The sequence below is a fragment of the Pseudomonas karstica genome (genome assembly GCF_009707515.1).
In the GTDB taxonomy this organism is placed as follows: Bacteria; Pseudomonadota; Gammaproteobacteria; order Pseudomonadales; family Pseudomonadaceae; genus Aquipseudomonas; species Aquipseudomonas karstica.
The window spans coordinates 56209-144673 of the sequence record NZ_WLYI01000010.1; the positions used below are offsets into that span (position 1 = coordinate 56209).

67 protein-coding genes and 1 pseudogene (1 of these 68 cut by a window edge) are annotated in these 88465 nt (G+C 59.1%); 44 read left to right on the plus strand and 24 right to left on the minus strand.

Annotated features, from left to right (window positions below):
• The 4 genes in view from GIR22_RS09335 to GIR22_RS09350 are tightly spaced (each overlapping or abutting the next) and all read left to right on the plus strand, a layout consistent with a single transcriptional unit that may run on beyond the window.
• On the plus strand, window positions 1-1008 hold the 3' portion of the coding sequence (locus GIR22_RS09335) for a sensor histidine kinase (protein ID WP_154743054.1). It extends 177 nt beyond the left edge of the window; the window shows 1008 of its 1185 coding nt (coding positions 178-1185); its start codon lies off the left edge, out of view; the stop codon is at window positions 1006-1008.
• A complete protein-coding gene (locus GIR22_RS09340; protein WP_154743055.1) occupies window positions 1005-1658 on the plus strand; it encodes a response regulator in 654 nt (217 codons plus the stop codon). The genes GIR22_RS09335 and GIR22_RS09340 overlap by 4 nt, the downstream gene beginning before the upstream one ends.
• Entirely contained in the window at window positions 1655-3982 is a 2328-nt protein-coding gene (locus tag GIR22_RS09345; RefSeq protein WP_154743056.1) for an ATP-binding protein, read from the plus strand. Before GIR22_RS09340 ends, GIR22_RS09345 begins: the two co-directional genes overlap by 4 nt.
• On the plus strand, window positions 3979-4488 hold the full coding sequence (locus tag GIR22_RS09350; protein WP_343039646.1) for a response regulator: 510 nt from the start codon (window positions 3979-3981) through the stop codon (window positions 4486-4488). The genes GIR22_RS09345 and GIR22_RS09350 overlap by 4 nt, the downstream gene beginning before the upstream one ends.
• A gap of 229 nt (window positions 4489-4717) precedes the next feature.
• Here GIR22_RS09350 and GIR22_RS09355 read toward each other — a convergent pair whose 3' ends face one another.
• From GIR22_RS09355 to GIR22_RS09365, 3 genes are all read right to left on the minus strand, one after another.
• Window positions 4718-5701, minus strand: a complete 984-nt coding sequence (locus tag GIR22_RS09355; protein ID WP_246208175.1) for an alpha/beta hydrolase — start codon at window positions 5699-5701, stop codon at window positions 4718-4720.
• Between the two features lie 263 nt (window positions 5702-5964).
• A complete protein-coding gene (locus GIR22_RS09360; RefSeq protein ID WP_154743058.1) occupies window positions 5965-6858 on the minus strand; it encodes a LysR family transcriptional regulator in 894 nt (297 codons plus the stop codon).
• Window positions 6859-6948: 90 nt separating this feature from the next.
• Window positions 6949-7845, minus strand: a complete 897-nt coding sequence (locus tag GIR22_RS09365; protein ID WP_154743119.1) for a LysR family transcriptional regulator — start codon at window positions 7843-7845, stop codon at window positions 6949-6951.
• A 114-nt stretch (window positions 7846-7959) separates the two neighbouring features.
• Between GIR22_RS09365 and GIR22_RS09370 the strand changes: the two genes are divergently transcribed.
• The 7 genes from GIR22_RS09370 (at window position 7960) to paoC (ending at window position 15689) form a co-directional block, all read left to right on the plus strand.
• Window positions 7960-8550 carry a flavodoxin gene (locus GIR22_RS09370; RefSeq protein WP_154743059.1) on the plus strand — a complete coding sequence of 197 codons (591 nt, stop codon included), beginning with the start codon at window positions 7960-7962 and terminating at the stop codon, window positions 8548-8550.
• A 48-nt stretch (window positions 8551-8598) separates the two neighbouring features.
• Window positions 8599-9591: an aldo/keto reductase gene (locus GIR22_RS09375; RefSeq protein WP_154743060.1), complete on the plus strand. Its 993-nt coding sequence runs from the start codon at window positions 8599-8601 to the stop codon at window positions 9589-9591.
• 122 nt (window positions 9592-9713) lie between these two features.
• Entirely contained in the window at window positions 9714-10778 is a 1065-nt protein-coding gene (locus tag GIR22_RS09380; RefSeq protein WP_154743061.1) for an NAD(P)-dependent alcohol dehydrogenase, read from the plus strand.
• Window positions 10779-10864: 86 nt separating this feature from the next.
• Window positions 10865-11644 carry a carboxymuconolactone decarboxylase family protein gene (locus GIR22_RS09385; protein ID WP_154743062.1) on the plus strand — a complete coding sequence of 260 codons (780 nt, stop codon included), beginning with the start codon at window positions 10865-10867 and terminating at the stop codon, window positions 11642-11644.
• A 261-nt stretch (window positions 11645-11905) separates the two neighbouring features.
• Complete coding sequence (gene paoA / locus GIR22_RS09390; RefSeq protein ID WP_154743063.1) at window positions 11906-12541, plus strand: aldehyde dehydrogenase iron-sulfur subunit PaoA; 636 nt, start codon at window positions 11906-11908, stop codon at window positions 12539-12541.
• Complete coding sequence (locus GIR22_RS09395) at window positions 12538-13494, plus strand: FAD binding domain-containing protein (protein WP_154743064.1); 957 nt, start codon at window positions 12538-12540, stop codon at window positions 13492-13494. Before paoA ends, GIR22_RS09395 begins: the two co-directional genes overlap by 4 nt.
• Window positions 13491-15689, plus strand: a complete 2199-nt coding sequence (gene paoC, locus GIR22_RS09400) for an aldehyde oxidoreductase molybdenum-binding subunit PaoC (protein WP_154743065.1) — start codon at window positions 13491-13493, stop codon at window positions 15687-15689. Before GIR22_RS09395 ends, paoC begins: the two co-directional genes overlap by 4 nt.
• Window positions 15690-15742: 53 nt before the next feature.
• Here paoC and GIR22_RS09405 read toward each other — a convergent pair whose 3' ends face one another.
• Complete coding sequence (locus tag GIR22_RS09405) at window positions 15743-16219, minus strand: (R)-mandelonitrile lyase (RefSeq protein ID WP_154743066.1); 477 nt, start codon at window positions 16217-16219, stop codon at window positions 15743-15745.
• 147 nt (window positions 16220-16366) lie between these two features.
• Here GIR22_RS09405 and GIR22_RS09410 point away from each other — a divergent pair, with 147 nt between their 5' ends.
• Both GIR22_RS09410 and GIR22_RS09415 read left to right on the plus strand, forming a co-directional pair.
• Window positions 16367-17260: a LysR family transcriptional regulator gene (locus tag GIR22_RS09410; protein ID WP_154743067.1), complete on the plus strand. Its 894-nt coding sequence runs from the start codon at window positions 16367-16369 to the stop codon at window positions 17258-17260.
• Between the two features lie 263 nt (window positions 17261-17523).
• Window positions 17524-18933, plus strand: a complete 1410-nt coding sequence (locus tag GIR22_RS09415) for an MFS transporter (RefSeq protein WP_154743068.1) — start codon at window positions 17524-17526, stop codon at window positions 18931-18933.
• A gap of 56 nt (window positions 18934-18989) precedes the next feature.
• On the opposite strand, the gene GIR22_RS09420 is transcribed toward GIR22_RS09415, so the two are convergent.
• From GIR22_RS09420 to GIR22_RS09445, 6 genes are all read right to left on the minus strand, one after another.
• Entirely contained in the window at window positions 18990-20132 is a 1143-nt protein-coding gene (locus GIR22_RS09420; protein WP_154743069.1) for an efflux RND transporter periplasmic adaptor subunit, read from the minus strand.
• Window position 20133: 1 nt separating this feature from the next.
• Entirely contained in the window at window positions 20134-23322 is a 3189-nt protein-coding gene (locus tag GIR22_RS09425; RefSeq protein ID WP_218581656.1) for an efflux RND transporter permease subunit, read from the minus strand.
• 117 nt (window positions 23323-23439) lie between these two features.
• Window positions 23440-23757 carry an antibiotic biosynthesis monooxygenase family protein gene (locus tag GIR22_RS09430; RefSeq protein ID WP_154743070.1) on the minus strand — a complete coding sequence of 106 codons (318 nt, stop codon included), beginning with the start codon at window positions 23755-23757 and terminating at the stop codon, window positions 23440-23442.
• A 506-nt stretch (window positions 23758-24263) separates the two neighbouring features.
• Entirely contained in the window at window positions 24264-25034 is a 771-nt protein-coding gene (locus GIR22_RS09435; protein WP_154743071.1) for a molybdopterin-dependent oxidoreductase, read from the minus strand.
• On the minus strand, window positions 25027-25650 hold the full coding sequence (locus GIR22_RS09440) for a cytochrome b/b6 domain-containing protein (RefSeq protein ID WP_154743072.1): 624 nt from the start codon (window positions 25648-25650) through the stop codon (window positions 25027-25029). The genes GIR22_RS09435 and GIR22_RS09440 overlap by 8 nt, the downstream gene beginning before the upstream one ends.
• Before the next feature lie 77 nt (window positions 25651-25727).
• The gene (locus GIR22_RS09445; protein WP_154743073.1) at window positions 25728-26333 is read right to left on the minus strand and encodes a hypothetical protein; all 606 of its coding nucleotides are present in this window, start codon (window positions 26331-26333) and stop codon (window positions 25728-25730) included.
• A gap of 248 nt (window positions 26334-26581) precedes the next feature.
• Here GIR22_RS09445 and GIR22_RS09450 point away from each other — a divergent pair, with 248 nt between their 5' ends.
• Both GIR22_RS09450 and GIR22_RS09455 read left to right on the plus strand, forming a co-directional pair.
• Window positions 26582-27277: a heavy metal response regulator transcription factor gene (locus GIR22_RS09450; protein WP_154743074.1), complete on the plus strand. Its 696-nt coding sequence runs from the start codon at window positions 26582-26584 to the stop codon at window positions 27275-27277.
• The gene (locus GIR22_RS09455) at window positions 27250-28644 is read left to right on the plus strand and encodes a heavy metal sensor histidine kinase (protein WP_154743075.1); all 1395 of its coding nucleotides are present in this window, start codon (window positions 27250-27252) and stop codon (window positions 28642-28644) included. Before GIR22_RS09450 ends, GIR22_RS09455 begins: the two co-directional genes overlap by 28 nt.
• A gap of 162 nt (window positions 28645-28806) precedes the next feature.
• On the opposite strand, the gene GIR22_RS09460 is transcribed toward GIR22_RS09455, so the two are convergent.
• From GIR22_RS09460 to GIR22_RS09485, 6 genes are all read right to left on the minus strand, one after another.
• Window positions 28807-30138 (minus strand): MFS transporter, encoded by a 1332-nt coding sequence (locus GIR22_RS09460; RefSeq protein WP_154743076.1) that lies wholly within the window; start codon window positions 30136-30138, stop codon window positions 28807-28809.
• Between the two features lie 54 nt (window positions 30139-30192).
• Window positions 30193-30954, minus strand: coding sequence for a 1,6-dihydroxycyclohexa-2,4-diene-1-carboxylate dehydrogenase (locus tag GIR22_RS09465; RefSeq protein WP_154743077.1), 762 nt, complete (start codon window positions 30952-30954; stop codon window positions 30193-30195).
• A gap of 10 nt (window positions 30955-30964) precedes the next feature.
• Complete coding sequence (gene benC / locus GIR22_RS09470; RefSeq protein ID WP_154743078.1) at window positions 30965-31999, minus strand: benzoate 1,2-dioxygenase electron transfer component BenC; 1035 nt, start codon at window positions 31997-31999, stop codon at window positions 30965-30967.
• Between the two features lie 10 nt (window positions 32000-32009).
• A complete protein-coding gene (gene benB, locus GIR22_RS09475) occupies window positions 32010-32498 on the minus strand; it encodes a benzoate 1,2-dioxygenase small subunit (RefSeq protein ID WP_154743079.1) in 489 nt (162 codons plus the stop codon).
• Window positions 32495-33871, minus strand: coding sequence for an SRPBCC family protein (locus GIR22_RS09480; protein ID WP_154743080.1), 1377 nt, complete (start codon window positions 33869-33871; stop codon window positions 32495-32497). Before GIR22_RS09480 ends, benB begins: the two co-directional genes overlap by 4 nt.
• Before the next feature lie 106 nt (window positions 33872-33977).
• Window positions 33978-34925 carry an AraC-like ligand-binding domain-containing protein gene (locus GIR22_RS09485; protein ID WP_154743081.1) on the minus strand — a complete coding sequence of 316 codons (948 nt, stop codon included), beginning with the start codon at window positions 34923-34925 and terminating at the stop codon, window positions 33978-33980.
• A gap of 508 nt (window positions 34926-35433) precedes the next feature.
• Between GIR22_RS09485 and mexE the strand changes: the two genes are divergently transcribed.
• From mexE to GIR22_RS09510, 5 genes are all read left to right on the plus strand, one after another.
• The gene (mexE, locus tag GIR22_RS09490) at window positions 35434-36678 is read left to right on the plus strand and encodes a multidrug efflux RND transporter periplasmic adaptor subunit MexE (RefSeq protein WP_154743082.1); all 1245 of its coding nucleotides are present in this window, start codon (window positions 35434-35436) and stop codon (window positions 36676-36678) included.
• Between the two features lie 15 nt (window positions 36679-36693).
• Window positions 36694-39873: an efflux RND transporter permease subunit gene (locus GIR22_RS09495; RefSeq protein ID WP_154743083.1), complete on the plus strand. Its 3180-nt coding sequence runs from the start codon at window positions 36694-36696 to the stop codon at window positions 39871-39873.
• Window positions 39870-41285: an efflux transporter outer membrane subunit gene (locus GIR22_RS09500; protein WP_154743084.1), complete on the plus strand. Its 1416-nt coding sequence runs from the start codon at window positions 39870-39872 to the stop codon at window positions 41283-41285. The genes GIR22_RS09495 and GIR22_RS09500 overlap by 4 nt, the downstream gene beginning before the upstream one ends.
• Window positions 41286-41674: 389 nt before the next feature.
• A complete protein-coding gene (locus tag GIR22_RS26840; protein ID WP_154743085.1) occupies window positions 41675-41905 on the plus strand; it encodes a cupin-like domain-containing protein in 231 nt (76 codons plus the stop codon).
• 204 nt (window positions 41906-42109) lie between these two features.
• Window positions 42110-43375 carry an MFS transporter gene (locus tag GIR22_RS09510; protein WP_154743086.1) on the plus strand — a complete coding sequence of 422 codons (1266 nt, stop codon included), beginning with the start codon at window positions 42110-42112 and terminating at the stop codon, window positions 43373-43375.
• 76 nt (window positions 43376-43451) lie between these two features.
• On the opposite strand, the gene GIR22_RS09515 is transcribed toward GIR22_RS09510, so the two are convergent.
• Entirely contained in the window at window positions 43452-44468 is a 1017-nt protein-coding gene (locus GIR22_RS09515; protein WP_154743121.1) for an AraC family transcriptional regulator, read from the minus strand.
• Window positions 44469-44710: 242 nt separating this feature from the next.
• Between GIR22_RS09515 and efeU the strand changes: the two genes are divergently transcribed.
• The 8 genes from efeU (at window position 44711) to GIR22_RS09555 (ending at window position 60223) form a co-directional block, all read left to right on the plus strand.
• On the plus strand, window positions 44711-45559 hold the full coding sequence (gene efeU / locus GIR22_RS09520; RefSeq protein ID WP_154743087.1) for an iron uptake transporter permease EfeU: 849 nt from the start codon (window positions 44711-44713) through the stop codon (window positions 45557-45559).
• Between the two features lie 10 nt (window positions 45560-45569).
• On the plus strand, window positions 45570-46772 hold the full coding sequence (gene efeO, locus GIR22_RS09525) for an iron uptake system protein EfeO (RefSeq protein ID WP_154743088.1): 1203 nt from the start codon (window positions 45570-45572) through the stop codon (window positions 46770-46772).
• A 13-nt stretch (window positions 46773-46785) separates the two neighbouring features.
• On the plus strand, window positions 46786-48084 hold the full coding sequence (gene efeB, locus GIR22_RS09530; RefSeq protein WP_154743089.1) for an iron uptake transporter deferrochelatase/peroxidase subunit: 1299 nt from the start codon (window positions 46786-46788) through the stop codon (window positions 48082-48084).
• 29 nt (window positions 48085-48113) lie between these two features.
• Window positions 48114-48932, plus strand: a complete 819-nt coding sequence (efeO, locus tag GIR22_RS09535) for an iron uptake system protein EfeO (protein ID WP_154743090.1) — start codon at window positions 48114-48116, stop codon at window positions 48930-48932.
• Between the two features lie 339 nt (window positions 48933-49271).
• Window positions 49272-50531, plus strand: a complete 1260-nt coding sequence (locus GIR22_RS09540; RefSeq protein WP_154743091.1) for a glycosyltransferase — start codon at window positions 49272-49274, stop codon at window positions 50529-50531.
• Window positions 50532-50637: 106 nt separating this feature from the next.
• Window positions 50638-57942: an amino acid adenylation domain-containing protein gene (locus GIR22_RS09545; RefSeq protein ID WP_154743092.1), complete on the plus strand. Its 7305-nt coding sequence runs from the start codon at window positions 50638-50640 to the stop codon at window positions 57940-57942.
• 87 nt (window positions 57943-58029) lie between these two features.
• Complete coding sequence (locus GIR22_RS09550; RefSeq protein ID WP_154743093.1) at window positions 58030-59190, plus strand: FAD-dependent monooxygenase; 1161 nt, start codon at window positions 58030-58032, stop codon at window positions 59188-59190.
• Window positions 59191-59293: 103 nt separating this feature from the next.
• Window positions 59294-60223, plus strand: coding sequence for an alpha/beta fold hydrolase (locus GIR22_RS09555; RefSeq protein ID WP_154743122.1), 930 nt, complete (start codon window positions 59294-59296; stop codon window positions 60221-60223).
• 77 nt (window positions 60224-60300) lie between these two features.
• On the opposite strand, the gene pssA is transcribed toward GIR22_RS09555, so the two are convergent.
• Window positions 60301-61644 carry a CDP-diacylglycerol--serine O-phosphatidyltransferase gene (gene pssA, locus GIR22_RS09560; RefSeq protein ID WP_154743094.1) on the minus strand — a complete coding sequence of 448 codons (1344 nt, stop codon included), beginning with the start codon at window positions 61642-61644 and terminating at the stop codon, window positions 60301-60303.
• 122 nt (window positions 61645-61766) lie between these two features.
• Between pssA and GIR22_RS09565 the strand changes: the two genes are divergently transcribed.
• Complete coding sequence (locus GIR22_RS09565) at window positions 61767-62330, plus strand: TetR/AcrR family transcriptional regulator (protein ID WP_154743095.1); 564 nt, start codon at window positions 61767-61769, stop codon at window positions 62328-62330.
• 48 nt (window positions 62331-62378) lie between these two features.
• Window positions 62379-62858, plus strand: a complete 480-nt coding sequence (locus tag GIR22_RS09570) for a nuclear transport factor 2 family protein (RefSeq protein ID WP_154743096.1) — start codon at window positions 62379-62381, stop codon at window positions 62856-62858.
• Window positions 62859-63098: 240 nt separating this feature from the next.
• Here the strand turns inward: GIR22_RS09570 and GIR22_RS09575 are convergent, their stop codons facing one another.
• Together GIR22_RS09575 and GIR22_RS09580 are read right to left on the minus strand one after the other, a co-directional pair.
• A complete protein-coding gene (locus GIR22_RS09575) occupies window positions 63099-64259 on the minus strand; it encodes a PQQ-dependent sugar dehydrogenase (protein ID WP_154743097.1) in 1161 nt (386 codons plus the stop codon).
• Window positions 64260-64305: 46 nt separating this feature from the next.
• Window positions 64306-64623, minus strand: coding sequence for a hypothetical protein (locus GIR22_RS09580; RefSeq protein WP_154743098.1), 318 nt, complete (start codon window positions 64621-64623; stop codon window positions 64306-64308).
• A gap of 194 nt (window positions 64624-64817) precedes the next feature.
• Here GIR22_RS09580 and ku point away from each other — a divergent pair, with 194 nt between their 5' ends.
• Both ku and ligD read left to right on the plus strand, forming a co-directional pair.
• Window positions 64818-65666, plus strand: coding sequence for a non-homologous end joining protein Ku (gene ku / locus GIR22_RS09585; RefSeq protein ID WP_154743099.1), 849 nt, complete (start codon window positions 64818-64820; stop codon window positions 65664-65666).
• A 24-nt stretch (window positions 65667-65690) separates the two neighbouring features.
• Window positions 65691-68189, plus strand: coding sequence for a DNA ligase D (gene ligD, locus GIR22_RS09590; RefSeq protein WP_154743100.1), 2499 nt, complete (start codon window positions 65691-65693; stop codon window positions 68187-68189).
• Window positions 68190-68208: 19 nt separating this feature from the next.
• On the opposite strand, the gene lpxO is transcribed toward ligD, so the two are convergent.
• Together lpxO and GIR22_RS09600 are read right to left on the minus strand one after the other, a co-directional pair.
• Complete coding sequence (gene lpxO, locus GIR22_RS09595) at window positions 68209-69108, minus strand: lipid A hydroxylase LpxO (protein WP_154743101.1); 900 nt, start codon at window positions 69106-69108, stop codon at window positions 68209-68211.
• A 260-nt stretch (window positions 69109-69368) separates the two neighbouring features.
• Window positions 69369-70709, minus strand: coding sequence for an LPS O-antigen chain length determinant protein WzzB (locus GIR22_RS09600; RefSeq protein ID WP_246208156.1), 1341 nt, complete (start codon window positions 70707-70709; stop codon window positions 69369-69371).
• Window positions 70710-71094: 385 nt separating this feature from the next.
• On the opposite strand from GIR22_RS09600, the pseudogene GIR22_RS09605 reads away from it, so the two are divergent.
• Window positions 71095-71488: pseudogene (locus GIR22_RS09605) on the plus strand (TIGR03067 domain-containing protein).
• Window positions 71489-71689: 201 nt separating this feature from the next.
• Window positions 71690-73279, plus strand: a complete 1590-nt coding sequence (locus GIR22_RS09610; RefSeq protein WP_154743103.1) for an ABC-F family ATPase — start codon at window positions 71690-71692, stop codon at window positions 73277-73279.
• Window positions 73280-74283: 1004 nt separating this feature from the next.
• On the opposite strand, the gene GIR22_RS09615 is transcribed toward GIR22_RS09610, so the two are convergent.
• Window positions 74284-75588, minus strand: coding sequence for an ATP-binding protein (locus tag GIR22_RS09615; protein WP_154743104.1), 1305 nt, complete (start codon window positions 75586-75588; stop codon window positions 74284-74286).
• A gap of 3 nt (window positions 75589-75591) precedes the next feature.
• A complete protein-coding gene (locus GIR22_RS09620; RefSeq protein WP_154743105.1) occupies window positions 75592-76293 on the minus strand; it encodes a response regulator transcription factor in 702 nt (233 codons plus the stop codon).
• 191 nt (window positions 76294-76484) lie between these two features.
• Between GIR22_RS09620 and GIR22_RS09625 the strand changes: the two genes are divergently transcribed.
• From GIR22_RS09625 to GIR22_RS09670, 10 genes are all read left to right on the plus strand, one after another.
• Window positions 76485-77642 (plus strand): efflux RND transporter periplasmic adaptor subunit, encoded by a 1158-nt coding sequence (locus GIR22_RS09625; protein ID WP_154743106.1) that lies wholly within the window; start codon window positions 76485-76487, stop codon window positions 77640-77642.
• An 18-nt stretch (window positions 77643-77660) separates the two neighbouring features.
• Window positions 77661-80759 carry an efflux RND transporter permease subunit gene (locus tag GIR22_RS09630; protein ID WP_154743107.1) on the plus strand — a complete coding sequence of 1033 codons (3099 nt, stop codon included), beginning with the start codon at window positions 77661-77663 and terminating at the stop codon, window positions 80757-80759.
• A gap of 91 nt (window positions 80760-80850) precedes the next feature.
• Window positions 80851-81492: a DUF1345 domain-containing protein gene (locus GIR22_RS09635; RefSeq protein WP_154743108.1), complete on the plus strand. Its 642-nt coding sequence runs from the start codon at window positions 80851-80853 to the stop codon at window positions 81490-81492.
• A gap of 75 nt (window positions 81493-81567) precedes the next feature.
• Window positions 81568-82419, plus strand: a complete 852-nt coding sequence (locus GIR22_RS09640) for an AraC family transcriptional regulator (protein ID WP_154743109.1) — start codon at window positions 81568-81570, stop codon at window positions 82417-82419.
• A gap of 42 nt (window positions 82420-82461) precedes the next feature.
• The gene (locus GIR22_RS09645; protein WP_154743110.1) at window positions 82462-83070 is read left to right on the plus strand and encodes a LysE family translocator; all 609 of its coding nucleotides are present in this window, start codon (window positions 82462-82464) and stop codon (window positions 83068-83070) included.
• 135 nt (window positions 83071-83205) lie between these two features.
• Window positions 83206-84225, plus strand: a complete 1020-nt coding sequence (locus tag GIR22_RS09650; RefSeq protein WP_178122173.1) for a substrate-binding domain-containing protein — start codon at window positions 83206-83208, stop codon at window positions 84223-84225.
• 69 nt (window positions 84226-84294) lie between these two features.
• Complete coding sequence (locus tag GIR22_RS09655) at window positions 84295-85077, plus strand: sugar phosphate isomerase/epimerase family protein (protein WP_154743111.1); 783 nt, start codon at window positions 84295-84297, stop codon at window positions 85075-85077.
• On the plus strand, window positions 85070-86077 hold the full coding sequence (locus GIR22_RS09660; protein ID WP_246208158.1) for a sugar kinase: 1008 nt from the start codon (window positions 85070-85072) through the stop codon (window positions 86075-86077). Before GIR22_RS09655 ends, GIR22_RS09660 begins: the two co-directional genes overlap by 8 nt.
• Window positions 86078-86121: 44 nt before the next feature.
• Window positions 86122-87420, plus strand: coding sequence for an MFS transporter (locus GIR22_RS09665; protein ID WP_154743112.1), 1299 nt, complete (start codon window positions 86122-86124; stop codon window positions 87418-87420).
• On the plus strand, window positions 87417-88394 hold the full coding sequence (locus tag GIR22_RS09670) for a 2-hydroxyacid dehydrogenase (protein ID WP_154743113.1): 978 nt from the start codon (window positions 87417-87419) through the stop codon (window positions 88392-88394). The genes GIR22_RS09665 and GIR22_RS09670 overlap by 4 nt, the downstream gene beginning before the upstream one ends.
• The last annotated feature ends 71 nt before the right edge of the window (window positions 88395-88465 follow it).

Below are 88465 nucleotides of genomic sequence, written 5' to 3' on the forward strand. Positions count from 1 at the left end.
ATGGACCATGGGGTGCTGCTGGAATGGGACAACGAGGGCGGCATCAGTACCACCGCCCGGCATGGCCCTCCTGCTCGACTGCTCAGCCTGGTTGCTGTCGTCGACCGCAGCTTGAAAGCGCCGTGCTGGCAAGAGCTTGCAGCGGATGGCCTGCCCAGTATGTTGCAGGTACCGTTGCGCGGCAGCGACGGCGCTGCCTTTGGCGCTCTGCTCCTGGCCAACAGTGTGTTGCTGCGCGCGCCGGATAATGATGACAGCGAATCACTGCAGTTGCTCGCCACGCTGCTGGCCGCGCACCTTGAGAATGATCGGTTATTGAAGGCGCTCTTGACGCGAGATCGCACGCTGTCGGACTTGGTCAATCGGCTGTTTCGCGCACAGGAAGACGAACGCAAACGCGTAGCCTACGACCTTCACGATGGCCTGGCTCAGACCCTCGCTGGGTTGCATCAGCGCCTGCAAGGTTTTGCCGGCCGCTGCCCGACGCTGCCAGACACACTGGCAGCAGACTTGCAGGCAATTCTGACCCTGGCCCAGCACTCTGTGGGTGAGGGCCGACAGCTGATTGCAGGCCTGCGACCAACGGTGCTGGATGATTTCGGCTTATCCAAAGCGCTCGACAAAGAGGCCGATCGCCTGCGTGAAGCTGGAATCAGCGTGCAGTGGATCACGCGCAGCGAGGCGCGGTTGCCCAGCCAGGTGGAAATCGCCTTGTTCAGGATTGGCCAGGAGGCGATCAACAATATCCTCAAGCATGCGCAGGCCAGCCAAGTCCAACTGACACTGGAACTGCATGACGGCCAGGCCTCACTTCGAGTGCAAGACAATGGTAAAGGCTTCTGCGCAGGCCAGATGCTCGACGCACATGATGTTCAGCATTTGGGCCTTGCCACCATGCACGAACGCGCCAGCCTGCTCGGCGGCCGCTTCACCTGCGTCAGCGTGATCGACGGCGGCACACAACTGCACGCCCGCGTGCCTGTCTACCTTGAGGGAGCTTCTCAATGAGCCACGTCTTGCGTCTGGTGCTGGCGGACGATCATGAAGTCACGCGCACCGGTTTCGTCGCCCTGCTGGCCGGTCACCCGCAATTCGACGTGGTCGGCCAAGCCCGCGATGGCCAGCAAGCGGTGGAACTGTGCGAACAGTTGCTGCCGGATATCGTCATCCTCGATATCCGGATGCCGGTGCTCAATGGCCTGGGGGCTGCACGCCTGCTGCAACAGCGCCTGCCGGCCCTAAAAGTAGTTATTTTCACCATGGACGACAGCCCCGATCATCTGGAAGCGGCCATGAATGCTGGCGCAGTGGGCTACCTGCTCAAAGACGCCAGCCGTGATGAGGTGATCGATGCGTTGCAACGGGTAGCGGCCGGTGAAGAAGCCCTCAATAGTGCAGTCAGCGCCCGACTGTTGCGACGCATGACCGAGCGCAACGCAAGCGGCGCTGTCCCGACTGAAAACCTCACCCCACGGGAGCGCCAGGTGCTCGCACTGGTGGCAAACGGCATGAGCAACCGCGAAATCGGGGAAAACCTGGGGATTACCACCGGCACGGCCAAGGCTCACGTTGAACGGGTCATCGGCAAGCTCGGTGCGGCCGATCGAACCCAAGCCGCCGTCCGTGGTATCGCGCTAGGCCTGGTGACGCAATCATGAACGTGTTCTACGCCAGGCGTTGGGCTGACCTACCCTTGCGCGGCAAGGCGCTGGTGGTGATTTCCTTGCCGCTGGTGGTGCTGTTGTTGTCCCTGGTGCTGATCTACACCACCGAACGGCAGACCGCTCGCGCGGAAGAGGACGTGCGCAGGGTACTGCGGGTGCAAGGTGACATCCAGGCCGTGCACACCCTGCTCGCCGAAGCAGCCGCCAGCGTGCGCGGTTACCTGCTGACACGCAGTGAGGATTTCCTGCCGGGATACTTGAACGCCAAGCCCCAGATTGAATCAGCCCTGCGCCGGCTCGACAGCAACGTGCGCGATCAGCGAGTGCGTGAGCAACTGACGGCCATCAGGCCGCTGATCAACAACAAAATCGATGGACTGGAGGACATGCTTGGCGACCCGACGACGAGCCCTGAGTCGATTACCAACATCTTGGTCAGCAACAAACACATCCTTGATGAGTTGCGTCGACACATCAGCGCCATGCTCACGCTCGAGGACTCGTTGCTGGCCGAGCGCACGGCCGCGGCATCAGAGACTCGCCAACGGTTGTTACTGTCCACCTGGCTGGCCGCCATCTGCGGACTATTTGGTGCAATCGTCGCGGTGCTGTTTCTGTCCAAGGGCATTGTTGCACGGGTGCAGAACGTCCAAGGCAATGCGCAACGCCTGGCCCTCGGCCAACCCTTGCGGCCACAGCCACCGGAAAAAGACGAGATTGGTCAACTGGGCACGCGCCTGGTGGAAGCCGGGGCACTGCTGGCCGAGCGCGAACGCGCGTTGCGCGAAAACGAGGAGCGCCTGCGGCTGATCATCGATGGGGTTAAGGACTACGGGATTTTCGCCCTCGATACGGCGGGTCACGTTACCAGTTGGAACGCTGGCGCCGAACGGATCAAGGGCTACACCGAACAGGAAATCATCGGCCAGCATTTCTCAGTGTTCTACCTGCCGCAAGAGTGCCCACAACACCCTGATATGGCACTGAGCGAGGCCACCCGCAACGGCCATTATATGGAAGAAGGCTGGCGCTGCCGCCAGGACGGCACGCGCTTCTGGGCCAGTGTTGTGATTACCGCGCAGTACGACGGCACCGGCGCCCTGCGCGGCTTTTCGAAAATCACACGCGACATTACCGACCGCCGTGCGGCCGAAATTGCCTTGAGCACAGCCCGCGAGGAAGCCGAACGCGCCAGCCGCGCCAAAAGCGAGTTCCTGTCGCGCATGAGCCACGAACTGCGTACCCCACTCAACTCTATCCTGGGCTTTGCACAACTGCTGGACATGGACTCGCCTGCGGGGCAAAAGGCGCAGGTCGGTCACATCCTGCGCGCAGGCCAACACCTGCTGACGCTGATCAACGAAGTCCTGGACATTGCCAAGATCGAAGCCGGACGACTGCCGTTGAACATCGAGCCAATTGCCTTGGCCATCGCGCTGCAAGAAGCACTGTCGCTGGTGTCCCCCATGGCCACCGATGCAGGCATCCAATTGACGCCGCTGCCAACGCTGGCCGCTGACATCGGGATCGTCGCTGATCGACAGCGCCTGACCCAAGTGCTGTTGAATCTGCTGTCAAATGCCATCAAGTACAACCGCCCTCAAGGCCAGGTGAGTATTGAGGTCGAGGTGGAGCAGCAGCGAATCACCGTGTCGGTCTGCGATACCGGCAACGGCATTGCGGCGGATCACTTGGGTCAACTGTTCAAGCCATTTGAGCGACTGGACGCCGATCCGAACGTCGAAGGCAGCGGTCTTGGCCTGGCGCTAAGTAAAAGCCTGCTGGAAATGATGAAGGGCAGCCTGACGGTGCAGAGCCAATCCGGCTCAGGTTCCAGATTCACGCTGGAGCTGCCATTCGTGCGCTTGCTGGAGTCCCCCAGCCTCTGCGCAGCAGTCATCCACACCCGATCGTTAGCCCCCGCCCTCGCCGCCCCCGAAATTCAGGGCAACGTATTGTGCATTGAAGACAACCTCTCCAGCCTGGCGCTGATCGAGACTTTACTGCAGCGCAGGCCGGGGATAAAACTGCTCTCGAGCATGCAAGGCCAACTGGGGCTGGACCTGGCAGCACAGCACGCACCACAGCTGATTCTGCTGGATGTTTCACTGCCCGACGTCGACGGGTTGAACGTGCTGCAGCGCTTGCGCCGATCTGCGATCACTCAAAATACACCGGTGCTGATGATTACCGCCGACGCCAGCGACCTCACCCGCCTGACCTTGCAAGAAGCCGGAGCGACGGCCGTATTGACTAAGCCAATCAACGTCCCCGCGTTTCTCGCCCACCTCGACAAATACTTTCCGGAGCCTGTGTGAACATCGACCTGCGCATTTTGATCATCGACGATCAACGCCCGAATCTGGACCTGGTGGAGCAGTTGCTTGCGCGCGAAGGTTTGACCAACGTCTTGAGCAGCACGCAGCCCCTGCGCACCCTGGATCTATTCAACAGCTTCGAGCCGGATCTGGTCATTCTCGATTTGCACATGCCGGAGTTCGACGGGTTTGCGGTGCTGGAGCAACTCAACCGGCGCATTCCCAGCGGCGAATACCTGCCGGTCCTCGTGCTCACCGCCGATGCCACCCGAGATACGCGTCTGCGCGCCCTGGCACTGGGAGCCAAGGACTTCATCAGCAAACCCCTGGATGCACTGGAAACCATGTTGCGGGTGTGGAACCTGCTGGAAACCCGCGCGCTTTACAAGACCTTGCGTACGCTGGTGCCAGCAGATCAGATCGATCTCCTGCAAAGGCGGCATGACGCAGACCTCCCAATGGTTTCACCCACTGGAAAAGGTGTTCTACCGCCCTGTTCTGGATAGTCTCTGAACAAGGACAGGTTAACGATTCGACCACAGCGAGTGTGGTGTTAGCGCAGCAGGTCTATGTTTTCGTCGATTCGGCCTTGAATGGTACTCAGGGTATCTTGGGTGATATCCATCTGGTGGTAACCGCCCGCCAAACAGATGGCACCACCAGAGGAAATCGCAATTGCCGCCCCTTACCTGCTCGGGCCTGACGCAGGGTGGTTCAAAATATCTGTCCGCTTGATTAGTCGAGCTGCTTCTCAGCGAGAAACCTGGACACCAGGTCGGCGATCTGGATGTTGTTGCGATCTGACATGGGAAAATGGGTATTGCCTCGAATGCCGATTTCCGGCAGATGCACCAAGCTCACATTGCCACCGTGCTGGTTGACGGCATCGCGCCACAGTCGCGCCATCTGCAGCCGAGCGCGCCAGCTGTCCTGGGCCGGAAAATCGGTTGGCTGGTCAGGAATGTTGTCGCCGTAGAAGACCAGGATTGGAATACGGGTCAAGGCCATGAACTGGGACATGGGTACGACGGCCCCTTGCACCGTGTCGAATGCGCTCGGGATAGGCGCCGGCACCTCGCCTTGCGGGAAGACGAAACTGCTGCCTGGCTCGAATGCCACGATGGCCTTGACCTTGTCGTTCTTTATCGCCGTCAACCAGCCTGGGCCACCACCCTGCGAATGGGTAAAGAGAATGCCAGGGCCGATCCTGTCGAATACAGCCGACACTCCGTCCGAGACCACATCCATGTCGAACGGCCCCGTGTTTGGGGTCATCGCCCGAAAGAACTGATTGAGGGTCTGCGGATCCTGGGCGAACTGCACGCCCTTGAAATAGTTTGGCCACAGGCCAATGCGGAACTGGTTGAACCAAAGCTGTTCATCCGGAGCCGGTTTGAGGCTCGCTTCGAGCATGCTACGACCGGCGCCACCGCGGCGCGGTTGGTCGATCAAATACACACCATACTGGCGACGCAGGAAGAGGGTCTGGAACCCTTCGCGGCCATCGGCCGTGGTTTCCCAGGTCTTGGAAAACTGTCCGGCGCCGTGCCACATGATGATCGGATATTTTCGGGCGTCCACGGGGATCTGGTAGAAGGCGTAAGCATGGTCACCGTGATAGGTCTGCCCGGCCGGCTCCATCGGTTTTCGAGGATCAAAAATCCCCGGTGCGCTGGCGACGTTACCGCCAGCAGCAAAGCTGCCCTGCTCCTGGAGCATCAGCGGCGCGAGCTTGCCCCTGTCGGTAGCAAAGGCATTAATTCCGGCCAGAAGCGCGGTGGTGGCTAAAACGAGGGAGCAGAGTTGCTTCACAGGGCTCGGCATGGTCCGGATTTCCTTGTCGCGGGTTCAAGTACCACACCAGCATAGGGGCATACCCTGCATTGAAAAAGACAACCCCGGCGCATGGGTTGCTGAATTGAGCTCATGAATCAAAACAGTCGTTGGATCAGCAAGTGCAGGGCTCAGGATGATGAACCTGCTTACTCCCTATGACGCAACGCCTCGACGATGACCGTGTGGGCACGCGAGGATTGCTTTCGACTCGGGTAATAGAGGTAGTAGCCGGGATACGGCGCACACCAGTTGTCGAGTACCCGGACCAACCGCCCGGCGGCGATGTGCTCAAGCACCATATCCTCGGGAACAAAAGCCAAACCGTAATCGGCGAGTGCTGCCCTGACAATGGGTGAGCTGCTATTGAACACCCATTGCCCGCGAGGGCGCAGCTTGATCACCTCTCCATCTTTTTCAAAATCCCACGGCAGTAACCCGCCGTGTGTTGGAAGCCGCAGGTTGAGGCAACTGTGCAGCACCAGATCCTGGGGGGTCACTGGTTTGGTCCGGGTTGCAAAATACGACGGCGAACCTACGACGGCAATGCGCATGTCCGGGCTGATGCGAACGGCGATCATGTCCTTGGCTACCTGATTGCCCATGCGTACGCCTGCGTCGTAACGTTGGGAGACAATGTCAGATAGCGTGTAGTCGACCGTGATCTCGACATTGATGTCGGGGTTTTCGTGCAGGACTTTCGACAGTTTGGGCCACAGAATACTATTGGCGGCGTGCTCAGCAGAGGTGATTCGGATTGTCCCCACAGGTTTGTCGCGCAGTTCCTCTACGGCGGCGAGTTCTGCATCGATTTCTTCGAACTGCGGAGCCACATTGATGTAAAGACGCTCGCCTGCCTCCGTAGTCGCAATACTTCGAGTGGTGCGTGTGAGCAGCCGAACGCCCAGTTGAGCTTCAAGCCCTGTGATGGAATGGCTCAGCGCTGAGGGCGATACGCTGAGCTGAGCGGCCGCCCGAGTAAAGCTGCCTTCGCGCACGACATGTACAAAAGCGAGCACTCCGCTGAAGTTTTCTCGAGCCATTTATAATCCCGGTTCATTCGTTGGTGCAGTTGTCTTTGAATAATGCCAACTCGGTCAACCATGAGTCGGCGTGCTCAACCCACGCCCGCATCAGCCTGCCGGATAGCGTAGTGCTTCGATCAACACAGTCATCGCGCGCGACAGGTGCCGACCACTCGGATAGTAAAGGTGATATCCCTTGAACGTCGGGCACCAGTCTTCGAGAACCTGCTGAAGTTGTCCATTGGCGATGTACGGCCTTGCTATCTCCTGCGGGACATACCCTAGACCGAATCCAGCCAAGGCAGCGTGAAGGATCTGCCGTGAGCCGTTGAAGACAAGTTGCCCCTCGACACGCACGTTGACGTGCTGCTCACCCTTCCTGAGCTCCCAGGGATAGAGCTCACCCAGGCTCATCAACCGCAGGTTTATGCACTGGTGCTCGGCCAGATCCTCGGGCTGCCTGGGTGCAGGGTGCTTGGCCAGGTAGGCCGGTGCACCGACGATTGTCACTGGCATATCCGGGCTGATACGCACGCAGGTCATGTCCCCGGCGAGTTCGTCGCCGAGTCGAATGCCCATGTCGTACTTATCGGCAACGATGTCCGTAAAGCGCGGCTCTACGATTACTTCGACTTTAATCTCGGGATATTGGGGGAGTAGCTCGACAAGTCTGGGCCATAGTGCGGTCTGCGCAGCATTTTCCGACGCGCAAATGCGAATAGTGCCCGCCGCCCGATCACGCAATTCCCCTACAGCCGTCAACTGCGCCTCGATCTCATGAAAACGGGGAGCCACGTTCTGCATCAATCGCTCTCCCACCTCGGTCGTGGAGACGCTGCGGGTGGTTCGGGTGAGCAAACGAACCCCCATTTTCTTTTCAAGGGCACGAATCGTGTGGCTCAGTGCTGACTGAGAGACGCCAAGCTGTGCCGCCGCGCGGGTAAAGCTTTTCTCTCTCGCGACTGCAATGAAGGCCATCAGGTCGTTGTAGCTGTCTCTCGGCATTGATGAGCTCACTTCAATAGTCTTTGCCGACTTTAGCATCTAGTCCCCTTGGCAGGTGGCCGCTAGATTGTTACAGAACATAGGTGAGCCGTTGACGTTACGGGAGAGGCACGAATGAACGAGCAACACGATCCGGTTCGTCGAGCGGTGATGATGGCTCTTGCGGCACTGCCTCTGAGCAGAACATCGTCAGTCTTGGCAGACAGCGCCGTGCGACAAACAGGATCACGGACGCTCGTGGCCTACTTCTCTCGTTCAGGAAGCACTCGGGTTGTCGCCGGTTTGATACAGCGTGCGCTCGGCACTGACCTTTTCGAAATACGGCCTGCTGCGGCCTACCCAGAGGATTACTTAAAGACGGTCGAGCAGGCGCGGCAAGAACGTGACGCCGGGTATGAGCCGCCCCTGGAGGCCATGATTTCGAACATGACGCTCTATGACACAGTCTTCCTCGGCTTCCCGATCTGGGGAGAAACCACACCGCCGGTCATCCGCGCCTTCATGTCCGAACACGATCTTTCTGGCAAGACTTTAATTCCCTTCATCACCCATGGCGGCTATGGGCTCGGGAGCAGCCACACCGTACTCGCCAGCCATGCACCGAAGGCGCGGCTGAGCAAAGGGTTTGCGATGGAAGCGGATCAGGAGAGGCAGACAATGAACCGCGTAGAGAGCTGGCTGAGCACAGTAAAAAGCAATGTTTGAGGGGACTGCTTCGCCAATCAACCATTCCCCCATGTATAGGGTAGAACCATGAAAAATCGTAAATTAGGCAAGGATCTGGAGGTATCGGCCCTCGGCCTTGGCTGCATGAGCATGAGCGCCCTGTATGGGCCACCGGCCAACAAGCAAGAGATGATCAAGCTTATCCACGCTGCACATGATCGTGGCGTGACCCTCTTCGACACGGCCGAGTCCTATGGTCCCTTCGTCAATGAAGAGCTCCTCGGCGAAGCCCTGCAACCGATCCGTGACCAGGTGATCATCGCCACCAAGTTTGGCTTCGACATTGATCTGCAGTCTGGTGAGCGACGTGGTGGTGCCAATAGCCGACCCGAGCACATCAAGGCAGCCGTCGAGGCTTGCCTAAAGCGCCTGCGTACTGATCGCATCGATCTGCTTTATCAGCATCGCGTCGATCCGCAAGTGCCGATCGAAGACGTCGCCGGGGCGATCAAGGAACTGATCAACGAGGGCAAGGTCAAGCATTTCGGGCTTTCCGAAGCGGGTGTGCAAACAATCCGTCGTGCCCATAGCGTGCAGCCGGTGACGGCGGTACAAAGCGAATATTCGTTGTTCTGGCGTGGGCCGCAAGCAGAACTTCTGCCGACCCTGGAGGAACTGGGCATCGGTTTTGTACCGTTCAGTCCGTTGGGCGCTGGATTCCTGACCGGCAAGATCGATGAGCACACTACGTTCGATTCGACAGACTTTCGCAACAGCGTGCCGCGCTTTTCCCCTGAGGCGCGTAAGGCCAACCTGGCGCTGGTCGACGTTATCAAGCGGGTCGCATCGGATAAGAACGTTACGCCGGCACAGGTCGCACTCGCCTGGCTCCTCGCACAAAAGCCCTGGATTGTCCCGATACCCGGCACTACCAAGTTGCATCGCCTGGAGGAAAACCTCGGCGCCGTCGATCTTCAACTGAGCGTGCAAGACCTGAATCAGATTAATGAAGAGGTATCGACGATCCAGGTCCAAGGCGAGCGCTTGCCTGAAGCAGCCTTGAAAATGACCGACGGCTAACCCCTACACCTCTATTAATGATTTCAGCTCATGACTTCATGCAGTTTATTGGCCTTAATCGATTGATAAAAGGTTTCTAGTATGGAACGGCTCAGGTCTTCCATTCTTCGAGAGGTTTGCAAATGAAAACCGTAGGTTATGCCGCTCAGTCGTCCGAGTCGCCGTTGGCACCTTTCAACTTTGTCCGTCGGGTCTTGCGCAGTAACGATGTCGCCATGGAGGTGCTGTACTGCGGCGTCTGCCATTCCGACCTGCATACCGCCCACAATGATTGGGGCTGGACAACTTACCCGATAGTCCCGGGTCATGAAATTGTCGGTCGGGTCACTGCCATCGGCAGCGACGTCACCCGCTACAAATTGGGAGATACCGTCGCTGTCGGGTGCATGGTGGACAGCTGCCAGACCTGCGACCAATGTCACAAGGGTGAAGAGCAGCTCTGTCGCGAAGGCAACACCGGCACGTACTGCGGCCTGGACCGAATTACCCAGGAGCCGACTCAGGGCGGCTACTCGAAACACTTGGTGGTCCGCGAAGAGTTTGTACTGCGCGTGCCTGAGACGCTGGACCTGGCCAAAGTGGCGCCACTGCTGTGTGCCGGCATCACCACTTACTCGCCGCTGCGCACCTGGAACGTCGTGCCCGGTAGTCGAGTCGGTGTAATCGGGCTCGGTGGCTTGGGTCACATGGCCGTCAAGCTGGCCGCCGGCATGGGCGCGAAAGTCACTGTGTTAAGCCGCTCGAAAGACAAGACTGCCGACGCTCTCGCGTTAGGTGCCGAGCAACTGCTGGTCTCCGCCGATATAGACGCAATGGACAAGGCTCAATCAAGCTTTGACCTGATCATCGACACGGTGCCGGTCAAGCACGACCTCAACCCCTATGTGCCATTGCTGGATGTCGACGGCACCCTGGTGATAGTTGGCCAGGTCGGCCCGATGGAGGAACAGAACACCGTATCAATGCTGCTTGGGCGTCGGCGCATCGCGGGCTCACCGATCGGTGGAATCCGTGAAACCCAGGAGATGCTCGACTTCTGCGCGCAGAAGAATATCTTGCCGGACTGCGAAATGATCCACATGGATCAGATCAACGAAGCGTTCGAGCGTATGGAGCGTTCCGACGTGCGCTATCGCTTTGTGATCGACATGGCCTCTCTGCCTGTTCCCGACACCTTGGTGGTCTAACCTTCCGCCTCCCAACGCCGTCCGGCTTGCAACTTGAGCGGCGTTTTGATTGAACGGCCAATTGCCATCCCCCAGAGATCAATGCCATGAAACTGATCGCCACCACAGCCGCCATGCTGTTCTTTTCTGCCGTCGCCGAGGCGGATCAAGGTGGGGGCAGGCCTTCGCCCAAGCCGTCGCCGGTTGTCAAGGAGGTCACCCCGCAACTCTATGCCTACACGACCGAATTGCTGTTCGGCGAAGTCTGGAAGCGCCAGGAACTGGCCCCTCGGGATCGCAGCCTGATCACCCTGGCAGCGCTGGTGGCCGGTGGGCAAACCGCGCAGATGACCGGGCATATAAAACTGGGGCTGGACAATGGCCTCAAGCCCAGTGAAATCAGTGCACTGATCACCCACCTGGCGTTCTATTCAGGCTGGCCTAATGCGATGTCCGCTGCGGGCGTGGCGAAAACGGTGTTTACCGAACGCGGTCTCACCGCCGAACAAATCCTGCCGCCGACCACAGAGCCCCAGCCCCTGGACCCGGCCAGCGAAGCTGAACGCAGAGCGTTGGTCGAGGCTTCTGTGGGTACCGTGACCCCGCAATTGGCCACATACACCAACGACGTGCTGTTTGCCGACCTGTGGCGCAAAACCGACCTGACCCCACGGGACCGAAGCCTGATCACCGTGGCCGCCCTCACCGCCCAAGGCCAGGTCGCACAACTGCCATTCCACTTGAACCGTGCAATGGATAACGGCCTGACCCAGACCCAGGCCGCTGAGGTCATCACTCATCTGGCGTTCTATGTCGGTTGGCCAAAAGCGATGTCGGCGGTACCGGTGCTTAAAGAGGTGTTCGAGGGGCGTCAGGATCGCCAATAAGGCCCTTGATACATCTTGAAATAGCTATCCCAAACTCGACGAAGCTCGTCCGCACCCCGGCAGGCCAATAAAACCGCGTGCTTTGCTGATTGATGAGCCGGGAGCATAACTCTATAGCCGGATACCGCATAAACATTCTGCAACCATGTGGGTCACTCTTTTTGATAAATACTGGCAATGCAGTGGCGCACCGGGCGACGAAGACCCGGATCCCAGCGTTGTCGTGGCCTGAACCGCTGCCGATACGTGGGAATAAAACCAATGGACGACCTGCTGACAATATCCCGACGCAAATTTCTAATCGTCGGCGCGGTGACTGCTGCGACAGTGGCACTACCACCCTTCATATGCGCTGAAGCCTCGGCGGCCAACCTGGCGCAACCGATCCAGGCCAAGCTCAGTTTTGTCGTCAATGGCCAGCCCCAGGCGCTGGACGTCGACACCCGCACCACCCTGCTCGATGCCCTGCGGGAAAACCTCAAGCTTGCCGGCACCAAAAAAGGTTGCGACCACGGCCAGTGCGGCGCATGTACGGTGATTGCCAATGGCCGCCGCGTGAATTCGTGCCTGACCCTGGCGGTCATGCATCAAGGTTCAAAGATCACCACCATCGAAGGCCTTGGCACCCCGGACAAATTGCATGCCATGCAAGCGGCCTTCGTCAAACACGACGGCTATCAGTGCGGTTATTGCACACCAGGGCAGATCTGCTCAGCGGTGGCGATGCTGGATGAGATCCGCCAGGGCATTCCCAGCCATGCCAGTACCAGCCTTACTCACCCGCCTCAACTGATCGCCAGCGAATTTCAGGAACGCATGAGCGGCAACATCTGCCGCTGCGGGGCGTACTCCAACATCATCGAGGCAATCAGTGAAGTCGCGGAGGCCAGTGCATGAGGCCCTTTACTTATCTACGCGCCAAATCCCCGGCCGAAGCCGCCGCACTGGCGGCTCAGGTCAATGGCTCGCGGTTTATTGCCGGCGGCACCAACCTGCTGGACTTGATGAAACTGGAGATCGAGACGCCGACGCACCTGATCGACGTCAACGGTCTTGAACTGGACCGCATAGAGGACACACCCGAGGGTGGCCTGAGGATCGGTGCCCTTGTTCGCAACACCGACCTGGCCGCCGACCCACGGATCAGAAAGGACTACGGCGTGCTGTCGCGGGCACTGCTCGCCGGCGCGTCCGGCCAACTGCGCAATGTTGCGACCACCGCTGGCAACCTGCTGCAACGCACCCGCTGCCCTTACTTCTATGACACCTATCAAGCGTGCAATAAGCGCCAGCCCGGCAGTGGCTGTGCGGCCATCGGTGGCTTCAGTCGGCAATCGGCAGTCATCGGTGTCAGTGATGCCTGCATTGCCACGCACCCCAGCGACATGGCCATCGCGATGCGTGTACTCGATGCCCAGGTCGAAACCGTGCGCCCCGACGGCACCACGCGGGTCATTGCCATGACGAACTTCCATCGCCTGCCGGGCAATACGCCCAACATCGAAACCACCCTGGCGCCCAACGAACTGATCACCGCCGTGACCCTGCCGGCCCCCCTGGGCGGCACGCATATTTACCAGAAGGTCCGTGACCGCGCCTCCTACGCTTTCGCCCTGATTTCCGTGGGCGCGGTGATTCAAGCGGATGGTAGTGGTCGTGTCGCGCTGGGCGGCGTCGCGCACAAGCCTTGGCGAGTAGAAGCAGCCGAATCGGCGATGCCCAAGGGTGCGAAAGCGCTGACCGAACGCTTACTGGCCGGCGCCACCCCCACCCATGAAAACGCATTCAAGCTGACCCTGGTAGAGCGCACGCTCGCCTCGGTGATAGCCCAAGCGAGGGCCCAGGCATGAAGTTCGATACCCCCGCCACGACTAACCCCATCGACCAGATGAAAGTGGTAGGCAAGCCCACTGTCCGGGTCGAAGGCCCGTTGAAAACCTGCGGCCTGGCCCCATACGCCTACGAACACCACGACGCCGTGGCAAACCAGGCCTACGGCTATGTGATTGGCTCGGCCATTGCCAAGGGCCGTATTGCCTCGATGGACCTGGCAGATGCCGAGTCTGCGCCAGGGGTGATCGCTATTGTCACCGCTGCCAACGCAGGGAAGCTCGGCAAAGGCAAATTCAACACCGCCAAGCTGCTGGGCGGGCCTGAGATCCAGCACTACCACCAGGCCGTAGCCATGGTAGTGGCAGAGACCTTTGAGCAAGCACGCTGTGCCGCGCAACGGGTAAAAATCAGCTACCTGAGCAGCGACGGGGTGTTTGACCTAGCGAGCGTTCGCGACTCGGGGGTCGAGTCCAAAGAACAACTGGCCGACAGCCGTCACGGTGATTTCGAAGGTGCGTTCACTGCTGCTCCAGTGCAGTTGGACGCGACCTACACCACCCCCGATCAAACCCACGCCATGATGGAACCCTTCGCCTCGATGGCCAGTTGGAAAGGCGATCAGGTGACGGTCTGGACCTCTAACCAAATGATCGACTGGTCCGTCACCGACTTGGCCACCACCCTCGGCCTGCCGAAGCAAAACGTACGCCTGATCTCGCCTTACATTGGTGGCGGCTTCGGCGGCAAGCTGTTCATCAGGTCGGACGCGGTGCTCGCCGCCCTCGGCTCGCGCCTGTCTGGACGGCCGGTGAAAGTCGCGCTGAGTCGGCCACTGATGATCAACAATTCCACCCACCGCCCGGCGACCATTCAACGCATTCGGATCGGCGCCAACCGCAATGGCAAGATCACCGCCATGGGCCATGAAAGCTGGTCCGGTGACTTGCCTGGAGGCAAGGTCGAGCGGGCTGCGCAGCCGAGCAAGTTGCTGTATGCCGGCGCCAACCGGCTGGTCAGCGCACGCCTGTCAATACTCGACCTGCCGGAAGGTAATGCCATGCGCGCACCAGGCGAAACCCCGGGGCTGATGGCTCTGGAAATCGCCATGGACGAGATGGCCGAGAAGCTCAGTCTCGACCCGGTCGAGTTCCGCATCCTCAACGACACCCAGGTCGATCCAACCCAGCCCGAACGACGTTTCTCCCAACGGCAACTGGTGGAGTGCCTGCAAACCGGGGCCGAGCGGTTTGGCTGGAACACGCGACATCGGCAGCCGGGCGCACAGCGGGATGGGCGCTGGTTCATCGGCATGGGGGTTGGCGTAGCCTTTCGCAACAACCAACTGATGAAGTCCGGGGCGCGGGTTCGGCTCAATGACCAGGGCATCGTCACCGTGGAAACCGACATGACCGACATCGGCACGGGCAGCTACACCATCATCGCCCAGACCGCCGCCGAGATGATGGGCTTGCCCCTCGATAAAGTGGTAGTACGCCTGGGGGATTCGAGCTTTCCGGTGTCGGCGGGTTCCGGCGGCCAGTTCGGCGCCAACTGCTCGACGGCGGGGGTCTATGCCGCGTGCGTGAAACTGCGCGAAGCGGTTGCCCAGCGCCTTGGCGTGAATGCCCAAGCAGCGCTGTTTATCGACGGTGAAGTACACGTGGGGGATCAGCGCCGGCCCTTGCGTAACGCAGCTCAGGCGGGTGAATTGGTCGCCGAGGACTCCATCGAGTTCGGCGATCTGAGCAAGCAATACGCGCAAGCGACCTTCGGCGCGCATTTCGTCGAAGTCGCCGTCGACAGCGCCACCGGTGAAGTGCGGGTACGACGGATGCTGGCAGTGTGCGCGGCGGGTCGAATCCTCAACCCGACTTCAGCCCGCAGCCAGGTCATCGGTGCCATGACCATGGGAGTCGGTGCTGCGTTGATGGAAGAGTTGGCAGTGGACAAGCGCCAGGGCTTTTTCGTCAATCACGACTTGGCCGGGTACGAAGTGCCGGTGCATGCGGACATTCCGCATCAGGAAGTGATTTTTCTCGATGAAGCCGACGCCTATTCGTCGCCGATGAAGGCCAAAGGTGTGGGTGAACTGGGCTTGTGTGGCGTGAGTGCGGCGATTGCCAACGCGGTGTACAACGCCACAGGTGTCAGGGTTCGGGAATATCCGATCACCCTGGACAAACTGTTGGACAAGTTACCGCCGATGATTTGATCGATGCTTGCAGGAACAGCCATGGTGCTCATGGCGGTTCCTGCAAGTGGGGGTTACCTTGCGCTGGTGTAAACCTGCTCGCTGACCTGCTCCATCCAGTCCACGGCCTTACCGTCCTGCATTTCGGCAATGGCAATATGGCTCATGCCGGTGGTCGCAGTGGCGCCGTGCCAGTGCTTCACATTGGGTGGAATCCATACGGTGTCGCCGGGTTTGATCGAACGCACCGGTTGCTCCCACTCCTGTACCCAGCCGGAGCCGGCGGTAACGATCAGGGTCTGCCCCAGCGGATGGGTATGCCAGGCAGTGCGGGCACCAGGCTCGAAGGTTACCGTGGCGCCGCCGACCTTGGCCGGCTCCGTGCCCTTGAAGGGTGCATCGACACGCACGGTTCCGATGAAATAGTCCGCAGAACCTTTAACCGAAGGCTGTGAGCCGTTTGGAGTGACAGTCAGCATCTGGGGCTCCTGGGCCTGGGTCTCGAAGGCAAGCAGTGAAAGCGAGAGCGCAGTAGCGGCAAGCTTTTTCATGGCGGATCTCACTCAAAGGGTCAAACGGGCGCGTTACAACGGCACGCACGATAAAGGTGTCAGGGAAACGTCCTGTTCACTCTACCGGTTACGCGCTATCAGAATTAGCCACTAAAATCAGGAAAGACCTATGAGAGATACTCATTAATGCTGCGGGAAAATGCCAACGACTTGCTTGCCTTCCTGGCGGTAGCCCGGGAGCGCAGTTTTACCAAGGCAGCGGCCAAACTGGGGGTTTCCCAGTCAGCGCTGAGCCACACCATTCGCAGCCTCGAAGCACGCCTGGGGCTGCGCCTGTTGACTCGTACTACACGCAGCGTATCGCCCACCGAAGCGGGCCAGCATCTGGTTGAAACAGTGGGGCCGCATTTTGACCAGGTGGAGATCCAACTGGCGGCGCTGAGCAACCTGCGCGACACTCCGTCCGGCAACATCCGTATCAACGCGATGGACCACGCGCTGGAGTTCGTCCTCAGGCCCGTGCTGAAAACCTTCCTGCCTAAATACCCGGACATCTCGGTCGAGGTGTGCTGCGACTACAGTTTCGTCGACATCGCTGCGCAAGGTTTCGATGCCGGGGTGCGGTTGGGTGAAGACGTGGCACAGGGCATGATCGCCACCCGAATCGGGCCAGACATGCGCATGCTGGTGGTAGGTTCCCCCGCCTACTTTGCCGACCGCTTGATACCCACGACACCTCGTGACCTGACAGAACACCAATGCAATAACCTGCGCCTGCCAACCAATGGCGGTTTGTATATCTGGGAGTTTAAAAAGGGTGAGGAAACCCTGAATGTGCGAGTGTCAGGCCAGGTTACTTACAACGGCGTGTACCAACTGCTTAATGCCGCATTGGACGGGTTCGGCTTGAGCTACATTCCCGAGGATCTAGTCGCTGAACACATCGGTGCCGGACATCTGATACAGGTACTCGACGACTGGTGTACTCCATTTTCGGGCTTCCATCTCTATTACCCCAGCCGACGCCAGGCTTCACCCGCGTTTGCACTATTGCTGGATGCGCTGCGTTATCGGGGCTGAAGCGACGCGGGGTTCATGGCCTCGACTCATGAGCCAGGTTCATCGGGCTAATCGCACTTAGCTGACTAATCAAGCCCTCCGTCGCACCGTATGATTTCGCAGACCCGTTATTTGACAAGTGCCGGGGTCATTCATGAAGCATCTTCATAAGCCCCGGTTGCATCAGTTCCTGTCTGAGTACTCGGTAACCTGGTGTCAGGTCCTGCGGACGGCACTGTGCTCCTGGTTCTGATTGTCGAACGGCCATCTCGAGAAACTAAACAATGCCCAACACCCCCGATGCCAACCTGACACCCCGACAGATCGCTGTGCTCGTGGTGATTTTGTGCAGCTACTTGATGATCGTGCTGGATATATCCATTGTCATCACCGCCCTGCCCCGAATCCGGCAAACCTTCGAGATGTCCACTGCAGGACTGTCGTGGGTGCAAAATGCCTACACCCTGGCCTTCGGTGGCCTGTTACTGCTGGGCGCTCGGGCCGGCGATATTCTCGGTCGGCGGCGTATGTTCCTTGTTGGGCTTGGGATTTTTACCGTGGCGTCCTTATTGGTTGCATTGGCCCAGAGCGCCTCGTTGCTGTTGGCAGCCCGTGCACTGCAAGGCATCGGCGCAGCAGTTCTGGCGCCTTCCACACTGGCCTTGCTGCTGACCAATTTTACCGAGGGAAATCAGCGCACCCGTGCCATCGCCTACTATGGCGCTGCTGCCGGTATTGGCGCCAGCGTCGGTCTCTTGCTCGGTGGCTTGTTGACCGAATGGTTGTCCTGGCGCGTGGGGTTTTTGATCAACGTACCCATCGGCATCGCGTTGATGCTCGGGGCACGGCATTACCTCAGCGAAACCGCCAGGCATGCCGGCAAATTCGACTTCGCGGGTGCCGTGCTTTCCACGGCAGGAATGACGGCCCTGGTCTTTGGTATTGTCGAATCGACCACCCTTGGCTGGAGCGATCCAGTCACATTGGGTACCGTGGTGAGTGGGCTTGTGTTGCTGGCGGTTTTTGTGGCCCACGAAGCACGGGTCAATCAACCCATCCTGCCCTTGCGTTTGTTCACCCATCGGATTCGCGCCGGGGCCTACGCGGCGCGGATGTTGTTCTTGGGTGGAATGATCGGGTTCTGGTTTTTCACTACACAATACCTGCAGGAAGTGCTCGGTTTCAGCGCCAGCGAAGCCGGTATGGCCTTTCTTCCGACCACGCTGGTGAACTTCGCCATCGCCCTGGCGGTGCCGCGGCTGACCAAACGTTTTGGTAACGCCTGGCTGCTGGCGGGTGGCGTCGCGTTTGCCCTGCTCGGAATGATCTGGCTCAGTGCAGTCACGGCTCACAGCAACTACTTAGTGGATGTCGCGCTGCCCATGGTATTGATTGGCTTAGGCCAGGGTGCCAGCCTCAGCCCGTTGACCTCTGCGGGCATGACTGATGTCGAGTCTCGCGATGCCGGTGCAGCCTCGGGGCTGGTCAATGTCGCACATCAGTTGGGTGGCTCATTAGGCCTGGGAATCCTCACCGTGGTATTCGCTCACGGCGAGGCGTCGAATGTCGGTGCACAAGCCATCGCATCGGGGGTCTCAGCAGCGTTCGTCGGCAGCAGCGTGATGCTGGGCCTCGCGCTGATCTTCATCGTGGCACTGATCATCAAGCCTGCCACTGCGACGTCCAAACAGTGAGGCCCAAGCCACAGACCAACCGCCCCTAACCAATGCCCGGTCGGGCATTGTCCACCTCAACCCTTCGCATCGGTAGCGATGCGGACGTGATCACCGCTCGCCAGACCGTCCGGAGGGTTGGCAATCACCTGTTGATCCTTGGCCAACCCATCAGCCAACTCAATCACCGTGCCATGATCACGGGCGATCACTACCGGTTTTAGCTGAACGATCCCGGCCAAATCCACCGTGGCGACCTGCACCCCATTCTTGCCGATGATCAATGCACTCGGCGGCAACCCCACGCCATCAGCAATCCCGCTGGATTCAAATCGTACGCTGGTAAATGCGCCAGGCAGCAGCTCACCTTCTGCGTTATCAACCGACAGCTGAACCCGCATCGAACCTGAACCGATATCGACCGCCTGGGAGAGCGATTCCACGGTAGCCCCATAGATTTTCCCCGGACGCTCCGGGACCAGGATTCGCGCCTGGCCGCCAGGACGGATGAAGGCGAGTTGGCGCTGCGGCACATTCACATACACCCTCAACCGCTGCACATCAGACACCACGAATAATTCGCTACCTGGGGTCATACCGACATTGATCAGCGACCCGATATCGGTGTTGCGTGCAGTCACAATCCCGTCAAACGGCGCCACGATGCGCTTGTAGCGTTGCAACACCTGAGCCCGTTCGACATTGGCTTGCAACGCGTTAACCACCGAGCGCTTGCTCGCCAGATCACTGGTTCTTTCCTCTACTTCTTGCTGCGATACAGCCTGGCTTTGAGCCAACAATTGCCAGCGTCGTGCCGTGCTCGCAGCCTGATTCGCTTCGCTCCGGGCAGTCACCAACTCGGCCTTGGCCTGGAGCAATTGTTGATCCAGATCCGGGGTTTCGATTTCTGCCAGCACTTGTCCGGCTTTCACCGACCCGCCAATGTCGACGGACCAGTGCGTGAGATAGCCACTGACTCGGGCATAGATCGGGGCCCTGGACCAGGCCTCTATCCGCCCTGGCAGTTGCAGCGTGGTGTGGGTAACCGTGCTCGGTGAAACCAGGGAAACGGTAGCGAGGCCCTGCCTGGCCGCGTGCTCCTGAAGTTGATTGGCCTGGGTTCGGCGATCGACGAGGCCGATCACAACGATGGCAACAGCGACCGCCACCACGGTCATCGTAAAGAGGTGTCGACGCGGACGAAAGGTTTGGACAGGCATATCAATGAGCTCCAGGCGCAGGCCGATACGACGCTGCCGTACGGTGGGAATCAGGGGTGTGGACGAGGCTGAACAACACCGGCACGAACATCAGGGTGGCGACCGTGGCTGCAAGTAATCCGCCTATCACGGCCCTACCCAGGGGGGCATTCTGCTCCCCGCCTTCGCCAATACCGAGGGCCATGGGCAACATGCCGATAATCATCGCCAGGGCAGTCATCAGCACGGGGCGAAACCGAGCAACACCAGCCTCCAGCGCAGCGGCCGTCGCATCTCCCAGCTCATCCAGGCGCTCACGGGCAAAACTGATAACCAGCACGCTGTTGGCCGTCGCGACGCCCATGCACATGATGGCCCCGGTCAGCGCCGGCACCGACAGCGTGGTGCCAGTGCTAAACAGCATCCAGACAATCCCGGCCAGTGCCGCGGACAGTCCCGCGACAATCACCGCGGGGTCCAGCCAGGACTGAAAATTCACTACGATCAGCAAATAGATCAGCACGACGGCGCCCATCAACCCAAACACCAGGCCGGTGAATGCGCGTTCCATAGTCTGTACCTGCCCGAGTAGATGCACGGTGCTGCCTCTAGGCACTTCAGCCGCCGTTTCGGTTATCGCTCGGCGGATATCGGCGGCTACTGCGCCGAGATCCCGGTCCTGGGTCGCGGCATGAATCTGCACCATCGGCTGAACATTGTATTGAGTGACCAGTGCGCTGCCGGTGGTGCGCTGGAAATCGGCGACCGCGCCCAGGGTGGCGGCACTGGTGGTGGTGCCGTTGCCGACGGGCAAGTTGGCCAGCGCGGCGAGTGAATCGAGTTGCAATTGGGGCGTCTGCATCACGATGGGGTAACTGACGTTATTGGCCGGGTTTAGCCAGTAAGTCGGCGCAACCTGGCTGCTCCCCGCCAGGTTGACTACCAGGCTGTTGGTCACGTCACGAGTGGACAGCCCGAGCAATTGCGCCTGCGTGCGGTCCAGGCCGACGTTGAACACCGGCGCCTTGTTCGATTGTTGAATGCGCGCATCCGCGACGCCAGGGATCGAACGTATACGCTTGAGCAATGTTTGGGCATAAACGAAGTTCTCCTCAGTGTTGCTACCACGAACCTGGATATCGATGGGGGCCGGCGCGCCGAAATTGAGGATCTGACTGACGATATCCGCCGGAGGAAAGGAAAAAGTAGTGTCTGGAAACTCCTCGGGCAAGGTCTCACGCAAGCGGCGCACATAGTCAGCCGTAGGGCGATGGCCCTCCCGCAGAGCGATCTGGAAATCACCGTCTTGCGCGCCCATCACCCCCGTATTGTTGTAGGTCAGGTTGATGTTGCTGGGCGGCAAGCCGATGTTGTCGACCATGGTCACAATTTCTTCGGCAGGAATGACTTTACGGATGGCTCGTTCGATGTGTGCAAAACGAACAGCCGTTTCCTCCACGCGGGTGCCGACCGGAGCACGAACATGCATAAGCACCTGGCCGGAATCCACCGAAGGGAAAAAATTGCTGCCGATAAAAGGCACCAGGCCAAACGACAGCAGGACCACCGCCATGAAACCTGCGAGGAATACCTTGCGTCGCCCCAATGCCCGCTCCAGGGTGGCGCGGTAATTTTCGCGTACCCGGGAAAAACCCACCTCAAAGCGCTGCTGAAAACGCACCAGCGGATTACGCGATGGCAACGTTTGCTCACCCGCCGCGCATGCCACGTGTGGGCGCAGCAGGAACTTGGCCATGGTCGGCACCAGCGTACGCGAGAGAATGAACGAGCAGATCATCGCAAAAATAACGGCTTCAGCCATGGGCACGAACAGAAAGCGCGATACACCGTCGAGGAAAAACATCGGCACAAAGGCAATGCAGATACACAACAACGACACGAAAGCCGGGGTGACGATCTGCCGGGCACCATCAAGGATCGAGGTTTCAACATCCTTGCCTTGTTCAAGGTGCCAGTTGACGTTCTCGATTGTCACGGTCGCATCGTCCACCAGAATACCGATAGCCAGCGCCAGCCCACCCAAGGTCATGAGGTTGAGTGTTTCGCCCATCGCGGCCAGCGTGATGATAGAGCCGAGAATAGCCAGTGGAATCGACACCGCGATGATAATGGTCGAGCGCCAACTGCCCAGAAACAGCAAGATCATCACGCTGGTCAACGCCGCCGCGAGCGCCCCCTCCAACACCACCCCCTTGATTGCGGCACGCACGAACACCGATTGATCGTTGATCGGCAATACCTTCAACGCCTGCGGCCACGAATCTTTCAGCGTATCGATCCGCTCACGGATGCCATCGACGATCGCCAACGTCGAGGCCGACCCATTTTTCAGTACGGTCATCAACACCGAACGGCTGCCATCCACATGAACGATATTGGTTTGTGGTGCATTGCCATCGTGGACATCGGCCACATCGCGTAGGTAAATGGTGCTGCCGTTCACCACCTTCACTGGTATCAGGCCCAACTCGTCGATAGCCGACGGCGCACTGTTGAGTTGCAAGGTGTATTCAAGGTCACCGATTTTCTGGCTGCCGATCGGTGTCAGAATATTGTGCGCGGCCAGTGCTGCGGCGACGTCCTGCGCCGAAAGGCCCCTGGCCTGTAAGGCAGAAGGGTTGACATCAATCTGCACCTGACGCTGCTTGCCGCCGTATGGCAATGGAATCACTGCGCCAGGCACCGTGACGAGTGGCGTACGCACGGTGTTCATCCCGAGGTCGAACAGGTTCTGCTCCGACAACCCCTCCCCTGACAACGCCAGTTGCAAAATCGGCACTGTGGCGGCGTTGTAGTTGAGGATTACCGGAGGCTGAATACCGGCTGGCATCTGCCGCAAAGCCACTTGCGAAGCCGCAGTGACTTGAGCGCTGGCAATCGCCACATTCACGCCGGGCTGAAAGAAGATTTTCACCACACTGACACCGGAATAGGTGCTGGCCTCGATATGTTCGACATCGTTGACCGCCGTGGTGAGGATGCGCTGGAACACGGTCGAAATCCGCCCGGCCATCTGGTCAGGGGGCAACCCGGTGTACTGCCAGGCTACCGCGATCACTGGAATCCGAATCTCGGGAAAGATGTCCGTTGGCGTACGCATTGCAGTGAGCGGCCCGACAATCAGCAACAACAAAGCCATCACCACGAAGGTGTATGGACGCCGCAGCGCGACGATTACAGTGCGAATCAGCACAGCAAGACTCCGGATCTAAGAGACAAATGTTTCGGCGGCTTGCATCACACCCCGGTCGCGGTAACCCACCAAGAGCATCAGCAAACTATTGGGCACGATGTCGAAAAAAGCTCATCAAACTCCGTCTTGCGGTGTGTCGGTTAAAACCGGGGTGAAGCTGGCAAACGTCAGGTTCGCGCGAGCCTCAATTAACGCGTTAACCAAGGCAGTCATTGAGGTGCTTGAAAAATGGGTTGTCATATCCGAAGTTGTTGCCCAGTAACCGCTCAGGATCCACAAGTTGGCTTCGGCCCGGCTTCGGTTCATTACGTATCCCAGGCATCCTGGTACTTCCACAAAGCTCGCCGCGAACGCCTGCAAACGGGTTTCGAAGACCGGGTCGACATCTTCGAAAGATCGAATTTCCAAAGTATTCACTGCTGTGATGTGCATAAAAGATCCGTCCTGAGAAACAGGCAATTACGTTGAAAAGGGCTGGTTGCGAACTTAACGAGGGTGTTGATCGATGACTATATGGCTGAGTCCGCATAGCCTGATGAGGAGAGCTCATCAATCCGCCAGGCGCGGATTTTCATGGTCAATATTTCACGTGTAGGAACAGGTGAGTACTTCGGTGCTCCGGACCAAAAAAAACCGTATCAGGCTTCTTTCCTTGGAGGAGCAAGTTCCACAGCGCAAGTAGAGCGGGGCCTGACAGGCACCTCATACCGCATAAGGCGCCCGGCACTGAGTGAGTTGCTGCGCTGGCAGCGTGGCTGAAAAATACGCTCGAAACAGATAATTCAATGCAGCGATTAAACTGGTTTAAGGCATTAGCCCCTGGAAGTAGAGATACATCCTGCAATAATTGAAGAGGCAGCGTTTACATTCTGCTGACCCCTCCCTATTGAAGCGATTGCCAACAGCGAATCGGTTCGCGGTCAAATGCATTCAATCAATCAAACCCCGCTGAACCAGTTGTAGCCCTGATCTTCCCAATACCCGCCCGGATTATCATTGCTGACGAAGATCTCGACGATGTGCTTGGGGTTTTTGAAGCCTAGCTTGGTTGGCACTCGGACCCGCAGTGGATAGCCATACTCCGGCGGCAAGGCAACTTCGCCGTAATCCAGGGCCAGCAGTGTTTGTGGATGCAGTGCAGTGGGCATGTCCAGGCTGGAGTAGTAGCGATCAGCACATTTGAAACCGACAAACTTGGCGCGGGTGTCAGCGCCAACATGCTCCAGGAAGTTCTTCAGTGGCACGCCACCCCATTGCCCGATGGCGCTCCAGCCTTCCACGCAGATCAAGCGTGTGATATCGCTGCGCTGCGGCAGCTTGCGCAAACCTTCGAGCGTCCAGGGCGCCTTGTCCCGCACCCGTCCCGACACGGCGAGTGAGTAATTCGCCAGGTCGACTTGCGGGATATCATCCTCGGCGTAGAACGCGTTGAACGGAAATGGCTGGGTCATCTGCGCCTGGGTAAAGGTCGGGGCCAGTTTATGCCCGCTGAACAGCCAGGCCTGAACCCGGTCATTCCAGCGCGACATCGCCCACAGCACCTTATCCACCTGGTCGCCGTCCTGGAGGTTGCAACCGCTAAGCATCGCCATGGCGCCAACGGTCAAGCCGCCCCGCAGGAAGTTTCGCCGCTGGATACTTTCCAGCTGGAGCTGCTGTGCAGGCTCAAGTCTGATGCGCTGAACCGCGCGCTTTTTTGGCTCAATCATGTTTGGGCCTTGCGCTTTCAATCGGCCGTACGCCACCCGTGATCATGGGCAACAGGGTTTTCGGCACCAGCAGTACCAACGCCAGATGTACAACGACAAACGCGCCAATGGCCGCCATCGCAGCGAAATGCACGTAACGTGCAATGTCATAGCCGCCCAACAGCGCGACCAGTTCTTGTAGTTGGATGGGTTTCCAGATTGCCAACCCCGAAATGACGATCAATCCACCTGCCGCCAGCACCAGCCAATACATCAGGCGCTGCACCGCGTTGTATGCGCCCTTCTCGTGTGCCAGGCGCAAACGCAACGCATCGGTCAAGTCGCGCCTCACCGCCCGGACGCTAACCGGCAAGAGGTCACGTTTGAAATGGCGGCTGATCAAGCCGTAGAGCAAATAGATCAGGCCGTTTATGAACAACAACCACATAAACGCAAAATGCCAGGCAAGCGAGCCGCCCAACCAGCCACCGACGGTCAATTGCGCAGGAAACCTGAAGGCGAACAGCGGGGAGGCGTTGTAAATTGCCCAGCCGCTCATAAACATACAGACCATGCAAATGGCATTCAGCCAATGCGTCAGGCGGACAGGCCATGGATGAATGGGTGTTTTTTTCATGTGTTCCCCCTCCCGCAAAGACCCTGCGAATACTGCCGCAGCGAGGCCTCCCGGCCCCGCTGTAACGCCAATAGTCTTTACATCGGCGGCTGGAAGCCATCTTTGCCAACCGCAACACCCCGTGCGCTTTTGCCATCCTGGGCTGGGAACACGACAACTTTGGCGCCTTTGACCAATTCATCGGCTTTGCCCGGTTCTACGTAGGCAATTGGCACATCATTGGGCACTATCAACTGCTTCTCACCGCCCTTGTAACTAACGGTCAGCGTGCGGCCATTGGCTTTGGACAATTTGCCCACGGTTCCATTGGTCATGGTGCCAGTGCTGCCATCCGCGTTCTGCCAACCGTAATGACCTTCGCCGCTGCCCTTGAGGCTGGACTCGAAGACGGTGACTTCCAGCGCCTTCAGTGAACCGTCAGCCTGCGGAGTGGCTGCCGAGCCGACGAAGCTGTCGGGTTTGATCGAATCGATAGCCGCCTTTGACACTCGGACGATACCGGTCTTGTCAGTCAAACCGATCGTCTCGTGCGCGCCAGTACGGGTGGTGAAAGTCAGCGTGTTGTCGCTGACACTTTCGACGGTGCCACGCAGTGGCTTGATCACGGGCATATCGGCCGCAGTGGCCATGACAGCAGCACTGAGCATCAGCACGCCAAGCGTAGTGGAAAGAACAGTTTTCATTGTGGCGGTTCCCTACAGGTTTTAGGTGCTGCCATCCTCTGCTCCTGTCCGGTACCGCCGGATGACCGCCGGATGACATTTTTGTCATGCGCAGCATCCGCCCAAGAATGACAAAAATGTAACCAACGCTACTCTCACAGCTGGTTACAATCCAACGCTGACAAGGCTTGCAGCGGCTCAATGAATATTTGCGGCCCGCGAGTAGCCCAGGCTGAAACCCATAATGGTGAGACCCGAGCGCCCTGACGATGCATATCCTGCTGATCGAAGACGACACCAAAACCGGCGAGTACCTGAAGAAGGGGCTGGGCGAATCCGGCTACAACGTCGATTGGACTCAACACGGCGCCGATGGCCTGCACATGGCACTGGAGACATCCTACGACCTGATCGTGCTGGATGTGATGCTGCCAGGCATTGATGGTTTCCAGATCATTGAGCTATTGCGCGCCAGGCAAGACGTTCCAGTGCTGTTCCTCACTGCCCGCGACCAACTGCAGGACCGCATTCGTGGCCTGGAACTCGGCGCTGACGACTATCTGGTGAAGCCGTTTTCCTTCACCGAATTGCTGTTGCGCATCCGCACCATCCTGCGTCGTGGGGTGGTCCGTGAAGCCGATCAATTTCACATCGCCGATCTGGAGCTGGACCTTGTGCGTCGCCGGGTGACCCGCCAGCAACAAGTGATTGCATTGACCAATAAGGAGTTCGCCCTGCTGCATCTGTTCTTGCGCCGTGAGGGCGAGGTAATGTCCCGGGCGCAGATAGCCTCGCAAGTCTGGGACATGAACTTCGACAGCGACACCAACGTGGTAGACGTAGCCGTCAAACGCCTGCGCAACAAGGTAGACATGCCCTACCCGGTCAAACTGATCCATACCGTGCGTGGCATCGGTTATGTGTGCGAGGTGCGGTCATGTGGACCCGACGTCAGCCTTCCCTGACCCTGCGTTCGACGCTGGCTTTCGCACTGGTGGCGATGCTGACGGTGGCCGGTGCCGGGTTCTATTTGTATGGATCGATAAAGGCCTCTGTCTTGCTGTACAGCGATCATGCAGTGCTGGGGCGCCTGGATCACTTTCGCAAACTGCTGCGCTACGACCTGCCGCTGGAGAAGCTGCGTGACAGCCCGCAGATTTTCAAAAACATGCTCGACAGCGAAGACGATATTTTCATTATCGGCGAGCCAGGCCAACCGCCAGTGATCATGGTCAATCCGCTGAGTGCAAAGCTGCCTGAGTTGCCGATGGTCAATCAAGATGCAGCCCTGACCGTGAATAGCCTGCGCAGCGGTATGACCGCCTCCGGCGCGCCGTTGCGTGCCGCCAGTGTGGAAACGATCTCTGGCGGTCGCAAGGTACACCTTACTGCCGCGCACATCATGGGCAAGGAAATGGCCATGCTCGCAGCCTTTCGCGAGCGCATTTACCTGGCCGTCTCGGCGGCCTTCCTGCTCACTGCATTGCTCGGTTACATGCTGCTGCGTCGAGGGCTTAAACCCTTGCACACGATGGCCGCGCACGCCGCAAACATATCACCCAAGCACCTCGATAGCAGGATGAACAGCGAACATACGCCGATTGAATTGCAACAGTTGAACGACGCCTATAACGCCATGCTTGATCGTCTCGCCGACGGTTATCAGCGGTTGATGCAGTTTTCCGCAGACCTGGCTCACGAAATACGTACGCCTATAGGGTCGTTGATGGGCCACTGCCAGGTTGCCCTGCGCCAATCACGGAGCGAGGACGAATACCAGGCGCTGCTGGCTTCGAACCTGGAGGAGCTGGAGCGCATTTCACGCATGGTCGAAAGTATTCTGTTCCTTGCTCGCGCCGACGAAGCGCAATCGGTAGTCGAGCGTCAGCCGCTCTCCCTGCATGACGAACTGCAACGCATTGCCGGGTACTTCGAAGGCCTGGCCGAAGAACGACAGATGACAGTGCATGCCACTGGCGATGGCACCCTGAAGGCGGACCCGCTGCTGCTGCGCCGGGCATTGAGCAATCTGGTTGCGAATGCTATTCGCTATGCCGATGAAGGCAGCGAGATTCTGATGCGCGCGACAGCTGCCAACGGCGGCTGGCGGATCGAAGTGGAGAATCAAGGTCCGATGCTGACCGATGCGACCCTGCGCAAGCTGTTCGACCGGTTTTACCGGGGCGATGCCTCGCGTCACCAAAGCTCTGACTCCAACGGCCTGGGCCTGGCCATCGTCACGGCAATCATGCAACTGCATGGCGGCGAGGTGAGCGTGAAACAACCGCAGCCGGGGACTATCTGTTTTACATTGTTTTTCCCGACTGCGTGAATGACGGTCTTCGCGGATATCCTGATGCCATCCTTGCGAAATAGCGCGCACTGTAAACCGTAGCTGCGGGACAGACGGGTAACTCGGCGGCAGCAGGCGAATATCGCTGAAGGCCTATTCCCGGCCAAAACGCAGCGCCGGGCGTTCCCACGGAGGATGAGGTCAGGCCTGCGCACCGATCACGACGATAGCGCTGCGCCGCTCGTTGAGGGCATAAGCCGTCATCGCCAAGGCTGCGACAGCACCGGGAATGGCAAAGGCCATGAAATTCAGTTGCAGCGGCAACTCGACCCCCATCAGCGCGCCGCCCAGCAACGGACCAACGATGGCACCATTGCGACCAATGCCCGAGGCCCAACCCAGGCCGGTGGAACGAATCGACAACCCGTAGAGTTGAGCTGCACCGGCATACAGCAGAATTTGCGTGCCAATGGTGGTGGCGCCAGCAACGAAGATCAACAGGTACAGGACCGGCATCGGGCTGTTGATACCCAGCAGGCTGATTGATACCGCCGCGGCGATAAAGAAGGCAATCATGACTTTCACCAGGTTCAACCGATCCCCCAGCCAACCCCCGACAATCGCCCCAGCCATGCCACCGAAGTTCAGCGCCAACAGGAACGACAGGCTCGACCCCAGGCTGTAGCCCGCGCCCGCCATCAGCTTTGGCAGCCAGGAACTTAGGGCGTAGACCATCAACAGGCAGCAGAAGAATGCGATCCAGATCGCCAGTGTGCGCACGGCCAGGCCATGGCGAAACAGCTCCAGTACGGAGGCGCTTTTACCCTTGCCATCGCTGATCAGCAACTCGTCCTCGGCGCTGATCTGGCTTTCAGGTGCCAGGCGCTTGAGCAGTATTCGCGCCTGTTGCAGCCGGCCCTGGCGAATGAGGAAAACGATAGATTCAGGCAGCAGGTACAGAATCAACGGGAGCAGCAACAGCGGCAGCGTCGCGACGAAAAACATCGACGACCAGCCAAAGCGCGGCAGCATGAAAATCCCCACGGCAGCTGAGAGCATGCCGCCCAGGGAATAGCCGCTAAACATCAGCGCCACCAAGGTGCTGCGCATTTTCTTCGGGGCGTATTCATTCATCAGTGCAACCGCATTGGGCATCAGCCCGCCGCAGCCGAGCCCGGCGATAAAGCGACATATACCGAACTCGGTGGGGCTGCTGGCAAAACCGTTGACCACGGTGGCGACGCTGAACAGCGCAACGCAAATGGCAATGCCTTTCTTGCGGCCTATCCTGTCTGCCAGGCTGCCGAAGGCCAGCGCGCCGAACATCATGCCAAAGAGCGCGTAACTGCCCAGCGCCCCAGCCTGTAAAGGCGACAGCCCCCACTCTTTCATAATGGCCGGCAAAACCACACCGTAGATAAACAAATCATAGCCGTCGAAGATCAACAGCAAGGCACACAGGCCCATCACTAACCAGTGGAACCGGCTGAAACGGGCGTTATCGATAATCGAATGGACGTCATGGGTACGCATGGCAGTGCTCTCATTATTGTTGTTGTGAGTCAGTGTCTGCAGGTACATGTCGGATCAGCCCAGGTCACCGCCTCCCACCGGCAAGGTGACACCCGTGATATATGAGGCTTCGTCAGAGGCCAGAAACAGAATCGCGCCGGCTTGTTCGTCAATGCTGCCGTAGCGCTTCATCAGGCTGCTGTCGAGGGTCTGGTCGACGATCTGCTGATACCACACGCGTTCCTGCTCGCTTTGCGGCTGGCCGTTGCGCGGGATGCGGCGCGGCGGTGCTTCGGTGCCGCCCGGCGCGGTGGCGTTGACCCGGATGCCGCTGCCGGCGGTTTCCAGGGCCAGGCAGGCAGTCAGGGCATTGACGCCGCCCTTGGCCGCGCCATACGGCACCCGATTGACGCCGCGGGTAGCGATGGAGGAAACGTTGACAATCGCGCCGCTGCCCTGCTCCAGCATGTAGGGCAATACGCAGTGGCAACACCACAGCGTCGGGAACAGCGAGCGGCGCACTTCGGCTTCTATTTCCTGTTCGCCATAGTGTTCGAACGGCTTGGCCCAGATTGTCCCGCCAACGTTGTTGACCAGAATGTCGATACTCCCGAAGCGGGCCTTGGCGGCCGCCATCACCCGGGCACACTCGGCATGCTGTTCAAGGTCGGCGGTAAGGACCAGGGCGTGTTCATGCTGCAATTCATGAACGAGCTCCGAGCGGTCGACGGCGACCAGCCAGGCACCCTCCTCCAGCAGACGCTCGGCAACACGACGGCCGATGCCCTGGGCTGCGCCGGTAACCAGCGCAACCTTGTTGTTGAAACGTAAAGTCATGATGATTTCCTCAGGCGGCATCGCCGGTGGAACAGGCCGCCACGATGGCGTTAGGCGTGAACTTCTCGTAATGAAAGCTGGCCGGCGTCACGCCCTGGTTTTTGAAGTGTTGACGCACGGCATCGACCATCGGCGGTGGCCCGCAGAGGTATACATCGACATCGCCGTCGTTCAGCGCACTTTCAGCCATGTGCTGGGTGACATAGCCCTGCTGCGAATGAAGGGTCTGGGGATCGGCCACGCACGTGACAAAAGTGAAGTTGGGCAACTGCACGGCGAACGCTTGCAAAGCCTCGACCATCACCAGGTCCTGATCCCGCGTCACCCCGTAGATCAGCGTGACCTGGCGAGTCTCCTTGCGTTCGGCCAACACTTGAAGCATCGACAGAAAGGGCGCAAGGCCAGTGCCGCCGGCGAGAAACAACAATGGCCGGGTAACTTCACGCAGGTAGAAACTGCCCAGCGGCCCGGTCATCGGCACCGCGTCGCCCGGCTGGGCGTGCTCCAGCCAACCACTCATCAGGCCGCCGGGTACATGCTTGATCAAAAAGCTGGTGAGCTTTTCGCCGGGGCGGTTGCTGAACGAGTAAGAGCGGGTTTGCCCGCTGCCGGGAACGCCAATATTGACATACTGGCCAGGGAGGAAGACCGGTGCCTGATCCAGCTCGAAACTGACCTCCAGGGCGGCGTCGGCATGGCGGGTAATGTTTGAGACTGTGGCGGCAAACTGCGCCGTCCCGGTCTTGCATGCGCTGGACGACACGGGCACGGCAATCACGCAATCGGAGCTCGGCACCATTTGGCAAGTCAGGATCTGGCGCTCCTGCGCCTCATCCTCGCTTAGCGCGTCTTCGATGTAATCATCACCCAAGTCATAGGCGCCGGTTTCGCAGCGGCACTTACAGGTGCCGCATACGCCGTCGGAGCAGTCCATGGGCAGGTTGATACGTTGGCGAAAAGCGGCATCGAGGACCTTTTCACCCACCTTGCAGTCGATGAAACGGGTGATCCCGTCCTCGAAGTTCAGGGCTATGGAGTACGTCATGGGTGTGTCCTCAGATGTGGTAAATATCGATGACCTGATGGATGTAGTCGTTTTTCAGCACCACTTTCTTACGCGTGATCAGCGGCTGTTCGGCGCTGATATCCAGGCGGTAAAACGAGGTGCCGAAATACGAATCCGTGGTCTTGTATCGATGGCTGAGGGTCTGCCAGTTGAACCGCAGCTCCACGTTCTGGCCGTCGTCGGCCAGTACTTCCAGGTTGGTGAGCAAATGCGCGGTGCGCGGCTCCGGCATGCTGGCGCTCGAACGCTCGGTCTTGATGCGAAAAACACGGTCTTCCAGGCCGTCACGGCTGGGGTAATAAATCAGCGAAATTTCGCTCTGCGGATCTTCAGTCAGCGTGTCATGGTCGTCCCAGGCGGGCATCCAGAACTCAACCTTGGGCGAATAGCATTCCAGCCACTCGTCCCACTGGCGATCGTCCAGCAAGCGCGCTTCGCGGTAGAGAAAGTCGAGCAGGCGATCGCGGGAAATGCTCATGACTGCACCTCCTTATCGGTGGCAATCAACCCTTGCTGTTCAAGCTCGATGGCACGTTGCAAGCTCGCCGCCCAATGCGCATGCTGGCGCACGAACAGGCCTTCATCTTCGGTTTTCACGCCGCTGAGCTGCGGGTTGATACCCATGGCCCGGGCATTCTCATCAGCGCCTTCGACCCATTGTTTGGCGCCTCGGCTGAGGTCATTCCACAAGGTAGTCGCGCCTTGATAGCCAACCTGGCAGGCGCGGAACTCTTCCAGGTCGTCAGGCGTACCCATGCCACTGACGTTGAAGAAATCCTCGTACTGGCGGATGCGTGTCGCCCGTTCCTGGGCACTTTCGCCCTTGGGCGCCATGCAATAAATCGTCACCTCGGTCTTGTCGACCGCGATAGGCCGCACCACACGGATCTGCGTCGAGAACTGATCCATCAGGTAGACGTTGGGATAGAGGCAGAGATTGCGCGTCTGGTCGACGATAAAGTCGGCACGCTCCTGGCCCAGGCGCTCGGCCAGCTCCTCGCGATGCGCATGCACTGGACGCACTTGCGGATTGAGCAGGTGGGTCCACAGCAGGATATGACCGTGCTCGAAGGCATACACGCCGCCGAGGCTTTTGGACCAGCCATTGGCGTCGACAGTGCGCGTGCCTTCGGCCTCGTAGTTGCGCCGGCCCATGGTTGCCGAGTAGTTCCAGTGCACCGAGCTGACGTGATAACCATCGGCGCCATTCTCGATCTGCAGCTTCCAGTTGCCATCGTAGACATAGGTCGAACTGCCGCGTAGCACCTCCAGGCCCTGCGGTGCCTGATCGACCATCTGGTCAATGATGACGCGGGTTTCGCCCAAATAATCGCTCAGCTCCGGCACCGCTTCGCTGAGGCTGCCAAACAGGAAACCCCGGTAGTTTTCGAAACGGCCCAGGCGCTTGAGGTCGTGCGAGCCGTCGCAATCGAAACTGTCGGGATAGGCGCCGCCTTTGGCATCCTTCACTTTGAGCAGCTTGCCGGCGTTGCTGAACGTCCAGCCGTGAAACGGGCAGGTAAACGAACCCTTGTTACCTTGCTTGCGCCGGCAGAGCATAGCGCCACGGTGAGCACAGGCATTGACCAGGCCGTGCAGTACAGCCTGTTTATCTCGGGTGATGACGACCGGCTGACGGCCAATCCAGGTGGTGAAATAGTCGTTGATTTCCGGCACCTGGCTTTCATGCGCCAGGTAGACCCAGCCACTTTCGAAAATGTGCTTCATTTCCAGGGCGAACAGGTCGGGGTCGGTAAAGATATCGCGGCGGCAGCGGAAAACCCCGGTGGCGGGATCATCTTGAACGCTATCGCTGAGTTGGCGTGCGAGTCGGTCGAGCGTGCTGATCATGGGGTAGGCCCTCCGTTGTTCTTGTATCAGGCCCCCTCACCTTATGTGCTTGCCCTGCCCCCCAATATCCGCTGACTGCAAATCGCTATCCGCCCGGCGCGCCCTTTTATCTTTGCCGCCGCCAGGTCTGCGAAGGCAGCTCGCCAAAGCGCTTGCGGTACGACTCGGAGAAGCGCCCCAGATGCAGAAAGCCGTAATCGAGCGCCACTTCCGTGACACTGCGCGCCTTGGCCAACTGCAACACCGCATGCACCCGCTCCAGCTTGCGCTGACGCATATAGTCACGGGGTGACAAGCCCACCTGGCGTTCGAAAAGGGTGTACAGCGAGCGCTCGCCAACCCTTGCCACCGCCATCAGTTGTTTGACGCTGATATCTTCGGTCAAGTGTTCTTCAATGAATTGTCGCACCGGCTCGAAACCACCGCGCTCATCAGGCCGGGGAACAACCCGCAGGACATTGTTGGTCAGCAGCGCCAGGAGCTTGTTCGCCACAATCCGCTCATACAGGGCCTGCACTTCAGACTCTGCAGCATTCTCGGCCTCATGGCAGATCAACCCCAGCAGTGGCAGGAAACCGCCCATTTCGGTGAGGTCATGGCGCGCGGCAACGAAGCGGATGCCTTGCTGTGGAAGCGTCCAGTGCTGCTCAAGGCAAGCGTTCTCGAGTAGGCGCACAGGCAGTTTGATGATGAATTTTTCGCAATCTGCGGAATAGGTCAGGTCCACGGGATCATCAGGATTGATCAGCAGAACTTCGCCAGGCCCCAATACCTGTTCCTGGCCACGGGACGTCGAGCGGCAATGGCCTTGCAGCAGAATCTGCAGGTGGTAAATCGTCTCCAGCGCTGTCGACGTCACCCTCACCGGGGCGCCATAACGGATACGGCACAAATCCAGGCTGGAGAAGGTTCGATGGCTGATGCTCGCCTGGGGCCGGCCTTTGGGTGGCAGGCGGATACAATGGCTGCCAACATGCTGATTGACGTAGTCCGACACGGCATGGGGGTCGGCACGATCGAAAATCTGGCTGCGCTCACTCAATAGCACGGTCATGGTTGCGTCTCTTATATTTTTATTGGGCCCAGGCTGATGCCAAGATGCCCCGCTGGCAAGACCTGTGTGGCAGCAGTTTGGAAATCACGGCAGATTCAGTGGCTTGACCATCATGTGTTCGGTTAACACTATGGGTATCGAAACGTTCGATGGTGATAGCCGCCATGATACGTCCTATCTCCATTATGTGTGTTCTTCAATGAAGATTGACCCGGGGAAAGCAGGCCGTCCAATATTGATTAGGTCTCCCTTAATACCCTGGAGGTATCGTGGGGCTTCGCCATTTACGCGAGTACCACGGAACAAGCCCAGTGTCATTTTTACGCCCTGCGCAACAGTCTTTTGTCATCAGCAGGATTGATAGCTTCCTAACGAAACCCCCATTCTAGGGGGCTCTCTTCGCGCTTATATCATTCCGAATGATAGTTACCTTTGTTTCATTCGATTCGTGAGATAGCACATCGCCGAGCATGATCCGCCCATCTCAATACTTTGGCGGATGCACCTCATGGAACAGTCACTCAAACATTTTCGCTATCCCTTGGCCATTTTGGCCGTGATGGTGATGAGCGCCTGCGGCAAAACCCCTGACCAAGCGGCCGCCATGCCAGCCAGCAGCGTCAGCGTCGCCAAGGTCCTGGAACAACCTGTCAATGAATGGGACGAGGTCACCGGTCGCCTGGAAGCCCCGGAAACCGTACAGATTCGTCCGCGAGTTTCCGGCCAGATCGACCAGGTGGCCTTTACTGAAGGTGCACTGGTCAAGAAAGGCGACTTGCTGTTCCAGATCGACCCGCGTCCATTCCAGGCCGAAGTGCGTCGCCTCGAAGCCCAGTTGGCGCAGACTCGCGCCGCCGCCGTCCGCAGCGAGAACGAAGCCCGACGCGGCGATCGCCTGCGCCAGAGCAATGCGATCTCGGCGGAGCTGGCCGATTCGCGCACCACTGCCGCCCAGGAAGCCCGCGCCGCCGTCGCCGGGATCCAGGCACAGTTGGACCTGGCCAAGTTGAACCTGAGCTTCACCCGCGTCACCTCGCCGATCAGTGGCCGTGTCAGCCGGGCCGACATCACCGCCGGCAACCTGGTGACCGCCGATGTCACCGAACTGACCAGTGTGGTCTCCACCGACAAAATCTATGCCTACTTCGACGCCGATGAGCGCGTGTACCTCAAGTACACCGAACTGGCGCGCCAGGGTCGCCGTGGGGCCACCACTCCGGTGTACCTGGGCCTGTCGAACGAAGACGGCAACCCGCACCTGGGCGAGATGAACTTCATCGACAACCAGGTCAACCCGGCGACCGGCACCATCCGTGGCCGAGCAGTGTTTGATAACACTGACGGACGCTTCACGCCAGGCCTGTACGCACGCTTGAAACTGGTGGGCAGTGGCACCTACTCCGCCGTGCTGATCAACGACGAAGCGGTGGGTACCGATTTAGGCAAGAAGTTCGTGCTGGTGATGGATGGCGACAACAAATCGTCGTACCGCGCCGTGGAACTGGGGCCGAAGATCGAAGGCTTGCGCATCGTGCGCAGCGGCCTGAACAAGGACGACACCATTATCGTCAAGGGCCTGCAGCGGGTTCGCCCGGGTTCACCGGTAGCTCCGCAAACCATCCCGATGGCCAGCAAGGAAACCCTCGCCGCATTGGCACAACAACGACAAGCGCTTGAAGCCAGCAACCTGGAGCAGGTGACGACGGAAAAAACCGCCTCCAAGCTCGCAAGCACTGCGACTCCACGCGGTTAAGGGACAACACTCAAGATGAATTTTTCCAAGTTCTTCATTTCGCGGCCGATCTTCGCAGCGGTGCTCTCGCTGTTGATCCTGATCGCCGGTGCAATTTCACTGTTCCAGTTGCCGATCAGTGAATACCCGGAAGTCGTACCGCCTACCGTGGTGGTACGCGCCAACTTCCCCGGCGCCAACCCTAAAGTCATCGGTGAAACCGTTGCCGCGCCCCTGGAGCAAGCCATTACCGGCGTTGAGAACATGCTGTACATGTCCTCCCAGTCGACGGCCGACGGCAAGATCACCCTGACCATCACCTTCGCCCTCGGCACCGACCTGGACAACGCCCAGGTACAGGTGCAGAACCGCGTAACCCGGACCCAGCCCAAGCTGCCGGAAGAAGTGACCCGGATAGGTATTACCGTGGACAAGGCCTCTCCGGACCTGACCATGGTGGTGCACTTGACCTCACCGGACCAGCGCTACGACATGCTCTACCTGTCCAACTACGCCATCCTCAATATCAAGGATGAGTTGGCGCGCCTGGGCGGTGTCGGTGACGTGCAGTTGTTCGGCATGGGCGACTACTCCCTGCGGGTCTGGCTGGACCCGAACAAGACCGCTTCGCGCAACCTGACGGCCACTGATGTGGTGACTGCGATTCGCGAGCAGAACCGCCAGGTGGCCGCTGGTGCCCTGGGTGCGCCACCTGCACCGAATGCCACCAGCTTCCAGCTGTCGGTCAACACCCAAGGTCGCCTGGTGACCGAGGAAGAGTTCGAGAACATCATTATCCGCGCAGGCGACAACGGTGAGATCACCCGCCTCAAAGACATCGCGCGGGTGGAGCTGGGTTCCAGCCAATACGCCCTGCGTTCGTTACTCAACAACCAACCGGCGGTGGCGATCCCGATCTTCCAGCGTCCGGGTTCCAACGCCATCGAAATATCCAATGAAGTGCGCGCCAAGATGGCGGAACTCAAGCAGAGTTTCCCCGAAGGTATGGACTTCAGCATCGTCTATGACCCGACCATCTTCGTTCGTGGCTCCATCGAAGCGGTGGTTCACACCCTGTTCGAAGCACTGATCCTGGTAGTGCTGGTGGTGATCCTGTTCCTGCAAACCTGGCGCGCCTCGATCATCCCGTTGGTGGCAGTACCGGTATCGTTGATTGGTACCTTTGCAGTGATGCACCTGTTTGGCTTTTCCCTCAACGCCCTGTCGCTGTTCGGGCTGGTATTGGCCATCGGTATCGTGGTGGACGACGCCATCGTGGTGGTGGAAAACGTCGAACGAAACATCGAGCTGGGCCTGAAACCGTTCGAGGCCACCCAAAAGGCCATGAGCGAAGTGACCGGCCCGATCATCGCCACGGCGCTGGTGCTGTGTGCGGTGTTTATCCCGGCGGCCTTTATCAGCGGCTTGACCGGGCAGTTCTACAAACAGTTCGCCTTGACCATTGCCATTTCGACGGTGATCTCGGCCTTCAACTCACTGACCTTGTCCCCTGCCCTGGCTGCCGTGCTGCTGCGCAGCCATGACGCGCCAAAGGACCGCTTTTCGAAAATTCTCGACAAAATTTTCGGGGCCTGGTTGTTCCGTCCGTTCAACCGTTTCTTCGATCGGGCCAGCCATGGTTACGTCGGCACGGTACGCCGGGTGATTCGCGGCAGCGGCATCGCACTGTTTCTGTACGCAGGCTTGATGGTGCTGACCTGGTTCGGTTTTGCCCACACTCCGACCGGCTTCGTACCGGCCCAGGACAAGCAATACCTGGTGGCCTTCGCCCAATTACCGGACGCCGCGAGCCTTGACCGCACCGAAGATGTGATCAAGCGCATGTCCGATATCGCCCTGAAACAACCGGGTGTGGATAGCGCCGTGGCGTTCCCTGGCCTGTCGATCAACGGTTTCACCAACAGCACCAACAGCGGCATCGTGTTCGTGACCTTGAAGCCCTTTGACGAGCGTAAAGGGCCGGGCATGTCCGCCGGGGCCATCGCCGGTGCGTTGAACGGCAAGTACAGCGATATCCAGGAAGCCTATATGGCGATCTTCCCACCGCCGCCGGTACAGGGCCTGGGCACCATTGGCGGGTTCCGCCTGCAAGTGGAAGACCGTGGCAACCTGGGTTACGACGAACTGTACAAAGAAGTGCAGAACGTCATCACCAAGAGCCGCACCGTACCGGAACTGGCCGGCTTGTTCACCAGTTACACGGTCAACGTGCCTCAGGTCGATGCCGCCATCGACCGGGAAAAAGCCAAGACCCATGGCGTGGCGATCAGCGACATCTTCGACACCCTGCAGATTTACCTGGGTTCGCTGTATGCCAACGACTTCAACCGTTTTGGCCGTACCTATCAGGTCAACGTGCAGGCTGAGCAGCAGTTCCGCCTGGACGAAGAGCAGATCGGCCAGTTGAAAGTACGCAACAATAAGGGCGAGATGATCCCACTGGCGACCTTTATCAAGGTCAGCGACACCTCGGGGCCGGACCGCGTGATGCACTACAACGGTTTCATCACCGCCGAAATCAACGGCAACGCGGCACCGGGCTACAGCTCCGGCCAGGCTGAAGCGGCGATTGAGAAACTGTTGAAGGACGAACTGCCCAACGGCATGACCTACGAGTGGACCGACCTGACGTACCAGCAAATCCTCTCGGGCAACACCGCGCTGTTCGTGTTCCCGCTCTGCGTGCTGCTGGCGTTCCTGGTACTGGCCGCCCAATACGAAAGCTGGAGCCTGCCACTGGCGGTGATCCTGATCGTACCGATGACCCTGCTGTCGGCCATCACCGGGGTGATTATCTCTGGCGGCGACAACAACATCTTTACCCAGATCGGCTTGATCGTACTGGTGGGGCTTGCCTGTAAGAACGCGATTCTGATCGTCGAGTTTGCCAAGGATAAACAGCAGGAAGGTCTCGATCCGCTCGCCGCGGTACTGGAAGCCTGCCGCCTGCGTCTGCGGCCAATCCTGATGACCTCGTTCGCCTTCATCATGGGTGTGGTCCCCCTGGTGTTCTCCAGCGGTGCCGGTGCCGAAATGCGTCATGCCATGGGCGTGGCGGTGTTCTCCGGGATGATCGGTGTGACGTTCTTTGGTCTGCTGTTGACACCAGTGTTCTACGTACTGATCCGTCGTTTTGTCGAGCGCAGCGAAGCACGCAAAGCGGCCAAGGCCTTGAAGCTGGAGACACAGCAATGAGTGTGAAAGTGTTCCTGCCAAGCCTGCTGGTACTGGCGCTCAGCGCCTGTGCCGTGGGCCCTGACTACCAAACCCAAACCCCGGAGGCGGCCAATATCACGGCTGCCGCCGACGCCAAGCAGTACGACCACGCGAAGTTCGAGGGCATCTGGTGGCAGCAGTTCGAGGACCCGACCCTTAATCAGTTAGTGACCCAGTCCCTGCAGGGCAACCGTGACCTGCGTGTGGCCTTTGCCCGTCTGCGGGCCGCCCGGGCGATTCGTGATGACGCCAGCAATGACGCCATGCCGACCATCACCAGCCGTGCCAGCAGTGACCTGGCCAAGGGACAAATCCCTGGCCAGACCACCCGCCGTGTGAACAGCGAACGCTACGACCTGGGCCTGGACATGGCCTGGGAGCTGGACCTGTTCGGCCGTATCCAGCGCAACCTGGAAGCCAGCGACGCGGACCAACAGGCCGCCGAAGCCGATCTCTATCAGTTGCAAGTCAGCATGATTGCCGAATTGGTGGACGCTTACGGTCAACTGCGGGGCGCGCAACTGCGGGAAAAAATCGCCCTGGCCAACCTGAAGAACCAACAGGATTCGCGCACCATCACTGAAAGCCTGCGCGACGCGGGTGTCGGTGACCAACTGGACGTGGTACGTGCCGACGCGCGCCTGGCGGCGGTGGAAGCCAGCGTTCCGCAACTGCAGGCCGAGCAAGTGCGCGAGCGTAATCGTATCGCCACCCTCCTCGGCCAGCGCCCCGACAAACTGAGCGTGGACCTGAGCCCCGCGAACCTGCCGGCCATTGCCAAGGCGCTGCCGATTGGCGACCCGGGGCAATTGCTGCAACGTCGCCCGGACATCCTCAGTGCCGAACGCAAACTGGCCGCCGCCACCGCGCGGATCGGCGTGGCCAAGGCCGACCTGTTCCCACGGGTCAGCCTCAGCGGCTTCCTTGGCTTTACCGCCGGCCGTGGTTCGCAGATCGGTTCATCCGCCGCCAACGCCTGGGCCCTGGGCCCAAGCATCACCTGGGCAGCCTTTGACCTGGGCAGCGTGCGCGCGCGCTTGCGCGGTGCCGATGCCGAAGCCGAGGGCGCCCTGGCGACGTATGAGCAACAAGTGCTGCTGGCCCTGGAAGAGTCGGAAAACGCCTTCAGCGATTATGGCAAACGCCAGCAGCGCCTGGTTTCGCTGATTCGTCAGAGCGAGTCCAGCCGCGCCGCCGCCGACCTGGCAGAAATTCGCTATCGCGAAGGCAGCGCGGATTTCCTGGTGCTGCTGGACGCCCAGCGTGAGCGCCTGGCGGCCGAAGATTCCCAGGCCCAGGCCGAAGTGGATCTGTATCGCGGCATTGTTGCGATCTACAAGGCATTGGGTGGAGGTTGGCAGCCGGACACCACGGTGGCCAGCGCAAAGTAATCTGAAGAGCTCCTTTGGTTGGTCGCATCCAACCAATTTTTAGCCCCGTGGTCCATTCGGTCACGGGGCTTTTTTTTGGAGCGTCCTAAAATGTTGAAAGTTACGTCTGTAAGCCAAACAAGAAGCCCTTCGTAAGTAACTTCCTAATACCGCTCTGCACTTGGTATTCAGGCTTAGCTGTTTTCATTGACATGCTCATTTTGCGTCAGCAAATTCTCCAGTTATGGAGGCACTGATACATATCACTTGCGCAATACTGACAACATTGTCTTTACTCAAGTGGCGCCGATTAGTTCATAAATTACGCGGAGGCTCGCAGACGAGTTAGGGCCTCCCGCGTAGTTCTGGACCGAAACTCCAATAGTAGCCTTTAAAACAAGGATCACCCCTTGTCAAATAAAAATACACATCCTCTTGAGAGCATTAATGCTAGCAATGTAATACTTTTTCAAAAAAATTACCTTATGAATGAAAAGCCAGTCATTCTAAAAGGAATGGGTAAGGATTGGCCTGCAATTAGGCGTTGGTCTGCGGACTTTTTCAAAAGTATTTATGGACACGTAAAAGCGCCTATCTGTTACTACAAGACAAACAGCAAGAACCTTATTACGCTGGATTAGAGAAGTCCGTCGCGCTTGTAAAAAAATAATTGTTCCTGCACGTTTTCCATCCAATGGAATAACAAATTCGATTATTGCCAACCTTATGGCTTGGGAAGCTTTTAAGTATTTGGCAAATATTGATCCTTCAAAAGTGGATGCATGCATCTTAAACTTAAGCTTCAATTCTTTTGAATTCACAAAAAAACAGGTATTCAAATAAAAATGGGCGCATTCAAATATTTAGGAAATAAAAACGACAACCTATATTACTCCTTGTCAATTTTTCTAAATCTGGACGTTCAGAGAAGCTTATTTGTGCTTTACTTACTGCAACTTGGCATCACACAAGGAGAAATAGGCGCTCTTCAATCCTTCTTATTCTTTTCTTCTGTGGCGTTAGAAGTTCCATCTGGCTTAATCGCAGATCGATATGGTCGCAAGGTTTCTCTTATAATCGGTTTTTTAGGGTTATGCATAAGTGGTGTTGGTTTTTTGCTATTTACCTCTTTTATTCCTTTCGCGATTATATTCTGTCTGTTCGGAGCTAGTATTGCTATGGGCTCCGGTTCAGACAGAGCATTATTGTATGACAATTTACTCGCGAAACATCGAGCCGAAGAATATCCAAAAATATTATCACGTGCTCGCGCTATTGGTGCAGTGTCATTAGGTTTGTCCATGCTTCTTGGCGGTGTACTACAAAATACTTGGTCTTGGGATAGCGTTTATATTTTTTTTGCAATATCAAAGCTTATTGGAGCGTTTGTTGTAACATTCATTCCCGAGTTCAAGCTCCCACCTATCTCAATGGATCTTAATAAAAAAATTGGCATAAGGAATAAAAATACGGAAGGAGTATTCATATTATTAATTGATTTTTTTCGTTCTAAAAAAGGCGCATTCCTTATACCCTTATTTATTGGATATGCTTTATTCGAGCTTTCGACGGTCCCTTTGTTTATCTATGGTCAGCCATTTTTTTCCATTCGAGGTTTAGAAGTGCCTGTCATTGCTGGTATTTATGCTGGAGTTGAAGCTGTATCGGCAGTAATGTTCATGGTAGCTGGTTTTATTTGCTCTAGATTCTCTCTCGGCATCATTGCTGCCACCACTACTATTGCTATAACTTTCCTTCTTTTCATTTTATCACTGGATATCGGAATAATTACTTCAATTGTAAGCTTTCTTCTAATTATGTCGATACCTGCTATATATGAGACTTCTTATGAAACGCACATTCATGATAATGTCGAGTCACGTATCCGAGCATCTTGCCTCTCTGTAGCAAATCTTATCAATTCAGTTATTATCGGCGCCTCCTACACTGTTTTCGGCGGATTACTGGATGCATATGGCTTCTCGATGACCTTGATTATAGTTGCAGCTTCCTGTTTTGTTGGCTTGATTGGTGTAAGCACAACCTTGCTGATAGGTAGACAAAATATCTGTTTAAAAAACAAGGAACTTGAATCATCCCGGACTTTCTAAACGCTCTACTAGGTGTCATTACTGCTGCAAAAAATCAGCGGAAACTTTAACTTAGCCTTATCCGCGCACTTGCGCCCTACGTAATATCATTAAGAATCAAGCTGCGGTAATGCCCGGGGTTGGACCCGACCCATTTGCGAAACGCCTTGTAGAACGAACTGACATCGGCAAACCCCAGGCGCGAGGCGATATCGGCAAAGCTGATCTGCGGTTCTGCCAGCCAGACAATGGCCAACTCCTTACGCACGCTGTCCTTGAGGCTTTGATAGGTATGCCCCTCTTCTGCCAGGCGACGGCGCAGGGTGGATGCCGACACACACAGCGTCTGGGCCAGTTGCTCGGTTTCCGGCCAGATCTGGGCCGGCATCTGCCGCAGGTCGTGCTTGATCCGCATGGCCAGGCTGTCGGGATCACGGTATTTGACGAGTATGTTGGCCGGTGCCTGGGCAAGAAAACGCTTGAGCTCTTCGGCGTTGCGCTTGATGGGCAAGTCGAGGCAGTCGGCGGAGAAAATCATCCGGGTGCGTGGCCGCTCAAAACGCAGGTTGTCGGAAAACATGACTTGGTAATCGTCAATAAACGCTGGTTGCGGGCAACGCAGTTCGATAGCGAGGATCGGGATACGCCTGCCGGCCAGCCAGCACGCAACGCCATGGACGATCATCCAGTAAGTGAAATAGGTGAACGCCCGCCTGGACTCAGGCTCAGGTTCCAGCAGCACGATCTCCGCCAGGCTTTGCTGACGCACCAACTGGGCTGGCAAGTGATCAAGCATCAACGATAAAAACCCCAGGCCGGTTTCCAGGCCCGCCCCGAGACTGAGCGGAGCCATGGAGGCGCGGCAGAGAAACGCCAGGCTGCCGGTCTTGAGCCTGCGCGGGTCCATAGCGAAAAACTCATCATCCAAGCGGCGTGCCAACAAGCGCCACAGCCGGGCATAAGCCGTGGCCGGAACACGCGCTGCCGGCTGTTCCAGCAGCGCCGGATCAATCCCGACCTTGTTCAGCACTTCATGGGTAGCCGCACCCGGTGCGCAGCTTTGCAACAGGGCTTCGCGGACCAGATGGATGGAGATGGTGTCTTTTTCCGCCATGACGTATGGAGTGCCGGTTGCGCTGGAGATGTCGCGCATCATAGTGGGCACAGGGCTTCACCACCACCGCAGAGGAAGCTGTACACCTCAAAAACAGGTAGTCCGGCCGGCATAGAGCGTGGTGTAGATACCAATGCCATCACCGTTCAGCCATCGTTCAGGAAACGCCAATATTTCCTATTTAGGAATAAGTATCATTATGTTACAACTTAGCTTCCTATCTAATTACGCTTCGGTGCCGAATGCTTGTTCCATTTCTAATCATGCTGCGCGAAGGGATTGAAGCGGCATTGATCGTTGGCATCATCGCCAGTTACTTGAAGCAAACGGGGCGCGGCCAATGGATGCCTGCTGTGTGGGTCGGTGTCTTCCTTGCTGCTGCCCTGGCGCTGCTGGTGGGCGGTGGCCTGGAGTTGATGAGTGCGGAGTTTCCGCAAAAGCAGCAGGAATTGTTCGAAGGCATTGTCGGCCTGGTGGCCGTGGGCATTCTCAGTTCCATGGTGTTCTGGATGCGCAAGGTGGCGCGGTCCATCAAGCATTCCCTGCACCAATCCCTCGATCACGCGTTGGCCGGTTCCCGGCATCAGGTCACTGCGCTGATCGCCATGGTGTTTTTCGCGGTCGCCCGGGAAGGCCTGGAAACGGTGTTTTTCCTGCTGGCGGTGTTCCAGCAGAGTGAAGGCCCGGCCGCGCCCATCGGTGCCCTGCTCGGCCTGATCCTGGCGATCGTCGTCGGTTTGCTGATCTACACCGGCAGCATGCGCCTGAACCTTGGCGCGTTCTTTCGCTGGACCGGCCTGTTCATCCTCGTGGTGGCCGCCGGCATTCTCGCCAATTCGGTGCAAGCCCTGCACGAAGCCGGGATCTGGAACCATTTGCAAACCGTCTTGTTCGACTTCAGTGCCGTCCTGCCCATGGACGGCCCGCTGGGCTCCGTGCTGGCCGGGATGTTCGGTTATCAGGATGCGCCGACGGTCAGCACATTGGGTGCCTACCTGATCTACCTGTTGGTTGCCCTGGTGATGTTCTTCCTGCCCACGGCGCCCACCAAACCCGCCACCAACCGCACCCCTTCCGCTTCCAGCCTGTAAGGACCGTATTTTGTCCAGCCAATCCCCTCAACCGGCCTCGCCTCCCCGTGCCCTGCGCTGGGCAGTGGCCGGCTCGGCGCTCGTGATGATCGCCTGCGCAGGCCTGTTCTACTACGCCTCGCAAATAGCCGCCGCCAAACGCCAGACCAACCACAATGAAATTGCCGTGACGATCCACGCCCATAGCTGCGAACCCAATGCGCTGACGGTACCTGCCGGTCGCGCCAGCTTTCGCATCATCAACCGCTCGGACCGGGCGGTGGAATGGGAAATCCTCGATGGCGTGCTGGTGGTCGAAGAACGGGAAAACATCGCCCCAGGCCTGAGTCAGGTGATCAACGCCCGCCTGCTACCGGGTGATTACGCGATCACCTGCGGCTTGCTGAGCAACCCACGCGGCACCTTGCATGTGACGCCGACCGCCGAGTCGGATGCACAGGCCTTGGCCAAACCCTCCATGGTGGCGTTTATCGGGCCACTGTCGGAGTTCCGGGTGTACTTGAGCGGCCAGGGCAGCACTCTGATCAAGGCCGTCACGGCCCTTGACCAGGCCATCGCAGTTGGCGACCTGAACCTGGCCCAGACCCTCTATGTACCGGCCCGCGAGGCTTATCAGCGCCTGGCACCCGCCTCGCAACGCCTGGCGGAACTGGACAATGCCATCAATGCCCGCGCCGATTACTTCGAAAAACGCGAGCAAGACCCGGCATTCATCGGTTTCCACCGTATCGAGTACGCATTGTTCCAGCAGCGCAGCCTTGACGGCCTGGCACCGGTTGCCCAGCGCTTACTGACCGACGTCACCGCCCTCAAGCAACAGTTGTTGGCCCAGTCGCTGCCACCGGAGCAACTGGTGAGCATTCTGGTGCGCAACCTCAACAGCCTGGCGGATGTTCGCGCCACCAGCGGCGAAGAAGAACGCTACAGCCATATCGACCTCAACGGCTTTGCCGCCAACCTGGACGTCACCCGCAAGGTGGTCGATCTGATGCGGCCGCTACTGAGCAAGTCGGCCGCAGGCGTACTCCCGGGGATCGACACCGCCCTCGCCGCCTTCGACGCCGAACTCAACGGCTTGAAGGTGGATAACCACTACAGCACCTATGACAGCGTCACGGCAGACCAGCGCAAGCTGATCGCCAACAAGGCCAAGGCTCTGGCCGTTGCACTCGATGGAATCGATCCCGCCCTTGGCCTTTCCGGCCTACAGTGAAGACCCACTAGACATGAGTGATTCCGATACTTTTTCCCCCCAGCGTCGTCATGTATTGCTGGGCATGGCCGCCACCGGTGCAGCGATTGCCGGTGCAAGCCTGAGCTGCCCGGCCATGGCCGCGGCCCAGGTCACCACCGCGCCTAGCAGCGAGAAGACCCAGGAGCGCCATGATTTCCAGGGTAAGCATCAAACCGGCATCGTTACCCCACGTCCAGCCTGCGGCATGCTGGTGTCTTTCGACGTGTTGGCCAGCGATCGCGATGACCTGGAGCGGCTGCTGCGTACACTGACCGAACGTATCGACTTCCTGATGACTGGCGGCCCCGTACCGCAGGTCGACCCGAAACTGCCACCCACCGATTCCGGAATCCTCGGGCCGGTGGTCACGCCTGACAACCTGACCATCACTGTATCGGTGGGCGAGTCGTTGTTCGATGAGCGCTTCGGCCTGGCCAGCGCCAAGCCCAAGCGCCTGACCCGCATGGTCGGCTTCCCCAATGATGCCCTGGAAGCGGCCCAGTGCCACGGCGACCTGAGCCTGCAGTTCAGCGCCAACACCCCCGACACCAATATCCACGCCCTGCGCGACATGGTGAAAAACCTGCCTGACCTGCTGCTGGTGCGCTGGAAACAGGAAGGCAGCGTGCCGCCACAGGCCCCTGCCCGCCCCGGGACACCGGCACAAAGTGCGCGCAACTTCCTCGGTTTCCGTGACGGCTCGGCCAACCCGGACTCCAACGACGAACAGGCCATGGACCGGATCGTCTGGGTCCAACCTGGCAGTGACGAACCGGCCTGGGCCACCCATGGCAGCTACCAGGCAGTGCGGATCATTCGTAACTTTGTCGAGCGCTGGGACCGTACCCCCCTGCAGGAACAGGAAAGCATCCTCGGCCGGATCAAGACCAGTGGCGCGCCCATGGACGGGCAGAAAGAAACCCAGGTACCCGATTACAGCAAGGACCCGCAAGGCAAGTTGACCAAGCTCGATGCCCATATCCGCCTGGCCAATCCACGCACCCCTGGAAGCCAGGCCAACCTGATCCTGCGCCGGCCGTTCAACTACTCCAACGGTGTCAATAAAAACGGCCAGCTGGATATGGGGTTGTTGTTCATCTGCTACCAGGCCGACCTGGAGAAAGGCTTTATCAGCGTGCAAACCCGGCTCAACGGCGAACCCCTGGAGGAATACCTGAAGCCGGTCGGCGGCGGTTATTTCTTCACCCTGCCGGGTGTCACCGGCCCCCGGGACTTCCTTGGACGCACGCTGTTGGATGCCACGCGCCCGCAAACCACTGCCACTACCTGAAACCCAGCCCCCACAACGGAAACCGTCCCATGAAAAAGTCGTCTCTCGCGTTGTCGTTGTTCATGACCCTATCGCCGCTGGCGGCCTTTGCCGCGACAGCGCCACTGGACCTGGTTGGCCCGGTGTCGGACTACAAGATTTACGTCACCGAACAAATCGGTGAGCTGGTGACCCAAACCCAGGCGTTCACCGACGCCGTGAAAAAAGGCGACCTGGCCACCGCCAGGAAGCTCTATGCACCCACCCGAGTGCACTATGAATCCATCGAGCCGATCGCCGAGCTGTTCAGCGACCTCGATGCCTCCATCGACTCCCGGGTCGACGACCATGAGAACGGCGTGAAGGCCGATGATTTCACCGGCTTCCACCGTCTCGAATACAGCCTGTTTGCCGAGCACACCACCCAAGGCCTGGACGCCCTGGCCGATGGTTTGAACAAAGACGTCAAGGACCTGCAAACCCGTGTCGACGGCCTGACCTTCCCACCGGAAAAAGTCGTTGGCGGTGCCGCTGCGTTGTTGGAAGAAGTGGCCGCCACCAAAATTTCTGGCGAAGAAGACCGCTACAGCCACACCGACCTGTATGACTTTCAAGGCAACATCGACGGTGCGAAAAAAATCGTCGACCTGTTCCGTGGGCAGATCGACAAACAGGACAAGCAATTCTTGGTCAAGGTCGACAAGAACTTTGCCACCGTCGACAAGATCCTGGCCAAGTACAAGACCCAGGGCGGCGGTTTTGAAACCTACGACAAGGTCAAGGAAAACGACCGCAAGGCGTTGGTGGGCCCGGTCAATACGCTGGCGGAAGACCTCTCGACCCTGCGTGGGAAATTGGGTCTGAACTGACAAGAAAACCTCATGCCGCGCACTTGCACTGCTGCGCGGTGCGCGGTGCGCGGTGCGCGGTGCGCGGTGCGCGGTCGAGGAGCTTGCCTGCCTTGATGCGCCTACAAGCGTTTATTTCACCGCTGGATCAGGCGTGAAATTTTCAAACGCAGCCCCGATCGATACGGGTTTCCCGGCAGCCCTGAATCACCTGAACAGATGTCCCTGTATTCCGCTACAGACTTTTCCCGCCTGCAAACGCCTAATCTTCTCTCATGCTGAATCGTTTTTTGTTGACGATATCTGATCGCCGTAAATCAGGAGTGTTACCCACCGCAAGATCACTTTAGAGGGAGTCTTATGCATGTGATCATTACGGCCATCGGCTCAGCCGGTGACGTTCACCCATTTATCGGGATCGGGCGCACGCTCGCAGCACGCGGGCATCGGATAACGTTTTGCGCCAGCGCAGCGTTCGCGCCGGTGATCGAGCGCTGCGGTTTCAAGTTTTTGCCATTGGGTACCGCCGAGGAATATCGCACCATCATGGCTGACCCGGCGTTGTGGCATCCACGCACGTCGCTGCCCACCCTATGGAAATCCGTCGCCGGTACGTTACGCGAACAGTATCGGCTACTGGAACAAGCCTGTGACGACGACACCGTCATGCTCGGTTCGTTGTGGGCATTCTCTGCCCGCCTGCTGCAAGAAAAACACGGCATTCCGCTGATCACTGGCCAGGTCACACCGTTCGCCATCTGGTCACCCCTCGCGCGTCCCACCCATCCACCAGGAACGAACCTGCCGGCTTTTGTCCCGTATCCCCTGAGACGCCTGCTGCTGGGTGTCATCGAGCACACCTTTCTCGATCGGCTCATGAAGCCGGAGCTCAACGCTTTTCGCCGTGAATTGGGTTTGCCCCCGGTCAAACGCATCATCAGCCAGTGGATCTCCTCGCCCGACCGGGTGTTGGGATTGTTTCCGGATTGGTTCGCCCCCATCCAGCAGGACTGGCCTGCCCAGACGGTACTGACCGGGTTCCCGTTATTCGATGAATCCAGTTTCCAGGAGCCCGACGCCGAACTGGAGGACTTCTTGAGCGAGGCCTCACCGGTGGTGTTTACCCCAGGTTCGACCACGGTCAACAGTGAGCAGTATTTCTCGGCTGCGGCCCAGGCGCTGAAGTTGGTCGGCCGCCGCGGGGTGTTCCTGACCAGCCAGCCGGTAGGCCCGTTGCCCAGCGACGGCAGGATTCTGGTAAGGCGCTACGTGCCGATGAGCCGCATCCTGCCTCACAGCTCGGCGCTGGTGCATCACGGCGGCATCGGGACCACGGCACTGGCAATCACCGCCGGGGTGCCGCAGGTCGCCACGCCGTTCGCTCACGACCAGTTCGACAATGCAACGCGAATGGAGCGCATGGGGTGCGGCCTGCAGGTACTCGCTCCAGCCTCCGCCGAGTCGCTGGCCGCGGCCTTGGACAAGGTGTTGAGCAGTCATGACATACGCGCCAGTTGTGAGCGCTATAGCAAGCTTATTGCAAGTGGTGACAGCGCCAGCGAAGCGGCGGCGCTGCAAGTCGAGGCACTCGCCCGCACACATAAATACCGCGTGGCGTAATCAAGGGTTAATCGGGGATTGACGGTGCGCCGCCAATGGTCGGGACTTAAGACATCACTTTTTCATTCGTTTCAGCGGGCCAGCGGATTGGCCCACGGAGAACACCATGGCTCAGGCCACCCCCGCTTCGAGTACAGAACACGTGCTTTACCCTCTTACCGCCCCGCAACTGGATATCTGGTTGGACCAGGTACTGCATGGTGATAGCCCGCTTTACAACATCGGCGGCTATGCGCGCATCAATGGCCCGGTCGATGCCTCAAGGCTGCAGCAAGCGATCAACCAGGTAGCCGGCCGCTACGACGCGCTACGCATCCAACTGGTACCCGGCTCGCCTGATCATCCGCTGCCGCGGCAACGGTTCCTCGGGTCGGTCAGCACGCCGCTGGTCTTGCACGACGTATCAGCTCACGACGATCCGCAGGCCAGCGCACTGGCCTTGCTCCAGGAAAAACTGCAAACCCCGTTTTCCTTTGAAAGCGGGTTGCTGTTGCGAACCGACCTGCTCAAGGTTCGGCAAGACCTCTACTACTTTTTCGTCAATTGTCATCACCTGATCATCGACGGCTGGTCCTTCGCCATGATCGGCCGGGCCTTCAGCCAGGCCTATACCGCACTGCATGACCAGACGGAAAGCGAGGTAACGGCGCCGACCTATCAAGCGTATATCGAGCAACAAAGCACCGCCAAAGACTCGGCCGCCTTCCAGCGCCAACGCCAGTACTGGCTGGATAAATACCGTACGCTACCCCAGCCCCTGCTCGCGCCCCGCCATCAAGACCGATGGGAGCCACGCCTGACACCCAGCCAGAATCATGCCTGGCGCTTGCCCCGTGCGCTTTACAATCGTCTCGGCGAACAGGCGAAAGCGTCCGGCCAGGGAACTGTATTCCACGTAATGCTGGCGGTGCTATACAGCTACTTTGCACGGGCCGAGCAACGCGACGAGATTGTGATCGGCCTGCCCATCCTCAACCGCGCCAATGCCGCACACAAGGCCACGATGGGGTTGTTCGTCGGCATGAGCCCTGTGCGCCTAAGCCTGGGCACCGACCTGCGCTTTGGGGAACTGGTGGGCAAGATTGCCGTGACCCTCAAGCAGGACTATCGCTATCAACGCTTTCCGTTGAGTGAACTGAACCGTGAACTGGGGTTGCAGAACCTGGATCGGCGACAGTTGTTCGACCTGGTGGTGTCCTACGAACAGGATCAGGACACCTGGTACGGCCCGGCACCTGCGCAGCCCGTCAAACTCAGCAACGGCTATGAACAGATGCCACTGGCGATGCACATTCGTGAGTCCGCGCCGGACGACGATGTGTGGATGCATTTCATCTATAACGAGGCCTATTTCGAAGAAACGCAGATCGCGACGTTGCAACAGCGCTTCATGAACATTGTGCAGTGCGTGGCGGATGATTTCGACGTACCGGTCAACACTCTTGACCTGATGCCACCCACGGAGCGCCTGGTGTTGCGTGAACGCAATCGCACCGAAGTCGACTACCCCAGGGATGTGCTGCTCCATCAATTGATCGAGGCCCAGGCCGCTGCCCGCCCCGAAGCGATCGCCGTGCGCTTCGAGGATCAGGCGCTGACCTATGACCAACTGAACCGACAGGCCAACCAATTGGCCCATACCCTGCTGGAAACGGGTCTTGACCCGGACGCTCGGGTCGCCATCTGCGTGGAGCGCAGCCTGGAGATGGTGGTAGGCCTGCTGGGTATTCTCAAGGCGGGCGCCGCCTACGTGCCCCTGGACCCGGGTTATCCCGCAGACCGGTTGAGCCACATGCTGAGCGACAGTGCGCCAAGCGCGCTGATCACCACCCGTGGATTATTGACGCACCTGCCCGCCGTAACGATGCCCGTGTTGTGCCTGGACACCGACCATGAACGCTTGCGCCAACAACCGGAGCACAACCCGAACGCCACTGCGCTGGGGCTGACACCCCAACACCTGGCCTATGTGATTTACACCTCCGGTTCCACCGGCCTGCCTAAGGGGGTCATGAACCAACATGACGGGGTGGTGAATCGATTGCTCTGGGCTCGTGATGCTTATGGGGTCGATGAACACAGTCGCGTCCTGCAAAAAACCCCGTTCAGTTTCGATGTGTCTGTCTGGGAATTTTTCCTGCCGTTGCTAAGTGGCGCGCAACTGGTCATCGCCGCCCCCGACGGGCATAAGAACCCTCGCTACTTGATGGACATCATGGCAAGCGCCGGCATCACCCTGCTGCATTTCGTCCCGTCGATGTTGCAGGTCTTCCTCGACGAGGTCGAGCCACAGCGCTTACCAGCCCTGAAACAGGTCCTGTGCAGTGGCGAAGCGCTGCCCCATGCCTTGCAGAAGCGCTTTTTCGAACACTTGCCGAGGGTGCAGTTGCACAACCTCTATGGCCCCACCGAAGCGGCTATTGACGTGACAGCGTGGCATTGCCGGCCCGACTTGCACGAAGGCATCGTACCGATCGGCCAGCCGATCGCGAATATCCAGATGCATATCCTCGACGCGAACTTGCAACTGTTGCCACCTGGAGTCGTCGGCGAGCTTCACATCGGTGGCATAGGTGTCGCGCGAGGCTACCTGAACCGCCCCGAACTGACGGCCGAACGATTTATCGACGACCCGTTCCAGGCCTCCCCCCAGGCTCGCCTGTACAAGACAGGCGATCTGGGGCGCTGGCTGCCCGATGGCAGCATCGAATACCTGGGACGCAACGATTTCCAGGTAAAAATCCGCGGCCTGCGTATCGAACTTGGCGAGATCGAAGCGCGTCTGCTCGCCTGCAAAGGTGTCAAGGACGTGGTCGTGATCGCTCGCCAGGAAGCCGAAGGTGATGCATACCTCAGCGCCTATTTGGTGAGCGAACCCGGATGCGTGCTTTCACCGCAAGCGCTGCGGGAAGCTTTGCACCAGCAAGTACCTGACTACATGATACCCAGGCACCTGATTCAGCTTGAGCAGTTCCCGTTGAATGTGAACGGCAAGCTGGACCGCAAGGCCTTGCCCGAGCCCATGCAAACCTCGGGCAGTACCGATGCGACAGCGCCACGCACCGCGTTGGAACAGGCGCTGGCCGAACTCTGGCAGGACAACCTGAAACGCACTGCACTGGGCGTCCACGACAACTACTTCATGCTGGGCGGCGACTCCATGAAGGTCATTCACTTGCAGATCAAGGCTCGTGAACAAGGGATTGCGCTGACGCTGGCGCAGATTTACCAGCATCCGACCATCGCTCAACTGGCCCAGCGTCTTCAGACGCAAGACGCCTCACCAACGGGGCTGCAGCCCTTGGCACACATGGCGCCTTTCGCCCAGGTGCCACAAGAGATCCGCTTGGCCAGCGCGGGCCTGTTCGATGACGTGTTTGCGGCTTCGCAGTTGCAAGTCGGGATGATCTATCACTCGATGATGCACCCGGACTCGGCGATCTATCACGACATCTTCCGCTACCGCCTGCGCCTGCGTTGGGATGCGGTGGCCTGGGACCGGGCCTGCAGCACATTGATCCGGCGTCACCCGGCCCTGCGCATGTCGTTCGACATCGGCCACGCCGAAGTCCCCATGGCCCGGGTGCACTCGAGGGTCGAGTCTCCCGTAAAAGTCATCGATGTCGTCTCACTGAGCCCCGAGGCACGTACCCAGGCCATTTCCACCTATGTAGAGGAACGCAAGCGCTACCGCGAAGACTGGCATCAAGCGCCGCTGTATCAGTTTTGCGTGTTCGTCGCGGCAGATGAGATCGACCTGGTTTTCAGCTTCCATCATGCGATTCTCGACGGGTGGAGCGTTGCCACCTTGATGCGCGACCTGATCACCCTCTACACCGCGACGCCGGGGGCTGACGCACTGCCCGTCCTGACTACCACGCCGGCCGACTTCGTGGCCCTGGAACAGGAAGCCATCACAGCAGATACGCATCGCCAGTTCTGGAGCGAGTACCTGCGCGACGCACCCGCCGCCTCCATGACCAGTTGGGTCCATGTAGTTGCCCCGGACCCAACGCCGCACCGCTCGGCCTACCGAGAAATACCCGCAGTGGATCTGGCCCGGCTCGAAGCGTTCTGCCGTGCCAGGGACCTGCCGTTGCGCGCTGTCTTGCTGACGGCCCACGGTTTTGCGCAAGCCATCATGTCCAATCAAAAGGAAGTGCTGTGTGGCGTCATCAGCCATGGTCGGCCAGAGTTCGAAGATGCCGCCTCGGTCCTGGGGCTGTTCCTCAATACCCTGCCCGTGCGCTTCAGCACCCAGGGCCAGAGTTGGCTTGAGGTGGTCCGGGCCTCGATTGCCCAGGAACAACAGGTGTTCGCTCATCGGCGCTACCCATTTGCACTGATTCACCGCGAAACCGACGTGGACTTGAACGTGGTGTTCAATTACGTCGATTTTTATGTGCTCAAAGACATGGTGGCACAAGGCGAAGAAGTCCTCACTGACTGGGAGACAACGGAAGCGAGCAACTATGACTTGCTGACCACGATAGGCCGTCATCCTGGCAACGGCTCACTGATGTTGAAGATGGACTACCGCACTGCGCGGGTCGCCACCAGCCAGGTCGATGCCTATGCCGATTACTTGCTGCGCACGCTGGAATTGATGATGGCCGCGCCCGACGCCAAGCCCTGCATACCGGCCTGGTCACCGACTTTCGAGCAGGCCACGCCAACCTCGGCCGCAGCATTGCCTCATGGCAATCTGTCGAGCTTGTTGCTGGACAGTTTCGTCCGCCATGACGAACGGACCGCCGTGGGTCTTGACCAGGCCCGCCTGTCATACCGCCAACTGAGCAACGCCAGTGCACAACTGGTGAGCTGGCTGCACCAGCACGGTATCGGCCAGGGAGATCGGGTTGCAATCATGATGCCCCGCTCGCCTGACCTGATCATTGCCCTGCTCGGTGTCATACAGGCCGGCGCCGCGTATGTACCGATTGACCTGAGCTACCCGGATGACCGCATCCGGCTGATTCTCGAAGATTCACAACCGTGCCTCGTATTATTCGCCGACGCGTCTGCGAACCTGGCGACGACACTGGCAGGCGAGGCAGACAAGCGTCACTGGGACAGCGTGGTCGCCGGGTTCGATGGCAATCTGGCGCACAGTCACGACCTGGTTGCATCCATCGCGACCAACATTGAGGGTGAAGATAACGCTTACGTGCTCTATACGTCGGGCTCCACGGGCCGTCCCAAGGGCGTAGCAATGCCGCACCGTGCGTTGACCAATATGATCCTTTGGCAGAACCGCCGGCAGGCGCAAGACGCCTGCCCGGCCGAATCGCTGAAGACGCTGCAATATTCGCCCATTTCGTTCGACGTATCGTTCCAGGAGATTCTCTCGACCCTGTCTTGCGGCGCAGAGCTGGTGATGATTGATGAAGCGCTGCGCTATGACTTCATCCGGTTATTGAAATTCATCTGCGCGCAGGAGGTGAATCGCCTGTTCCTGCCCTACGTTGCCTTCCAGGGCCTGGCCGAAGTTGCCATGCAGCTGGGGATCCGTCCCGTATCGTTGCGCCAGGTCAACGTGGCCGGTGAGCAGCTGAAAATCACGGGCGAAATCCGTGGCCTGATTGATGGCCTCGACGATTGCCGGGTCGAAAACCACTACGGCCCCACCGAGGCCCATGTGGTCACGAGCCTGAAGCTTGAAGGCGCCACGGCGACCTGGCCGAGCATGCCGCCGATCGGCAGACCCATCGACGGGGTACGCATGCATGTCCTGGATGCGGCGGGTAACGCATGTCCGGTCGGGGTGATGGGTGACCTGTTCATCGAAGGTGCATGCCTGGCCAACGGTTACTGGAGTCGACCCGACCTGACCGACGAACGCTTTATCTATCGGCAGCTGGAGGGCGAGACTCGGCGATTGTATGAAACTGGAGACATCGGGTTCTACCTGCCCTGGGGCGACCTCGTCTATCAGGGCCGTAGCGACGCACAAGTCAAAATCCGCGGTTATCGCATCGAGCTGGGCGAGATTGAAGTGGCCATTCATGGCTCTGCCCGGTTCGGAGCTGATATCCAGCAGGTGGCGGTCATCGACAAGCCTGCAAGCGATGGCAGTCGTTATCTGGTGGGCTTCATCCAGGCTATGCCGGGGCGCACGCCGGACCTGGATCAACTCAAGGCCGAAATGCGCCTGGCGCTGCCCGACTACATGGTGCCGAACACGCTGGTGAGCATTGCGCAACTGCCGCTGGGCCCCACCGGCAAGATCGACCGTCAGCGCTTGCAGAAGGTAGAGGTTCAAAACACCTTGCTGCGCGCCTTTACCGCGCCCAGAAATGCCAGGGAAGACCTGCTGCAAGCCTATTGGCAAGAAACCCTGGGTCTGGAAGACATCAGCGTCCATGACAACTTCTTCGAGCTCGGTGGCAACTCGCTCAAGGCGGTGCAACTGGTTGCCATGCTGGCCAGGCATCAGGGCCTGGAGCCGTCATTGTCAGACTTCATCCAGGCCCCGACCATCGCCGAATTCGCCCAGGTGTTGCAACAGACCGAAACCGGACACCCTGACACCGGCGCGCTGGTGGATTTCAAAAACGCCACGGGCAAGCCGACCCTGTTCCTGGTGCATCCCATCGGAGGGCACGTGCTGTGCTATGCGGCTCTGGCGCGAGTCCTCAAGCACCAGGTGCATCTTTATGCACTGCAAGCACCGGGAACATGGGATGCCCGTGAGCCATTGCAATCGGTGCAAACCCAGGCGGTGTATTACGCAGATGCCATTGAACAGGTCGCGCCTGAAGGCCCGTTGAATATTGGTGGCTGGTCTTATGGCGGCGTCGTGGCGTATGAGCTGGCGAGCGAGTTGCAGCGGCGCGGGCGGAGTCTGCACAACGTGTTTCTACTCGACACCATCGTGCGCGTCAGGCAGGGCGAGGTGCAGATCGAACGCACCGAGTTCATGAATTGGTTCATGTGGGAATTGCTCAGCGGCGACGGTCAAAAGGAATACGACTACCAGGCCCTGGATTTCTCTTCCATGAGCGACTCACACGCCTTCGAGGCGATCAGGCAGCATGGCATTGACCAGGGCATGTTCGACGAAACCATCACCCTGGCGACACTGGATCAATTGTTCCGAGTCTTCCATGCCAACTGGCAGGGGCTGCTGGACTACCGCTTCCCGCCACTGGACTTGCCTATCACGCTGTTCGCCGCGGATGTGGAGCTGCCCGATGTGCTGCAAGCCCCGCATGAACTGGTGGGTACCGCATTTCGCGATCCGTACCGCGGGTGGCGCTCGATTGCTCCCCAAGTACAGCGAGTCGCCGTGGAAGGCGACCATTTGACCATGATGCGCGAGCCTCATATCGAAGGGGTGGGCGAATTCATCAAGTTACGCATAGACGCGACCCGGGCCAGGAGCGCTGGTTCCAGGGCGGCACTCGCCTAACCGCTACCGACGGCAACGGAGCAGGACTGACAGCTCCGCTTGACTTAAATGCCCGGTAGATTCGGGCTTGATACAGGTGAAAACAGCATGACAGAACCCAGGAAAGCCATCGTGGTGGGCGCCGGTATCGGAGGACTGACCGCGGCCATTGCGCTGCAGCGTGCGGGCTGGCAGGTCAAGGTTTTCGAGGCGGCCCAGACGCTGCGTACCGGCGGCACCGGCTTGTCCGTCATGGCCAATGCCATGGCGGCGCTGCACTCGATCGATGCCCATGTTCCGGTAGAACAGGCAGGCCAGGTGATCCGACAGTTTTTTTTCAAGAAACACAATGGAGGCCCCATCACCAGCATGCCCATCCATGAGATCGGCGAGCAGTTGGGTCACCCGAGTGTGAATATCCAGCGCCCCTTGCTGCTGCGTGCTCTGGCGCAGCAGCTCACACCCGACACCCTGACAACCGGTTTGCGCTGCGTGGGTTACGCCAATCACCCGGATGGCGTGGCGGTACACTTCGAAGATGGCAGTACCCACGAAGCTGAGCTGCTGGTTGGCGCAGACGGCCTTAACTCGGTGATCCGCCAGCAGATGCTGGGCGAGACGCCAACACGGCCATCGGGTTATATCGCCTGGCTGGCGGTAACGCCCTTCAGCCATCCGGTGATGACCGAAGGCTATGTGGCGCATTATTGGGGCCGCGGCAAGCGCTTTGGGCTCTGCGATGTGGGGGACGGCCAGGCGTATTGGTGGGGGACCTGCAACCACGAAAACGCAGCAGACGCCGCCTTGAACATCAGCAAACAGGAAGTGCTCGACGCGTACGTCGGCTGGGCACCGGAGGTCATCGCGGCCATCGAGGCCACCCCCGAAAGTGCCCTATTGAAGATGCATGCCCGGGATCGCCAGCCCGTAGAGCAGTTCTGTGACGGGCACGTGGCGCTGCTGGGGGACGCGGCTCATCCCATGCTGCCCAGCCTGGGCCAGGGTGCGGCGCAGGCCATTGAAGATGCCGTGGTGCTGGCCGAACGCCTGGCGCAAACGCCGGACCTGCGCACCGCGCTGGCGGACTACCAGGCGCATCGACACCCACGGGCTAATGGGATCGTCAATTCCGCGCGCTTCATGAGTGGCATCGAACAGGCCGAGTCGACATTCGCCTGCTGGTTTCGAGACTGGTATATGCGCCTGACGCCCCAGAGCAGCCTGCGCAAAAAGAACATCGACATCCTGTCGTTCAAGCCCAGTGCATAAGCCATCGCGATGTTTCCGGGCTTCAGCCTCACTTGTCACTGCCTGACAGGCAGGACGATCACATTCTTCCGTGCCCCATGGAGGGCAAGATATGCTGGTGTTCATGCTGGTGGTGTTGATAGTGCTTGCTGTGTTTATCGCCTGGGGCTGGTTGACGTATCCGGGCATCGGCCATGTCCTGTACGACCTGATCATGGCGTTGGAGGCACGCCTCTACCGGTTGCGAAAAATCACCGTGCCCATCAGCGAGATGACCGTGTCGACCTGGCAAGGTGGGCCGTGCGAACCGTCCGGCAGCATCCTGATGCTGCACGGCTACAGCGGCGACAAGGAACTCTGGCTGCGCGTTGCCCGGCACTTTGTCGGTGACTACCGGGTAGTGGTCATCGACCTGCCCGGCCATGGCGAAACCGGCTTCAAGGCCGGCAGTGGCTATGACATCCCAACCCAGGCCCGGCGGGTGATCGAGCTGCTCGACGCCTGTGGCCTGGACAAGGTCCATGTGATCGGCAACTCCATGGGCGGTTACCTCGCAGCATGGCTGGCGGCCACTTCTCCTGAGCGCGTGCTGAGCCTGGCGCTACTCGCTCCGTCCGGGGTCAGTTCCCCCCAGCCCAGCGACATGGACCGCCAACTGGCCGCCGGCCATAACCCGTCCCTCGTGCACTCACGCAAGGATTTCATCTCGTTCTACGCAATGACCATGGCCTCGCCGCCCTGGGTGCCGGGCGTGGTGATGGCGGCCTTGGGCGAGCGTTATGTACAGCGCCGGGAAGAACTGGCGCAGATTTTCGCCGACTTTAGCGCTAGCCCACCGATGGAACCGCGCCTGGCCGACATCCGCGCCCCGTCGCTGCTGCTCTGGGGTCGCCAGGACCGGGTGATCGATGTCAGTAGCGTGCCAGTATGGAGCAAGGGCATCGCGGATTTGAGGGTGGAAACCTGGGACGGGGTCGGTCACCTGCCTATGGTTGAAAAACCGGCGGAAACCGCAGCGTTGTATCACGAGTTTCTCAAGAAACTGGGCCAATGAGTGGCTTGTGACAAGGGATAAGCAGCGTGGGGGCGCGCCACTCTAGTGAGAATGGCGCGCTGAAACTCCTGTGCTGTTTACAAGATCCGGTACAGCAAGCGTTCGATCCTCACGCGGCTGACCCGCCGAAGGAACTTGCCCACGGCAGGCGGGTATCCAAGCAGGGTGTCCAGTTGCTGGTAGCCCTCTATTCGCGAGGTGTGCCGAAAGATGCTGGCCAGCTCGGTACGTCGCGGCTCCAGCCACTCCCCCTTGGGATCATCGATCAGCAAGGCATTTTCCAGGTCCAGGCGAAACGCCCGAGGGTTGAGGTTGTTACCTGTGAGCAAGGTGTAGCGCTGGTCGACCCACATGCCCTTGAGGTGATAAGTGTTGTCGCCATCGCGCCACAGGTGCAGGTTCAACTGCCCGCTGTCGATCATCGGCTGGTGACGTTTGGCAAAGCGGCGCAGGCTGATTTCGTACAGATATGGCAGCGCGGCGATCACCTTGAAGGGCTCGCTGGGCGGAATATAGAAGTCGTTGGCGGTCTTGTCGCCGACGACTACGTCGATCTTCACGCCTCGGGCCAGGGCTCGGTTGATTTCCCGTGTGACTGGCAACGGCAGGTTGAAATAGGGGGTGCAGAGGGTCAATTGATGTTGGGCACTGGCGATCAATTCACAGATAGCGCGGCTCAGGGGGTTGTTCTTGCCGACGCCCAGCAGCGGGCTGACTGACAGGCCAGGGTTGGCCACGCTACCGGCGTTGGTGTCATAGGCTGCATGTTTCAGGCGGCTGCGCAGGTCGCCAATGTCATTGCGCAAGCTGCGGGTGCTGGGCAGATCGGGCAGGTCCAGGCGGTGCACGGCCTTGGAGGTCACCAGCCCATGTTCGACCAGATGCTGCATCGAGTCGGCCAGTGGCTTGTTGTGGATCAGGTGGTAACGGTCGAAGCGGTACTTGTCGAACTTGTGCAGATAAACATTGTTAAGGCTGGCGCCGCTGTACAGCACGCTGTCATCAATCACGAAGCCCTTGAGGTGCAGCACGCCAAACAGTTCGCGGGTTTGCACCGGTACGCCGTACACCGGCACTTTGCTGTCGTGGGATTGGGTCATGGCCTGGTACCAGGCGCTGTTACCCGGCTGCTTGCCGGCGCCGATCAGGCCACGCTGGGCCCGCAGCCAGTCGACCACCACCACGATATCCAGTTCGGGCCGAGCGGCCTTGGCCGCGTGCAAAGCGTCATAGATCTCTTGCCCGGCCTCGTCCTGTTGCAGGTACAGCGCGATGATGTAGATACGCCGGGTAGCCTGGAAAATTTGTTCCAGCAAGCAACGGCGAAACTCAGCGGCGCCGCACAGCACGTCGATGGCGTCGGGGGTGACAGGGAAGCCGCGCAGCTTGGGCAACAGGGAACGCTTGAAGAACGACGGCATGGGGCTCGCAATGGGTCTAATCCGAAGAGTCCGAGAGCTTACACCATGGATGCTCTCAGGTCTTGTTGCTGGAAAGCAATAGCACATTGACCAAGAAGAACGATCGTTCTACTGTATGCGTCATGAACGATATGACAAGCAATGAAACCCGCGACATCATCCTGGATGTTACCGAAAAGCTGATCTACAAAAGTGGCATCGCCGCCACTGGCATGGATCTGCTGGTGAAAACGGCGGGCGTCTCCAGAAAGAGTGTTTACCGTTACTTCGCCAACAAGGACGAGTTGGTGCTTGCCGCCCTGCAGCGCCGCGATGAACGCTGGCTGCAGTGGCTACGCCATGAAGTGGAGCGCAGCGAAACCACCGGCGAGCGCCTGTTGGCGCTATTCAGTGCACTCAAGGCCTGGTTCGGTTCCAGCGACTTTCGTGGCTGCGCATTCATCAATACCAGCGGTGAGACCGGCAACCCGCAAGACCCGGTGCGCCTGCTGGCCAAGGCCCATAAACAGAAACTGTTCGAGTACGTCCGCGAACTGTGTCAAGCACATGGCACCCCCGACCCGGACCAACAGGCCGCGCAACTGCTGATCCTGATCGATGGTGCTATTACTGTTGCCCTGGTCATGGGCGATTCAACGTCTGCCGATAATGCGCAATGCATGGCGCGAATGTTATTGGAATGTTGAACCCGCGACCTCGTGCAGCGTCCATCTGAGTTGTTCAGGAGTTGTTCTATGTCATCCAACGCTGAAGTACGCCCTCCTCTGCCACCGTTTACCCGTGAGTCGGCCCTTGAAAAGATTCGTCTGGCCGAAGACGGCTGGAATTCCCGGGACCCGCAGCGGGTATCCCTGGCCTACACCCTGAATACGAAATGGCGCAATCGCGCGGAATTCGCCAATAACCGTGAAGAAGCCAAAGGGTTCCTGACTCGCAAGTGGGCCAAGGAGTTGGATTATCGGCTGATCAAGGAGTTGTGGGCCTTTACCGACAACCGTATTGCCGTGCGTTATGCCTACGAATGGCACGACGATTCCGGCAATTGGTTCCGCTCCTACGGCAATGAAAACTGGGAGTTTGACCAGGACGGCCTGATGTCCAATCGCTACGCCTGCATCAACGACATGCCGATCAAGAAAAGCGAGCGCAAGTTCCACTGGCCGCTGGGGCGGCGGCCAGATGATCACCCGGGACTTTCTGAATTGGGACTATAGGCCCGAGGTTGCAATAAGCGCCGCAGGACCTTCAACAATTCCAAAACCCAGGCGACTGCTGCGCAGCCGATCGCAGGCTGCGCCAGCGGCTACAAATGATCAGTGATCAGCTCGATCCCTGTAGCCGCTGACGAGGCACGAGGCTGCGATAAGGGCCGAAGGACCTTCAACAATTTCAAAACCCAGGCGACTGCTGCGCAGCCGATCGCAGGCTGCGCCAGCGGCTACACGCTACAGCGGCTACTCCTGACTCAAGCCAACCCGATACAACACGCCATTGTCCTCATCCGTCAACACGTACAGAAATCCATCCGGCCCCTGTCGCACATCGCGAATTCGCGCCTTCAACTCGCCTAGCAGGCGCTCTTCGTGGATCACCTTGTCCCCGTCGAACTGCAGGCGGATCAGCTCCTGGCTAACCAGTGCCCCGATAAACAGGTTGTGCTGCCAGGCCTTGAAGCGGTCGGCATCGTAGAACGCCATGCCGCTGATACCCGGTGATTTCTCCCAGACATGGTGAGGTTGTACGGTTCCTTCTGCAGTCTTACCCTTGGCCTCGGGAATCGGGGTCAGGGAATAATTGATGCCATGGGTCGCCAACGGCCAGCCATAGTTTTTCCCTCGCTCAATGATGTTGACCTCATCACCGCCCCGAGGACCGTGTTCGTTTTCCCACAGCGTGCCGCTCCACGGGTTCAGCGCCGCACCTTGGGGGTTGCGCTGGCCATAGGACCAAATCTCGGGCCGGGCGCCCTCCTGGCCAACAAAGGGGTTGTCTTGCGGCACGCGGCCATCCGGAAAGATTCGTACGACCTTGCCTTGCAGTTTGTCCAGGTCCTGGGCAGTCGGGCGGTCGTTGTTTTCCCCAAGGGTCACAAACAGATAACCATCACGGTCAAACACCAACCGCGAACCAAAGTGATTACTGGTGGAGAGCTTGGGCTCCTGGCGCAGGATTACCTGGAAGTCCTTCAAGCCACTCAAGTCATCGGTCAAGCGCCCTCGCCCCACGGCGGTGCCGGCAGTGCCCCCCTTGCCGCCCCCTTCGGCGTAAGACAGGTAGACCAGCCGGTCCTGCTTGAAGTCCGGCGAGAGCACCACATCCAGCAAACCACCCTGCCCCTTGGCCCAGACTTGCGGCACGCCGCTCAACGGGCTCGACAGTTTGCCCTCGGGGCTGACAAACCGCAGGTTGCCAGGCCGCTCAGTGACCAGGAAACCTTGCTTGTCCGGCAGAAAAGCCAGCGCCCAGGGATGATCCAGGCCTTCGACAATCGGGGTGACGGTCACACTGCCTTGTTCACTGGGGAACTGTTGAGCATCGCCAGCAGAAACAGGCATCGCCAGGGGCAGCAATACGCTGGCGCAGAAGGTCGCTAGAAGGGTTTTGCGTAAAAACATACCGTGGATTTCCTTGTTCTCATCACGCACTCAATCGCCGCAGCCCTCAAGGCTGGCGATTACCATTGGCGTCGCGGGTGGGGGCTTGCGGTTGAATCGCAGGCGGCGTCGGTGATGCATCACGCTGCGGGTAACGGTTACCGATCCCGCCATTTTCCAGGGTCGGCGGGCGGGGTACCGGGGCGATTTGAGGGCCACGAGCGTTTGGCGTATTGGGTTGGGTGCCCTGCATGCTGTTGGGATTGGCCCGATGAATAGGGCTGTTATAGGGATTGTTGTTGCCGGGCAGGTTTTGCGCCTGCACCCACGAAGTAAGTGCCAGACCCAACGCCAGCACTGCAAGATTGCGCATACAGGTGTTCATGACAAAGCCTCTGTGTGGCGAGTGATATCTCTTTCGATAACACGCTACGCCAGGGGTTCGCCTTTGGTAACTAAATAGTTTCCGATCAGGTGTAACACGATCTGTCTGAGGCACCGGCACCAGCTAGCCGACAATGGAAACTTTTGCCAAAGCCTTCGTGTCACCTGAAGACCACACTCTTGAGGACGACAGACATGCCACGGGCTATCTGGAAAGGCGCAATCAGTTTCGGCTTGGTCCACATCCCGGTGTCGCTGGTTTCGGCAACGTCTTCCCAAGGCGTCGATTTCGACTGGCTGGACAAACGCAGCATGGACCCGGTGGGCTACAAGCGCATCAATAAGAGCACCGGCAAGGAAGTCACCAAGGACCACATCGTCAAGGGCGTAGCCTACGAGAAAGGTCGCTACGTAGTGCTCAGCGAAGACGAAATCCGCTCGGCTCACCCCAAGTCCACCCAGACCATCGAAATCATCGCCTTCGTGGCCAGCGATCAGATTCCCTTGCAAAACATCGATACGCCCTACTTCCTCGCGCCCGACAAACGCGGCGGCAAAGTCTACGCACTGCTGCGCGAAACCCTGAAGAAAACCCAAAAGGTGGCGTTGGCCAATGTGGTGCTGCACACCAAACAACACTTGGCAGCCTTGATGCCATTGGACTCGGCCCTGGTCCTGGTGATGCTGCGCTGGCCAGCCGAAGTGCGCAGCCTGGATGAGCTGGAATTGGGCAGCGATGTAACCAAACCGACACTGGCCAAGGGTGAGTTGGATATGGCCAAACGCTTGGTGCAAGACATGAGCGCCGACTGGCAACCCGAGAAGTACCGCGACAGCTTCCAGGACAAGATCATGGCGCTGGTGGAGAAAAAGGCCAAGGCCGGCAAGATCGAAGACGTTGAGTCGGACCAAGGCCGCGACGAACGTAAATCGGCCGATGTCATTGACCTCACGGAACTGCTCAAACGCAGCCTGGCCGGCAAGCCTGCGCGCAAAAACTCAACGAAAAGTCCCGCCGCCAAAAAGACCGTCAAGGCCTCCTGAGCCCTCAACACGAGGTAAATCGCCATGACCAAGCCGCTGAGTGAATACAACCGCAAGCGTGACTTCGAGGTGACTGCCGAACCTTCCGGTTCTTCGGCCCGTGGCAAGCGCCACGCTCGGGCCCCCGCGTTCGTGATTCAAAAACACGACGCACGCAACCTGCATTACGATTTTCGCCTGGAGCTGGATGGGGTGCTCAAAAGCTGGGCGGTGCCCAAGGGACCGAGCCTGGATCCAAGCCAGAAACGCCTGGCCGTCCACGTTGAAGACCACCCCCTGAGCTACGGCAGTTTCGAAGGCAAAATACCCGCCGGGCAATACGGCGCCGGCGACGTGATCGTCTGGGATCGCGGTGTCTGGCAACCCCACGACGAGCCACGCAAAGCCTATGCGGCAGGCAAACTGAAATTCACCTTGATTGGTGAAAAGCTGTCCGGCGACTGGACGCTGGTGCGTACCCGCCTCAAAGGCAGCGGCGACAAGGAGCAGTGGCTGTTGATCAAGGAAAACGATCAACAGGCCCGCCCCGTTACCGACTACGATATCGTCCAGGCCGAGCCGAAAAGCGTCCTGAGCGGCGAAACCGTAGGCAGCCCGAAAACGGCCGCCCGCCCCAGGAAAACCAGCCGCAAACCCTCAGCCGTTCTGCCCGATCAATTCACCCCTCAATTGGCAACTCTGGTAGACCGCGCGCCAGCAGGCGATTGGGTGTACGAAATAAAATTCGACGGCTACCGCATCCTGGCCCGCATCCGCGACGGCGAGGTACGCCTGTTTACCCGCAACGGCCATGACTGGACCGATCGCCTACCGCGCCAGACAAAGGCCCTGCAGGCGCTGAAGCTCAAGGACAGTTGGCTCGATGGCGAGGTGGTCAGCCTGAACGCCGAGGGTCTGCCGGACTTCCAGGCGCTGCAAAACGCTTTTGATATCGGACGCAGCCTGGACATTGTTTATTACCTGTTTGACGCACCATTTCTGGAAGGCCGCGATCTGCGCGAAGAGCCCGTGGAGAAGCGACGTGCAGCCCTCAAAGAGGTGCTGGAACGCCGTAAAAGCAAATTGCTGCGCTTCTCCGAAGCCTTTGCCGCCAGCCAACGCGATATCTTCGAAAGCGCCTGCGACCTGGCCCTGGAAGGCGTGATCGGCAAGCGGGCCGGGAGCCCGTATAGATCAACCCGCAGTACCGACTGGATCAAACTCAAGTGTCGGTTGCAACAGGAGTTCGTGATTGTCGGCTACACCCGCCCCCAAGGCTCGCGCAGCGGGTTCGGCGCGTTGTTACTGGCAGTCAATGATGAGTGCGGCCTGGTGTATGCCGGGCGCGTGGGCACTGGTTTCAATCAAGCCTCGCTGAAAAACATCCGCGAGAAATTGAAGCCTCTGGAACGCGACGCATCGCCACTGGAAAAGCCCCTGACCAACGCTCAAGCTCGCGGGGCTCATTGGGTTGAGCCACGACTGGTTGCGCAAGTGCAGTTTTACGAATGGACCCGCGAAGGTGTAGTGCGCCAAGCTGCATTTGCCGGGTTGCGTACAGACAAACCGGTAGAGCAGATCATTCACGAGCAGCCGCGCACGGCAAAATCGCTGAAAAAATCGCCGGTAAAAACCACAGCAGCCGATAGCACACTGGTTGGCGTCAAAATCACTCACCCCGACCGAGTGATCGACCCGCAGAGCGGGACGCAAAAACTACAACTGGCGCAGTTCTATGAAGGCATCAGCCAGTGGATCATGCCGTTCTTGCGCAACCGCCCGGTGTCCTTGCTCAGGGCTCCGGAAGGCATTGCGGGTGAGCAGTTCTTCCAGAAACATTCCGAGCACCTGGCCATTCCCAAGATCAAGCAATTGGATCAGGCCCTGGACCCAGGCCATGCGCGGTTGATGGAAATCGACCGCCTGGCAGCGCTGATCGGTGCCGTGCAGATGGGCACCGTCGAATTGCACACCTGGGGCGCCACGACGGACAAGATCGAAACCCCCGACCTGTTCGTACTCGATCTCGACCCCGATCCTGCATTGCCCTGGAAAGCGATGCTGGAAGCCGCACAACTGACCTTGTCGGTGCTTGATGAGTTAGGGCTGGAGGCGTTTGTCAAAACCAGCGGCGGCAAGGGTTTGCACCTGATCGTGCCATTAGCCCGCAAAAATGACTGGGAAACCGTAAAAGCCTTCGCCAAGGCCATCGCCCAGTTCATGACGCGACAATTGCCGGAACGCTTCACCGCAACCTCAGGCCCGAAAAACCGTATGGGGAAGATCTTTATCGATTACCTGCGCAATGCCCGCGGCGCCAGTACAGTGGCAACCTACTCGGTGCGGGCAAGACCGGGGCTGCCCGTATCGGTGCCCATCGATCGAGAGGAGTTGAAAACCTTGCGCAGTGCCCAGCAGTGGACTGTCGATAATTTGCTGGACCGTTTGCAGGGCTTGAAGCAAGACCCGTGGGCGGGTTATACCAACCGGCAGACGATCAGCAAGAAGATGTGGAAGAAGCTGGGAGCGAACCCGCCAGGCTAGGCCGCTCCCTGGTGCGCTCTCAGATCAGCAGGAAGATCGCCGCCAATCCAGCAAAGATCCCCCACTTTTCCAGGTAGTAAAGCTTACGATTGCGCTTTTTCAGCGCTTTTCCCCGCAGACGAATCTTATACAAGTGGGTAAAGGCGCGATTCAAGCCTCCGGTTCTGTCGCCGACATCATTGGGAGAGCCAGCGGCGGCCATTACGTTGCGGCTGAACCAGCGGTTGAAGGCGGCTGCCCAGCGATACTTCATCGGGCGCTCGATATCGCAGAACAAAATGATGCGATTGTGCTGGGTGGTGTTTTCCGCGTAGTGGATGTATGTCTCGTCGAACATCACCGGCTCGCCGTCGCGCCAGTGGTAACTCTCGCCATCCACGCTGATGTAGCAACCCGGATCGTTAGGGGTGTCCAGCCCCAGGTGGTAACGGTAGGAGCCGGCGTATGGATCACGATGGCGCACCAGCTTGGAGCCCGCAGGCAACTCGGCAAACATCGCCGCCTTGACCGAGCCGATGCTTTGCAACAACTCAGTGGTACGCGGACACAGTTTCATGGCTGAAGGATGACTGTCGCCGTACCACTTCAGATAAAAACGTTTCCACCCCGATTTGAAGAACGAGTTGAAACCTACATCATTGTATTCGTCCGAACGCTTGATCTCCCCGGCCTGCATCAGTTTCCGGCCTTCCTCGCGGATATCTTCCCAATGCTCTTGCAGCGGGCTCAGGTCCGGGAAGTCACTGGGGGAAAGGTAGGGACGACTGGGCAATTTGGAGAACAGGTAGAGAAAGCAATTCACCGGCGCCAGGAAGCTGGAGTGGTCACTTAGCTGGCGGCCCAGCTTATGTCGCACCCGACCACGCAGGTGTACATACGCAATGGAGACAACGTAGAGAGCTACAATAATGAGTTTCAAGAGAATTCGTCACACGTCAGAAGAGAACAGGCTGCTCCTGCAAGCCCCTGACGACCGAGGCTTGAATAAGCAGCACCTGAAATCACAATTCACAAACTGGCAACTGAACGGCTCGGTGATAGTCCGGTCGTGGCCATTGGCTGTTATTTTAGCCACAGTTGTAACCAAAGGTTAACTAAGAATTGTGAAAAGCTGTCCAATCTTTGTGCTATGCAAGGTTAACAGCGAGGTGAACGGCTCCCCTCGCCCACCCGCTCGACTTAAACCCGAGGCTCGTCATCCTTACGCTCGCGTGAAACAGCATTGCCTTCCAATGATGAATAAGGTGCGGTTTCGCGACGGGCCAGGATGAAATGGCGAGTCAGCGCTGCCATGACCCCCAGGATCAATCCAATAATCAGGCTCAAGGCGATAACCAGTGCCTTTTTCGGCTTGATCGGGCTCAGGGGTTCCTGGGCACGACGATCAATTGTCACCAGCTTCAGCTCACTCATATTGATATTCAAGCCATGCAGCCGCGCCACTTCGGCCCGCAACGGTTCAACATCCTTCAGGAAAATGTCTTCATTGCCGCGTTTTTTCAGCACCTCAACTTCGCGGTTGGTTACCAGAAGCTGCAGCTCTTTACCGATTTCAGCAACACGCGGGTTGGTAAAGTCATCACTGGTACGCTTCTGCAAGGCTGTGCGCTCGGCTTCCAGCGCTTCAGTCCCCATGAAGTACAGCGGAATGTCCTGATTGTTGACCTCGGTGCGCATGACCTGACTGGAGCCACTGCGCGAAGAGTCAGCCATGGAGGATGGCGTGGTAGGGGCTTTTATGCCCATGGATTTGGCAATGGAGCTCGCCTCAGCCAGTTCCGCTAATCGATTGGTACGCTCCATCTTCATTTGCAGGCGCAACGCACCCAGTTCGTCTTCCAACTGTGCGCGCTTGAGTTTGTCGCCTTCGAGCAACTTGGCGATTTTCGACTCTTTATTGGTGTCGTAGTTGGCACGGGCGGCGTTGATCTTGCCTTTGAGTTCATTGAGACGGTTATTGACGATCACCTTAAGGTCGGCCCCAATCTGGTTGCGTTCCGAAGCAACCGCGTAATTTACGAAACCGTTGAGAATCGCTACGCCATCGATGTCCTTGGGATACTGCAGCTCAAGCCGGATATAACTGCTCAGCGAATCTGTCTTTTTTGGGTCGGGCAGTATCAATTTGATGGAGTTGCGATTGAACTCTTCAAAGCTCTGCTCAAGGGTTTGCCCCGGTCTCTGAAACGCCTGGAACAGCGCTTCATTTGCCTTGAAAAAACCCAGGCGGGTTTCATAAGAATCCAGTGCAGAGCCTACTTTGGCCAGCGCATCCGCCGGTGGCAACTCATAGACTTCGGAGCGGTTTAGCGCATCCAGCTCGTTGATCGCCGCCGGACGCAACACGCTGCTGACCTGATATTCCTTTGGCGCCAGGAATGCGTAGCCTCCCCCTAAAAGACCCACAAGAACGGTGCAACCCACAATCAGCTTTTTTTGTCGCCAGATGGAGTGAAACAATTCAAACAGGTCAATTTCGTCTGATACAACTTGAGACCGGAGCTGGGGAGTTTTATTCAAAATCATTGCATCCTGAAAAGTTGACGCTCAACGTCTGAAAAAAGCGCCGTCAACTTGAGTAAACGATTGAAAAAGCAGGGATAACGCCCTGAGCATCGTACATACGAGTTCCATTAATGGGCATCAGACCTCGCAGTCATAAGAAAAATCCCATGCATTACAGAAAATTTTCGCTTTAGTTACGAAAATATCCTTACAGACTGCACCAGCGTAGTTGAATATCGACCATCCATTCGCCCTACAGCATGTCAAAGGTACGTTAAATACCTACCCGCAAAGAGAAAAAGCTCGGAAAAGCGTTCAAAATGGGATAAATCGCACAAAACCCTTCCAGCCAGTCGGGACCAGGTGCGAACGAAGCGGCCTTCTTTGAAAAGGAATGAGTATGTCAACCGTAGCCAACCAACATGACCGACTGGTGCTGCAGGGAACCTGGGAGCAAACCGCTCTAGAGGACAGTGGCGTCCTCAACCCCGCCGATGAGCACAGCGCACCCGGCGCCGTGACCACCATCAGCGGCGATCGATTCCAGGTGGTGACCGTCACTGGAGAAGTGTTACTGGAAGGCAGTTTTACCTTGGACGCAACGACCACGCCCAAAACGATTGTCTGGGTAGATGCAATCGGCGCTGATGCCGGCAAGCTACCGCCTGCAAGGCGATCACTTCATCTTTATTGCCGCCGACGAAGGCATGCCAAGGCCCACTCGATTCAGCACCGCGCCCGGGCAAACCATGCGCACCTTCCTGCGTAAAGTGAGCCTCGCACCGGACACTTGATCGCACAGGGCTTCCCCACCATACAACTCGCGCCTCACATATGCGACAATGCGCGCCAAATTCCAACATACACCCCAATTTTCTGTTCAGCGACAGGGTTTCGCGCCTTGATGTCGCTGTCGACGCATGCCCGCAGGCCTAGGTCCAGAAATGGCCCAGTCGCCCTCAGCGTTGCTCGCAACCCATTGATAGGTAAAGTAATTGATCTCCACAGCTAACATCACCATGCAGTTCGGCGCCAAGCCACTCTTTGAGAATGTCTCGGTCAAGTTCGGCGCTGGCAACCGGTATGGCCTGATCGGTGCCAACGGTTGCGGCAAGTCGACCTTCATGAAAATCCTCGGTGGCGACCTGGAGCCGTCGGGTGGCCAGGTCATGCTGGAGCCAAACGTGCGCTTGGGTAAGCTGCGCCAGGACCAGTTTGCCTATGAAGAATTCACCGTGATCGACACCGTGATCATGGGCCACGAAGAGCTGTGGAAGGTCAAGGCCGAGCGTGATCGCATCTACTCGCTGCCAGAAATGACCGAAGCCGATGGCATGGCCGTCGCCGAACTGGAAACCGATTTCGCCGAGATGGACGGCTACACCGCCGAATCCCGTGCCGGCGAGTTGCTGCTGGGCCTGGGTATCGGCATCGAGCAGCACAACGGCCCGATGAGCGAAGTGTCCCCTGGCTGGAAGTTGCGAGTGCTGTTGGCCCAGGCACTGTTTTCCGATCCGGAAGTGTTGCTGCTCGACGAGCCAACCAACCACCTGGACATCAACACCATCCGCTGGCTGGAAAACATCCTGACCCAACGTTCGAGCCTGATGATCATCATCTCTCACGACCGTCACTTCCTGAACAGCGTCTGCACCCACATGGCCGACCTGGACTACGGCGAATTGCGCCTGTTTCCAGGCAACTACGACGAATACATGACCGTGGCGACCCAGTCCCGCGAGCAGTTGCTGTCGGACAATGCCAAGAAGAAAGCGCAGATCTCCGAGCTGCAGTCCTTCGTCAGCCGCTTCTCGGCCAACGCCTCGAAAGCCAAGCAGGCCACTTCCCGCGCCAAGGCGATCGACAAGATCCAACTGGCCGAAGTCAAACCGTCGAGCCGCGTCAGTCCGTTCATCCGCTTTGACCAGACCAAGAAGCTGCACCGCCAGGCGGTCATCGTCGATCGCATGGCCAAGGGCTTTGACGGCAAGACGCTGTTCAAGGACTTCAGCTTCCAGGTTGAAGCTGGCGAGCGCGTGGCAATCATTGGCCCGAACGGCATCGGCAAGACTACCCTGCTGCGCACCCTGGTCAACGAACTATCCCCGGACGCCGGTACCGTCAAGTGGACCGACGCGGCCGAGTTGGGCTACTACGCCCAGGACCATGCCTCGGATTTCGAAGACGAATCCAACCTGTTCGACTGGATGGGCCGCTGGACCAAGGAAGGCGAGCAAGTGGTTCGCGGCACCCTGGGCCGGATGCTGTTCTCCAACGACGAAATCCTCAAGTCGGTCAAGGTCATCTCCGGTGGCGAGCAAGGCCGCATGCTGTTCGGCAAATTGATCCTGCAAAAGCCCAACGTACTGATCATGGACGAACCAACCAACCACTTGGACATGGAGTCCATCGAAGCCCTGAACCTGGCGTTGGAAAACTACCCGGGCACACTGATCTTCGTCAGCCACGACCGTGAGTTCGTATCGTCCCTGGCCACCCGCATCATCGAGCTGAGCCCAAGTGGCGTGATCGACTTCAGCGGCACCTATGACGATTACCTGCGCAGCCAAGGTGTGGTGTTCTAGAGGAGCCTTCAACGACTTCAGGCCCCAAACGACTGCTGCGTAGCCGATCGCAGGCTGCGCCAGCGGCTACAGGTGATCGGTGATCGACGGTCCCTTGTAGCCGCTGCCGAGGTACGAGGCTGCGATAAGGGCCGAAGGACCTTCAGCAATTTCAAGGCCCAGGCGACTGCTGCGCAGCCGATCGCAGGCTGCGCCAGCGGCTACAAATGATCGGTGATCGACGGTTCCTTGTAGCCGCTGTCGAGGTACGAGGCTGCGATAAGGGCCGAAGGACCTTCAGCAATTTCAAGGCCCAAACGACTGCTGCGCAGCCGATCGCAGGCTGCGCCAGCGGCTACAGGTGATCGGTGATCGACGGTCCCTTGTAGCCGCTGCCGAGGTACGAGGCTGCGATAAGGGCCGAAGGACCTTCAGCAATTTCAAGGCCCTGGCGACTGCTGCGCAGCCGATCGCAGGCTGCGCCAGCGGCTACAAATGATCGGTGATCGACGGTTCCTTGTAGCCGCTGTCGAGGTACGAGGCTGCGATAAGGGCCGCAGGACCTTCAGCAATCTCAAGACCCAAACGACTGCTGCGCAGCCGATCGCAGGCTGCGCCAGCGGCTACAAATGATCGGTGATCGACGGTCCCTTGTAGCCGCTGCCGAGGCACGAGGCTGCGATAAGGGCCGAAGGACCTTCAGCAATTTCAAGGCCCAGGCGACTGCTGCGCAGCCGATCGCAGGCTGCGCCAGCGGCTACAAATGATCGGTGATCGACGGTTCCTTGTAGCCGCTGTCGAGGTACGAGGCTGCGATAAGGGCCGCAGGACCTTCAGCAATTTCAAGACCCAAACGACTGCTGCGCAGCCGATCGCAGGCTGCGCCAGCGGCTACAAATGATCGGTGATCGACGGTCCCTTGTAGCCGCTGCCGAGGTACGAGGCTGCGATAAGGGCCGCAGGACCTTCAGCAATTTCAAGGCCCAAACGACTGCTGCGCAGCCGATCGCAGGCTGCGCCAGCGGCTACAGGGCCTGAGTGGGCAACCACAACCGAAACCGCGCGCCGCCCAAGGGCGATGCCTGGGCTGTCAACGTCCCACCCTGCGCCTCCAGCGCCCGCCGGCTGATTGCCAGCCCCAAGCCAAACCCTCCGGTAGCCCGGTCACGGCTGCGGTCCAGGCGATAAAACGGCTCAAAGACCCGCTCACGTTGATCTTCGGGGATGCCGATCCCATCATCATCGACCCAGACTTCACAGCCCTTGGGACACACCTTGACCCCTACCTGAATACGCCGCTCGCAATAACGCATGGCGTTACGCAACAGGTTTTGCAAGGCCCGGGCGGTCAGCCGTGGGTCGAGGGTGAAGCGCTCCACAGTACAGTCCAACGCCACATCAATGACAATCTCCGGGTTTTCCAGCTCGTCGTCGACGCTACCCAGGATGCTATCGATAAACTCGTCCAGCATCACCTCCACCTGCTCCGGCAGTTGGGCCGGGTTTTGCAGCCGACTGTAGGAAAGCAATTCCAGGACCAGCTCATCCAGTTCGCGAATGTGCGCCACCAGGCCCTGCAGGCGTTCGCGGCTGGCGGCGGGCAGATCATCGGAGAGCGCCAGGGCCAGGCCGAAGTCCAGCCGAGTCAAGGGGGTGCGCAATTCGTGGGAGACCGCATTGAGCAAGTCACGCTGCTGGTTGAGCAGGTGCTCGATATCGTTAGCCATGGTGTCGAACACGGCGGCCAGGCTACCAATATTGGAGCTGGCGGGGATCCGCGTGCGTTCGGCAAGGTTGCCCTGGCCCAGTTGCTCCGCCGTATTCTTGAGCCGCTCCAGGTCGCGCCAGTGGGGGCGCAGCCAGAACAACAGGCAGCCGAGCAATGCCGCGCCAATCAGTACATTCATGCTCCAGTACAACAGGTTCATGTCCAGCGGGTCCGGCGGGACCGACAGCTTGACTGCCAACTGATCATCCAGCGCCGAACTGACGTCATCCATCCAGCCCCATTCGCCCAGGCGAATCACCGGCTGATCCTGAGCCAACAGACGCTGTTCCTCGGCGGTGTAACTGGCGTCCTGGATGCGCAGCAATTGGATCTTCAGCGGGGCAAAATCAGCCTCCAGGTGCGCCGTGACGTTGGTCCACTGCGCCATCGGCACCCGGCGGTACTCCTTGACGATCAGGCTCTGCAACCCTCGGGACTGCTCGACGTTGTAGTTCATGTAACGGCGCTCAAAGACCTGAATCACCACCTTTGGAATCAGGTAAATCGCCGCACTGTAGGTGACGATGGTAATCAGGTAGAGACGCAGCAGGACTCTGAACATGACTCAGCATTCCCACTCGGAACGGCTGAACAGATAACCCTTGCCCCACACGGTCTTGATCTTGCGCGCTTCACCGGCATGGTCGTCAAACTTGCGCCGCAGCTTGGAGATCGCCACGTCAACCGAGCGGTCGGTACCGTTGAACTCAATTCCTCGCAGGCGTTGCAGGATCTGGTCGCGACTGAGCACCTCACCGGCATGCCGGGCCAGCACCACCAACAGGTTATATTCGCCGCTGGACAGTTCCACTGGCTGCTCGCGCCAGGTCACGGAGCGCTCCGACAAGTCGATGCACAGGTTGCCCATGAGGATCTGGTCGTTGGCCACCTGGGGTTCGGCGAGGCTGCTGCGGCGCAGCAGAGTGCGCACGCGGGCCAGCAAAACCCGGGGCTCACAGGGTTTAGTCACGTAGTCGTCGGCGCCCATTTCCAGGCCCAGCACCTGGTCATGGCTGTCATCGCGAGCGGTGAGCATCAAGATCGGCAAGCTCGCTGAATCGGCGCGCAACAACCGGCAGACCTGCAAGCCGTCGAGGCCCGGCAGCATCAGGTCGAGGATCACCAGGTCCGGTGGGTTGAGCCGGGCTCGTTCGCGCACGTGATCACCGCGACTCAGAACGCTGACATGGTAGCCATTGCGTTCCAGGTAGCTGGAAATCAGTTCGCAGAGTGCGGCGTCGTCTTCCACCAGGAGGATGTTGGGCATGGGTGTTTCCAGAAATTACAGTTTCGAATCCAACACAAACGGTTGTGATAGTTTCGCCAGCCGTGAAGGATATACGCCCGCGTGCCCGAGCGCGCTCGCACCTTACACTTCTTCACACACACCCTACAGAGCTTCACAGCACTGTGGCGGGGGCGCCCGTAGGATGCGCCAGTCAATAGTGGGATATAAGCATGTCGAAGAATCTGTTTGCGCCGTTTTGTCTGTTAGCCCTGGCACTGGCATTGGGCGGGTGTGACAAATCTTCCAGTGGCGCCCCCGAAATGCCACTGGCCAAAGTACGCACCGAAACCCTCGAAGCCAAGCCCCTGTCCATCAGCAACGAACTGAGCGGCCGTATTGCAGCGCCGCGCATTGCCGAAGTGCGGGCTCGGGTGGCCGGCGTGGTGCTGCAACGGGTCTTCAAGGAAGGGCATGACGTCAAACAGGGTGATGTGTTGTTCCGGATTGATCCGGCACCGTTCAAGGCCGACCTGGACAGCGCCCAGGCCAATCTGCGCAAGGCCGAGGCCAATGCCTTCCAGGCCCGCTTGCAGGAGCAGCGCTACAGCCAGTTGGTGGAAGGCAATGCCATCAGCGCCCAGGACTATGACAATGCCCGCGCCGCCGCCCGGCAAACCGCCGCTGAAGTGGCCGTCAATCAGGCTGCCGTGCAACGGGCCAGGCTGAACCTGGGCTACGCCACGGTTACCGCACCGATTTCCGGGCGCATTGGCCGGGCATTGGTCACCGAAGGCGCCCTGGTAGGCCAGAATGAAGCCACGCCGCTGGCAGTCATCCAGCAACTGGACCCAATCCATGCTGACCTGACCCAATCTACCCGCGAGCTCAATGACCTGCGCCGGGCGTTCCGGGCCGGGCACTTGAAACAAATCGGCCAGGACCAGGCCAAGGCCACGCTGATCCAGGATGACGGCAGCCTCTACCCGTTGCCGGGCAAGTTACTGTTCTCCGAAATCAGCGTCGACCCAGGCACCGGCCAGATTATCCTGCGCAGCGAGTTCCCCAACCCGGACCTCGACCTGCTACCGGGCAGCTTCATTCGTGTGCGCCTGGAACAGGCCGTAGACCTGCAAGGCATCAGCGTGCCGCAACGGGCCATCACCCGCGACAGCGCCGGCGTTCCCATGGTGCTGCTGCTGGATGCCGAGCAGACCGTCAGCCAGCATCCGGTGGAGTTGGGGTCGGTGATCAATGATCGCTGGATCGTCACCAGCGGGCTCAAGCCGGGTGATCGCATTGTCGTGGAAGGCCTGCAACACGCTCGTCCTGGCGAGAAAGTCCAGGTCGACGACAGCCCCGAGCCAACCGCCCAGGCGCCTGGCCAGTAACGAAAGGGATAGCCAACAATGCCGCAGTTCTTTATTGATCGCCCGATTTTTGCCTGGGTGGTTGCCTTGTTTATATTGCTCGCCGGCGCCCTCGCCATCCCGCAGTTGCCGGTAGCGCAGTACCCCAACGTGGCGCCGCCGAAAGTGGAAATCTACGCGGCGTACCCGGGCGCCTCGGCGCAGACCCTGGACGAAAGCGTGGTCAGCCTGATCGAACAGGAGCTCAACGGCGCCGACCACCTGCTGTATTTCGAATCCCAGAGCAGCCTTGGTTCGGCCACCATCACCGCGACGTTCCAACCGGGCACTAACCCGGAAATGGCCCAGGTCGACGTGCAGAACCGCCTCAAGGCCGTCGAACCGCGCCTGCCACAGGCAGTGACCCAGCAAGGCTTGCAGGTGGAGAAAGTCTCCGCCGGCTTCCTGCTGCTGATCACCCTGACCTCCAGCGATGGCAAGCTCGATGACGTTGCACTCAGCGATTACCTGGCGCGCAACGTGATGAACGAAATCAAGCGTCTGGACGGCGTCGGCAAGGCACAGCTATATGGTGCCGAGCGGGCGATGCGGATCTGGATCGACCCGCAGAAGCTGATCGGTTTCAACCTGACGCCCGCCGACGTAAATGCCGCAATTACCGCGCAGAACGCTCAGGTCTCGGCGGGCAGCATTGGAGACTTGCCGGGCACTTCGACCCAGGAAATCACCGCCTCGGTTCTGGTCAAGGGCCAGCTGTCGACGCCAGCGGAGTTTGCCGACATTGTGCTCAAGGCCAACCCGGACGGCTCCACCGTGCGTATTGGTGATGTGGCGCGGGTGGAAATCGGCAGCCAGGAATACCAGTTCTCCACCCGCCTGAACGGCAAACCGTCCACCGCAGTCAGCGTGCAGCTGTCGCCGGGGGCCAATGCCCTGAACACCGCGACCCTGGTGCGGGCGAAGATGGACGAGCTGTCCCACTACTTCCCGGCAAACGTCGAGTACAAGATTCCTTACGATACCTCGCCGTTCGTCAAGGTCTCGATCACCAAGGTGGTGTACACCCTGGGTGAGGCGATGCTGCTGGTGTTCGCGGTGATGTTCCTGTTCCTGCAGAACATCCGCTACACCCTGATCCCGACACTGGTGGTGCCGGTTGCCTTGATGGGCACCTTTGCCACCATGCTGTTGCTGGGGTTCTCGATCAACGTGCTGACCATGTTCGGCATGGTGCTAGCCATCGGCATCCTGGTGGACGACGCCATTGTGGTGGTGGAGAACGTCGAGCGGATCATGGCCACCGAAGGCCTGTCGCCCAAGGACGCGACACGCAAGGCCATGGGCCAGATTACCGGAGCGATTGTCGGGATTACCCTGGTGCTGGTGGCGGTGTTCCTGCCGATGGCCTTCATGCCGGGTTCGGTGGGTGTCATCTATCAGCAGTTCTCGCTGTCAATGGCCACCTCGATCCTGTTCTCGGCCTTCCTCGCCCTGACATTGACCCCGGCGTTATGCGCAACCTTGCTCAAGCCGATTGCCAAGGGCGAGCACCATGAAAAAGGCGGTTTTTTCGGCTGGTTCAACAAACGTTTTGCGCAATTGACCACCCGTTACGAAGGCTGGGTGGCCTATGCCATCAAACGCAGCGGCCGCTACCTGCTGATCTACCTGGTGCTGCTGGTGGGCCTGGGGCTGCTGTTCAGTCGCCTGCCCTCCTCGTTCCTGCCAGTGGAAGACCAGGGCTACACCATCACTGATATCCAACTGCCGCCAGGCGCCAGCAAGAATCGTACGGTGCAGGTAGCCGAGCAGATCGAGGCGCACAACGCCACGGAGCCGGGTGTGGGCGATACCACCATGATCATGGGCTTCAGCTTCTCCGGCTCCGGACAGAACGCGGCGTTGGCCTTTACCACCCTCAAGGATTGGTCCCAACGCAGCAGCCAGGACTCCGCCGCGGCTATCGCCGATCGAGCGAACATGGCCTTTACCGAGCTCAAGGACGCGATTGCCTATGCAATCCTGCCGCCGCCGGTGGATGGCCTCGGTACCTCCAGTGGTTTCGAGTTCCGCTTGCAGGACCGTGGTGGCGTCGGCCATACGGCGCTGATGGCGGCCCGTACCGAACTGCTGGCCGCTGCCGAGAAAAGCCCGGTCCTTGCCAGCGTGCGTGAAAGCGCCCTGGCCGAGGCGCCGCAAGTGCAGTTGGACGTGGACCGCAAGCAAGCCAATGCCTTGGGCATTTCCTTTGCCGACATCGGCAACGTGCTGTCGTCGGCCGTGGGTTCGGCCTATGTCAACGACTTCCCCAACCAGGGCCGCATGCAGCGGGTGGTGGTGCAGGCCGAAGGCGATCAGCGCAGCCAGGTGGCGGACCTGATGAACATCAATGTGCGTAACAACGCCGGCAAGATGGTGCCGCTGTCGGCCTTCGTCGAGGCCCGCTGGATTCAGGGCCCGGCGCAGTTGACCCGCTACAACGGCTACCCGGCCATCGCCATTTCCGGCGAAGCCGCTCCTGGCCACAGTACCGGCGAAGCGATGGAGGAAATCCAGCGCCTGGTCAGCCAGTTGCCGGCCGGCCTGGGCCAGGAATGGACTGGGTTGTCGCTGCAGGAACGTTTGTCTGGCGCCCAGGCCCCGCTGTTGCTGGGGCTGTCGTTGCTGATCGTATTCCTGTGCCTGGCGGCGCTGTATGAGAGCTGGTCGATTCCGACCTCGGTGTTGCTGGTGGTGCCTTTAGGTGTGTTGGGTGCCGTGCTGGCGGTGACCTTGCGCGGCATGCCCAACGACGTGTTCTTCAAGGTCGGACTGATCACCATCATCGGCCTGTCGGCAAAAAACGCGATCCTGATCATCGAGTTTGCCAAGGACCTGTATGACCAGGGCGAAGACCTGTTCGAGGCCACCTTGAAGGCTGCGCGCCTGCGTCTGCGGCCGATCATCATGACGTCCCTGGCCTTCATCCTCGGCGTGGTGCCATTGGCTATCGCCACCGGTGCCAGTTCAGCGAGCCAGCAAGCCATCGGTACCGGGGTGATTGGCGGGATGATTACCGCGACCCTGGCAGTGGTGTTTGTGCCGGTGTTCTTTGTGGTGGTGATGAAACTGGTGCGCAAACGCCACAAAAGCGACTGATGGCCTATTGTAGGAGCGAGCAAGCACCAGGACCCCTCGTTTCTACATAAATAAGCTATGGTGCTCACAAATATCAGCTGTGTGAGCCGCCATGGCCTTTCTCGCCCGCACCCACCCTCGCCTCTCCATCGCCGCAGCCTTCGGCCTGGCAGTTGGCATCCTGGCTCCGGCCGACTCAATCATCAGCAAAATCCTCTTCGGCTGGAACGCCGGCGTCTGGACCTATCTGGTGCTGATGCTGTGGTTGACAATCAGGTCCAAGGCGGACGATGTGAAACGCATCGCCGAAGTCGAGGATGAGAACGCCGGCCTGGTGCTGTTCATAGTGTGCATCGCGGCCATCGCGAGCCTGGCGACCATTACCTTTGAGCTGGTGGGCAGCAAGGACCTGGAAACCTCCGTACGCCTGTTGCATTACGGCTTCACCGGCCTGACGGTGATCGGTTCATGGCTGTTGATCGGGGTGATTTTCAGCGTGCACTACGCACGGCTTTATTACACCTGGAGCGGCAAGGAACCGGCGCTGCGCTTTGCCGAAGGCCCGATCAATCCCGACTACTGGGACTTCCTGTATTTTTCGTTCACCATTGGCGTGGCGGTGCAAACCTCCGACGTGGGTGTTGCCACCCGCAGCCTGCGCAAGGTGGTGCTGGGGCAATCATTGATCGGTTTTCTGTTCAATACGGCGATCCTGGGGTTTTCGATCAATATCGCCGCCGGCTTGTTCGGTTGAGGCTGCACAAAACTTCTAGACGTGACTCACCACGGCAAGGCTAACTACCAGGCTTGTTCGCACACGGGTATTTTTATGGCTGGCCACAACTGGATCGATCTGGCCCAGGACGCCGATACCGGCATCGAGACCCTGCGCGCCCATTTCGAAGGCCACGCCTATGATCCTCACTGGCACGACAGTTTTCTGGTGGGCGTCACCGAGCAAGGCGTACAGCAATTCAATTGCCGCCGCTCCCGCCACCACAGCACGCCGGGGCAAGTATTCCTGCTGGAGCCAGGGGAGATCCATGACGGCGACGCCCCCCACGAAGACGGATTCACCTACCGCATGCTGTACCTTGATCCTGCGTGGTTGCAGCGGGAAATCACCGCCGTGTTTGAGCAAGCACCCACCAACAGCCAATTGAGCTTCACCCAAACCCTGACCGATGATCCACAACTGGCCCAGGCCACCAGCCAGGCCTTTCAAAGCTTGCACACGGGCGAGTTGCGCATCGTCCGGCAAAGTGCCCTGGATCAGTTGCTGGAGCGCCTGACCGGCCAGTTGCAGTGGCGCAAGCGCTACCACGAGGACCCTCGCCTTCCATGGGCGGCTCACAAAGCCCGGGAGTATCTGCATGCCCACCTGCATCAGGACATTGGCCTGGATGAGCTGGCATTCGCTTGTGGCGTCGACCGTTTTCGCCTGACGCGCGCCTTCAAAAGCGCCTTCGGCCTGCCACCGCATGCCTATCTGGTGCAACTGCGCCTGGCACGCGCCAGGCATCTGCTGGCCAAGGGCGAGGTACCCGCCGACGTTGCGACTGCCCTGGGTTTCTCCGATCAAAGTCACCTGGGTCGCTGGTTCGTGCGGGCTTATGGCCTGACGCCGGCGGCCTACCGCAAGCGCTGCTCAAATGTTCCAGACAGCCAGCCCCTGGCCTGAAAAGATCGAGGCCATTGATCTGTGCCTTGGAGCCTTTCTGCGATGCTGTCCACCTTCCCCACCTTGTTGCCGTTTCTGTTGTTTGCCTTCGTGGCCTCCATCACCCCTGGGCCGACTAATATTCTGGTCCTGAGCAACAGCGCCCGTTACGGATTCAAAGCCGCCTTGCCGATCATTCTGGGGGCTTGTGCTGGCGCGGCGGCGATTGTGTTGCTGGTGGGTTGCGGCATTGGCCAATCGTTAATGCAGTTTACGAAGGTACAGGCCGCCATGCAGTGGGCCGGCATCATCTGGCTAAGCTATCTGGCCTGGCAGATTTTCAGCGCCAAGCCCTATGCAATAGGCCCTGGCACAGAGCAAAAACCCCTGGGCCTGATCGGCGCCGCGGGCCTGCAATTGGTCAACCCCAAGACCTGGATGATGGCGCTGGCCGTGATCAGCGTTTTCGCCGGGAACGGCGACGAGCGCCAGGCCCATGTCGTTTATCTATCGTTGGTGTTTTTTCTGATATCCATGCCTTGCCTGGGAACCTGGGCGTTGCTGGGCATCGGCTCGGCCCGTGTGCTGCGCTCGCCCAAAGCGATGAAACGCTTCAATCAGGGCATGGCGTTGCTGCTGTTGGGGTCAACCTGGTTGAGCGTGCTGGTCTGACGCTACGCGCCGGCCATCGGTCTTCATCCTACAAATTGTTGACGACTTTCTTAGTTTAGTGTTTCCTGAAACCGGTTTCAGTCATTGCCGACCCGCAATGGCGTTGCCACCATTCCAATAAGAAGGTCGACGACCGTGAACAGTTTTTCTGCCGCCCAGCGTAGCCGTGTGACGATGCTTGACGTCGCCGAACGCGCCGGGGTTTCCAAAGCCAGTGTCTCGCGCTTTATTGGCGAAGACCGCGCACTTCTTTCCGATGCCATTGCCCTGCGCATCGAGCAGGCCATTGACGAACTGGGCTATCGTCCCAACCAGATGGCCCGTGGCCTGAAGCGTGGCCGAACCCGCCTGATCGGCATGCTGGTGGCCGATATCCGCAACCCCTATTCAATTGCCGTGATGCACGGCGTGGAAACCGCCTGCCGCCAGCACGGCTACAGCCTGGTGGTGTGCAACACCGACCGCGATGACGAGCAAGAGCGCCTGCACCTGGCGGCATTGCGCGCCTACAACGTCGAAGGCCTGATCGTGAACACCCTCGGCCATCACCTCGACCAACTGCTGGAACTGCAGCGGGAAATGCCCTTGGTGCTGGTGGACCGCAAAATCGAGCCGTTGCACAGTGATTTGGTAGGGCTGGATAACCCGGCGACGGTGCGCATGGCACTTGATCACCTTGAACAACAAGGCTATCGGGATATCCTGCTGGTCAGCGAAGCACCCGATGGCACCAGTTCACGGGTGGAACGGCTGGAGAGTTTCAAGTCCGAGATCGCCCGACGCCCAACGCTGACAGGCACGGTGCTGGAAATCGACGGTCATCTGAATGCCCCTCTACACGCCTTTGTGCGAAAAACGCCGGCCCGTGCCAAAGCGCTGTTCTGCGCCAACGGCGTCGCCGCCCTGGCCTGCACCAAGGCACTGCGGGAACTGGGCCTTACGCTCTTTGAAGACATCGGCCTGATCGCTGTGGATGACCTGGACTGGTACCCCTTGGTGGGCAGCGGCATTACCGCCCTCGCCCAACCCACCGAAGCCATCGGCACCCAGGCATTTGAGTGTTTGCTCAAGCGTTTACGGGGTGACACCGAGTCGCCTCGCACGCTCGACTTCCTTGCGCAATTGATTGTCCGAGGGTCGACCTCCCCTACCTGAGTGGCATCGCCATAGTGGTACCGCTCGATTGATAACAAAAAATGAAACCGGTTTCAGAGGTAACCTACAATGCACAAATACCCCGTTTCCATCAGCCTTTCCAGCTACGGTGCCGACCTTGTCCGCCAGCGTGGCCAGTTGAGTTTTGTCCAGGTGCTGGCTGCGGCCGGCGCGCAGCGGATCGAATGGCGTGAAGAGTTACTGACCCACGAACAACCCGCTGAACTGGCGCAAGCCGCGACAGACCGGGGCCTGGAGTGCGTATTTTCCTCGCCCTTGGAGCTGTGGGTGGCCGGACGCGCACAACCCAACCCCGAGCTGGCTGCCACCCTTGACCGCGCCCAGTCTTTTGGCGCCCGCTGGCTGAAAGTCTCCCTTGGGTACTTTACCGACACCAACGACCTGCACAGCTTGTCCGCCCTGCTCAACCGTCATTGCGTACGCCTGCTGGTGGAAAACGACCAGACCCTGCACGGTGGCCGTATCGAGCCGATGCAGCGATTTTTCAGCGAAGTCGAGCGACTCGCCGTCCCTGTAAAAATGACCTTCGATATCGGTAACTGGCAATGGCAAGACCAGTCCGCCAGCACCGCCGCGCGCCTGCTGGGCCGGCATGTCGATTATCTGCACTGCAAGGCGGTGGCCCGCCGTGCCGACGGCAAGCTGGTGGCGTTGGCACCGAACGCCTCGGACCTGCATCTGTGGGAACAACTGTTGCGGCACATGACTCAAGGTATTAGTCGGGCCGTGGAATTTCCGCTGCAAGGCGACGACCTGGTGCAGGTCACCACACAGCAAGTCGCCGCCCTCACCCTCCTCGGCCAGCCTCGCGTGGAGAATGCTCATGCCTGAGATCGATATCCTGTCGTTTGGCGAAACCATGGCGATGTTCGTCGCCGAGCAGACCGGTGACTTGGCCAGCGTGGGCAAGTTTCACAAACGCATCGCAGGTGCTGACAGCAACGTCGCCATCGGCCTGTCGCGGCTGGGGTTCAACGTCGCCTGGCTCAGCCGGGTGGGTGAGGACTCGCTGGGGCGTTTTGTCCTGGATACGCTGCGCCACGAAGGCCTGGACTGCAGCCATGTGGCGGTTGACCCGTTGCACCCTACAGGGTTTCAACTCAAGTCCCGGGAAGAAACCGGCGCCGACCCGCAAGTGGAATATTTTCGACGCGGCTCGGCGGCCAGCCATCTGTCCGTGACCGCCATCTGCCCCGAGTTGCTGCAGGCCCGTCACCTGCACGCCACCGGTATTCCTGCGGCGTTGTCCGACGCCACACGCGAGCTGTCCCGGCAATTGATGACGCAAATGCGTTCGACCGGCCATAGCGTGTCCTTTGACCCTAACCTGCGCCCGTCGCTATGGGACAACGAACAACACATGATCAGCGAAATCAACGCTCTTGCCTGCCTGGCCGATTGGGTGTTGCCGGGGTTGAGCGAAGGCCGTTTGCTGACTGGTTTCGACGACCCGGCAGACATCGCCGCGTTCTATCTGGATCAAGGTGTGGAAGCCGTCGTCATCAAGCTCGGGGCCCATGGCGCTTACTACCGCACACCCCTGGACCAGGGTTTTGTCGCTGCCGTACCGGTGGCCAAGGTGGTGGACACCGTGGGCGCCGGCGATGGCTTTGCCGTGGGCATGATCAGTGCACTGCTGGAAAACCTGGACATTGCCCAAGCCGTGCAGCGCGCCAACTGGATCGGCAGTCGCGCCGTGCAAAGCCGTGGCGATATGGAAGGCTTGCCCACCAGAGCCCAACTACATACCCACGGCACTGCCAAAGGCCTTCAACGCCCCCAAGCCCAGGCGATCACCGCCTGCGGCAGCGGCTACACAGACCTGCACTAACCCGTTACCTGTTGCCACAACTACAACAAGCTCAGGAGCACACCATGGAAACCCTGAAACTCGCCACCCGCCGTTGGTGGTACATCATGCCGATTGTGTTTATCACCTACAGCCTGGCGTACCTGGACCGCGCCAACTATGGCTTTGCCGCTGCATCTGGCATGGCCGAAGACCTGATGATCACACCGGGCATGTCGTCATTGCTCGGCGCCCTATTCTTCCTCGGTTACTTTTTCTTCCAGGTACCGGGGGCGATTTACGCCCAGAAGCGCAGCGTGAAGAAGCTGATTTTTGTCAGCCTGATCCTGTGGGGTAGCCTGGCGACCTTGACCGGTATCGTCTCCAACGCCTACATGCTGATCGGCATTCGCTTCATGCTCGGCGTGGTGGAAGCCGCTGTCATGCCGGCGATGCTGGTGTACCTGTGCCACTGGTTCACCCGCGCCGAACGCTCCCGCGCCAACACCTTCCTGATTCTCGGCAACCCGGTGACCATGTTGTGGATGTCGGTGGTATCGGGCTATCTGGTGCAACATTACAGCTGGCGCTGGATGTTTATCATCGAAGGCTTACCCGCGGTGCTCTGGGCCTTTATCTGGTGGCGCCTGGCGGACGAGCGCCCGGCCGACGCCAAGTGGCTGAGCCCACAACACAAGCACGACCTGGAAAAAGCCCTGGCCGATGAGCAAATCGGCATCAAGGCAGTCAAGAATTACGCCGAAGCCTTCCGCTCGCCCAAGGTGATCCTCCTGGCCCTGCAATTTTTTTGCTGGAGCATCGGCGTTTACGGCTTTGTGCTGTGGCTGCCGTCGATCCTCAAGTCCGGCTTGCAGATGGACATGGTCGAAGCCGGCTGGCTGTCGGCACTGCCTTACCTGGCAGCGGTGATCGGCATGCTCGTGGTGTCCTGGGGTTCGGACAAGCTGCAAAAGCGTAAACGCTTTGTCTGGCCGCCGCTGTTGATCGCCTCGATCGCGTTTTATGGGTCCTACGCCTTGGGGGCCGAACATTTCTGGTGGTCTTACACCTTGCTGGTGGTCGCCGGCGCCTGCATGTATGCACCCTACGGGCCGTTTTTCGCCATCGTCCCGGAGATTCTGCCAGCCAACGTCGCGGGCGGCGCCATGGCCTTGATCAACAGCATGGGTGCACTGGGCTCGTTCTGCGGTTCGTACCTGGTGGGCTACCTCAATAGCAGCACTGGCTCCCCCGGCGCGTCCTATTTGCTGATGAGTGGCGCACTGTTGGTCTCGGTGGTGTTGACGATTGCCCTCAAGCCCGGCGCCAGCGACCGTGAACAAACGCCTTTGCGCGCTCTTGAACTGAAGGTAAAAGCCTCATGAAAAAATCTGTCGTGCTCTATAAAACACTCTCGGCCCCGTTAATGGCCCGCTTGCAGGAAGCCGCCGCGGTTACGTTGATTGAAAGCCTCGACGCTGGCGGTCTGGCCCAATTGCGCGATGCCCTGCCCACTGCCCATGGCCTGCTCGGTGCCAGCCTGCGCCTGGATGCCAAACTGCTGGACCTGGCACCACAACTGGAGGCGGTAGCCAGTGTCTCGGTGGGCGTCGACAACTACGACATCAACTACCTGACCGAGCGCGGGATACTGCTTAGCAATACCCCTGACGTACTCACCGAAACCACCGCCGATACAGGCTTCGCCCTGATCCTGGCCACCGCCCGGCGGGTGGTGGAACTGGCAAACATGGTCCGTGCCGGTAACTGGAACCAGAACATCGGCCCACTGCATTTTGGCAGTGACGTGCATGGCAAAACCCTGGGCATCATTGGCATGGGCCGCATCGGCGAAGCCCTGGCCCAACGTGGGCACTTTGGTTTTAACATGCCGGTGATCTACCACAGCCATTCGCCCAAGCCTTTAGTGGAACAACGTTTTGGTGCTCAATACTGCAGCTTGCCGGACTTGCTCAAACAAGCCGACTTCGTTTGCCTGACCCTACCATTGACCGCTCAAACCCAAGGTCTGATCGGCGCCAAGGAGTTTGCCTTGATGGGGCCAGAGACGATCTTCATCAATATCTCCCGAGGCAAGGTGGTGGACGAAGCGGCGCTGATCGACGCCTTGCAACAACGCACCATACGGGCGGCCGGGCTCGACGTGTTCGAGCGCGAACCCCTGAACCACGACTCACCGTTGCTGGGCCTGAGCAACGTGGTGGCCACTCCACATATCGGTTCCGCCACCCATGAAACCCGGGAAGCAATGGCCCGTTGTGCGGTAGACAACCTGTTGGCGGCGCTGGCGGGGGAACGGCCGAAGAACCTGGTCAATACAGCGGCCTGGAAACCCTGAAACCCGGTTGTAGCCGCTGTCGAGGCACGAGGCTGCGATAAGGGCCGAAGGACCTTCAGCGATTTCAAGGC

Excerpts from the sequence above, each read along its gene's own strand:
- GIR22_RS09340 (WP_154743055.1), top strand. The coding sequence starts at position 1,005 with ATGAGCCACGTCTTGCGTCTGGTGCTGGCGGACGATCATGAAGTCACG.
- GIR22_RS09345 (WP_154743056.1), top strand. The coding sequence starts at position 1,655 with ATGAACGTGTTCTACGCCAGGCGTTGGGCTGACCTACCCTTGCGCGGC.
- GIR22_RS09355 (WP_246208175.1), bottom strand. The coding sequence starts at position 5,701 with ATGCTCCAGGAGCAGGGCAGCTTTGCTGCTGGCGGTAACGTCGCCAGC.
- GIR22_RS09360 (WP_154743058.1), bottom strand. The coding sequence starts at position 6,858 with ATGGCTCGAGAAAACTTCAGCGGAGTGCTCGCTTTTGTACATGTCGTG.
- GIR22_RS09365 (WP_154743119.1), bottom strand. The coding sequence starts at position 7,845 with ATGCCGAGAGACAGCTACAACGACCTGATGGCCTTCATTGCAGTCGCG.
- GIR22_RS09370 (WP_154743059.1), top strand. The coding sequence starts at position 7,960 with ATGAACGAGCAACACGATCCGGTTCGTCGAGCGGTGATGATGGCTCTT.
- GIR22_RS09375 (WP_154743060.1), top strand. The coding sequence starts at position 8,599 with ATGAAAAATCGTAAATTAGGCAAGGATCTGGAGGTATCGGCCCTCGGC.
- GIR22_RS09380 (WP_154743061.1), top strand. The coding sequence starts at position 9,714 with ATGAAAACCGTAGGTTATGCCGCTCAGTCGTCCGAGTCGCCGTTGGCA.
- GIR22_RS09385 (WP_154743062.1), top strand. The coding sequence starts at position 10,865 with ATGAAACTGATCGCCACCACAGCCGCCATGCTGTTCTTTTCTGCCGTC.
- paoA (WP_154743063.1), top strand. The coding sequence starts at position 11,906 with ATGGACGACCTGCTGACAATATCCCGACGCAAATTTCTAATCGTCGGC.
- GIR22_RS09395 (WP_154743064.1), top strand. The coding sequence starts at position 12,538 with ATGAGGCCCTTTACTTATCTACGCGCCAAATCCCCGGCCGAAGCCGCC.
- paoC (WP_154743065.1), top strand. The coding sequence starts at position 13,491 with ATGAAGTTCGATACCCCCGCCACGACTAACCCCATCGACCAGATGAAA.
- GIR22_RS09405 (WP_154743066.1), bottom strand. The coding sequence starts at position 16,219 with ATGAAAAAGCTTGCCGCTACTGCGCTCTCGCTTTCACTGCTTGCCTTC.
- GIR22_RS09410 (WP_154743067.1), top strand. The coding sequence starts at position 16,367 with ATGCTGCGGGAAAATGCCAACGACTTGCTTGCCTTCCTGGCGGTAGCC.
- GIR22_RS09415 (WP_154743068.1), top strand. The coding sequence starts at position 17,524 with ATGCCCAACACCCCCGATGCCAACCTGACACCCCGACAGATCGCTGTG.
- GIR22_RS09420 (WP_154743069.1), bottom strand. The coding sequence starts at position 20,132 with ATGCCTGTCCAAACCTTTCGTCCGCGTCGACACCTCTTTACGATGACC.
- GIR22_RS09430 (WP_154743070.1), bottom strand. The coding sequence starts at position 23,757 with ATGCACATCACAGCAGTGAATACTTTGGAAATTCGATCTTTCGAAGAT.
- GIR22_RS09435 (WP_154743071.1), bottom strand. The coding sequence starts at position 25,034 with ATGATTGAGCCAAAAAAGCGCGCGGTTCAGCGCATCAGACTTGAGCCT.
- GIR22_RS09440 (WP_154743072.1), bottom strand. The coding sequence starts at position 25,650 with ATGAAAAAAACACCCATTCATCCATGGCCTGTCCGCCTGACGCATTGG.
- GIR22_RS09445 (WP_154743073.1), bottom strand. The coding sequence starts at position 26,333 with ATGAAAACTGTTCTTTCCACTACGCTTGGCGTGCTGATGCTCAGTGCT.
- GIR22_RS09450 (WP_154743074.1), top strand. The coding sequence starts at position 26,582 with ATGCATATCCTGCTGATCGAAGACGACACCAAAACCGGCGAGTACCTG.
- GIR22_RS09455 (WP_154743075.1), top strand. The coding sequence starts at position 27,250 with ATGTGGACCCGACGTCAGCCTTCCCTGACCCTGCGTTCGACGCTGGCT.
- GIR22_RS09460 (WP_154743076.1), bottom strand. The coding sequence starts at position 30,138 with ATGCGTACCCATGACGTCCATTCGATTATCGATAACGCCCGTTTCAGC.
- GIR22_RS09465 (WP_154743077.1), bottom strand. The coding sequence starts at position 30,954 with ATGACTTTACGTTTCAACAACAAGGTTGCGCTGGTTACCGGCGCAGCC.
- benC (WP_154743078.1), bottom strand. The coding sequence starts at position 31,999 with ATGACGTACTCCATAGCCCTGAACTTCGAGGACGGGATCACCCGTTTC.
- benB (WP_154743079.1), bottom strand. The coding sequence starts at position 32,498 with ATGAGCATTTCCCGCGATCGCCTGCTCGACTTTCTCTACCGCGAAGCG.
- GIR22_RS09480 (WP_154743080.1), bottom strand. The coding sequence starts at position 33,871 with ATGATCAGCACGCTCGACCGACTCGCACGCCAACTCAGCGATAGCGTT.
- GIR22_RS09485 (WP_154743081.1), bottom strand. The coding sequence starts at position 34,925 with ATGACCGTGCTATTGAGTGAGCGCAGCCAGATTTTCGATCGTGCCGAC.
- mexE (WP_154743082.1), top strand. The coding sequence starts at position 35,434 with ATGGAACAGTCACTCAAACATTTTCGCTATCCCTTGGCCATTTTGGCC.
- GIR22_RS09495 (WP_154743083.1), top strand. The coding sequence starts at position 36,694 with ATGAATTTTTCCAAGTTCTTCATTTCGCGGCCGATCTTCGCAGCGGTG.
- GIR22_RS09500 (WP_154743084.1), top strand. The coding sequence starts at position 39,870 with ATGAGTGTGAAAGTGTTCCTGCCAAGCCTGCTGGTACTGGCGCTCAGC.
- GIR22_RS09510 (WP_154743086.1), top strand. The coding sequence starts at position 42,110 with ATGGGCGCATTCAAATATTTAGGAAATAAAAACGACAACCTATATTAC.
- GIR22_RS09515 (WP_154743121.1), bottom strand. The coding sequence starts at position 44,468 with ATGGCGGAAAAAGACACCATCTCCATCCATCTGGTCCGCGAAGCCCTG.
- efeU (WP_154743087.1), top strand. The coding sequence starts at position 44,711 with ATGCTTGTTCCATTTCTAATCATGCTGCGCGAAGGGATTGAAGCGGCA.
- efeB (WP_154743089.1), top strand. The coding sequence starts at position 46,786 with ATGAGTGATTCCGATACTTTTTCCCCCCAGCGTCGTCATGTATTGCTG.
- efeO (WP_154743090.1), top strand. The coding sequence starts at position 48,114 with ATGAAAAAGTCGTCTCTCGCGTTGTCGTTGTTCATGACCCTATCGCCG.
- GIR22_RS09540 (WP_154743091.1), top strand. The coding sequence starts at position 49,272 with ATGCATGTGATCATTACGGCCATCGGCTCAGCCGGTGACGTTCACCCA.
- GIR22_RS09545 (WP_154743092.1), top strand. The coding sequence starts at position 50,638 with ATGGCTCAGGCCACCCCCGCTTCGAGTACAGAACACGTGCTTTACCCT.
- GIR22_RS09550 (WP_154743093.1), top strand. The coding sequence starts at position 58,030 with ATGACAGAACCCAGGAAAGCCATCGTGGTGGGCGCCGGTATCGGAGGA.
- GIR22_RS09555 (WP_154743122.1), top strand. The coding sequence starts at position 59,294 with ATGCTGGTGGTGTTGATAGTGCTTGCTGTGTTTATCGCCTGGGGCTGG.
- pssA (WP_154743094.1), bottom strand. The coding sequence starts at position 61,644 with ATGCCGTCGTTCTTCAAGCGTTCCCTGTTGCCCAAGCTGCGCGGCTTC.
- GIR22_RS09565 (WP_154743095.1), top strand. The coding sequence starts at position 61,767 with ATGAACGATATGACAAGCAATGAAACCCGCGACATCATCCTGGATGTT.
- GIR22_RS09570 (WP_154743096.1), top strand. The coding sequence starts at position 62,379 with ATGTCATCCAACGCTGAAGTACGCCCTCCTCTGCCACCGTTTACCCGT.
- GIR22_RS09575 (WP_154743097.1), bottom strand. The coding sequence starts at position 64,259 with ATGTTTTTACGCAAAACCCTTCTAGCGACCTTCTGCGCCAGCGTATTG.
- GIR22_RS09580 (WP_154743098.1), bottom strand. The coding sequence starts at position 64,623 with ATGAACACCTGTATGCGCAATCTTGCAGTGCTGGCGTTGGGTCTGGCA.
- ku (WP_154743099.1), top strand. The coding sequence starts at position 64,818 with ATGCCACGGGCTATCTGGAAAGGCGCAATCAGTTTCGGCTTGGTCCAC.
- ligD (WP_154743100.1), top strand. The coding sequence starts at position 65,691 with ATGACCAAGCCGCTGAGTGAATACAACCGCAAGCGTGACTTCGAGGTG.
- GIR22_RS09615 (WP_154743104.1), bottom strand. The coding sequence starts at position 75,588 with ATGTTCAGAGTCCTGCTGCGTCTCTACCTGATTACCATCGTCACCTAC.
- GIR22_RS09620 (WP_154743105.1), bottom strand. The coding sequence starts at position 76,293 with ATGCCCAACATCCTCCTGGTGGAAGACGACGCCGCACTCTGCGAACTG.
- GIR22_RS09625 (WP_154743106.1), top strand. The coding sequence starts at position 76,485 with ATGTCGAAGAATCTGTTTGCGCCGTTTTGTCTGTTAGCCCTGGCACTG.
- GIR22_RS09630 (WP_154743107.1), top strand. The coding sequence starts at position 77,661 with ATGCCGCAGTTCTTTATTGATCGCCCGATTTTTGCCTGGGTGGTTGCC.
- GIR22_RS09635 (WP_154743108.1), top strand. The coding sequence starts at position 80,851 with ATGGCCTTTCTCGCCCGCACCCACCCTCGCCTCTCCATCGCCGCAGCC.
- GIR22_RS09640 (WP_154743109.1), top strand. The coding sequence starts at position 81,568 with ATGGCTGGCCACAACTGGATCGATCTGGCCCAGGACGCCGATACCGGC.
- GIR22_RS09645 (WP_154743110.1), top strand. The coding sequence starts at position 82,462 with ATGCTGTCCACCTTCCCCACCTTGTTGCCGTTTCTGTTGTTTGCCTTC.
- GIR22_RS09655 (WP_154743111.1), top strand. The coding sequence starts at position 84,295 with ATGCACAAATACCCCGTTTCCATCAGCCTTTCCAGCTACGGTGCCGAC.
- GIR22_RS09660 (WP_246208158.1), top strand. The coding sequence starts at position 85,070 with ATGCCTGAGATCGATATCCTGTCGTTTGGCGAAACCATGGCGATGTTC.
- GIR22_RS09665 (WP_154743112.1), top strand. The coding sequence starts at position 86,122 with ATGGAAACCCTGAAACTCGCCACCCGCCGTTGGTGGTACATCATGCCG.
- GIR22_RS09670 (WP_154743113.1), top strand. The coding sequence starts at position 87,417 with ATGAAAAAATCTGTCGTGCTCTATAAAACACTCTCGGCCCCGTTAATG.